The sequence below is a fragment of the Paraburkholderia sp. MPAMCS5 genome (assembly GCF_036016995.1).
In the GTDB taxonomy this organism is placed as follows: Bacteria; Pseudomonadota; Gammaproteobacteria; order Burkholderiales; family Burkholderiaceae; genus Paraburkholderia.
Window position 1 is genome coordinate 1 of the sequence record NZ_JAYXBK010000001.1, and the last position, 113,079, is coordinate 113,079.

The window sequence follows — 113,079 nt, forward strand, 5'->3', positions numbered from 1 at the left end:
CATACCGGTGCCTGCTGCTCGAAACGCTTCATCACCTCGTCGAACATCCCTTCCTACCCGTCGTTCCTTAACATCTCGCCAGGTTACCAGGTTTGCAGCGCAAAGACCTTGAAAGGGCTGGGTTTTAGACCCCGTCTTGCCGCCCGTATCGTAGTCCGTGCGATACAGAGCGTTCGTCAGTGCAAGCGCCGTGCTGAATTCGTAGCCGACGCCAATCCACAGATCTTGTCCGACACGGGCGGCGCCGAGCTGATGCTGCCGGTCGTTAATGTACCCGCCGCAGACGCGCAGTGGACCGCCCCGATAGTCGAAGCCCGTCAGGAACTGGTTGCGATTGAGTCCGGGGCCGCCGAAGTCGTTCCATTCGGTGTAAGCGCCACCGAACGTCAGGCCGTGGGTCGTATAGTTCGCGCCGGCGGCGAGCGCCGTGCCGGTCTTGACGCTGCCCGCCACGCCGCCCGGCTTGTATTCGGCGCGCGCGAGCAGATTGCCGAATCGGCCTGTGTACTGGATCGTGTTGTCGAAGCGATCTGACGACGTGCCGACAATATCTTTGGAAAGCGGCGTGATGCTGAGGTAGCGAAAGCTCATCGGGTCGTACGTTGAGACCGTGCGTGCGTTGACCGAGAACTGCCGCCCAACGTTGATGTCGCCCCACGGGCCGCTCAAACCGACCGTCGCTTCGCGGCTGAACAACACACCTGCCGTGCCGAGCGCGCCCGTGCCGCCATCGAATGCGGACTCGAGCCGGAAGTGGGCCTTCAGGCCGCCGCCGAGATCTTCGACGCCGAGTACGCCGAAGCGATTCGACTCGTATAGCCCCTTGCCTCCCGTCAATACCTCACTGTCTCCGGCTTTGTTTGCGTGTGTCAGATAACGCAGACTGCCGTCCATGGAACCGAAAAGCGTGACCGACGTCTGGGCGCAGGCAACGGCTGGCGCGAGCAGCAATGCCTGTAGCGCCACAACCTTGATTGAGAGGCGCAAACCTTTGTCTCCATTCTGATTTCTTATTTGTACAGTCCGAGGCTTGACCAGCACGGCTCGAACTTCGCATGAGGGTTCCGGAAATCCTGTAGTGGCCACGAGTCACTTCGTCCGCCACGCGTCAATTCCGGCCCGCATTGAGAAGCTAATTTAACCATCCGGGCGGGCGCTAACAATTGCCGATGGCTCTATGAGTTGATAGAGAGAAGGCTATGGGTTGCGTGGAGATGTGCAGGCGCCGTTGCGATCGAGCCAGCGGCACGATATCTTCTAAACTAGTATGGATTCCTACATTTAAACGGAAGGAAAAATTTCATGGCAGCCGAATCGCCGCGCCATGCGAAACGCCCGCGCCGGACCGGGCGCCAGGCGTGACGATTGACGGCCATGACGCCGTCACGACGTTAAAGGTCGAGCACCAGCAGCGGCGACTTCGAACGCGAGCAACAAGGCAGCAGTTGAGCGTTCGCGGCGCGCTCTTCGTCGGTGAGATACACGTCGCGATGGTCCGGCTCGCCCGCCAGCACGCGCGTCAGACACGTGCCGCAGACACCTTGCTCGCAGGAGGTCGCAATCGCCACGCCGGCCTGCTCCAGCGCCGCCGCGATACTCTGTGTTGCCGCCACCTCGACGATACGGCCGCTGCTGGCAAGCTGAACCTGAAACGGACCGTCGGCGTCATGTGCCGCTTTGACTGCGGGCGCGCCGAAATACTCGCGATGCACGCTCCCGCTGCGCCAGCCGAACCGGCGTGTTGCATCGAGCACGAAGTCAATGAAGCCCGCCGGACCGCACACGTACAGGTGCGTGTCGGCGGCGGGCATCGCCAGCACGCGTTCGAGATCGAGCCGCTCGTGGACCGGTGCGGTGTCGAAGTACAGCCGGCTGTGCGGCTCCAGATGCGGCGCATCGAACCGCTCGCGAAACGCCGCCCGCTGCGGCTCGCGCGAACAATAGTGCAGCTCGAACGATGCACCGGCATGCGCAAGCCGCTCGGCCATGCACAGAATCGGCGTCACGCCAATACCGCCCGCCAGCAGAATCGAATGAGCGGCGTCATGCGCGAGCGGGAAGTGATTCCTCGGCTCGCTGATATCAAGCAGCGCGCCCTCGCGCAACGCATGCATCGCCGTCGAACCGCCGCGCGACGACGGTTCACGCAGAACGCCCAGGACGTATCGGTGTGTTTCGCGCGGATCGTTGCACAGCGAATACTGCCGCACGAGGCCATCGGCGAGCATCACGTCGATGTGCGCGCCCGCCGAAAACGCGGGCAACGCCGCGCCGGTCGGATCGGCCAGTTCGAACGAGAGGATGTCCCGCGCCACTTCGGTCTTGCGAATAAGCTGAACCTTCATGAAGCAGTCACCTCCTGCGAGGCATCGCGCTCTTGCTTCAGCAAACGTTCGATGATCTTGCGTGACTGCACGCCGCCCGCGTCGATGTTCAGGCTGAGAATCTTTCGATGCGGATTGGCGAGCAGATTGCGCTGCTGTGCTTCGAGCACGGCCAGGTCTTCCGAGAAAATCTTGCGCTGCCCTTCCCGAATCGTCTCGGTGAGCGCTTCGTCTTGCGGCGCGAAATTGCGCGCCATACCCCAGAAATACCAGATAGACGTGTCGGTTTCCGGGGTGATGAAATCGACGACGATGCTGCCGGCGCGATGCTCGGCCGGCGCGTCATAACCGCCGTGTCCTGCGTGCGCGACGCCGACTTCAATGAGCACATGACTTGGCGGCGTAAAGCGGCAGATCTGCCATCGGTCGCACGGCACGTTATCCGCGAGACCGTTGCCGCGCAATGCCGCGGCCCAGAACGGCGGCGGCATGATGTTTTTCATATGACGGCCGGTGATCGCCGTGTTGCCTTCCACGCGCGTGGCGGGCGGCGCTTCCTCTATCTCGGGCTGGCCGATGCTGCTTGCGTGCACATAGGTTTCGTGCGTCAGGTCCATCAGGTTATCGATCATCAGCCGATAATCGCAGTTGATGTGAAACAGACCGCCGCCGTAGGCCCACTCCGGATTGTCGGCCCATTCCAGGTGATGAATCTTTGCCGGGTCGGCGAGCGTCTCGTCGCCCGGCCAAACCCAGATGAAGCCGTAGCGCTCGACGGCCGGATAGCGGCGAATCGCCGGAATACCCCCTACACGCTGCGCGGTCATCGCTTTGCATTTGCCATCCGCGCCCATCACGAGACCGTGATAGCCGCAGACGAGCTGGCCGTCGCGCAGAAACCCTAGCGACAGCGCCGCGCCGCGATGCGGGCAGAAATCTTCGAGTGCTGCGACCTTGCCCTCATCGTCACGGAACAGCACCATTTTTTCGTTACAGATGGTGCGACCCAGTGGCTTGCCCTCAATCTCATCCGGGGTGCAGGCGACGTACCACACGTTCTTCAAAAACATATTTATCTCCTTAGTTATACTGATTTTCGAATCGAGACGTCCGCTCCATCACGCTCTTTCCCTGCCCGTCTTAACGTCCGATCGGCAGGCGGATCAGTTTCCCGCCGGGAACCTGCGTCATCACATTCTGGTTTTGCAGCGCCGCGTGCAGATTGTGCCGAGCAATGCGGGCATGCTCCCGCATGAGCGCTTCGGCACGCGCGCCCTCGCGCCGTTCGATCGACTCGACGACAGCGACATGTTGCGACTGCGCGATTCGCAGCATGTCGCGCGCACTGGCATCGATCGATTGCGCGATGACAAACGCGCTCGGCGAGGCGAACGGCATCGTCATGACCCGTTCGATCTGACGTTCGATCACGCGGCTGTTGCAAGCGGCGGTCAGTTGCGCGTGCAGGCGGCGGTTCGCTTCGACGTACGCCGAGAACGTCTCGTCCGTCAGTTCGCCGGCGAGGATCGCGTCAATTTCATCGATGAGTGCATGCAGTTTTTTCAACTGGGCGGCGTCCACGCCGCGTTCGGCCGCGAGCCGCACGGCCAGGCCTTCCAGCGTGCCGCGCAATTCGATTGAATCGCCGACGTCGTCGACCGTGAACGAGCGAACCGCGAAACCACCTGACGCGATCGGTTCGAGCAGGCCTTCCTCTTCGAGCCGATTCAACGCGGCGCGCACTGGCGTGCGCGACACGCCAAGACGATCGACCACCCACAACTCCGAAATCCGTGCACCGGCGACCAGATGACCTTCGACGATCAGCTCACGCAGGCCGAGCAGCGTCCGCTCCGTTTGCGACGCATTGCCGGCGGTTCGGGGACGGTGTGCATTGCCCTCGTCCGCCTCGTCTTCGAATGCATGTCCTTCCGACGCGGCATCGCCGCTCATGGCGTCTGCGACGAGGTCGGGCGATGAGACGGGCGTTGAGCGGTACCTGGTCATGACGAGTAACTCCGCAATTGCACCCGATGATTGTATACAGCAAAACTCGAAAAACTAGCTAACCAGGGAGTTTTCGGGCCATTTTTACGGGTATTCACCTACCAAACGATCCGATTCGAAGTTCGGTGTATACACATGCGGTGCGAAAGCCCCCGTTTCGTCCTCAAAGGCGATGGGACAGCGCTCGGCTTGATGTTCGGACAGCGAGGGAACTTCGTGGACCACACGATGCCTCCCGAAGCACAAAAAGAGTCCGGCACAAAACTTCGGACTCACGTGCCGATCAATGAGTCATTTCATTCCAAGAAAGACTTACTGTCTTGCACCGTAAATCCCGCTCATCGCCAGTGAAAGCATCTTTCTCAGATGAGCCAAACCTGTTCGAACATCGGGATTCTCGGTGGCGGCAAGCCAGCGGCGCACCTCGGTCAGATAGATCGTCATGAGCAGCGAGGCGATAAGATTGGCGGGATGTTCTGTCGAAATTTCGCCCGCGCGTTGCCGGGCAGAAATGAGTTCGGACAGCATGCTCATGACGTGTGAACGCCGGGCATAGAAGCGCAGGGTTTCCGCACCGCGGCCAGGCGACACCGACAGGTAGTCAAACGTTTCCTGTACGGCCGCCCGGGAAATGCGCGGCTCGGTCGCCCAATATTGATAACGCTTCCGGTAGAACGCCATGACCTGATCGAGCAGCGGCGCGCTCACGTCAATATCGGCGAAAGTCCGGCTGTTGACTGCATCCAGATCGTCATTCACGATCATCAGCAGCAAATCGCGCTTGTCCTTGGCGTAGACAAAAACCGTGCCGATGGCTACTTCGGCACGAATGGCGATTTCTCGTGTCGTGGCTGCTTCGTAGCCCTTCTCAATGAACATCGCACGTGCAGCCGCCATGATCCGGTCGCGCTTCTCAAGTTTGTTCCGTTCACGTACTCCGAGAGTCATTTCACGAGCGTGCGCACTTTCTGTGGTGTTTTTGATCATGTACCGGATCACTGCTGACGATTAAAGATTAGACGACCATCAGGCACATCAGGCAGGAAATAGCCTTGCCAGGATCATATCCGATCGTCGCCTGCGATCAAAACAGATGGTGGATACCCACGCGGCCGATCGTCTGGCTGTTCGAAGTGGACACCTGATAGCCGAACTGCGCTGCATGCGCGCTCGGCCCGGACGCCCGTTCAAGTCCGACGCCCGCATACAGTTCCGTCCTCTTCGACAAATACCAGTCAAGAAACGCGTTGTACTGGTTGAACGTGAGGTCCTGGAAGATCGAACGATTGTACGAAAGCCCGAAAATGTACTCATGAGTACCGGTCAGGTCGATATTCACGCCGCCCTGATAGTTGCGCTCGCGCACGCTACCGCGCGAATTGGCGAGTTTGACGTCGGTGTAGGTGAGGTGCGGCAGGAACCGGCCAATCTGGTACGAACCCGCAATCGCCAGCGTGCTGTATTTGTCGGCGTTAAACAGTACGCCCGTACCCAACTTTTGACCGAGTACGGACGATTCGCCAAAAATGCCGAACAGGTCAGCGGTCCGGTTGTGCGACACCGAATATGCGATGCCCACTTTCGCAGGACCGTGCCAGTACTTCGCGCCGATGCTGTACTGTCGTCCTGAACTGAAGTCGCCTGCCTGATTGCCGAACGCATTCATCGCGCCAAATTGAAAGCCGTAATAAACCGGCGAATCGTATTTGATGGCGTTATTCATGGCGTGTGTGTTCGCGAGACCGTCCAGATTGCCTGTCGTGTAGAACGACGAAATGCCCGGCACGGCGTTATTGAGTGCGCCAATATATTCGTACACGTAGTCCGGAATATTGCCCATTGTCAGCGTACCGTAGCTGGCATTGGTCAGGCCCACGTACGCGTAACGGTTGAAGAAACTGGTCGGACTGATCGACGCGCCCGTACCCGTGAGAAATCCGGATTCGAGTCTTGCGATAGCTGCTGTCCCGCCGCCAATGTCTTCACGGATCAGGAAGCCAAAGCGGTCTGGCTGACGCTTACCCGCAACCTCCTGAATCAGATGCTGCCCTTTCGAATTCGTATTGAAGTCCACGCCCATATCCAGACTGCCGTACAGCGTAACAGAGGATTGCGCAAAGCACGATGTGCTTAGCATTGCTAAGCTAATACTGCAAGTAATCTTCTTCATGTTGTTTTGTCTCTTTGTTATTGACGGGCATACCGTTCTTGTGACGACTACTATTTTTACAGCACCCGCTTACCCACAAACAGGTGCGTGGACCGAATTTACAAGCCGATGTCCGCAGCGGTGCGTACCGCGTCGATGCCGCTGTTCAGCATGAGCTGCCGGATCGTGTTGACTTCCTCTGCACGAGGTTTCGGCATCGGTTCTCGCATGAAAGGCAGATCGACCAGACCGCGCATCCATGCCGCGATCTTGTAACGGATGTGCAACCGGCCAGGCTCGGAGTAGATGTATTCGTGCAGACGAACCATTCCGCCATTCCATAGACGCCGGGCTTCCTTCATGTCGTCACGCCGACATGCGTCAATATGGTCGAGCATCGGTTCAAGCGCGTAATTCCACGAACCGCTGATCGTGCCGTCCATGTTTCCTACCGCAAGATATTCGTGAAAGAAGTGCGCGCTGGAACACAGCAACGCGACTTGCGGCGCCTGATCGCGCATACCACGCGCGAGCAGACGATGGCCGGGATAAGCGTAGGTGGTTTTCCAGCCCATGATGTTCGGCACTTCACGGCAATACTGCAACGTCGGCGCGAGCGGCAAACCAATGCCCCAAGGCTGCGAAATCGGTGCAACGGCATGCACGAAAATCGGCATGTCGACTGCTGCATCCTGAGCCTTGATCTGATCCAGCCAGACTTCGGGATAGCGCACGGAATCCCACGCACCGGACACATCAAGCGAACCCGCGGGCGGAATGACGAAAATGCCGCTTGCGCGGGCCGCTTTCGCATCTTGAGCCGTAGCCACGGTTTCCGCCGTCGTCCATGCAAAGGTTCCTGCGAGCACCGGCATGGTGCCCGCTACCTCGTCGATGATGATGTCGAGCACCTGACGCTTCTCGTCACGCGTCATGTAGAAGATCTCGCCCGCTTCAGCGTTCGCGATCAGGCCACCGACCGGCGCGAACCGCTCGTTATCGGCGAAATAGCGCACCAGACGGCGCAGTCCCGCCTCGTCGATCGAGTAATCGCGCTTGAGCGGCAGCACGAGTGCCGCGTATAGACGATGCGAAAGTTTCTTTCGTTCCGTTTGATCCAGAGACATCTCAACTCCTTCAGATATTGCGACGCTATTGAGACACTTCCTCAAGCACACGTTCGCTTGTTTCGACACCAAAACGACCGATGACCAGCGCGCCGAACAGTGCAACAACGCCAAACATCAGAAATACGGATCGGTAGTCGCCATGGGTGATGATCATGCCGACGACAAACGGCCCGATCGAAGACGCGATGCGCAGCCACACAGTGGCGCTGCTCGCGCCAAGTGCGCGTAGACGCGTCGGATACAGTTCCGGCGTGTATAGATAAGCCGCCGAGCAGTTCGGGCCGATAAACATGTAGCTGAGCGCGGCAAGCACAATCACCGTCATGTGGGTCAGTGCAGGCATCAGGCCGATTGCGAGCAGCGGCAGCGCACCGACCGTGAAGCCGATAGCAAACCAGCGACGCCGACCGATCTTGTCGATGATGAACGCGAGCACGAAATTCATCGGGAAGCTGACGAACGAATTGATCGCGGACAGCATCAGCGCGGTGTGCAAATCCAGCTTGAACGTTGACGTGTAGATCGTGGGCAACCAGGTGATCGATCCATATGCCACGAAATAAGCACAGAACCACAGCACCCAAACCGTCAGCGTGCGACGCAAATAGGTCGGGCTGAGCAACTCACCAATGCGCCCTCTCGGTGCAGCAACAGTCGGAATGTGCTTCGCGGGCGGAAGTTCAAGACCGGCACGCAGCGTGTACGCCTCGATGTCGGACACGACCTTATCCGCCAGCGCATAACGGCCTTTCGTAGCCAGCCAGCGCGGCGATTCGGGCAGTGCGCGTCCCATGAATACGGCGACGCAAGCAGGAGCCGCACCGATCAGGAAGATCGCTTGCCATCCAAACGATGGCACTACCCAAGCGCCAATAAATCCCGCGCACAACACGCCGATGCTGAACACCATTTCGTAGAGCAGCACGAATTTGCCGCGCTTGTGCGCCCGCGTCATTTCATTGATATAGCTTGCCGCGATCGGTACTTCACCGCCAATACCGATCCCCTGGATGACACGAAACAACATCAACATCCCGTAACTCGTCGAGAGGGCGCAGGCCACTGCCATCAGCGAGAAAAGCAGGATGCTGTACTGGAGCGTGCGTACGCGGCCGATGCGGTCAGCGAGCCATCCGAAGAAAAACGCGCCAACGATCTGCCCTATGAATCCGGATGAAATCAGGAGGCCGATTTGCGGATGCGTCAGGTGCCACAGCCTCGCCAGTACCGGCACGGCCGTTGCAATGGCAAGCATGTCGAACGCGTCGAAAAACGTCGCAACGCCGACGATCAACCGCGCTTTCACATGCCACGATGAAACGGGAATGCGTTCCAGACGCCCGACGATGTTCACGCTTTCCGCGGTGCATACGCTTTCCGCCGCGATTTCTTGAGTGCTCATAGTCTCCTGCTACGCTGTTGTCTGCCGGAATTACGCATGCTCGCGCCATAGGCCCAAGGCTTTCTGTGCGGGCCGATCGGAGAAGCTGAACAGTACGGATTCCGAATTAGCATGGTGTGAAACCGGAATCCACGACGGCACCACAAATACATCGCGCGGCCGCCAGTCGAAACGCTCTTCGCCGATCATGCTGAAACCGCCGCCTTCAACGACGTTGAACACCGTCGCATCCGTGGAACGATAAATAGCGCCGTTAAAACCGGCCGGCAGCAATTGCAGGAATGCGCCGATGGTCGGCATCGGATAGCCGCCCGTCGCCGGATTGGCGTATTGCAGTTTCGTGCCGTGCACCGGATCAATCTGACCGCTGCGCGCGAGCCGTTCAAGTGCTGCGCGAGACGGTGCATAGCGATAGGCGAACAGCGGGCTGTTGCCGCCATGCACTTCGTAGTCGAGGGGCAGCATGTTCGAGCCGTAGCGCGATGCAGCGACATCTTCCGCGCATTCCACAGATTGGCTCTTTGTAGCAGACCTTTCCGCGAAACTCGTGTCGAACAGATTGACGATCGGTACGTCAAGGCCGTCGAGCCAGACTACCGGCTCGCTACCCAGGTTGCCGTGGTCATGCCACGTCCACGAAGGCGTGATGACGAAATCGCCCGGATGCATCATCACCCGCTCGCCATCCACAGCCGTGTAGGCGCCTTCGCCCTCGACGATAAAGCGCAGCGCCGCCGCCGCGTGACGATGAGCCGGTGCCACTTCACCCGGCAGGATCAGTTGCAGACCGGCATAAAGACTATTGGTAATTTGCGAACGTCCACGAATGCCCGGATTTTCGAGCACCAGCACGCGGCGTTCAGCTTCTTGCGCAGTGATCAACGCTCCTGCTTCGAGCAGCAGCGGACGCAGGCGCTCGTATTGCCAGCTTGCAGCCACACAGGCACTTTGCGGCTGCGGCGTCACCAGCGTCGCCATAGCCTCCCAAAGCGGCGCCAGATCGTGACTATCGAGTACGCCATAAAATGCCTGACGCTCGGGAGTTGTTTCGTGAATCATCAGGAGACCTTCACGGTCATCTGACCGATGCGCTCGATTGTCGCCACCATCGTGTCACCCGGCACCACGGGCGAGACGCCTTCAGGCGTGCCGGTAATGATCACGTCACCGGGATGCAACGTGTAGAAAGAAGACGCGAATTCGATGAGGCTCGCGACACCGATAATCAGATCGCTCGTGTTCGCCTTCTGACGGATTTCGCCATTGACCGCGATCGACAGGTCGAGCGCATTCGGATCGCCCAGTTCGTCACTGGTGACAAGCCAGGGGCCGAACACGGTGTAGCTGTCCGGCGATTTACGGAAACTGCGCTCTTCCGGCCCGCGAATCGTCATGTCGAGACCAATGCAGTACCCGGCAACATAGCCGAGCGCATCCGCCTGTTTGATATTGCGGCCCGTCTTGCCGATAACCACGGCAAGTTCGACTTCGTGATCGTTGCGGCGCTCTGTGTGGGACAACTGCACTCCGTCACCGGCGCCGACCAGCGAGCTGCCGGCCTTGAGAAACAGACCCGCTTTCTCGATGTGATTGATCAGGTTGCCGTGGTGCAGGTTCTGATCATCGAGCACTTCGCGCAGATGCTTCGTGTAGTTGACCGGCGCGGCGATGATCTTGCCCGGATTGGCAACAGGACTGAGCAAATGCACATCGGTCACTGCCACGGTCTCGGCGTGATCGACAAGCGCCTGCGCCCGTTCGCGGACAGCGTCCAGATTAGCGATCAGCGGATCGAATGACGGCAGCGGATACTGCCACGTAGGTAGAACATCAAGGGCTGCGGTCACATCGTGAATGACGTCCCCGACTACGACACCAAGGCGATTTGCGCCGAATCGACAGAATTTCATGAGACTTCTTTCTCCTGGAATGCGATGTATGCGCCTCGGTCGAGGCGCGAAGCTTCAATGAACACCTGATTCCCGATAGCCCGTAAAACGGATGCGATCGCCATGCGCCAATATCAGCGCGGCCACGCACGCAACCACCATCGGAACCGCGCCGCACATGAACAACACGGACAAGGGCAGGTTCAGGGTAATCAGGAGGGCGCCGATAATCGGACCCAGAATTGCGCCGAAACGCCCTACACCGAGCGCCCAGCCTGCGCCAGTCGCCCGCATGAAAGTCGGATACGCGATGCTCGCCACGGCATTCAGACCAAATTGACCGCCGACGACAAAAAGACCGGCCGCAAACACGACAAGATCCAGCGCCAGAGACGTATTGCCGACAATGCCGATCAACGCGATGGAAACGGCCGCGCAACCGAAGAAACCGGCGAGCGGCGCGAGCGTGCCGCGATCGAGCAAACGGCTCAGGATCAAGCCGCCCGCGACACCGCCCACCTGAAAATAGGACGTCACCATCACGGCACGCGTCAACGGAATGCCTGCGTTCGCGATAACCGTGGGCAACCAGTTCAGGACGAACGTCAGCGTCATCAGGTTCGCGATAAAACAGAGCCATAAGAGCAGCGTGAACACGGCGCGCTTCTCGGTGAACAGATGCTTCGCAGGCACGCCGCGTTCGACTTTCTCTGCAAGAATCAGCCGCGTCTGTTCATCTATCGCGACGCCCGGCAACAGCCGCTTGAGCAGGGTTCGAGCGCGTGCGCCATCGCCGGCGCGCAATACCTGGAAGCGGATTGACTCGGGCAACATGAGTGCGCAGGCAGGAATCAGCACCACTGCCGCCACGCCGCCGACATAGAAGAGCGAAGCCCAGCCGAAGCGCGGAATCAGCAGCGCCGCGGCCCATCCGCCTGCTGCGCCGCCAAGCGAATAACCCAGAAACATCACGGTGATCATCGTCGAGCGATGGCGCATCGGCGCGTATTCCGCCGTCAACGCAAGCGCATTGGGTACGGCGAAACCGACACCAATGCCCGCGAGAAAGCGCACGACCGACAACTCTGAAATGGACGTCGTCAATCCGCAGGCCGCGGTGAGCAGGCCGAAGATACCCATGCCGAGCAGCATGATGGAACGCCGCCCCCAACGATCGGCGGCACTCCCACCCAAGGTTGAGCCCACCATCATCCCCACCATGCTGGCGATAAATACCGGCACAAACGATGCGCGCGCAATGCCCCATGCGTGAATGATCGACGGCGCGACATAGCCGATCATCTGCTGGTCGAAACCGTCCATCAGCATCACGACGAATGACCAGAAGACCACGTTCACATGGAACCGGCTGACGGAACTGCTTCCGATTGCGCTGTCGATGTCGATAGTGGGGAGCGCGTTGTTCATCGAGTCATTCTCCTGTGCGAATGTGGACTCTTGCTTCAGCGAAATGGCGTCATGTCGTGGTACCGGGCGGCAATCGGTACAAAATTGATCGCGCTCAATACTAAGTGCGTTTTTATACGCACACCATAGTGAAAACCCCTAAGAAATCTCGTTGGTTTCCCGTGTTGACAAGGCGCAGCGCGCTTCATAAACTTGACTATGCTCATTTTTAACGGTGCGTACGACGCACACGCATCGCGAACGATGGACGCGATCTCTTCCTAACAGCCCTTTCCGTATTCAATGAAGAACAAATCAGTTGTCGTTTCCGGCGCAGGTCCGGTCGGGCTTGCCGCAGCGCTCGCGCTCGCGCGTCAGGGCATTGAGGTATGTGTTCTGGAAGCCGAGGCGGATATTCCGCACGATTTGCGCGCCGGGACATTTCACCCGCCGACGGTGGAAATGCTGTCGGCGCTGGGTGTCGGGGATGCATTGCTGGCGCAGGGCATTCCTGTCCGGCAGTGGCAGATACGCGACCGCAAGACCGGCGTCGTGGCCGAGTTCGATCTTGGCGTGTTGGCTGACCTCACGCCTTATCCGTTCCGTCTGCACTGTGAGCAGCACAAACTGTCGGAACTGCTGCGCGAGGCGCTGAACGGCATGCCGAATGTGCGCATCCTGTTCTCACACCGTTGCACGGATTACGTCGAGGACGCAAACGGCGTCACCGTCCAGTTCGAGAATTCCAATGGTGCGGGTGAAATGCGCGCGGGCTACATCATCGGCGCGGACGGATCACGCAGTGTCGTACGCAAAACAATGGGCGTCGAATTCGAAGGGTTTACATGGCCCGAACGCTTCCTTGTCTTTGCGACGAGCTACGACCTGAGAGAGCAGGGATTCACCGGCAATGCATACATTGCGGACCCCGATGAGTGGAGTGCGATCTTTACCCAGCCGCACGACGGCCCGCCTGGAATCTGGCGCGTCGCGTTCCCGATCCCGCCTGAAGTGGAAGATAGCGAAGTGCTCACGGATGATTTCGTGCAGGCCAAGATTCAAGGCATCCTGTCGCCTGAGCGCGAATATCCGATTCTCTACCGGAGCGTGTATCGGGTGCATCAGCGGGTTGCGAAGAATTTCCGCGTCGGGCGCGCGCTGCTCGCCGGGGACGCCGCGCACATCAACAATCCGCTTGGCGGCATGGGTCTGAACAGCGGCATTCATGACGCGGTGAATCTCGCGAGCAAGCTGGGCGATGTCCTGCTGAACGACGCATCGACAGACGTGCTCGATCTCTATGACCGGCAACGTCGCCTGACAAACGTCGAGTACGTGCAGGCCATCACGATCCGGAACAAACGCCTGCTGGAAGAGCGAGATCCGACCGTGCGCGAGCAGCGGCTCAACGAATTACGCGCGATCGCGGCCAATCCCGCCGAGGCGCGTGCGTATCTCATCAACTCATCGATGATCGCGAGCGTCCGGCGCGCTGACGAGATCCAGTAATCGGGACTTTCGAAAAAAGCCCCTGCCGGAAACGGTCAGGGGCTTTCTGTTTCCGAAGGTGCGTCGCCGGCCGTTTCGCCGCGCGCGGCGAACGGCCGGAGCGCCTGCCCCTTCACCGCCCTTCGCAGACGAGGCCGGCATCTATTACACCGGCATCGCGAGTTTTGATCGGTTATCGTGTCAGCCCGAGACTCGAAACCGTGAGGCGCGCACCGCCATGAGTTCAGCCCCCGTTTTCTGGATGATTCCCGGCGCCCCCACGCCGGTCGGTCCGTTCTCCCACGCCACGGAAGCCGACGGCTGGGTTTTCCTGACGGGCCAGATGCCCACCTCGCCCACCGACGACGACGCGCCGCTTCCCGAAGGCGTGGTCGCGCAGACCAAGCGTGTGATGGACAACCTCGTCATCGTCCTCAAAGGTCTCGACCTTGGTCTGCAACACGTGGTCGCCGCACGCATTTTCCTGACCGAGTTCAAGCGCGATTACGCGGCGATGAACGAGATCTACCGCGCGTACTTTCCGGCCGGCGCACTGCCGGCGCGGACCTGCATCGGCGTGACGGGATTGGCGCGCGACGCGCTCGTCGAAATCGACTTTATTGCGCGCCGGCCGGGTTGATCGTCGGGTTTTCGTCGATGCCATAGTGATCGCACAGGACTTCGTGCAGCGAAACGGCGCGCTCGTCCATTTCGATGGTCCAGCGCTCGCTGTCGTTGCATAGCCGTTGCAGTTGCCTGCATGCCTCGACCAACCGCGACTCCTGAACGATCACAAACGCGCCGCTCGCGCTATGCGCCCAGCCGGCCAACGCCTGCCGGTCTTCTTTATCGACGATGGCGAGCAGCCGCGGCAAGTCCTTCTTCAAATGCTCCTTGAGCATGGCGGTGTAGCGCGCTTTGTCGTCCGCGGCGAGTGTGGTTTGCGGCGCAGCGGCCGCGGACACAGGCGCGGCCGCCCGCGCTGTTCTGTCCGCCGCGGCAGGCGCTACCGCGAGCAGCGCCGTCTCCAGTTCTCCCAGCGACGCCGGCTTCGAGACATAGCCGCTAAAGCCGCGCTCGCGCCAGCTTTGCGCTTCCTGATTCTCCGCCACCGCGCTGAAGGCCAGCACCGGCGTGTGCGCATCCAGCTTGCGCAGCGCGGCGAGCAGCGCGAAGCCGTCCATGGCGGGCATGTGGATGTCGGTCATCACGACATCGAAAGGCGTCCGCTCGAACTCGCCGAGCGCGTGCTTGCCGTCCCCGGCGATAGTCGGCACGCAGCCGAGCGTGGCAAGCTGTTCCGCGATCAGGCTCTGGATCAGCGGGTTGTCTTCGGCGACGAGAATCGCGAGGCCTTGTAACGCCAGGTGCGCCGGATGCGCCGGATGCGCCGGCGACGAAGTTGCACCACTGCCCGGCGTGGCCACGGGCGACGCCTCGGCGGCGCAAATCGACGCGGCGGGAACGGCCGCGCCCTCGACAGCCAGTTCGATGGCCGCGCCCACTGCCCTCCGGCCGAATTCGCTCACTTCGAGCACGCCCGCTCCGCGCGCTTGCGGCCCGTTCGGACCCGCGCGCGTAACCCACACGGCGCACACGGGCTGCAACGCGCGCAACGTGGCGATGGCGTCGAGATCGAATGCGCCGGAAACGATCAGCGCCTTCGGGCGGTTCATGCGCAGCCAGGCTTGCGCGGCGGCCAGCGTCGAGACGGTATGCGCGTTCCAGCCGAAATGCTCCAGCCAGCTATCCAGCAAGCCGGCGGCTTGCGGTTCCCTGCACAGCGCGAGCAGCGTTCCCCGATCAGCGGAAACCGGCGCGCGCCCTTCGCCGGCCGGCACAGCGAGCGGAATCGACACATGGAACACGCTGCCCACGCCGACCACGCTTTCCGCCGAAATCGCGCCGCCCATCAACCGGGACAGGCGCGAGCAGATCACGAGTCCGAGGCCGGTGCCTTCCGCGCCTCGCGACGCGCCCGCCTCGCCTTGCACAAACGGCTTGAAGAGTCGCGCGACCAGTTCTTCGCTCATGCCGGGTCCGGAATCCGACACGCGGCAATGGAGAACGGGGCGGCCTTGCGCGTCGTCGTGGACGATGTCGGCGTGCAAGGTGATCTTGCCGCTCGACGTGAATTTGAACGCATTGCTCAACAGGTTGTTGACGACCTGCGCAATGCGCATCCGGTCGCCGATTAGCGTCCGGTCGAGCGTCGGCGAAAGCAGCGAATAGAAACGGATCGGGCGATCGCCCGGCATCGCCGCATAGGAAAGCGCGATGCCCTCGAACGTGTCGATCAGAGAAAACGGTTCGCGCACGAGGAGCATTTCGCCCGCGTCGATCCGGGAGAAATCGAGAATATCGTTGACGACGCGGCGCAGCGCGTCGGCCGCCACGTTCAAGGTGGCGAGCCGCTGCGCGTGCGCGTCGAGTCCGGGCGTGCGCGCGAACAGTTCGAGATTGCCGAGCAGTGCATTCAACGGCGTACGGATTTCGTGGCTCATCGCGGCGAAGAAATTCGTGCGCGCGTGCATCATCGCTTCGGAGGTTTGCTGCGCGTGCCGCAATTGCTGTTCGAGCGTGTGCTGCGCCGTGACGTCGAGAATCGCGCAAAACAACACGTTTTCGCCGGCATAACGCGCGGGCGCGTAGGTGAATTGCAGGAAGCGAGCGGGCGCGCCGCCGGTTTCATCCGATGCGTGCGCTGTTTGCGTGGGCGTTTGCGTGGGCGTTTGCGTTTGCGTGGGCGTTTGCGCGTTCGGCTGCGCCAGAGGCTGCGGCTGCGGCAGCGCCGGCGCGACGAACGCGGCCACTTGCGCGATCGCCGCCGCCGAAGGCTGGTCCGGCGCCTGCGCAAGAAACTCGGCGGCAATATGCGGCGGCAGCCGGCTCGCGCCCGTCTCCATGTGCAACAACCCGGCGGCAAGAGCGTTCGCGGTCAATATCGAGTAATCGCCTTGCCGGACGATACACAGGCCAATCGGCGTCGCGCTGACGAGTATGTGATTGATGGTCTCGCTTTCCAGCGCGCGCGACGTCTCCGCGAAGGCATTGCGCAAAAGCCGCAGCCCGAAGAAACGCGCGGTAACCGCGATGCCGAGCAGCACCAGCAGCGCGAGTCCGCCGATCGCCGCGAGTTGCCAGCCGAGCGCGAGGGCCAGCGCGCCCCAAGGCACATAGCCGACGAGCAAGCCGAAGCCCGGCATCAGCGGCTCGTGAAACACCGCGCCTTCGCGGCCATAGTGAAAGACGTGAGGCGGCGTCGCGGCTACCGCTTGTTGCAGCATCGCGCGGGTGCGTGCGTCGAGCGAAGCGGAAGACACGAGGAGCCGGCGATCGGGCGCCATCAGCAGCGTCGCGCCCGCGCTGTCAGGCGGCGCAATGCGCGCGGCGAGCACATCCAGCGGAATGCTCACGCTGATCAGCGTGAGCGGCGTGTCGCCCTGGTAATAGGCACTGACCGCCGACATCACCGGTGTATTTTGCAGCGGATCGCGATAGGGTCCGACCCAGACGCGCTCGCCCTTGCCCGGCAAGCGCCTGCCGGTTTGCGACTGGAGTTCGCGTTCGATTGTCTCGCGCAACAGGCTCACCACCGCGGCGTGCGGCGCGGACGTGGCGGAGGCGTCGGCGTCGCCGCGCGTGCCAGTCACCGAGCGCGCCAGCGAAGGCAGGATCACGGCGTAGTCTTCGTCGAGACCGATCAGCGCCGCGCGTTGCTCCAGTTCGAACGCCTGCTGCGTCACCAACGTGGATTGCGCCGCCTCGTAGATCCGGCCGAGCCTGGTGCCGGATTGGCCGTTGGATTGCGCGCCCCACGCGGCACGCGCCGTCTCGCCAGCCACGATGTCGAAATCCGCGTCGACTCTATCGACCTTGCCGCGCGCCGCGCCGGTCCGCGCGATCGACTGTTCGACCGCCTCGGGCGCGCGCCGCACCTCCGTCGCGCTGAAGTAATAGTCGAGGGTGAATTCGGCGCGCCGCAAGAACGACTCTTCCCGATGCAGCAGCAGCGACAGATCCGCTGCATTCTGCGACGCGAACGTGCGGCGATATTCAAATTGCTTGAGCGCCGCGACCGTCGCGAGCACCAGCGCAAACACCACCACGATCAGCATCAACGAGCCGATTGTCGCCAGATACACCCGCTGCTGGCGTTTCGCGTTCTTCGCGAGCGAGTCGAACGCTTGCGCGAGCGACGTTTGACTACGATCAAGAATTTTCTGCATCGGCTCACGTAATTTGCGGTGCGCACAGGCAGACCGCTGCGATTGCTGACGAACTTCGTCTGCATTCGTCTGCGGGCCTGTATCGGCGCAGTGTAGTCGTTTTGACGGCACGGCGCGACGCAACCGGCAGTTTTTACCTGACCGTTGCGCGGCATTCGTGCGGCATTTACGCGGCATTGGTCAGGCGCGGCCGAACCCTGCTTTAACGGCCCAACTGGCATAAACCTGAGTGGGTCACTGGGAAGCCCTCAAGACTCGAAGGGTTAATGCCGTTATTCCTTGCAACGATGTAAGCCCGCGCATCGCGCGGCATCGGTATCTGCAAGGAAAAGCCATGCGCAACAATCAGCCCGTCACCGGGCACGAATACGAATTTGCCTCGTCACACATGCTTGTCTCCGCGACCGATCTGACCGGCCGCATCGAGTATTGCAATCCGGCTTTTATCACCGTGTCGGGTTTTACGCGCGACGAGCTGATCGGCCAGCCGCACAATCTGATCCGCCATCCGGACATGCCGCGCGAGGCCTTCGCGGACCTGTGGGCCACCATCCGCGATGGACGGCCCTGGACCGCGCTCGTCAAGAATCGCCGTAAAAACGGCGACTATTACTGGGTTTTGGCGAACGTCACGCCGGTGGTGAAAAAAGGCGCGGTGGCCGGCTATCTCAGCGTGCGCGTGAAGCCGGGGCGCGACGCGGTGCGCGCCGCCGAAACCTTGTACGCCCGCATGCGCGCGGGCGAGGCGCGCGGCGTGAAGCTGCGTCACGGGGCCGTCGTGCGCACGGGTCTGCTCGGGCGCGTGCAAGCGCTCACACGCCTGCCGGTCGCTACACGCGCCGCAACCGGCTATGCGGCCACGCCGCTTGCGCTTCTCGCGACGGGCCTCGCGGCCTGGCAAGGCGCGCCGCCCGCGCCGTTCTGGCTGGCCTTCGGCGCGGCGAGCGTCGTCAGTCTGGTGTCGTGGCACTTGTTGAGGCAGCACGTCGCTGCGCCCGTGCGCGACATGCGCGGCTTCTCGACGCGGCTCGCTGCGGGCGATCTGACCGTCGATCTGGATATCGCGCGTCGCGACGATCTCGGCGACGTGCTGCAGGCATTGAACCAGTTGAAGGCGAATCTGGCCGCGATCGTCTATGACGTGCGCGAGCAGATCAGCGGCATGCTCGACAACGCGCGCGACATTTCGAGCGGCAACGAGGATCTCGCGCGTCGCACGGAATTGCAGGCGGCGTCGCTGGAAGAAACCGCCGCCACCATGGAAGAGTTGACCACCACCGTGCAGGCGAACGCGGACGCCAGCGTGCGCGCGCTCGATCTCGCCAAGGACGCGCAAGCCGCCGCCGCCGAGGGCGGCAAGATCGCCGGGCAGGTCGAGCAGACCATGGCGGGCATCACCGCTGCGTCGCGGCGCATTGCCGACATCACGGGTGTGATCGACGGCATCGCGTTTCAGACCAACATTCTTGCGCTGAACGCCGCGGTCGAAGCGGCGCGCGCCGGCGAAGCGGGACGCTCGTTCGCGGTCGTCGCGGGGGAAGTGCGGATGCTCGCGCAGCGCTGCGCGGCATCGTCGAAGGAAATCAAGTCGGTGGTCGAGGACAGCGCGGCCGAAGTCGCCGCGGGCACGGAACTCGTGGCGCGCACCACCTTGCAAATGCGCGCCATCGACGAAGCGGTGGAACGCGTGTCGTCGATCATTGTTGAAGTGGCGAACGCGAGCAGCGAGCAGGCGGAAGGGATTCGCCAGGTCAACCAGGCGGTGTCGCATCTCGACGGCGCGACGCAGCAGAACGCCGCGCTCGTGGAGCAGGCGGCGGCCACGGCGCAGCGCCTCGCCGCGCAGGCCGACGTGCTGAGCGAAGCCGTGCGTCTTTTCACGGTCGCCGATACCGCGCCCGCGTCGCGCCCTGTTGCTTCGACACGTCAGCGCGCGTCCGTGAATGCCGCGCCCGACGCGGCACAGGCGGCCCTCCGTCGGCGCGCGGCGCCCGATCTACGGGACGCCGGGCAGGACGAGGCGGCATTGTTCTGATAGATCGGCATTACTCCTACCTCGACATCGAGGTGCCGACGCATCACGATGCAAGGGTCAGTGCCCAATGGATGCAAGGGCAGACTGACCCGAGTAACAACGGCGTTTAAGCGGCTCGTCCCTGACAGACGGGCCGTTTTTTTTCGCGCGCTCCATGCTGTTCGGGTAAAGGCGATGGATGCGTCGATGCCGGTCGGTATGAAGGGCGGCAGACATGACGCGTTCCGATTCGCACGATCGCCTGGCGTCGCCTTTCACGGCGATGGCGCGCGACAGCGTGTGGCCTAACCAGGCCGCACGTCATCCGCATGACAGCGCCGAAGAACCAGCGCACCGCCACAGGGCATGAAAAATGCAGCCGTCCTCGCGACGAGTCGCGTTAAACTGATTATCCATGCGGGACGTGGCCGCATGCGCTTCGCTCGCGGCGGCGTTGCGGCACACGGGCAGATGCATCGGTCAATCCAGAGCGTGAACATCACGCGACAGACGGCGCGTCATGCTGCCCGTACAATGGTTCGATCAATAACGGAACAAGGACAACTTCGATGCGCATTACCGGGTCCTCCGGGTCAATGGCCCTGCTCGCCGAATACGACGACGCAACCGCGCGCGAACTGCGTTCGCTACGCCTCGAATCGACAGAAGACGGCAAAGCCATCCTTCTGATCGAGATCGACGAGCGCAAGCCAGGCATACACCGCGAAGTGCGCTACGAAATCACACCCGCCGAACTGATTGCCGCCATTCGCGCGCACGGCGCCGAATTGCCGGGCGAGCAGCACAATCATCGTCAATAACGCAAACAGGCGGCATTGCGCTTCGGTGTAAATGCCGCCGCGTGTGCAAGCGGTCCGCCCGGCGTCGCGCCAGCCGGGCGCCGTTGCTTTTTACCGTTGTATTTTTTTGCGCGCCGCTTCTTCAGGCCGTGAGCGCTTCAATCATTTTTCAAGTCCCGCGGTTCATGCACCGCCCGCGCATTCCTTGCGCTTGAAAACCCCGAATAACCGGCGTTTTTCCAGGGCTTTGCATGCCTTGAAAATGGTCCATAATCCCTCCATTCTCCTGTGTTTTCCTATTTGCGCCGTGCCTGAAAGGGCTGCGGATGTAAGTCGATGCTACATGATCTCGTCGAGCAATACGGACCGGCGCTCGTCTTCGCCAACGTGCTGGCCGCGTCGATCGGCCTGCCCGTTCCGGCTATGCCGTCGCTCGTCCTGTTCGGCGCGATGGCCGCGATGCACCCCGGCTCAGTCGGCACGCAACTGTTGCCGGTGCTCGTGCTGTCGATCTTCGCCACGCTGATCGGCGACAGCGCGTGGTATCTCGCCGGCCGCGTGTATGGCGGCAACACGCTGAAAACGATTTGCCGTCTGTCGCTCTCGCGTGACACGTGCGTGAAAAAGACCGAGCGGTTTTTCGGCCGCTGGGGCGTGCGCGTGCTGGCCGTCGCGAAGTTCGTCCCAGGCCTGTCGATCGTGTCCATTCCGATGGCGGGCGCAATGGGCACGCGCTATCGCACGTTTCTCACGTACGACAGCATCGGCGCGGCGCTGTGGTCGGGCACGGGGCTCATCGTCGGCGCCCTGTTCGCACAGCAGATCGACATGGTGTTCGCCGCCGCCGGACGCCTCGGGCGCACTGCCGGTCTCATCGCCGTCGCGCTGCTGCTGTTGTACGCGGCGTACCGCTGGATTCGCCGTCGCCAGTTGATCAACAAGCTCGCGTCGGCGCGCATCGAAGTGGACGAACTCGCCGCGCTCGTCGCAGCGGGCAAGACGCCCGTGCTGTTCGACATCCGTTCGCAGGAGAAGCGCAAGCTCGACCCGTTCGTGATTCCAGGCTCGCAATTCGCCGACGAGCGGCAACTGGATCAGATCGTCGCCACCTATCCGCGCAATCAGAAAGTGGTGATCTACTGTTCGTGTCCCAATGAAATTTCGGCGGCATGGATGTCCAAGCAACTGAACGAAGCAGGCTTTCAAGACGTGCTGCCGTTGCGCGGCGGCATGGAAGCCTGGCGCGACTCCGGCAAGCCTGTCGAGGCGTTGCCCGGCATGCCGCCGCCCGAAGCCGCGGTCGAGCACATCGCGCCGAAGGCGGTCTGACGCCGCGGCGCCTCAGCTTGCGCGCGCTCGCACGCGGGCGCTCGCGCCATCGCGCTGCCGGCGCTTCGTTCAGTCAATCAATGAACACCGAAGGAGCGGTTCAATGCTTTCGACTGTCGATCCTGAAGCACAAGCGGAAGCGGTCGTCGCCGACGCGCCGTTTTCCAATCTGTCCACGCGCATGCATCAGATGTTTCCCGCGCTCACCTGCGCGGAAATCGAACGCATACGCAAGTTCGGCGAAGTGGGGCGCTGGAAATCCGGCGAGCTGCTGTTCGAAACGGGCCACCCGGGTCCGGGCATGTTCGTGCTGCTCGAAGGACACGTGAAGATCTATCAGCGCGACGGCATCGGCCGCGAAGTCGTGATCGGCGAACAGGGGCCGGGGCATTTCCTTGCCGAAGTCGGTCAACTGTCGGGTCGTCACGCGCTCGTCAACGGCATGGCGCTGAGCCCCGTCGAGGCGCTGCTGATCCCGCCGGAAAAACTGCGCGCGCTGCTCGTGGCGGAAGCCGAACTCGGCGAGCGCATCATGCGCGCGCTGATTCTGCGGCGCGTGTCGCTGATCGAAAAAGGCGCGGGCGGACCGATCCTGATCGGCAGCAGCACGGACGCGCGGCTCGTCATGCTGCAAGGCTTCCTGTCGCGCAACGGCCATCCGCATTCCGTGATCGCCGAATGCGACGAAGACGCGCTGCGTCTCGTCGAACAATTCGGCGCGCAAGACGAAGACATGCCGCTCGTGATCTGTCCGGACGGCTCGGTGCTGCGTCATCCGAGCATGCCGGAACTGGCGACGTCGCTCGGCTTGCTGCCCGATCTCGACGACTCCCATGTCTACGACGTCGCGATCGTCGGCGCCGGACCGGCTGGGCTCGCCACCGCGGTGTATGCGGCGTCCGAAGGTCTCTCGGTGATCGTGCTCGACAGCCGCGCGCCCGGCGGCCAGGCCGGCGCGAGCGCGCGGATCGAAAACTATCTCGGCTTCCCGACCGGCATCTCCGGTCAGGCGCTGGCCGGGCGCGCCTTCGTGCAGGCGCAGAAATTCGGCGCGCACGTCGCCATCCCGGTCAACGTGAAGGCGCTGCATTGCGGCGAGGCACCGTACCGGCTCGAACTGAAATGCGGCGGCCACATCAGCGCGCGCGCCATCGTGATCGCGAGCGGCGCGGTGTATCGGCGTCCGGCGCTGGAGGGCCTCGACCGGTTCGAGGGACGCGGCGTCTACTATTGGGCGTCGCCCGTCGAAGCGAAACTCTGCAAGCGCCAGGAAGTCGTGCTCGTGGGCGGCGGCAATTCGGCCGGCCAGGCGATCGTCTATCTGGCGACGCATGCGGCGAAGGTCCACGTGCTGATCCGGCGCAGCGGCTTTGAAGCCACCATGTCGCGCTACCTGATCGACCGTATCCGCTCGTTGCCGAACGTCGTCGTGCATCCGAATTCGGAGATTGGCCGGCTCGATGCGGACGAAACCGGCCTCGCGTCGGTTGCCTTGAAAAAGCCCTTGCCCGACGGCACCGATCACTTCGACACCCGGCATCTGTTCCTCTTCACCGGCGCCGATCCGAACACGGATTGGCTGCGCACCTGCGGCGTCGAACTCGACGACAAAGGCTTCGTGCTCACGGGCACCGGCGCGGACGGCGTGTCAGCCTGCGATCTTGCCACCACCGTGAAAGGCGTCTACGCGATCGGCGACGCGCGCGCGGGGTCGACGAAACGTGTCGCGGCGGCGGTCGGCGAAGGCGCGGCGGTGGTCGCGCAGATTCATCAGTTGCTGGCTGTTTCCGCCGAGGAAGCGGTCGCCTCTGTGGCCTAATCCAAGCCTGCGCGGGCGGCTCTTCGCGCAGGCGTCACGATCATGGCCGTGGTCGCGGCTGGACAAACATCATGGCCGCGGCGAGTCACGCGCCGCGCGCGATCAATGCAACGCCGACCAGGCGAGCGACAGCGAAAACACGCCGAGCACGATCGACGCGCCGCGCTGAATCTGGGCCGGATCGAGCCAGCGCAGCTTGCCGCTGCCGAGCGCCGCGCCGAATGCGATCCACACGAGTCCGATCGGCAGGAGCAGGCCCGCGAATATCAGCATCGACACGAGATAGGCCGGCCAATGCGCGAAGGCGGCGGCCGGAAAGATCGTGCCCGCGAACAGCAAGCCTTTGGGATTGAGCAGCGTCGCGACGAACAATGTGCGCATGCCGGTTGCCCGCTGCGTCGAGTCGGGCAGCGCGACGGCCGCGCGCCACATGTCGACCGCGAGCCAGGCGATATACAAGCCCGCGGCCACACGCAGCAGCGACGGCAGCCACGGCAGCGCATGCGAGGCTTGAGCGAGAAAACGTCCCCAGACGGAAATGGACACCCAATAGCCAGCGAGTTCGGCGACGATGAGCGGCAGCGGGCGCTGCATGCCCTGGCGCAAACCCGCGGAAGCAAGCAGCGTATTCGTGGGCCCCGGCGTAAGCAGCACCACGACGATGCCGGCAGTCAACAGCGTAATAGCGGACGCAGATAACATGAAAAAGGCGCAATGTTGAAAACAGTGCGCCTTTTTAACACAAACCGCGATTTGGCCATCCCGATTGCGATCATGAACCGCAACAACCGCTCAGCCGCGCTGCGCGTTCAATGCTCCAGCTTTGCGCGCAGTTCGCGAGCGGCTTCGAGCAACCCTTCGTAGCCCGAGCGTGCATGTTCGGGCAAATCCGGATCGCCCACCAAAGCGCCTAACGTTTCGATCAGGCTGTACAGAATGCCCTTTGCCGCGCCCGACGCAATGCCGCCGGAGGACACCTGCTGATTAACGTGGCTGAGCGCTGCGTCGAGATTATCGAGGTCGGGCCGGTCGCCCGTGGGTGGCTCGGGCGTTACGTCTTGCGTCATGATGAAGCATCTCCCCCGTTGAAGCGTCGGTGAACAGGTCATCCTGTCACATTGTTATATACCGATCGCGCTTTGCCGTCTATTCGTGATCCGCACCAGGCGCGCTCTCGCTAGGCGTGGCTGCGCCGCCCGAAGATGCGCCGCGTCATGTTGAACGCAACCAGGTTGCCCGCCACCACCAGCAGCAATCCGACGACCGCCAGCGCGGACCACTGGTAGCCCTCGAACATCGTCGATACGGCCAGAGCCACGATCGGAAACAGCACGGTCGAGTAAGCCGCCCGCTCGGGTCCGATGCGCCCGACGAGCATCAGATACGCGGTGAATCCCACCACCGAGCCGAACACCGCGAGATACGCCAGCGCGCCGAGATAGCGCGCGGACGGCTCGATGCCGAACCGAAAACCCGCGAGCGCGCTGCCCACCGTCAGCACGGTGGCGCCGATCATCATGGCCCAGCTATTCGTGGCGAACGGGTGCAGACCCATCGATTGCATCCGGCTCGACAGCAGATTGCCCGCCGAAAAGCACAAGGTGCCGAGAAACGCGATGCCGAGCCCGAGCCACGCGGCGTGATCGCCGAGATGTCCGCTCATCTGCTGAACGAACAGACACACGATGCCGACAAGGCCGAGCATCGCGCCCGCAATCGCCGAAGCCTGCAATGGCCGGCCCATGAAAAGCCGTCCGTTGATGGAATTCAGCAGCGGCGCGGTGGAGAACACCACGGCAACGAGGCCGCTCGGCACCACCTGCTCGGCGTAGTAGAAACACAAAAAGTTGACGCAAAACAGCGCGAGTCCCTGCGCGACCAGGAAGCGCCACGCGGAACGCGGCGGCCACATGGGCCTGCGCATGATGCGCAACAGCGCGAACAGCACGAGCGCAGCGATCCAGAAGCGCCACGCGATCGACACCGGCGGCGGCACCGCGCCGAGTTGCCACTTGATCGCGATCCACGTGGTGCCCCAGATCAGAACGGTAACGGCATAAAGAAACAGATTCATGGTGAGGCCAGAATAGCGAATACGGGAGTTCTACTATGCGGCCGCGCGCGCGGCGGGACTTGTCCAGGATTGCGCATTTTTCCGCGCGAGACGCCGCCGCGCATGGCGAAGCGCGCGGCTGGCCGTATACTCGCACTTATCTTTTGCAATCATGCTGCCAGCCGCTTCCGTGAACACGAGCCCGCCCGTCCCTGTGACCGACACTACTGAATCGCCGTTCGGCATTCAGTCGGTATGTCACACGCTGGGCAGCTCGAACGCGAACCTCGATCGCTTTGCGTGGCTCGGCGACGGCCTCGCCATTGCCGTCTGGACGCGCGACACCGAAGTCGCCGAAACCGTCTACGAGCGGCCCGGCCACCACACGCTGTCGTGCTATCTGGACGGCGGCTATCGCACCGAGCGTCAGAAAATGCCTGGCCGTTACGGCGCGCCGTCGCGACTGTGCGCGTTGCCCGGCGATCACGAATCGCGCTGGTGGGTGCGCGGCCATATGCATTTCATGCACCTCTATTTTCTGCCCGAGCATTTCACGCAGCGCGCCGTGCAGGAACTGGACTGCGAGCCGCGCGAACTGACACTCGCCGATCGCACGTATTTCGAAGACGCCCGCATCGCCGGTCTTTGCCAGTCGCTCGCGAACGAACGTTGGGACGACGCCGACGGCTTGCTGCGCACCAACGAATCCGCGCATGAAGTGCTGAGTCTGCTGCTGCGCGCGCAAGGCGTGCGCCGCGCGGGCGTGTCGTTGAAGGGCGGCTTGTCCGTCGCGACGCGCCGGCGTCTGCGCGATTACATCGAGAGCCATCTGGCGCAGCCGCTCACGCTCGGCCAACTGGCGAGCGTGGCGGCGTTGTCGGAGTTTCATCTCGCGCGCATGTTCCGCACGTCGTTTGGGCTGCCCCCCGCCGCGTGGATCGCGCAGCAGCGGCTGGAGCGCGCCCGCGCGCTGTTGCGCAGCACCGCGCTGCCGCTCGCGCGCGTCGCCGAACTCTGCGGCTATGCGAACGCGAGCCACTTCAGTCATCGTTTTCGCGAAGGCGTGGGCGTGTCGCCTACCGCGTTTCGTCAGGCAGTCGGAGTTTGACCGACTTCGCTTCGACGCGCGTCACGTGTTCGCGTCAATGCAGCGCCATCGCCAGCACACGCGCCACATGAATCGCCTCGACGCCCGCGCCGTCGTGAATCTGGTGCCGGCAACTGGTGCCGTCGGCGACCATGATCGTGTCGCCGTCCATCTCGCGCACGGCCGGCAATAGCGACAACTCGGCCATCGCCCGCGACGTCGCGTAGTGCTCTGCTTCATAGCCGAAGCTTCCGGCCATGCCGCAGCACGACGACTCCACCGTCGAAACCTTCAGTTCAGGAATCCATTTCAATACGGTTTGAACGGGCGTGAAGGCGTCGAAAGCCTTCTGATGACAGTGGCCGTGCACGAGCGCCTGCGGCGTCGCCAACGGCCTCAGCACGAGTTGCAAACGCCCGGCCTGTTCCTCGCGCACCAGAAATTCCTCGAATAGAAATGCGTGTTTTGCGAGGCGCGCTGCTTCGTCGCCGAAACCGTAGTGCAGAAACTCGTCGCGCAACGACAGCAGACACGACGGCTCCAGACCGACAATCGGCACGCCGCGCTCCACGAATGGCCGGAACAGATCGAGCATGCGCCGCGCCTCGTGCTTCGCTTCATCGACGAGACCCGCCGCGAGGAACGTGCGGCCGCAACACACGGGCCGCTCGCCGTCGCGCATATTGAAGTGCACCGTGTAGCCCGCCGCCTCCAGCACCTGCTGCGCGGCGCGCGCATTGTCGGGCTCCATGCTGTTGTTGAACGTATCGACGAACAACAGCACTTCTTTCAGGGCGGCCCCTCGCGCTTTCGCCGCCGGCGTCGCTTTTGCATTCGACAGGAACGACTTTCTGAAACGCGGCAAGCTCCGTTCACTCGCGAAGCCCACCGAGCGCTTGAGCCACGCCGACAGCAGCGGCACATTGTCGGCGAGCGCCATCAGGGCCGGCATGCGGCTCGCGGCGGCGGCGTAGCGCGGCATGAAGGCGACGAGCTTGTCGCGCAGACTCAGGCCGTGACGTTTGACGCGCGCCGCGCGCGCCTCGATCTTGAACTTCGCCATATCGACGCCCGTCGGGCAGTCGCGCTTGCAGCCCTTGCACGATACGCAGAGATCGAGCGTGTCCTTCACGTCGTCGCTGGCGAGGCCCGCTTCGCCGAGCTGGCCGGAGATCGCGAGACGCAACGTGTTCGCACGTCCGCGCGTGACATGCTGTTCGTCTTTCGTCACGCGATAGCTCGGGCACATCGTGCCCGCGTCGAACTTGCGGCAGTGGCCGTTGTTGTTGCACATTTCGACGGCTTTCGCGAGACCGCCCGACAGATCGTTGCCGCTGCCCGCCGCGCTCTCGCGGCCCGTCAGCGGATCGCGTTCGACATTCCACGCCGACCAGTCCAGCGCCGTTTCAATGCGCTGTTCCCGGTAGCCGGGCGCGAACCGGAAGTTGCGCGCGTCGTCCATTTTCGGCGGACGCACCATCTTGTCCGGATTCAAGCGATTTTCCGGATCGAACAGCGCCTTGATCTCGCCGAACGCCTCGTTGAGCCGCGGGCCGTATTGCCACGCGACCCATTCGCCGCGGCACAGGCCGTCGCCGTGTTCGCCCGAATACGCGCCCTTGTACTCGCGCACGAGCGCGGCGGCTTCCTCGGCGATCGCGCGCATTTTGATCGCGCCGTCGCGCCGCATGTCGAGGATCGGACGAACGTGCAGCGTGCCGACGCTCGCGTGCGCGTACCACGTGCCCTCCGTGCCGTACCGGTGAAACACCTCGGTCAGCTTGTTCGTGTACTCGGCGAGATGATCGAGCGGCACTGCGCAATCTTCGATGAAAGACACCGGTTTGCCGTCGCCCTTCATGCTCATCATGATGTTGAGTCCGGCCTTGCGCACTTCCCACAAGGCCTTTTGCGCATTCATGTCCGGCATTTCGACAACCGACTCCGGCAAGCCGAGATCGGCCATTAGTTCGGTGAGTTGCCTGAGCGATTGCAATTGCGCGTCGCGCGACTCACCGGCGAATTCCACCAGCAACACCGCTTGCGGCTCGCCGACCAGCGCCTTTTCAACCACGGGCCGGAACGCGGGATTGCTCATCGCCAGATCGATCATCGTGCGATCGACCAGCTCCACCGCAACCGGCTTCAGCTTGACGATGTGCTGCGTCAGATCCATCGCCTGCCAGAAGGTCGGAAAGTTGACCACGCCGAGCGTTTTATGCGCGGGCAGCGGCGCGAGCTTCAGTGTCAATTGACGGCTGAACGCGAGCGTGCCCTCTGAGCCGACCAGCAGATGCGCGAGGTTCGCGACGCCGTCGTCGGTATAAGCGCGCGGATTCTGACACTCGAACAGGTCGATGTTGTAGCCCGCCACGCGCCGCAAGACTTTCGGCACGCGCGCCGCGATTTCGTCGCGCTCGCGCTGCGCGATCTGCTTCACGCCTTCGAGTATCTGCTGCAAACGCGCGCCTTGCGGTGCTTCGCGCAACGACGCAAAACGCGCTTCGGTGCCGTCCGCGAGAATGGCGTCGATGGCTTCGACGTTGTGCACCATGTTGCCGTACTCGATCGAGCGCGAGCCGCACGAGTTGTTGCCCGCCATGCCGCCAATCGTGCATTGCGCGGCCGTCGACACATCCACCGGAAACCACAGTCCGTGCGGCTTGAGCCACGCGTTCAGATGATCCAGCACGACGCCCGGCTCGACCGTGACGGTGCGCGCGTGCGCATCGAAATCGACAATGTTGTTGAGCCACTTGCTCGTATCGATCACCAGCGCTTCGCCGACTGTTTGCCCGCATTGGCTCGTGCCGGCGCCGCGCGCGAGCAGCGGCACTTTTTCGCTGCGCGCGATGTCGAGCGCCACGCGCAGGTCGTCCTGATCGCGCGGCACGACCACGCCAACCGGCATGATCTGATAGATCGACGCGTCGGTGGCATAGCGGCCGCGGCTCGCCGCATCGAACAGCACGTCGCCGCGCAGCGACTTGCGCAGATGCTGCGCGAGCGGCGTCATCGAACGCGCGGCGGACGGCACCAGATGAATCGGCTTGACCAGCAAGGCGGAAGTGGGATTCGTCATAACGTCGGTCTTGGAGCTAAACGCGGTGGACAGGAAGCGGTCAGTACAACGTGAGGCCCACAGGCGGCAGTCCTTCAATGTGCCCGTGCGCGGTGCCCGCGTCGGAGGGAAAAAACATGCCGGTGTAGGAGCCGGTCGTCACGACCATCTCCGGCGTCACCGCGATCCCACGCGATGTCGCGTGATTGACGAGCCACGTGAGCAGACGCCGCGGATCGCCGGCCGGATTCGCGGGCGTCAGTTCGACGACATCGTGTTCGTCGAAATCGAAACGCAGCGAAGGCGCGGCGAACGGAAAGCGCTCGTCGTACGGCACGAATTCGCCGACGATCAGCGCGCCGTAGTTCTGCAAGTCCGCGAGTTGCGACAGCCTGTCGATGTCGGGCCACGCGGCGAAGCGGCTCGCGATCACTTCGATCGTCGCGCCGAATGAGCCGATGCCCGCCCGCACGTCGGCGTCGCTATAAGGTGTGGCCGAGGGCTCGAAGCGGCGGCCGAAGCGAAACGCGATTTCCAGTTCGAGCCCGAGCGGCGTGAACGCGGCATGCCGCAGACGGGCGTCGTGCGCGTGCATATCGTCCTGCGGCAGCGGCGCGCCCTGAATCGGACCGCTCTCCGACTTCGCACCGACTTTCCAGCCGCCGATGCGCGCGTCGAGAGCCGTCAGAATCTCGTGCTGGATCGCATAGGCCGCGTGGGCGTCGGCGGGCGCCCGAGCCGGCGGCAACTCGCCGAGTGTCGCGTGATTGCGGCGCGCCTCGGCAAGCAGCCGGCTCAGCGCGGACGCGGTCGTATCCATGGCGCCGCGGGAGGACCTGAGCATCGCTTACAAGCCCATGCTGGTGGAGACCTGCGCCTTGTCCGCGAGATCGTCGGCGAACTTGCTTTCCGGTTGCATGCGGAATGCGAGCACGACACCGAGCGCCATCAACAGCATGCTGCCGACGAAGGGCAATTCCCAACTGCCGAAGTAGTCGATCAGAAGTCCGCCGACCACCGGAGAGATGATCGCCGCGAGCGCCGAGCCCGTGTTCATCATGCCGCTCGCCGTGCCCGAGGCTTCCGGCGCGATGTCCATCGGGATCGCCCACATCGGTCCGATCGTCATCTCGGCGAAGAAGAAGCCTGAGGCAAGACACGCCATCGACAGATACAGGTTGTGCGTGAACATCAGCGGAATCAGCGACAGCAGGCAAAACATCATGCACACCGACACCATCCAGCTTCGCGCGCGCTTCAGGCTGCCGGTGCGCGTGAAGATCCGGTCGGTCACCACGCCGCCGAGCGTATCGCCGATCACGCCTGCGAAGAACACGACCGAAGCGAAGATCGCCGACTTCTGCAATTGCAGGTGGTAGTTGTGCAGAAAGTATTGAGGAATCCAGCTCAAAAACAGCCACAACGTCCAGCCATAACAGAAGTAGACGATGGTGACGGGTGCCATGCGGCGAAACAGCTTGCCCCACGGCACGCCGGCCGACTTCACCTTCGGCGCGGGCAGAATCTCGAGTTCTTCCTTCGTGATGCGCGGATGATCGTTCGGATGCTCGGTGAACGTGAACGCCCACAGGACGACCCACACGAGGCTGAATGCGCCGCAGATATAGAACGACTGGCGCCATCCCCAGTTCGTCATGACGAGCACGACAATGCCGGGCGCGACCGCGTTGCCGATACGCGACGCGGCATGCGTGATGCCCTGCGCGAAGCCGCGTTTTTCTTTCGAGACCCAGCGCGCCATCGCGGATGTCGCGGCCGGAAACGTCGCGCCTTCGCCGAAACCGAGCAGCACGCGCGCCGCCAGCAACGACATGAGACCGCCCGCGAAACCCGTCAGCAAGGTGGCAATGCCCCAAACCGCGCCACACGCGAGCAGCGTGCGGCGCGCGCCGAACCGGTCGCTCACCCAGCCGCCGATGATCTGAAACAGCAGATACGGATACGCGAAAGCCGAGAACACGAGGCCGACTTCCGTATGCGAAAGATGGAATTCCTTGCCGAAGCCCGCCGCCGCCGTGCTGACGTTGACGCGGTCCAGGTAAGTGATGAAGTACATGATGCAGAGCATCAATAGAACGATACTGGTCGCACGGGTTACACGAAACCGCTTCATCGTCTCTCTCCATTTGCATGTATCGACGGCGCGCCTGAGATGGCGCGCTTCGTCGTTGTCCGGCGGCACACGCCGCGGGAACATCGCATTGTTCAGGGCCGCGTCTTGCGCGCGGCTTCATGATGGAACTGACTTCGTTGATGCCTGTTTTGTCGATGCCTGCTTTGAGCGTGGCGCGATGACTTGCGCCGTTGCCTTATGCCGGGTTCTGCATTCAGGCGGCGGCCTTCAGACCGGAGGCTTGGGCCGGCGCGCTCAACCAGTCCATGGCGGCGGGCAGGCCGCTTTCCCTGAGCGGGACGCCCGCGAGCCGCAGACCCATCTCGCAACCGGCCAGCGTCGCGAGCAGCGTCAGGTCGTTGCAGTCGCCCAGATGACCGATACGGAACATGCGGCCTTTCATCTTGCCGAGGCCCGTGCCGAGCGACATGTCGAAACGTTCGTAAATGAGCTTGCGCACCGCGTCGGCATCGACGCCTTCCGGCATCATCACGCCGGTCAGCACCGGGCTATAGACAGCGGGATCGGCGCATTGAATGTCGAGGCCCCACGCGCGCACCGCGCGACGCGTCGCTTCGGCAAGACGCTCGTGACGCGCGAAGACGTTGTCGAGCCCTTCGCCGAGAATCATTTCGAGCGCTTCGTGAAGGCCATACAGCAGGTTCGTGTTCGGCGTGTAGGGCCAGTAGCCCGTCTTGTTCATCTCGACGATCTCGCCCCAGTCCCAGAAGCTGCGCGGCAGTTTCGCGTGCTTGCTGGCGGCCATGGCCTTCGGCGAAATCGCATTGAAACTGATGCCCGGCGGCAGCATCAAGCCCTTTTGCGAACCTGAAACGGTGACGTCGACGCCCCATTCGTCGTGGCGATAATCGGCGCACGCAAGCCCCGAAATCGTATCGACGAGCAGCAGCGCTGGGTGACCCGCGGCGTCGATCGCGCGGCGCACGGCGGCGATATCGGACGTCACGCCCGTGGACGTTTCGTTGTGCACGACACACACCGCCTTGATGGCGTGCTGCGTGTCGGCGCGCAGACGCTCTTCGATCATGTTCGGCTGAACGCCGCGCCGCCAGCCTTCTATGCCCGGCAAGCCGAGAAACTCCGGCTTCAGGCCAAGGCTTTCCGCCATCTTTTTCCAGAGTGTCGCGAAGTGGCCGGTTTCGAACATCAGCACGTGGTCGCCGGGGCTCAATGTGTTCGACAGCGCCGCTTCCCATGCGCCGGTGCCGGAGGCCGGATAGATCACCACGGGCTGCTGGGTCTTGAAGATTTTCTTGATCCCGTCGATTACCTTCAGACCCAGTTCGCCGAACTCGGGGCCGCGATGGTCGATGGTCGGATAGCTCATCGCCCGGAGAATGCGGTCGGGCACGGGGCTCGGCCCCGGAATCTGCAGGAAGTGACGGCCGGCGGGATGAAAATCAAGCTTCAGCATGGGTGGTCCTCCGATTGAATTTTGCATGCAAAAAACTATATCAGACGAAGTTCGCGGACCGGAAGCTGAAAAGCGGGCCGTCGCACCGGTGTTTACCCGCGTGCTTACCGAAGCTTCGCGCTTCGGATAAAATCGTGTTCAATGAGTTTCAAAGGATTTTTGTATGCAAAATTCTGAATTTGACGCGAGCCTGCCTGCCTCGGCGGTGTTGCCGAAGGTGGAACGTCAGCGTCTGCACGACACGGTGGTCGAGCACATTCGCCGGTTTATCGTCGAAGGCGTGCTCGAGCCGGGCAAGAAACTGAACGAGCGCGAGTTGTGCGAGACGCTCGGCATTTCGCGCACGCCGTTGCGCGAGGCGCTGAAGGTGCTCGCCGCCGAGGGGCTGATCGAGATTTCGCCGAACCGGGGCGCGTCGGTGTCGAAGATGTCGGAGGCAGAGTTACGCGAGACCTTCGAATTGATGAGCGGTCTGGAAGCGTTCTCGGGCGAACTCGCGGCCGAGCGAATGACGGCGGCCGAACTCGCGGAGATCAAGGCATTGCATTACGCCATGCTCGCTTGCCGCACGCAAAACGATCTGGCCGGGTACTACAGCCGCAATCAGGCGATTCACGACAAGATCAATGAAGCCGCGCGCAATTCAGCGCTGCGGCAGACGTATATCGCGGTGAATCGCCGCTTGCAGGCGCTGCGTTTCAGGTCGAATTTTCAGATTCCGAAGTGGGACAGCGCGATTCATGACCACGACGAAATGCTGAAGGCGCTCGAGGCACGCGATGGAAAGAGACTCAGCGCGATTCTCCGGCAGCATCTGCTGGATAAGCGCGATGCGGTGTTGCAGGTGCAGTCGCGCGAAGAGGCGGCGGGATCGGGGTTGAAGGCTTGAGGGTCGCGGCGTTGCGCTTCCGTGCGAAGGCGCAGGAGTGCGGAAGTTGTCCACGCAAAATGTTGGCAAGGCTGTGGACAACATTCGCATACCTCGCGTAAATGGTTGACGCTATAGCGGTATTGGGCCGAGGTTGTTCTATGGGCAGGGACAGGGTGGGGTGGTGAGCGATCCTGTTTTTCAGGCGGGTTGAGCGCGACGCAGGTGTGCAAAGAACAGTTGTCCACACAATTTGTTCGCAAGGCTGTGGACAACGTGCGCATATCAACCCCAAGTGCTTGACCCGACGGACAAATTGCATGCCGATACGGTGGAAGGCAGCGCTGAGGCTGCGTCGATCGAAAAACTGTCGCCCTGCATCTCTATTTCGAGATCGTCAGTCAAACCACATTGTTATCTTGCGTTCAGCCAGGTAACCGCCATGACATGGAGGAAACGGCTTAGGCTGCGACTCGTTCATGTACATGCCATCTACCAATTCAAGCGGTTGCGTACATAAAGACTCGAACCTTTCCGAATCGCGCCGGATGTTGTGCAGGGTTTGATTCACTGGGCAATAGAACAGCTTCAGGGGCCGGTCGCCATTCCGGGCGCTTGCCATTGTCTGCCCCTCGATGAAGTGTCCAAGCACAGCACCGTTTTCGCAAACCAGATCAAACTGCTCACCCGCATTTGCGGTGCCGGTCAGGACGAAGAACGCGACGGCGAGCCAACGCTTACTTTCCCAGCGATTTTGCATTGAGGCATCGGTATCCCAGACGAATCTCATATTTTCCTTCGTTATCCAAACCTTAAAAGGCGATTTATCGATACTGCGATGCACGCCCCGAACCCGCTCGCGTTGTCGCGTCCCAGTGCAACTGGTGCATGTACGCCTCAGGTTCAAAGCGCATGCCGACGACTGGCCGGTTCGTGGACGAACGTCCCATCCAGCCCGACCAGCCGAGCCGCTGTTCGTCACCCAGCTTTGCCGGTGTCATTTCCTCCGGCCTGATCTGAAGTTCCAGCAGCCATTCGAACTCCAGCCCCACATAGGCGCGCACCAGCGCCACGAGTTGCAGCAGGTCTTTGCCGCGCGGTGTGAAGCGATGATAGGTTTCCAGATCGAGCGGGCCGAGGACGAGACAGAACTGCTGTGTTCTGCCGGGCACCTGCTCGCCCAGCATCGCTCCCGCGCCGAGCGTTCCCAGTCTGCGCTCTGTACCGAACCGGCATTGAAGGTCAGGTGGGAGTGCCGTCCAGTGAAACGCCCATTCCTTCATCTGGACAGGCACATCGAAGTGATGGTTAATCCACCCGCACAGTCCCTCCAGATTGCGCGTCTCCTGCACGAGCAGAGGCGTCGCCGCCAGGCGCGCATGCAGGGGCAGCGATACAGTGCGTGCTGGCACTGGCGAAACACCGGACAGGCAGCCGACATAGAACGAAAAACGGTCCTGTTCGGGCCGGTCAAGGCTTGCCGCCGACTGCGCGGACGCCCAGGCGCGGTACAGGATCGTAAGCGATCGATGATGGAAAACGTCGAGGAAGTTGCACAGTGTCGGGTCGCCGCGATGTTCTTCGCGCTCGCGGGCGATCTCCGTGACATGGATCGGCAGCGGCCCATTGGGACCTAGCACTCCCAAGCTGTGAAGACGGATGCGCAGTCTGCCATTTGTTATCGTCGCGTCTGCCACTTCGCTCGGCGCAAAAATGAGGCTCGGCTTCTGGCCGACGCGAAACGGTTCATCCCGCGGATGCAGCGCAGCACCAACAGGATCGCTGGCGGGATTCGCGTTGATGCGGCGCATGAGCGCGAAGAAGCTGTGGTGCCATGGTTTGGCCAACAGACCTTCGATCAGGTGTACAGACATTGCCGTATCGCGTACTACGCTTTCCAAATGCACCTCGTCTGAAAAAGGGCCGCGCGCGGCCCTGACAGGTTGTGGCATCAGCCAATGCTCGATATCAGCCTGCATCCGCATGTGGCGCGGTGACCGTGGCGTGCGACGGGTATGCCGTGGTCGGTGATCTTGCCGTCTCCTTCGAGTATCACGTTGGGCTTCACGTCTGGATGCTGCGGGCATTTCACTTCGTCGCCCTGGCGGGCGACACGAATGCCCTGGTAGCGCATGGTTTCGGAGGCGGTGATGACTTCGCCGGTTCGTGCGCAACGTGGTGCGGGTGAAGGAATGCTGCGAAACGTGGCGCGCGACGTAGCGCTCAAGCGCCAGCGCGAATGTGAAAGGCGACCAGCCGTCGAGCCGGGCTTCATCGAAGGTGAGGGTCACGGCGATGCCACGCGTCAGATGCAGATCGCGTCCCCAGCGGTGCAGGTCGTACACGGGCTTTGCGCCTGCACCGACCAGGCTGTCGAGGAAGCTCGCCATCGCCGGATCACCTGCGCCGAGGTAGGGGCGCAGCATTTCGCGCAAGCCTTCACCAGGGTTTTTCTCGTTGAAAGCGTCGTCAAACACGGCCAGTTCCAGATGAAGCTGACGGATGAGTTCCCACGCGGTGTCACCCTGCGCGCCGAGGGCAAGAGGAGGCCTGGGTGGAGTCGGTCCCCGCACAATCCAACGCTTTCGACCGACTTCGCGCCCCGCACGGTCAGTTCGGACTGGCCGTGCTGCGACAGCACACAGGGCAGATCGCCATACCGGCCTTTGCTCCGAGCCGCGCGGCGATCTTCGGGTGCCCTGCCGCGAATTCGCCAAAGGATGCTGTGACGTATCGCAATTCCTTCTGGTAATACGCGGGGAAAGCCGGGTCCATTGCTGGCCTCCTGGTTTTTTAGGGTTATCTCAATGGACGCCGCGATGCATGAGACAGCCGTTCATCCTTCTAAAAGGTTCAGGTGGATGGTGCCACTCCCGTGCAAACAGACATCCCAAAATTCAAAGGTCCGGCAGATGGCAAAACTGCCATATCAGTATCTGATTCAGCCAATTACTTTGCATGTCGAAGTAATTGGCGCCCGCTCGAACGATGTGAGGGCTGCACCGCCAGGACGAAAAAAAGCCCGCGCGAGGCGGGCAAGGGAATCAGAGCTACGGAGGAAGTCCACCGGGTAACGCCGAGTCTAAGAAGCAGAAGCGCCCTTTCGCTGATGCACTGCAAACGATTTTCCCCACAAACCGCCTGCGGCATCCTGACTCCACGGACAGCCAGAGGCGCTGCGTCAACAACGATGTCGTTGAATTCATCCGAAACAGACACATTCAGGAATTGCAACTCGCGACACAAATTTATCCACACAAAACGGGCACAAGCCTGTGGACAACCTGCGCGAATCTCAACCAAGTCCCTGACGCCGCAGCCCAATCTCCCGTCGGCTCCGGCGCAGGCAATCAACTGCTCTCACCGCGCCGCATCGTCCTTCCGTCTCAGCGACTCCGGCAACCCTCGCAACACAATCACCGCGCACACCACGCTCATCGCGCCGATCACATACAACGCGGGCGTCGTGCTGCCCGTCAGATCCCTCACCCGTCCAACCATGATCGGGCTCACGATTCCGCCCAACTGTCCCAACGTATTGATCAACGCGATGCCGCCCGCCGCCCCCGCGCCCGTCACCAGCTTCGGCGGCAATGCCCAGAACGCCGGGATCGACGCCACCACGCCCGCGCCCATCACCGCGAGAGCGACGATCAGGAGACCCGTCTGCTTGTCGAAGAAACCCGCCGCGAAGAAGCCGATGGCCGACATCAGCAGCAAGCCGAACACGAACTTGCGCCGCTCGCCGCTCGCGTCGGACAAGCGCCCCACCACCACCATGCAGATCGCGCCGCACACATAAGGCACCGCCGTGAGCAAACCGATCAGCGTCGGGTTGTGCGTGCCCGCCACGCGAATCAGATGCGGCGTCCAGAAGTTCAATCCGTACGATGCCACCTGAATCAGAAAGTAGACGAACCCCAGCGTCAGAAAACCCGGCGTCCTGATCGCCCCGAGCAACGAATGCCCCGTCTCCGGATGATGGCTCTGCCGCACGATCTGCTCGGCGAGAAGCGACTTCTCGGTGGCGGAGAGCCAGTGCGCATCCTCGATACGGTCCTTCAACAGCTTCAGCACGAGCGCACCGAGCAGCACGCACGGCAGCCCGCCAAGCAGGAACAGCCAATGCCATCCCGGCATGCCGAGCACGCCGCTCATATGTCCGATGACCAGCCCGGCAAGCGGCGCGCCCACGAGCCCCGAGAACGCCGACGCGAGAAACAGCATCGACGTGATGCGTCCGCGATAGCTCGGCGGAAACCACAGCGTGAGGTAATACAGCACGCCAGGCGCAAAGCCCGCTTCCATCGCGCCAATCAGAAAGCGCAGCCCGTAGAACTGCCATTCGTTGTTGACGAACACCATCGCCGCTGTCGCCAGTCCCCACGAAATCATGATCCGCGCAATCCAGCGCCGCGCGCCGACCTTATACAGAAACATATTACTTGGCACTTCGAACAATACATAGCCGATCACGAACAGACTCGCGCCGAGACCATACGCGGTATCGGACAGACCGAGATCGCCCTGTAGCTGGAACTTCGCGAAGCTGATATTGATGCGGTCGAAAAACGCAAACAAATAACAGATCATGATCAGCGGCATGACCCGCCAGGCCACTTTGCGGATGATGGCCGCGGCACTGTCCGCGCTTTCTTCACGGCCGCCGGTTGCGATTGCGCCCAGGTCGCTCATGTTTGTCTCCAATGCCGGATCGGCAGTGTCATAGGATTTCTGTTGGGAGACAGAATGGCGGCACGCCGCGGCGGCGTCCAACCGCAATTCGCCAACGACCGTTCGCGAACGGCGAACGCTCGGCGCGCGGCCTACGCCGCAGGGCTTTGCGCGGCTTCCGACGCTTCGATCGAGCGCAAATGATCGAACAGCAGACGGCTCACCGGCGACAACGCATCGACGTCGCGCACCACCAGCACGAGACTGCGCGCGGACCATTCGTCTTCGAGCGGCGTGCCGACGAGTCCGAGCGGACCGCCCATCAGTTGATAGACCTTTTGCGGCAATACGCCGACGCCCATGCCGGCTTGCACCATCCGGCACACCGCGTCGAAACCCGGCACGTGGATGCGCAAACGCAGCGGCTTGCCGGCTTGACGCGCGGCCAGATGCGTCCGCGCGTTGATCGAACTCGCGGCATGCAGGCCGACGTGATCGCCGTCGAGCGTTTCGGCGAAGGCGACGCTCGTGCGCGTCGCCAGCGGATGATCGTCGCGCATCACGAGCACCAGCGAATCATGCCGATAGTGCTCGACGTGCAACTCGCGCGTGTCGGCGTCGGCGGAACAGATGCCGAGGTCGGCGAGACTGTCGTCCACCGCTTCGACCACGCCGCCGCTCGGCCGCTCTTCAAGGTCGAGCTTCACGCGCTCATGCTGCAACTGGAACGCGCGCAAATCTTCGGGCAGAAATTCGACGATGGCGGACAGGTTGGCCATCATCCGCACGTAGCCGCGCACGCCGCTCGCGTGGCCGGCCAGTTCTATGCCGATGTTTTCGATGTCGCGCATCACACGCCGCGCGTGATGCAGCAGCGTTTCGCCGGCCGGCGTCAGCGTCATGCCGCGCGCGTTGCGCTGAAACAGCGTGGCGCCCACCGCCTGTTCGAGTTCGAGCAAACGCTTGCTTGCGGCGGACACTGCGATCGCTTCACGCTCCGCGGCGCGCGTGAGCGTGCCTTCTTCGTAGACGGCGAGGAAGAGTTGAAGCGTGGTGAGGTCGAGCTTACGAAGAAGGTTCTTGATCGCCATGGCGCGCCGCCGCGAGTTCGGTCAACGGTAATGATCCCACAGGCGGCCGCGCCGCTGCGCGCTGCAAACATGCATGAGAAGATAACGGCCTGCTCAAGCTCACGATCAAGGAACGACATGAACACCTCTTCCCCGATTCGCGCGATCGTCACCGGACACACGCGCGGCCTCGGCGCGGCGCTCGCCGAGCAACTGCTCGCACGCGATGTCGCCGTGCTCGGTCTGTCGCGCTCGCGTCATGCATCGCTCAAACAGCGCTTTAGCGCATCGCTCGAAGAAATCGAACTCGAACTCGCCGACCCGGAACGTGTCGCGCAATGGATAGCGACCGATGCGCTGCGCGCATTCGTCAAAGGCGCGCGCACCGTCCTGCTCATCAACAACGCGGGCACGGTGCAGCCGATTGGCCCGATCGAGGGACAAGACGCGGCGGCCATCGCGACCGCCGTGAGCCTGAACGTGGCCACGCCGCTGATGCTCGCGAGCGCGCTCGCGGCAGCGAGCCCCGACGCGAGCGAGCGCCGCATCGTGCACATTTCGAGCGGCGCGGCGCGCAATGCCTACGCCGGCTGGAGCATTTACTGCGCGACGAAGGCCGCGCTCGATCATCATGCGCGCGCCGTCGCGCTCGACGCGAACCGCGCGCTGCGTATTTGCAGCCTCGCGCCCGGCGTGATCGATACAAATATGCAGGCGGAAATTCGCGGCAGCGGCACGGATCAATTCCCCCTGCGCGAGAAGTTCGAAGACCTCAAGCGCAACGGTCAACTGTCCACGCCCGAACAGTCGGCGGCTCAACTGCTCGACTACGCATTAAGCGATGCGTTCGGCGAGACGCCCGTCGCCGACATCCGCGACATGGCGAAGCCGGCCTGATGCGTGTCGATTCGGGCTCCCGAAAAATCTCACCTTAAAGCAGGCTCGCCGATGACGCTTTGGCTTTTTCAAGGGCGTCATCGTGCGAATTGCGTGGCAAGTGCGGGCGATTTCTAGCCATTTATAGCGATTTGCCGCGTGGCAGGACACGAGTCGCAGGCCACGCGGACATCGACGTATCGCATCCCGAAAAATCTCACCTATCGCACGAAGCGGCAAAGGCTTGCCGCCAGGTCTGGTTCGGCGACTCCCGAAAACGCTCACCTTTCACGCTAAGGGACAGGCCGCAAAGCCATGCTGGGCGCGGCACCGTCGCACGTAGACAGACGATTCCCGAAAACTCTCACCTTTAGGCGTGCGCGAATGATCTGCATACCCAGGTAAGCGTCGCCGCGCGCCATGACCGCCGCTCGCGAACTCGAAAGAACGGTGAGGCGCGCCCAATTCCGCCGCTCACGGAGCGTCTCACGCCCCATCAGCTCCCGAATTCCCTCACCTTTGCGCCGGCAAAGCGGCCAAAGTACCCGCTTTGATCGCCGCGCGGGGTGGACTTCTCGCACAATCTGTACATTTTGGAGGCAGGAAACGGCGCAAATCCAGCGTGCGAAACGCTCACCTCAACGCTCCCGAAAATCCTCACCTTTCAGGCACCGCAGCGCCCCGCGCGCTCAACCCTGCGCACGCGCGAGCGCGGGCACTTGTCAGCTTGCGAGCTTGCGGAACGTCTCCAGCACGGCATCGCCCTTGAACGGCTTGACGATCCAGCCCTTGACGCCCGCCGCCTTGCCGCGTTCCTTCATCGCCGGGCTGCTTTCGGTGGTGAGCATGATCACGTTGACGGTCTTGTTCGCGAGTTCGCCGCGAATTTTTTCGACCATCGTGAGGCCGTCCATGTTCGGCATGTTGACGTCGCTGATGACGAGCTTGATGCCCGGGCTCGATTTCAGTTTCGCGAGGCCGTCCTTGCCGTCCACCGCCGTGTCCACGTCAAGGCCGTTCTTCCTCAGAAAGCCGGCCACTTCGTCGCGTACCGTGCTCGAGTCATCCACTACCAGAATTTTCGACATATTTTTTCCTTCACAACAATCCATCTGACGATCAAAACAACTCCAGCTCACCGCTGGTTTCTTCAATAGCGCTCGTGTCCGCCACAAAATCGACGGGCGCATACGCGCACACGCAAAGGGTCGCGGCAAGCCGCGCGGTGCCGTCGAGCGTCACGGAGTACGACGACAGCAGCCCCGGCTTCAACTCATGCAGATGCGGCAAACAACGCGCGCTCAACACATAAGGCGTCGACATGCCGAGGTCCGGAAAATAACGCAGCAGTTCCTGGTTCATCGCGCCGCAGCACAGGTTGCAGATTTCCAGAAACGCTTCCTGAAACGGCCGCTCGTCGGCGTCTTTCAGGTAGTAGCCGCGCGTGCTGTCGTTCTCGTCGAAGTGGAGAATCAGCAGCAGCCTGAACGCAATCGACGAAATGGTCAGTACAACGACTTGCGTGTCGCGTGTCGCGCCCGCGTCGGCTTGCGCGATCGGCACGATCTCGCAAGGGTCTTCGGGATTCACCGGCAAACGCGCTTGCGCGGCCTTGCGGAAAATGCGCTCGAAACTGTCTTTTGCATGCGCCGTAATCACACCGGCACCTCGTCCAGCTTCGAATGAAACTGATTGGCCATCGACTCCACGCTCGCCAGCGAAGCCGCAATCATCTTGCCGCCTGCCTGAATGTCCTGAAACGTCGAGGTCGTGGTCAGATCGTTGCGATGCAGGCTGTCGCGATAGCTCTTGGACAACTCCTCGGAACGCGCGGCGAGCGAGCGCACTTCGCTCGCGACCACCGCGAAGCCGCGGCCCGCCGGACCCGCGCGCGCCGCTTCGATGGACGCGTTCAGCGACACGATCACGACATGCCGCACGATCGAAGAAAGCTCCTGGTTCTTCGCGTGCATGTCGTGATTCTGCGTCATCAGCGAGATCATCTGCTCGTGCCAACGCTCGAACGTCGCGCCGAGACCCTTCAGGCGCGCGGCTTCGCTCGCGAGCTGCTGCGCTTGGTAAGCCCATTGCGCTTTATCGTCGGTGACGGCTCTGAGCGCCGCGCGCAATTCGTCGACGCTCGCCGATTGCTGCCTCAACTCGTCGCGCAACCGCGCGGTCTCGGCTTCCAGTTCATGCTCGGCCTGCTCGCGTTCGCGAGCCGCTTCGTCGAGACTGGCCTGTTCGGTTTGCAGCGAATCGAGGCGCGTTTGCGCGTCGGCCTGCAAGCGCGCCGTGAGCCTCGCAACGTGCAGCCGATGCGCGGCGAACCCGAGCAACGCGGTCGCGGCGCTGCCCGCCAGCGCCGCCAATACATACTGTTGAATCACAACCATTCCTTGAAGAGCGCCGCGACATGCGGCGCAAACAGTGCTCAATGCGTCATTGCGTCATGGCGTCGATGCGAAGCTCGCCGTCTTCGTCGCGTGCTTCGGTGCCGAGTGTGTCGACGGCCACGTGATCCGGCAGACACACGATGGTCTGGAACTGACGGTATGCCGCGCCCTTGTGATCGTCGGTGAAGCGCAGTTCGATGCTGCCGTTCTCGCGCTTCAGGAAATCGCGCACGGCATCCATGCCCACGCCGCGTCCCGATACCGCCGTGACCGCTTCCGCCGTCGAGAAGCCGGGCCGGAAAATGAATTCGGCAATGGCTTCGTCGCTCGGCGTGTCGTGGGCGCCGATCCAGCCGCGCTCCACGGCGATGCCGCGAATCCGTTCGAGCGCGAGGCCGCGCCCGTCGTCGCTGAGCGTGATCTGCAACGCGCCGCTGTCCACGCCGGCTTCGATCGAAATCGTGCCCGCCGCCACCTTGCCGTGCGCGCTGCGAGCCTCGGCGGATTCAATGCCGTGATCCATCGAATTGCGCAGCAAGTGCATGAATACGTTGTTCAGCGTGTCGCCCGACTGGCCACGCAGACGGTAGCCGTTATCGTCGATCTGCACGGCCGGCGCGGGCTTGCCCAACTCGCTCGCCAGCGAGGGCAACGAAGCGAGTACGCCGGACAACGCGTCGCGAATGCTTTCGCTGCCCAACGCGCGCAGGTTCCGGCGCAGCGTGTCGCGCATGCCTTGCAATTGATGCAGTTCGCTCCCGTCCGTTTGATCGAGCAGCGTCAGCGTGCGCTGAATCTGTTCTTTCTCGACCATCACAAAACGGCCCGCGTTGCCCGCGTCGCTGCCCTGCGCTTTGCCCTTGCGGCCCAGGCTCTGTTCGTTGATCTTCGCGTAGCTTTCGATCGCCTCGCGCACCCGCGTCAACTCCAGCATCAGATGCTCCTGATCCCACGAGCGGTCCGCATCCGGCTGGCGCAGTTCGTGATAGCTCTGCTCCGTTTCGTGAACGACGTCCGTCAGATGCTGCAGGTTATAGGTGCGCGCATTGCCTTTGATGGTGTGCATATTGCGGAACAGTTCGGCAATCGCCGCGTGGTCCGCTTCCGAATGCTTGCGAATGATGCGCTCGTTTTCGCTGACAAAACCCGCCGAGCTTTCGATGAAGTGATGAAACTTCTCTTCGCTGACCGCGAGAATTTCGCCAATCATGTCGAGACGCCGGCGCTGCTCGCTCGCTTCGGCAGCGAGCTTGCGCAATTCGGTCACGTCGCGCACGCACAGCATCAGACGCACGATGGTGTCGTTTTCGTCGGTGATCGCGGACCAGCTCAGGTCGAGAATCTTCACGCGGCCATCGGGCATGCGCTTCGAGATTTCGCCCACCAGCAAGTGCTGGTTGAAGGCGAAGTTGATGCAATCTTCGCCGAGGCACGCATGCGCGGCGGCATCGACTTGCGACAATGCGTCGGCGCCCAACTCGGTGTCCGCGAACACGAGATCCATCAGGCCGCGCCCCGCAATATCCTTCGTCTCGAAGATGTCTTCCAGATACGCCGAATACTCCGCGTGAATCACGGCGCCGTCGATCACGGTCAGAATGCCTTGCTGCATGTTCTGCAACATCGCCTGAATGTCGGCGGTTTTCTGTTTGAGTTGCGCCGAGCTTTCCTGAATCTTTTCGATCATCCCGTTGAAGGCGACAATCGAATGGCCGATCTCGTCGAGCCGGCCCACCGGCACGCGTCGCGTGAAATCCTGGCTCGACGCGATCTCGCTCATCATCGCCTGCATGCGGCTAAGCGGGCGCGTGATCTGGCGGTAAAGCAGCGCGCCGATTGCCGTCAGCAGAATGATCGCAATGCCGGTCACGGCCGCAATGGCCGTCGTGGTGGTCGCGAGCGTCGCATTGAGCGTGGTGATCGCTTCGTCCTTCTCGCGGTTTTTCTCGACGCGCAGCGTTTCCACAATACCTTCGAGTTCATCGCGATACTGCGCGACGTTCGCGAACAGATACGCTTGCGCGAGTTCGTTCTTGCCGTCGGCTTTCATTTTCGCCGTCTCGGCAATCGCGGAGAAGTAGTTGTCGAGACTGTCGCTGGCCTGCGAAACAAGGCCTTTCTGCGCGTGACTCGCGGCATCTCTCGCTTGCAACGCGAGCGCCTGTTGCAGCGCGATTCGTTTCGTTTTCAATTCGTCCTGCGCCTGCGCGACGACATTGCCGTCGGGCGCGTAGACGAGCGTCATGGTGGCGAGCTGAACGTCCTTGACTTGCGATACGAGGTCGGCCGATGCGAGCGCGCTGGGCACGACGCCTTCGGTGACCTTGCGCACCTCGACTGCGCTGCCGCGCGTTTGATAGACGGCGTAGCCGCCAATCGCCGACAAGGCGACGAACATCAATACAACCAATAACGTGATGCGATGACGGATAGTCATGTGAACCCCGGGTTCTGGCCTTCGCGTCCGCCCTCGTTTGGAGCGGCGCGTTTTTGTGCGAAATGAGACGGTACTTGCAGCGCTGCCGAGTATTGCCGACGTGTGTTACTAAGCGATGACTACAGATCTTTTTCACGCATTCAAAAACGAAAATAAATAGCTAAAGTTTTTTGCGGAAATGCCGTTAAATAAGGTCCATTAATTTTTTAGTTGTCACTATTCCAACAAACTGCGCGTCCAGACTGAAACTCCATCTGACACTAATGGAGCAACGCGATGAACGTCAGCGTGCGCAGCTATCTTTCTCCCACACTTGTATTACTCGCGTTCGATTGGCCCGAAGGCGGCACGCGCGACGATTTTCTCGGCTTCGCGATCAGGCGCACGCCGGGGTTTCTTTCCGCCGACGGCCAGCAGCGCGAGGCGAGCAGCTGGCTGCCCAACCGGCTGACGTTCAAAGGCGCTGTGCCCGACACGCAAAAAGATGCGCCGACCAACGAAGCGCCGATTCAGAAATTCATGTGGTGGGACGCGCGTATCGACGAAGCGGATCGCGAGAAGTCATTCACGTATTTCGTGTATCCGGTGGTCGGCACGCCTGACGCGCTGCATCTGCTCGACGCGCAAAAGGGCGAATGCAAGCTGACGTTGCCCTCGCATATCGAGGCGGGCATCGGCACGTGGTTCAACCGCGCGGTGGTCAGCTCACAAGCGTTCGCGCGCAAGGTCGCGGCGCTGCATCTCGCGCCGCATGCCGCGCCTTCCGCGCAACAGGCATTGCGCCTGCGCACGTGGCTCGCGAACGACTTGCAGGAAGTCTTCGATCTGACGCTGAAGGATGCGCATCGCGCGGCGTCGGCGGTGTATCACCTGACCGATCCGCTGTGGGCGATTCCCGCGTTCGAACAGTTCGGCAAGAAAGAGGGCAAGGCATCGCTCGCGATTGTCTACGACTCGCACGAAGTCTCGCAGAAGGGCAAGCCGCCTGCGCCGTCGCCGAATCAACCCGCTGTCCAGCAGCTCGCCGATGTCGCCACGTTCGCGCCGCGCGACAAGACGCACATCATGCACGACAAGTTCATCGTCACCGACGACGGCAATGCCGAAGCCAAGCCCGCGCGCGTGCTGACAGGTTCGGCGAACTTCACGACCGAGGGCATCACGGAACAGGCCAACGTGCTGCATCTGTTCGACTCGCCGGAACTCGCCACGCTTTACAGCAATCGCGCGAAGGCGCTCGCGGGCAACCCCGGCATTGCGGAGACGGCGAAGCTCGCGCCGGGCTGGTCGGAGGCGATTGACATCGACAGCGCGAAGATTCGCGTGTGCTTCTCGCCGGAGCAGAAAAATTCCCGCTTGCAGATCGACACGATTGTCGCGGCGATCAACAACGCGAAGCACTCGGTCGTGTTCTGTCTCTTCATGCCGACCGACGCGCCGCTGCGCGACGCGTGCTTCGCGGCCGCCGACAAAGGCCGGATGATGTTCGGCCTCGTCAATCACATCAGCGAGAAATCGGCGCAAGCCGCGCAGGACGCGCAGCAAAACGGTCAGATCGTCACGACCACCGCGCTCGCCAACATGGACCTGTATCACCGGGGCCGCGACAAGCATGACGTGATCGATGCGGAATATTTTTCACCCGCCACCGTGCCGGCAGGCTTCGAACCGGAGTTGCGCGTCTTTCCCGGCGAAACCGCGCCGGGCTATGCGCCGGTGATCATCCACCACAAATTTCTGGTGATCGACGCCGAAGGCCCGAATCCGGTCGTCTACACGGGCTCGGCGAATATGAGCAACAACTCCGAGCACTTCAACGACGAAAACCTGCTGGAGATTCGCGACCGCAAGATTGCCGGCACCTATCTCGCGGAGTTTCTGCGGCTCTATGAGCACTATCGCGCGCGGGCTCTGGCAATCCTCCAGCAGCACGGCGGCGCTCACGAGCCATTGATGCTCGCGCCAAACGGCACGTGGTCGAAGAAGTATTTCGTCGCGAACAGTCCCGAAGCGAAAGCGCGCGTGGCGCTCGCGCAGGGCGGCGACTGAGAAGCGAAAGAGGAGACGCGGGACCACCGTCCCGCGCTCCCGGATTCCCTCACCTCAAACGATGAAGTGCGCCGACAGGTACGCTGATTCTCACCTCACCGGCTCCCGAATGTTCTCACCCAGGAACGCGCGACGTCCATTCAACTTGCATACCTGATACGCATCGGTATCTCTCACACCGAAGATTTTCCCGTCGCGCTTTCTGAATTTTCCACACGGGCGGCAACTCGACGTTGTGCATCATTGATCTTCGCTTTTCGCGCAGCCCGGACCGACATGGCTGGAGCGCGTTCGGGTCAATAGATCGGGAGAGAGCCAATGTACAAACCGCGCCAGAAAATCCGCACGTTCGCGCTCAGCGGCCCGTGCCTGCCAACGTCAAGCGACGGCAGCCCATTGCTGGAACTGAGCGGCATCAGCGGCGAAGAACAGCTCTCGCAAATCTATCAGTATGTGTTGCAGGTGCGTACCGCATCGGCCGCGGAACTCACAACGGCCGCGCCGTCGCCCGAATAGGCGACAGCACGAGTTGTGGCGCCGTCATCATCACCGGCTCGACTTCCTCCTTCGGCGGCCAGGGCGTTGCCCGCGTGGGCGACATGACAAGTCACGGCGGTACCCTGATCGAGGGCGACGGCGGTTGGCAATTTGATTGAGTGCAGACACACGCGGCATCACCAATGAATAATCCGAATCGCCGGGCGCGCCGTTCGCATCACACCGTGCGCCCATTCCTATCAGCCCTGCGCATCCTGCCTCGGCACGACGACCGCGCCATGCGGACCATCGCCGTGGCCTCCGCCGCCGCCAGGACCACCGCCACCCGGACCGCCGCCGCCCCAGCCCGGAGGCGGTCCCCACCAGCATCCGCTCAGGGTTGCGCTCAAAGCGGCCAGCGCCGCGATTGCCAATAGCTTTTTCATACTTTCTCCTTCGATGGATCTACGCTCACGCATCGCTGCGTGTCAGTCCGCAAGTTATCAATCCACGAAAGATCATGTTTTACGAAGCCGTTACGACCTGCCCGCAAAATGCGCGGCGTTCGTGTCCTGAATCGCTGTGCATCCGGTGTGCATGGCATCTCCGACGCGGCGAGAACACAGCGCCGCGCGCTCACGCTTTGTTTGCATATGGAAGCAAATGTAAGGAGTTAGCGCTTCGCGCAGCCACGCAAGGCGCCTGACGCGATCTCCTGGAACAGCTCACCTTTGCGGCGACCTCCTGGAACTCCTCACCTTTGGGTCAGATTCGCGTTCCATGAACGACGGTGCGGCTCGAATCCTGGGATCACTCACCATTGCAGATAGCGCGTGCGTCTCCTGGAACGTCTCACCTTTGCATGAAAGAGCGGCTAAGGTGATGGCGTCTCCTGGAATTCCTCACCATCCTGGAATGGCTCACCTTTAGCGCTGCGGCGTGCGTTATCGCGTCAGCCTGGCGGTATTCGAGAGATCCGCGCCGCGCACTTCGCCGAGCCGACGCAGCAATACGAAACGCCTGCTATCCGTGCAGCTTCGTCATTCGGTGACGAAGAGATTTAGCTGAAGAATCGTTCGTTGCAGCGCTTCGCCTGGCGTTCGGATAGCGCGTGCTCCGCGGTTTGCGTGTGTGGTGCATTTAATCAAAAAGTGCCTCGCCAGAAGCTACGAATAACGCTTCACTTCGTCGCCAACCTTGCCTATTTTCATAGAGCCACCGGTTCTTTTGAGGAGACAACAATGAGCACGAATCTGTCAGTGGTCAAAGGTGCGTACGAGGCGTTTGCGCGGGGCGACATTCCCGCGGTACTCGCCGTCATCGCGGACGACGTGGAATGGCGCGTCGTCGGTCCGGCTTCGCTGCCGTTTCCGAGAGCGTGCCGCAACAAGGAAGAGGTCGGCGCGTTCTTTAAGGCGCTGGCGGAAAGCGACGACATCTCGCAATTCGAACCGCGCGAATATATCGACGCGGGCGACCACATCGTCACGCTCGGCTTCGTGAAGAGCACGATCCGCTCGACCGGCGAACCGATCGAAAGCGAGTGGATTCACGTCATCACGGTCAAGAACGGTTTGCTGACGCGGTTTATCGAATTCTTCGACACGGCAGCACGAGAAGGCCACTAAGCTCGCGTTGCGCGCGGCGCCGCTAGAACTTCATCTTCACCTGAAAGCCGACGGTGAACGGAAGGTGGTCGGACGGAATGGGCGGAATCACGATGAAGTTCGCGCCGACGCGTTTATATTCGACCATGACGAGCGGCGCGAGCACCGGTCCGATCGTATGGTCGCGGCCGAGTCCCCAGTTGCCGTAGTTGTAGCCCGAGATGATGCCGCCCATCGCCGCAATTCGCACGAAGCCCCAATGCAGGAAGTCGGGCGACCAGACACCGCCGCCGTAATACGAAGGGCGGCGCAGCGAATTGCGAAAGCCGCCTGCGGTCAGCGCCCATTGATTGTTGACCCAGCATTCCACGCCGAGGCCCGGATTGAACTGCTCGAAATGCGTATTGGGATCGGGGTGGATGTGATACGAGCCGAGCATCGCATCGGCCCAGACGCCGCCCTCGCACCAGTTGCCCGCGTGGGCGGCGGATGCGCCGGCGAGGCCCGCAACGAGCGCGAACACCGAGCGCCGAATGTACGTGCTGAGATGCGTGCTGAGCTGCGCACTGAGATGCCTGCTGACGTGCTTGCCGATCTGCCGAAGATGCATGTCCTCTCCATCGCCGGTCGAGCGCCGGCGTGACGTTGTTCTGGTATGGGTGGATGCCGCCCGTCGCGCACTGTACCGCAAGCCACTCGTGCCATGTTGAAGATGCACTCGGGCTTGCAGGCATAAGACGTGCCGGCAAGCGGCCACCGCCAACGGAGGACCGGCGGCAAAGCGGTGAAGGCGCGGCGCGCCTTTACGCTGCGTGGGAAACCTACAGACCGAGGTCGGAGAGACCGGGATGATCGTCGGGACGGCGGCCGAGCGGCCAATGGTACAAACGGTCCGCTTCGCGAATCGGCAGATCGTTGATGCTGGCGTGACGGCGCGCCATCAAGCCATGTTCGTCGAACTCCCAGTTCTCGTTGCCGTATGAGCGGAACCAGTTGTTCGAATCGTCGTGCCACTCGTAAGCAAAGCGCACGGCGATGCGATTGTCGCCGCACGCCCACAGTTCCTTGATCAAACGGTAGTCGAGTTCCTTCGCCCATTTCCGGCGCAACAAGCCGACGATTTCCGCGCGCCCGTGCGTGAACTCGGCGCGATTGCGCCATACGCTGTCCGGCGTGTAGGCAAGCGATACGCGTTCCGGGTCGCGCGTGTTCCAGCCGTCTTCAGCGGCGCGCACTTTTTTGATGGCGGTTTCGCGCGTGAACGGCGGCAGCGGCGGGCGGGTTTCAATCGAATCGGCCATGAGGTTCCTCGCTTGTGGATTGAGTTTCGTTGCGTTGCGGCGCGCCTTCACGACGCGGGTCTGGATTTGCCTCGCGATCCGGATGAGCCTTTGTTTCCGACAGACGCCGACGCGGACACAGACGTAGACGCGCGTTGCTTGCGCGCCGCTTGCGCATCGAGCAAGGTTTGCGCGGCGGCTTGTGCATCGAGTGCGGAGTCGGATGCGCCGCTCACCAAGGCCACGGCAATCGCACCGTCGAGCAGCACGAGCCACTGACGCGACAAGCGCGCCGCGTCTCTCGCGTCTCTCGCGCCTCTCGCGCCTCCATTCGATTCCGCGACGAACGCCTCACACTGCGCCCGCACGAAAGCGAGCAAGCGCGCCTTATGTTCACGCGCGACGACGCGAATCGGATCGTCGGCGCAAGCAATCTCGCCCGCCGCATTCAGGAACGCGCAACCGTGGAAGTCTTCCGACGCGAACCATTCGCGCAATACATCGAACATGCCGAGCAGCCGTTTGCGCGCGGTCGTGCCGCGCCGCTCCGTGCCCGCGATAAACCACTTCATCCAGCGTTCGTCGCGCCGCTTGAGCGCAGCGGCCACGAGCGCGTCTTTCGATTCGAAATGCGTGTAGAAGCTCTTGCGCGCGGTGCCCGACTGCTTGACGATCGCATCCACGCCGGTTGCGTGAATGCCGCCCGCGTAGATCAATGCTTCGGCGGCGTCGAGCAGACGCTCGCGCGTGCCCGGCGTTGATGTCGATGTCGATTCAATGGGAAGGGGAGTGCGGGTAGCCATCCGCGAAGAGTAGAACGATCATTCTCCCTCGTCAAGCGTTATCGTGTTTTGCGCGTGGGCCGTGTTAGCTGCTATCTTGACCGTCACGAGCCAACTGGAACGACTTCATGAGTACATCGACTGCCCGCGTCGCGATTGCGCGTACGTTGCTTGCCGCAACATTGCTGACGGCGATGGCCTGCACACCGCTGCAAGTGCTCACGCATTCAGTCAGCCGGAACGAGGCGAGCGTGCCCGTGGGACGCTACGATCTCGATCTGGAACATTGCAGCATCACTTTCGATGTCGAGCACCTGAAGTACTCGCGCTTTACGATGCGCTTCGACCGCAAGACGGGGCAACTGGACTGGAATGAAGGCGGCCTCGAACGGAGCAGCGCATCGGTGACGATCGACGCCGCGAGCATCGACACCAACGTGCCGCTGCTCGACAAGATGGTGAAAAGCTCGAGCATGCTCGATGTAGAACGTTATCCGCAGATTCTTTTCGTGAGCACGAAGTTCGAGCGCACCGGCGAATCGCGCGGCACGTTGACGGGCAATCTGACCATTCACGGCGTCACGCAACCGGTCTCGCTCGACGTCACCTTCAATGGCTTTGGAGCCGATCCGCTGTCGAAAAAGAACACGCTCGGCTTTTCGGCGGAAGGACATTTCAGCCTCGCGAAATTCGGTTTGGCGACGTGGTATCCCGCAGTCGGCGACGACATTCACGTGCGCATTCAGGCCGAATTTGGCAGAACGCCCGCAGGCGCGTGAGCGCACTGCGGGCGTCGGAACGCGGTCCGCGTCGTGAACGGCTACGCGGCGGTCCAGTCGAGAATCACCTTGCCGCTTTCGCCCGACAGCATGGTGGCGAATGCCTGCTGATAGTCGTCGACCTTGAAGTGGTGGGTGAGGATCGGCGACAAATCCAGGCCGCTTTGTAGCATCGCGACCATCTTGTACCAGGTCTCGAACATCTCGCGTCCGTAAATGCCCTTGATTTCGAGGCCTTTGAAAATCACCTGCGTCCAGTCGATTGCCGTTTGAGCGGGCGGAATGCCGAGCAGCGCGATTTTGCCGCCGTGGTTCATCGCTTCGAGCATGCTTGTGAAAGCGCTCGGCACGCCGGACATTTCGAGGCCGACGTCGAAACCTTCGGTCATGTGCAGGTCGGTCATCACGTCGCGCAGCGATTCGCGCGACACATTCACCGCCCGCGTCGCGCCCATCTTGCGCGCGAGATCGAGGCGATAGTCGTTGATGTCGGTGATCACCACGTTGCGCGCGCCAACGTGCTTCGCAATCGCAACCGCCATGATGCCGATCGGTCCGGCGCCTGTGATCAGCACGTCTTCGCCGACAAGATTGAACGACAGCGCGGTGTGCGTGGCATTGCCGAAAGGATCGAAGATCGCCGCGAGGTCGTCGGAGATTTCGGGCGGAATCTTGAACGCGTTGAATGCCGGGATCACCAGATACTCGGCGAACGCGCCCTCGCGATTCACGCCGACGCCCACCGTGTTGCGGCACAAGTGCCGGCGCCCCGCGCGACAGTTGCGGCAGAAGCCGCAGGTAATATGCCCTTCGCCCGACACGCGGTCGCCAATCGAAAAGCCGCGCACTTCCTCGCCCATCTGGACAATTTCGCCGACGTATTCGTGGCCGACGTGCATCGGCACGGGAATCGTTTTCTGCGCCCAGTCGTCCCATTTCCAGATGTGAATGTCCGTGCCGCAAATCGCCGTGCGCGTGATGCGGATCATCACATCGTTATGGCCGACTTCGGGCATGGCGACGTCGGTCAGCGTGAGACCGGGCGCGCGTTCGAGTTTTGCCAATGCTTTCATATGCGCCCCGTTTCAGATAACACCTAGTTCACGGCCGACGCGCGCGAATGCATCCACGGCGCGGTCGATCTGTTCAGTCGTATGCGCGGCGCTCATCTGCGTGCGAATGCGCGCGCGGCCCTTCGGCACGACCGGAAACGAAAAGCCAATCACGTAGACGCCTTCGTGCAACAACGCGTCGGCCATTTTCGACGCGAGTTGCGCGTCGCCGAGCATGACCGGAATGATCGGATGTTCGCCGGGCACGAGCGTGAAGCCGAGCGCGCTCATCCTGCTGCGGAAATGCGCACCGTTTTCACGCACGCGCGCGCGCAGTTGCGCGCCTTCGTCGCTCGCGAGCAATTCCAGCACTTTCAGCGATGCCGCCGCGATGCTCGGCGTGAGCGTGTTCGAGAACAGATACGGACGCGAACGCTGCCGCAGCAATTCCACGATTTCCTTGCGCGCCGCGACATAGCCGCCCGATGCGCCGCCGAGCGCCTTACCGAGCGTGCCTGTGATGATGTCGACCCGCGACAGCACGCCGCAATGTTCCGGCGTGCCGCGCCCGTGTTCGCCGACAAAACCCACGGCGTGCGAATCGTCGACCATCACGAGCGCGCCGTAGCGGTCGGCGAGATCGCAGATGCCGGCGAGGTCGGCGATGATGCCATCCATCGAAAACACGCCGTCCGTCGCGATCAGTTTGAAGCGCGCACCCGCGGCGTCCGCTTCTTTCAGTTTCGCTTCGAGGTCGGCGAGATCGTTATTCTTGTAGCGAAAGCGCTTCGCCTTTGAGAGCCGCACGCCGTCAATAATGCTCGCGTGATTCAATTCGTCGCTGATGATCGCGTCGTTCTCGTCGAGCAAGGTTTCGAAGAGACCGCCGTTGGCATCGAAACAGCTTGAATAGAGGATGCAATCGTCGGTTTGCAAAAATGCCGCGAGCGCCTGTTCGAGCTGCTTGTGCACAGTCTGCGTGCCGCAGATGAAACGCACCGACGCCATGCCGAAGCCGTCGTTGTCGAGCCCCTGTTTGGCGGCCTCGATGAGCCGCGCGTCGTCGGCCAGGCCGAGATAATTGTTCGCGCAGAAGTTGAGAACGTCGGTGCCGTTGGCCAGACGAATGCCGGCGGATTGCGGGCTGGCGATCACGCGCTCGTTTTTGTAAAAGCCGTCGGCGCGGATCTGCTCGAGTGTGCCGCGCAGATGGTCAAGGTAAAGGTCACGCATGAACCAGGCTCCTGAATGGGGATAAACCGTGCGACCGTGGCCGCCGCTTGCAGTTCTTCGGACCTGGGCGGGCAGAAGGCGGCCTGTTATAGTCGGCTGTCAGTTTATCGGATATTTTCGTTTTTCCGAACTAAAATCCGGTATGTCGAACAACTCTAAACGATGGGTCAGTAAATGGCAAGTTCGGGTATTCGCCGTGCGGCGGCTGGCGCGGCACCTACTGTAGGCGCGACGCCGGCTCCGGCAATGGCGGCGCCGCCGCGTGTGGGCGAGCAAATTCAGCGCCTGCGCGCCGAGCGGCGCATGACGCTCGACGATCTGTCGCGCGCGGCCGGTGTGTCGAAATCGATGCTCTCTGAAATTGAGCGCGACAAGGCCAATCCGACGATTGCGGTCGCCTGGCGGCTGACGAACGCCCTCGGCGTCAGTCTGGATTCGCTGTTCGCGCCGCAAAAGACGCCGGAGGCGATCGCCGTCGCCGGTCCGCACGATATTCCCACGTTGAGCGGCCACGAGGCGAAGTACCAGTTGCGCGTGTGGGGGCCGATTGAGCTGGCCGGCAAATTCGAATGGTACGAACTGACCCTGCAGCCGGGCGGAGCGCTGGTTTCGAACGCGCACGAACCGGGCACCCGCGAGCATTTGACGGTGCTGCAAGGATCGGTGGAAATCGAGGCCGCCGGCACGACGAAGCGGCTCAAGGCCGCAGACACCGCCCGCTATGTCGCGGACGAGCCGCACGCAATTCGCAATGCCGGCAAGGGCGAGGCGAAGGCGTTGCTGGTGGTGATTCACGGCTGAGTCGCGACCTCACCGTTGCGCGAGATGGTGGCAGGTTGCGTCGAACACTGTATATTTGTACAGTATGGAGTATCGACTGGAGCCGATAATGAACAACCTGACCACAGACTCAACCGACCGCGCTCTGGCCGCGATGCGCTATCGAACCGCGGTGCGCGATCTCGAACATATCGTCCGCAACATCGCCGGGCGCTACATCGTGCAGCGGGTGCCGCTCACCTGGCGTCTGCTGCACGCGATCGAAGCCGAAGCGCTCGCCGACCTCGGCTTTGCCAGCCGGCATGACGCGCTCATGCTGGGGCTGTTTCAACGCCCGTCGGACCTGCCTTATCCGGAAACCGACGATGCCGTGGACTTCGGCACATCGACCGCATTGCCGGCCGTGTTCGCGTTTGCGGTCTCGGCTTACGAAGAAGCCGCTCACGGCGCCGTTCAGCGGGCGTCTCAAAGTGCCGCGCACAAGCGCGTGCGAGCGTGGGGTGACTGACCATCGCGTCGTCATGGGATCTACAATATGCGCAACTAACGGAAGAAAAGCGCATGTCACCTCCTCACTTGTCCGACCTCGTGCCGCGCCCAGAACCGTCCACCGATCTCTTCGATCAGCAACGTGAAGACTGGCGTCGCGATCCGCAAATCGCGTTCGATGCATGGCTCGCCAAGCAACATTTCAGACGCTCGTCAGCGCAGGTGTATCAGGCGCAGTGGGGGCTTTTTCTGGAATGGCTGGCCGCGCGTCAAAAGAGTCTGGTCACGGTCGATACGCAAACCATCGCCGACTTTGTCGCCGGGCTTGAGATACGCAAACCGCAGCGTATCCGGTATTTGCGCCTCATCGAGCGCGTGCTTGATCATGTGCGCGAAGTCGAAGCGTCATCGCATAATCCCGCTCGCTTCATTGCTCAGGATGGCGAAGCGGCATGGCGCAATGCACGCGATAACGAGCCGACGGGCTTTCTCCATCACGCGGAACGGGCTGCGCTGATCGCGCATCTGTTTTCTCCGCTGCAGGGATTATCCAGAGCACAACGCTGGAGGGAGCGGCGCGACCGAGCGTTGATAGCGGTATTTCTCGGCGGCGGACTGAAGACGGGCGAGGCCGCCGCGCTTGCGGTTAGTTGCACGGGGGCCGGCTCGCCTTGGATCACGATCGATTCGGCCAACCCGATGCTGGTCCGGCGCACCCGGCTGGCGCCCTTCGCGTCGGCCATTCTCGACGCCTGGCTTGCCGAGCGGCGTCTTGCTGAACTGGCCGGCAATCTGGTCTTTCCGGCATCGCCTTCTGGCCGGCCGATGCACAAAGCTACGATGCTCCGTGCAGTCGATGCGCTCGTCGAGGCGGCGGGAATCGCCGCGTCGCGCACCTCGCGCGCCAGTCCGCAAACCTTGCGTAACACTTTTGCCGCGGATCTGTTTGAGAGCGGGGTAGAGGCAGAACTGGTCGGTCAATGGCTCGGATTTGCGCAGGCCATATCCGCGAATCGTCTGTATCGAGCCTGGCAAACGTGGATGGACCAGCAGGATTCCCGCTCAACCAATACCCCCGATCCCGCCGCGCCGCCTTTGCCGGAACCACGCACAGACGGGCGTTTCACGCGAAAGCCGGAAGCCGGCGAGTCCTGAAATTCCTCACGTTTCGTCTCCCGAATTTCCTCACCTTTAGCGATCGCGGCGCTATGGCGCAGCGCTCCGCTTCACGCCGGCGTCGACAAGGAGTCGTTGGACAAAAACCGGCTCACCGCTTCAAGCCGTGAAGCGCCGAGCCCCGACGAGTGCTCGCATTCCGGACATTGCACTTCGAACCGGTGATCGATCTGCGACAACTCGGGCTCACCTTCGTCGCACTTCGGGCAGTGCAGCGGCAAGCTCACGTGGCCATCCGCCGCAGTGCCGATCGCGCGCAATTCGTCGCCCGTCAGGCGGCCGGCTTCGACCAGCGAACAGAGCAAACCGCCGATAGCCGGGTCGATGCCTTGCTGGCCGCGCAACGTCGAGAGTTCTCTGGTGAGCGTATCGACCTCGTCCGATTGTTCGCGTAACTGGGCGTCGAGCCGGTCGCCACGCGCCTTGGCAGCGGCAATTTGCTGAATAAACTCGAATTCCTTGCGGCTCGCATCGCGCACACCCGACTGATAGGTCGCGGCCATGCTGCGCAGCGAATCGAGTTCGACCAGCATAGGCTTCACTCGCCGTTCGGCTTCCGCGACGGCGTCCTTGATCTGCTGCGCATAGTGCTCGGTGCTCTGCCGCAGCTCGACGTGCAAGGCATCGATGCGGTCGCGCAGCGTCGCATTCGTCGCCTGTTCGCTATCCAGGCGCTGACGAAGCGCTTCGTTTTCGTTTTCCAGCCGACGCGCGGTTGTCTGAAGGCCTTCGTGATGCACGGTTCCCTGTGTGTTGACGCTGGAAAGCTCTGTTTCCAGTGCGCGAACGCGCTCCCACGCGGTGTCCGCTCGTAGTTCGCTACGTTTGATGGCGTCTTCGGACGCGTCGCGGCGAATTTCTGCATCGCGCGCCCGTTGTTCCGCGGCGATGATTTGCGCGCGTGCTTCGTCGCGTTCGGCGTCCAGCGTGGTGCGGGCTTGCGCGACCGCTTCCTCGAAAAGGGCGCCCAGCAATTCTCCGGCGCACTCTTCTAATGCTTTCGGTATTGCGCCCGCGCCGACTTTGACGCGCGACACGTCGCGAATGCGTTCCCAGAAATGGTCGATGTCTTTCGGGATGTCGCTGGCGCTCCCGGTTTGCGTGAGATCGCGAACTGCAGCCATCGACGGACGGATGCCGAGGTCGAAAAAAAGCCGCTTGCAGGCATGCAGTGACAATTCCTGCCGGCGGGCGCCCGCCGTTCGCATTGCGTCGAGTTCATCACGGATGGCTCGCCGTTCGTCGTCCAGGTTCATATGGGGTCTCGAATTGGCTCGAATTGGACGAATAATAACAATTTACGTAGCAAACACTACGATTTTATTCGTCCTATCTTCGACGTGTGGCATTGAACCGTTTACAGCGTCTTTCATACACATAGAGCCGTATGCGTGGGCTTTTTCCGTGAAACAAAACTAAGAATGCTGGACAAGTCTTTGTAAACCAAGAGTATTTTGCGGTTCCGCATTCATCCGGCACTGTTTCACGATGCGCTGAGCCAGGAATGGTTTGGGTGAGGGGCTTTTCCGGAGGACTCGCGGGGGCAAAGCTAGAGAGTAATAAAAGTAAACACCTTTGAACCCATGTTAAAAACGTTAACGCCATGGCAAAGCCTTATCTGGCGGGGTTTTCAGGCTGGGAAGGTGAAGCTTTGCGGGAGACGTGGTGAGATCCTACGGGAACATTGAGTGATGAGGTTCGGGAAGCTCGGTGAGCAGGTCCGGGACAGATCGTGAGCGGGTTCAGGAAAGCCCGTCATAACAGGGTTTGCCCGAAGGTGAGGCTTTGCGGGACCTGATTGCCCGGAAGCGCCCAACTGCGCGAGAGAGCGGCATCCAGTGCAGCGGGAGTAACGGTGAGGGCTTTCGGGACCTTTGCGCGACCGCTATTTTGTCCGTATTTCGAGGCGGAAAAAACCCGAGGTGAGCGAAGACAGGAGAAAACGCGGATCGAAGGTGAGATTTTACGGGGCTGGGAGGGCCGTTTTGCCTGAATTTCGAGCCGCGGACGTTCCAAGGTGAGCTTTTGCGGGAGTCGTCGGCGGCCGAGGATGCGTTTTCGGCGGTCCGTGCATCTCTTCGCGATGTCCAGCGGGACCAAAGGTGAGGTAATTCGGGAGTTCCTAGAGATCGCGATTCCACGCCGGACAAAATTCCTGGCGTCGAGGGTAAAGGTGAGACTTTTCGGGAGGATTTCCGAGCGGACAAGCGGTTAAAGGTGAGTCAATGCGGGATCAAAATGCGCTCCATGGACTGCGAATGTCCTACGGACGGGCTTTGCTGTTGATTCGCTCGTGGGCGCTCGAATGCCAAAGGTGAAGGTTTTCGGGAGCTTTGGCGGGGGTTTCGAGTTAGGTGAGAGAGGTGGAACGCGGCAAAGGTGAGATTTTACGGGAGGCTTTGCGTTGGATGATTCCGGGATTGTGGCGATTCATAGGATTTTATAAGCTAATGAAATTAAAGGATAAATTGATATTTTGAGGTAAAGGTGAGGTTTTTCGGGAGCACCGTCGATGCGTGCGACGCACGGCCGGCTCGGCCTTAAGGTGAGAATTTCCGGGATCATTCTGGATGCCTTTTGAGACACAGCGCATCGGGAACCCGCGCCGTTCGGCGTGTCCGACGCCGGCTACGGTGAGTTTTTACGGGAGCGGCGCGGAAGGTGGACGCGCGCTGCTTTCAATTTGCCCCACCATGCCGCATGGCCACGAAAGGCCCTGCATTGCGGTCGCAGCACAAATCCGGTCCAGGTTCGGGCCTGTCGTCGAAACGCATTCGGCGCGACAGGAGACCTCTCCCAACAGGAATCGCCAAAAATTTTTTGAGGTGAGAAGATTCGGGAGACAACGCTCCCCTTTGCGCCGAGGCATGAACCGAAGCGATTTTGCCGAAGCCGCGACGTTAAAGGATCGTCGGAACCTGGCGCGAAATGGCATGGGTGAGGGTTTTCGGGAGCAGCGGGAGGTGAGGCGCGCCGTGTAAACTCGCTTCACCGGCAACGGTGAGATCCACGCTATAGACGTGTATCACCGCAGTCGGTATCCTCTCGCCAAATCCCTCCTTGACCAGACGTATGGCCACGAAGCGCGCCAAGAAAACCGATGTAGTCAGCCCGAGCTCGGCGGAGCTGCGCAAGGCCGTCGAGGCAATCGCCATTCAGCCCAAGAGTGGCAAGATCACGCTGCTGACCCGCAAGCTCTTCAATGTGTTGCTTGCCGTGGCCCAGCAAGCCGACGAGTCCGGCGACACCTATCGGGCCTTGCTGTCCGACATCGTGGCGAACTCCGCGTTCGACTCCAACGACACCGCTCTCGTCAAGGAACACCTGCGCCGCATGGTGTCGGTGCAGGTTGAATGGAGCACCGGCACGTCGAGCCAGAAGCCCGGCCGGAAATGGGGCATCTCCACCTTGATCGCCGACGCAGAAATTCTTGAAGATCCGACCACGCGCCGGGTCTGGGTGGAATTCTCCTTCGCGCCGAAGATCAAGAAAAAGCTGCTCGATCCGGTTCAATACGCGCGTCTGAGCCTGCAGTTTCAGAGCCAGCTGCGCAGTAGCGCGGGTCTCGCGCTATATGAAATCTGCGTGCGTTATCTGACCAATCCTAGCCATCTGACGATGCGCGAATCGTGGGAATGGTGGCGCCCTATCCTCTCGGGCACCCCGGACACGGAAGCCGGCGACGAAGCAAAACGCGAATACAAATATTTCAAACGCGATTATTTGCGTCCGGCGATTGCCGAGGTCAATGCCGTCACCAATATCTTCGTCGAACTGATCGAGCATCGGGAAGGCCGGCGCGTGGCCGAGATCCAGTTCCGCGTGACGGAGCGCAAGCAGCCGATGCTGGCTCTCGACGAGCATCCGAACGTGTTCGACAGCACGCTGGTCGACCGGATGGTCAAGATCGGCATTCCGCTGAAAGAGGCGCAAACGCTGTACGCGGACAGCGAGGAGAATCGCATTCGCGCGGCTTTGCAGATGACTGAACAGCGTATGCGCAGCACGTCGCTTCCGCCCGTGCGCAGCGCGCCGGCGCTGTTCAAGGACGCGCTCAAGAAGGGCTACGCACCGCCGGTTGAAGCGCTGCCGTCGGCTGGCGGCGGTAAGGCCGCGGCGGCGGCGCCTGCGGACGATCTGAAGGCCCGTCTGCTCGGCGAGTATTCGGCATATCGCCGAAAGGAAGCGCGCGAGCTCTACGATGAACAGGGCGAGTCGGAGCGCGAGATTGCGCGACAGTCGTTTGAGGAAGATGAATTGCCGGGACTCGGCACCCACATGCGCGACGACTGGCGCCGTCGTGGGCTGGATTCGAAGATCGTCGAAACGGCGTTCTTTGATTGGCTTGCCCGCAAGACGTGGGGCGAGCCGACCGATGGCGATCTGCTCGCCTTCACGCTAAGCCAATCGCGCGCGGCTTGACCGTTTCCAAGATTGCCCACAATAACCGCAGCGGCGGCGCATTGGCGCCGCTGAATGACGGTTGGCCGCTTACTTCAACATCTTTTCGATCTGACGAAGAATGTCGTCGCGCTTTTCACGCGTGAGGCCCTTGAGGCGCAGTTCGATTCGATCGTCTCCATACGACTTCAAGTCACCCACCGATACACCGTCCAACTTGATTTCCAGACGCTGTGCATAACGCTGCCGACCAGCGGGTTTGGCACTTTCCTGCGCGCTGGTTCGGCCTTTCACGATGTCGGCGACTTGCCGCGTGCTGAGATCGTCGGAAAGAATCTTGTTGATCAGGCGCAGCGTTGCGTCCGCCCCGCGAGCGGTGTGATAGCGGCCGACCTGATACGCCATGTTTGAGCCGAAACGGTCGGGCCGGGACACCATTTCATGCATGACCGGCTCCGGCAACTTGGCGATCGACAATGCTACCGCGACGGTCGATTCATCCAGCCCAAGATGCTCGGCTAGTTCCTTCTGGCTCTGGAAATGGCGGTCATCGAGAAAGCGCTTCCATACGACCGCGTTGTCAAAGACCGTTTGCGAATCGCGCTGGACGTTGAGGTCATAGCCGAGCTTGTAGCTCTGGATGCCGATCGGCAAATCGATAACGATCGCCTTCACCGACTCCTTGTTCGCTTCCTTCAGAGCACGTACACGTCGACCGCCGTCGCTGACGAAATAGGTCCCCGGATTGTCATAGTCGGGAATGACGTGAATGGCCTGCTGTTGTCCCTGCTTTGCCAGATTGACGGCAAGCTCGGCAATCGACGATTTCAGATAGAAGTGTCGCGGATTGAACGGACTTGGCTTGATGGTCTTCAGCACAAGTTCAATGACCTGGCCCGGTCGATAACCATGCTCGATTCTCCACGCGCGGTAAGCCGCGGACTCGTTCTCCATGTCCGTGGTGTCGATTTCGGAGGTGGACTGCGGCATCACGGCCGCTAGTGTCCCCCCTGCCCCATCGGGCGCTTTCGGGGCATTGTTCTTGACCAGACCGTCGATGGCGTTGAGACGGTCTAGGGCGGTTCGCTTTTCGCTGCTGGTCGTATCAGGACGTGCTTGAAAGCCTTTGGCAAATTGGGAGGGTTTCATTCAGGGTCCTTTATGCGCATAAATTCACGGGAGCAAGGCGGCGATCTCATTCGCGCACGCCCGTACCTCGATGGCGGCGAGCTTCGCGCCGCGATCGTTCATCTGAAGCACTGTCTGACCCAACGCCATTGCCTGCTTGTAGGCTTCGCGGGTTGGGATCTGGGTCTTGAGAAGAGGAAATCCGAGTTCCTCCAACGCACGTTTCAGCTCACGCGTCAGCATCCGTTTTTCTTCTGTCTTGTTCAGGAGAAAGACCGCACGTAGATCTTCGTTCATCACCTGCGCTTGCTGAACGAGCTTGACTAGCCCAATGCTCGACCAGTAATCGGCGGGCGACGACGACGTCGGTATGACAGCGACGCTGGCCGCGAGCAATACGACGCCCGACACCTTTTCGGTGATGGAAGGGGGGCAGTCAACCACGATGATGTCGTAGTCGGCCACGAACTTCTTGATCTCGCGATGAATCTGACTGCCAGCTTCGGAGAGGTTGACGACGTGAAACGGGATGCCGGTGTCACCGTCCGCTGATGCACTGGCCCAGTGGATCAGCGTGTTCTGACCGTCTGCGTCCACGACGAGAACTCTTTTGCCTTTCTCATGGAATGCAGCCCCGAGGTGCATCGCGATTGTGCTCTTCCCGACCCCACCTTTCTGCTGAGTTACCGCGATGATTTCCGCTGCCAATCTTCACCTCCTCTTTTTAGACGCAGATGGATTTTACCTGGATGTATTTGCATTTCAATCGTTTGACTGGAAAAGAGATAACAAATAGCCATTCGGCCAGGTTTATGCGCATAAAGATGGGCTGGCGGCGGCGTCCGCAGTGACCCATGAGTAGACATGGGCTCGCCGAAGGAGGCGGGATTACGTCAGGATTGGAATTGAAAGCGGTCCGCGAGTTTCGGTGCGCGCTGGGCATCGGATTTGAATCTCGTGAGCAGGAAAATGCTCCTGTACACGCTGTTGCGATTGCCTCGCCATTGTATGGCGAGGTCGTGCAGAAGATCGGTGGTTTGGATTGGCGCTTGGACGAGTGCTCTTTCATTCACAGCGGAGTCGCTCACGGTTTATGCGCATAAACCGCCTCCCACCAGCGGGAAGTTGGATGCTCTCAAGCAAGTCCCAAAGGACTGATTCGCAGCGCCTCTCTTCGTGCCCATGCTGTCCGAATGCGTAGTTCGCAGTGTGGCAAACAGCACTCGGTCCGGCGAGGTCGCGACCGTGCTTTATGCGCATAAACCGCGCACGCCGCGAGGCGCGAGCTACCCTTCATAGAAAGTTTCTCGCCTGAGGTGGTAGCGAGCGTCCTAGTGCTGGCTTCTGAGCAGCGATCATCCACGCTCAAGCCTCATTCGGACAAGTTCATTGCTGTGCACATCCACTATGCAGCGAAGGACACCGACGCATCATGATTGCTGCGCGCGACACCGGTCGGCACTGTAAAGACATCCCTGCCCGATGATTCAATCGATCACGCGATGAACATTGGCCAATCATCCATCCACCGCCAGCGAGCGACACCGCAACACCTACACTGACCGCTCGCACTACCGCTAAAATCTCCCCGCCAGCACAACAATCCGCGCATCCAAACCTGACCATGATCACCATCTACCACAACCCCCGCTGTTCCAAGTCGCGCGCGACCTGTGAGCTCGTCACAGCCGCGTATAACCAGGCCGGCGAGGCGACAGAAGTTGTCGAATACCTGAAGCAGCCGCTCACCGTCGCGCAACTACAGCAACTCAACAAGCAACTCGGCTGTACCGTGCGCGAGATGATCCGCGACTCGGAGCCGGAATACAAAGAACTGGGGTTGTCCGACGCTTCATTGTCGGACGGTCAGTTATACGAAGCATTGGCTGCACATCCGATCCTTTTGCAACGGCCTATCGTCGTGCGAAACGGGCGGGCCGTAATTGGCCGCCCGCCTGAAAACATCGCGGCTCTATTCGCCTAAGCCGACCACGTCGAGCACAGCGATCCGCAGCCTCTTCGCAATGAGTGCGGCCTCAAACCTTGGCCGGTGGCGCCGCGTCCTTTGTGGCGATCTTCGTCGGAATAATGCGTAGTTCGCTGAAGGTATCGGCGATGCGTTGTTGTTCCGCCAGGACGCTTGCATCGACTGGTTTGTAGATGTGCTCGTAGTGACGCAGCCCGGCCTCAATGACACTCGCGTCGAGGCCCTGAATCGGCGCCAGTTGCGCGGCCGCCTCGCCGTAGTGCCCCCGCACCCACGCGCCTTCCTTGTTCACTTCGTCCATCGTGATTGCCACGACGTCGCTGTGCTGTTGGACAAACGGCCGCGCCCCGAGGAAAAACTGATGATGGCTGACGATGCTCGCAGCATCGACGAGCAAGCGGGCGTTCGGCTGCCGCTTCGCTGCTTCGAGGAATGGGTCCCAGATGGCCCACGCATCGATTGCTCCGCGTTCGAACGCCGCACGCGCGTCGGCAGGCGGCAAGAAAACGGGTTGAATCTCGCTGTATTTGACGGCGCCTTTGCGCAATGCGGAGACGAGGAACCAGTGCACGTCCGAGCCTTTGTTGAAGGCGATTTTCTTCCCTTTAAGATCGGCCAGTGTTCTGATCGGCGAATCCTGATGTACAAGAATGCCCTCGGCATGCGGCGTCGGAATTTCATAAGCGACGTAGACGAAATTCGCGCCGGCCGCTTGCGCAAATACGGGCGGCGCCTCGCCCACATAGCCGAAGTCGATGGCGCCGACGTTCAATCCCTCCAGTAACTGTGGCCCAGCGGGAAACTCCATCCACTTGACGGCGAAGCCTGACGGCGCGAGCCGCTTTTCCAACGTCCCATGCGACTTCAATAAGACAAGCGTGCTGGCGGCTTTTTGATAGCCGATCCGAAATTCCTTCGCGCGCGTTTCGGCGGCGAAAACAGAACGCGAGATTCCGGGCAAAGTGGCGGCGGCCAGTGAAGCGCCCATGGCGGCGACGAAGGCGCGGCGCCTCAGCAACGGATGACGGGACATAAATGTGCTCGCGAAAGGACGGACGCAGGACGGACCGATTGATGCCGACGATAATTCGTCCGTAAGCCCGGACGAACCGATAAATTCGCATAAGCAAATCACGCCCGCGCCCGCCCGCGCGAGCCGAACGAAACGGCGCTCGGGATTTTCTAGAAACAGCACGCCGATCCAGCCATGCGGCAGCGATTAGCGCTGCTCCATCGGTTCACCCCATGCTCTCATGCAATGTGGCAGCTAAACTGCGCTGCACGAGCATGCAAATTCACCGCATCCTTTCCGAATCCAGCTAAAAACTCAAAGTGGAGTTTCGAATGCTTGAACTGCGACCGTCCTGCGAAGGATGCGGCAAATCCCTGCCGCCCAATGCGCCCGACGCGATGATCTGCACCTACGAATGTACGTTTTGCGAAGTGTGTGCACTCACTACTTTACGCAACGTGTGTCCCAACTGTGGCGGCAACTTCCAGCATCGACCGATACGCACCCGCGCACAGCTAGCCAAGCATCCGGCCAGTACCGGGCGGCACGCCGTCGCGATTGATGAGACCTCGCACGCGAGCTTCTTCGAGCGCTATCGAAACACGGCACCCGGCGAACGGTGACGGCCAAAGCGCAGCATGGCGTATGTCCAGGCGGGCAATAGGGCCGTTTCGCGTGCAACGGCCTCGCTGCGCGGGGCGGCCGTCGTTTTCCGAATGATTCTCGCGCATAGGGCTTTCGTTTTGCCCAGTCCGCTTCGGCGTGCTGACCGCCCTCTCAAAAGTACCGCAATGAATTATTGCGATAATTGAAACTGACCGGATTGCCATTAGAAATACGTCAATCGACACAAGCCGACGCTGCTCCTGCCGCCCGACGCACTGACCACCACTTGCCTCACAAATCGATTATTTCAAAAAAAGGAAAAATATCTTCCAACTTTGCCTATTTTTATGCGGACACTGAATTGCTACGCTTGAGCCATCGATCGAACAAGATCGCAGCCAACGTAAAGAGGAGTAGCACCATGAAACGCATTCTGTCCGCCCTGATCGCCTCCATCGCTCTGTTCGCAGCGGCTTCCGGCGTAGCCCATGCCGCCACGCCGGCGCAATGTGACGGCCCGGCATCGTACTGCAACGTGTTTTTCGGCAACTAAAAATCACGCGCCGGCAAGTGTAGGCGCGAAGGCACGCGCGGCGTCACAGCAACGCCGCAGCCAACGTCCAGCGAGCAGCGAGAAAAAGAGGGCGCCCAAAGGGGCGCCCTTTTCACATTTCACATTCAAGGCAAAAGCCGTTACGTCTTGCCACTCCCATCCATCCCCGCACCCGTGCGCCAGACTTCCTTTCCGCGCTCCGACAATTTCCCGCTGCTGTTCGCCGCGTCCGGCTGTGTGCCTTCCACAGCCATCTCGCCGCCGGGCTGCTCAAGCGACCGCGGCTTCTCCTTCTTGCGCGCGGCCACTGCTTCATCGTGCGATTTACCTGCGTGATCGAGACTCATTGCTGATCCTCCGTGATGACTGCTGCCTCCAGATGCCGTATGCCGAAGGCACGCTTGATTGACAAGGCAAAAGTATCAGTTATCCACAAGGTTATTCAGTAAATCTGTGGATAACTTTTTCCCTTGCCGCGTTATCCACCGCTCTCGCCTTTCGCCGCCAGACGTTTCCGCCACATCGACTGCGCCCGCCTGCTCTCATGCCGACGCGCGGCCTTTTTGCCTATCATGGACAGTTCGTACCCTGTGCGCCTCGGCGCCTCATCTCAAGGAAACGAATCATGGCCCTACACATCGCAGTCGTCGTCGGCAGCCTGCGCCGCGAGTCGTTCAACCGCCAGTTGGCGCAAGCCGTCATTTCGCTCGCGCCGTCCGACTTCACGTTCGAACACATCGACATTGGTTCCCTGCCGCTTTACAGCCAGGAATACGACGCCGATTACCCCGAAGCCGGCAAACACCTCAAGCAGCGCGTGGAAGCCGCCGATGGCCTGCTGTTCGTCACGCCCGAGTACAACCGCTCCATTCCCGGCGTGCTGAAGAACGCGCTCGACTGGGGTTCGCGTCCGTGGGGCACCAACTCCTGGGGCAACAAACCGGGCGCGGTGATTGGCACGTCGGTCGGCGCGACGGGTTCGGCGCTCGCGCAACAGCATCTGCGCAATGTGCTGGCCTACCTCGATGTCGCGACGATGGGCCAGCCGGAAGTGTTCATCAAGCACGATCCCGCGGTCATCGACGAGAAAGGCGAAATCCTCAACGACCGCACGCGGCAGTTCCTGCAATCCTTCATGGATCGCTATGTCACGTGGGTCAAGCGGCACCCCGCCGGGTAACACCGCTTAAACCACCGAAGCACGACACAGCATCCGCTGTTAGATGCGGCGGCGCGGCCATCGCTTCACGACGCGCCGCCGCTACCGCTTCCCCCGTTCTGCTTTTTATACGTGGTGATGCCCCGTCACCCGTTCCCAGCCGTGGCGCACGGCGAGCTTGAAGCGCTCCCACGTGCTGTCCGGCGAGGTGGTTTCCCAATGACGCCGCGCTTCGGGTTCGACCTCGTCCCACGCGCGGTCGCGATAACGCAGGTCTTTGCCGATTTCCGCGCCGTAGCGATACGCCGGCACGTAGTCCTCGTAACGCGCGTCGTCGGCGGCGTACTGCTCGTCGTAGTGCGTCCGGAAGTCTTCCTCGTACTCGACGTATTCGTTCGGAATCTGGCCGCCCAGACCCGCCGTCGGCTGTCCGGCTTCCGAGACGACCTCGGATGGCTGCATCACCGCGCCCGACCCGGGCGCGGAGCCGGCGGCAATCGCGCTGCGTCCGGCATCGCCGGTTAGCGGATCAACCACCGGTTCGCTCAGGCGGTCGGTCGTCGGACGCTCATCGAGTGGCGGCGGCGCCAATGGCTCAGCATCGGAGCCGAGCGGCGGCGCCGGATACAGCGGATCAGCCGTCGTCGCGCGCGGCACGGCTGCGCCCGAAGCTGGCGGCGGCACAGCCCCGGCTCCCATGGATGTCGCCGCGTCCCTGCTGCTCACGTTGCTGATTCCCGTTTCAGGCGCGCGCGGCGTGCCGGGCGTGATCGCGCCGATGCCCAGTTCGTCGAGCACCGAATGCTCACGGGCGGATTCGGTGGACGATTGCGCGCCCCAATCCGGCGAACGCTCGCCGATGTCGGTCGCCCCGAGCCGCGTCAGCGTGTTGCGCGCCAGTTCGGCATGCGATCCGCTGGCGGCATCGACGATCACCAGCACGGCGCCGCGCCGTACCGCTTCCGTGTATCGCGCCGTCTCGGGCGCGCGTGATCCGCTGGCGAACAGGCTCGACAAGAACCGTTCGATGTTCGCGAGCACGCCCGAACCGGCGACTTCTTCGGATGCCGAGCCGACGGACGGCTCCGCGTTGGCCTGCAATTCAATCGTCTCGCGCGCGAAGCCGGTCTGCACTAGCGTGTCGCGAGCGGCTTCGGCCTGAGCATAGGTGCTGAATAAACCAATCACGGTATGTCGCATGGCTGTCTCCGACGTTTGGGGGCGCACGGACGGCGCGCTGTGCGCCATCCCCCATTGCATCGAAGAAGCCGCAACGTTCATGCCGGGATTCGTGCCGACGTGCGCCGCACCCGCCGCTGCGGGCCTGCGCAAAGCGCCCGTGACGCCGGGCGCGGCGGTTGGCGGACCGCGCTTTTTACAAAACAGCGTAAATGGCGGGAAAGCGGTGGCGAAATAGCGGTGGCGAAATAGCGGTGGCGAAATAGCGGTGGCGAAATAGCCGGGCGGACGCGCCCGGCTATTCCACGTGATGCGCCGCCGGATCGACGCCAGTTTGCGCGAGGTTGCGCTGAATGCCCTGCAGAAGCTTTTCCAGTAGCGCGATATCGAACGGTTTGGCGAGCACGCGCACGTTGACGTGCCGCGCGCGGTCGAGTTCTTCCGCATAGCCGGTGACGAGAATGACCGGCAGGCCGGTATCGAAGGCCATGATGGCTTCGGCCAGATCGATGCCGTTAAGACTCCCCGGCATATGAATGTCCGACAACACGAGATCGAACGGCAGCGGCGCGCCGGTGCGCGCCTGCCGCGCATGGGCGATGTCGAAAAGACGCAGCGCCATGTCGGCATTGAACAGGCACGTGACCTGGTGGCCCATCATCTGCAAAAGCGCCTCGGTGCCGGCCGCCACTTCCTCGTTGTCCTCGACGAGCAGAATGCGCAGCCCGTGCGGCGCTGTGTTGTCTTCCGTGTCCGTTTCGACCGGCGTCTCGACGTCCGGCTCGGCTGTCGCGCGCGGCAGATAGAGCCGCACTGAGGTGCCCGCGCCGACGGCGCTGTCGATCGCGGCCAGCCCGCCGGAGCGCTCGCAGAATGCAAACACCTGCGGCAAACCGAGACCCGTGCCCATGCCCTTGCCCTTGGTCGTGAAAAGCGGCTCGAAGGCTCGCGCGAGCACTTCGGGCGCCATGCCGACGCCGGTGTCTTCGAGCGACACCTGCACGAAGTCGCCCGTCAGCGGGAAGCCGTCTTCGTGACGGAAGGTGATGTTGGTCGCGCGCACCGTGCAGCGCCCGCCGTTGGGCATGGCGTCGCGCGCATTGACGGCCAGATTGATCAGCGAAAGTTCGAGTTCGGCGACGTCCACGCGCATCGGCCAGATACCCACGCCAATGTCCATCATGAGCGATACCTTGGCGCCGAGCGACGCCCGCAGCAGATCGCGACACGCCGGCAGCCAGCGCTCCGGCGCGACGGTTTCGTTGCGCAGCGGCTGCTTGCGCGCAACGCCGAGCAACTGCCGCGTGAGCGACTGGCCGCTCTTGAGCGCCCGCTCCATCGACGAAAGTTCGCGCTCGAGTCCCGGCACGCCGCGCCGTCGCGCGATCTGCACGTTGGCCGAGAGGATCATCAGCAGATTGTTGAAGTCGTGCGCGACGCTGCCGACGAGCGTGCCGAGCGCCTCCATCTTGCGCGATTGCCGGTACGCCGATTCGATCGAACGACGCATCGACGCTTCCGCCTGCCAGCGCTCCCACGCTTCTTCTTCCGCGCCGAGGCGGCGCAGCGACAGCCAGATGACGCACCACAGCGCGACGGACGGCGTGAAGATCGACAGCATCAGGACGGCGAGGTGGCGATACCACGCGGCCCACATCCCCGACGCGCGAAAGCCGCACATCACGTAGACCGGATACGAGCCGACGTGCCGGAACGCGGCGATCATGTTGTCGCCGTCGAGCGCGGAGCGCATGCGCACCACGCCGGCCCGCCGTCCCTGCTGCATGGCCTCGACGAACGGCGAGCCGTCAGCGACGGCGGTCGGCTCGCCTGGCCGGCGCGGATAGTGGGCCAGCACCGCGCCGTCGGCGCGAACGAGGGTCATGGTCATCGGCGTGCCGTCGATGCCGCCGAGCAGCTCGCGGTAAAACGCGTCGAAATAGCTCGGGCGCAACGCGACCGACACCACGCCGGCGAAAGCGCCGTCCGGCGCGCGCCGCGCCACGCCGGTGTTGAACACCTGTTCGCCCGCGACGTGCCCGGCCATCATTTTCGACACATGTTCGAGATCCTTGCCGTCGCGAATGCCGACGAAATCGGCGCGATCGCCGATCGACACCTTCGGCGCCGGATAAATCCGGCTGCTCGCGAGCAACTCGCCGTCGCGCCCGAAAACCGACACGGCGGCCACCTGCGGATAACCGCCGCCCATCGTGCGCAATTTCTGGTGAATCGCGGCCTCACGCGCGCGAACGCCGTTGTCGTCGAGTCCTTCGATCAAGTCGACGATGCGCGTGTCGAGCGTCTCGTTCATGTCGAACACTTTCAATGCATGCTCTTCCGCGACGCGCACGGTGCGCAGCGCCATGTCGGTCGCGTCGGCTTCGCGGCTGCGCAGATCGCTGAAGGCCATTGCGGCGACATAGACACAGGGCAGCACGATCGCGATGACCAGCAGCGCGATCAGCGTCATTCGCCGAACGTGAAAATTCTGCTCCGGCACGGCGGGAAACACCGCCTCGTCCTGACGCCCTGCGGAGGGCATCGCTCGATGCGGATCGAACCGGTCGTGTGTCATTTTTAACGATGCTCAGATCTTTCGAGACGGTGGGGACGGCGTCATACGAGAAGCATAGATGGAGAACAGAGGTAGAAGTTACCGTAGTGAGCGCCGCCCAGTGGGCGCCTACGCGTTGTCCGTACTTTAAATCAGTGACGAATCGCAAAGCGCAAACGTACACAAAAGTGTAAACGATAACGAAAGCAGACTTATGCTTCACGGATGTTTTCAAAAAGCATGTCATGAAGGAAGATATTGTTACTCAAGCTGGATTATGGCGTGTTGCTTTTCGGATGTTTTACTTCGAGAATCGACGCCACGATAAAAGTGCGTCCGCCATGTTCGAACGCACATGCCGCGAGGGCCTGGATCACGCGTATCGCGCGTGAGTGCCGGCGTTCGCGGAACCACGAGCGCGGCAGGGGGCCAAACCAGCCGCGCCGACACATCTACGGGGTAGGCTTAGCATGCCGGTCACAGCCGTCGTCCATCGCCCGCACGCGCGTTTGCGCGCGTGCCAGGGCATCGCCACATGCGCCGCGTCGCGCCTTCTCCCCGCTTGGCCGCAAGCTGCATTCCAGCGGTCTCACGTGCATTCCGGCGTTCGCCGACAGACTTCACCCTAAAGAGATCAAATCAGCCGCCGTTAACGCGTAAGAGCTCACTTCGCCCTTTCGACCCGCCATGTCTCTGCCCATTGTGATCGCCGACGATTCATTGCTTGCCCGCAAGGTGCTCACCAAGGCATTGCCGCCGGATTGGGACGTCGACGTGTCTTACGCTTCAAACGGACAGGAAGCGCTCGCCTTGTATCGTCAAGGTCAGGCCTCGGTGATGTTTCTCGACCTGACCATGCCGGACATGAACGGCTATCAGGTGCTCGAAGCGTTGCAGCACGAGGACCTCAACACCTTTGTCATCGTCGTCTCAGCCGATATTCAGCCGATGGCCCAGGCGCGCGTGCGCGCGCTGGGTGCCGCGGCGTTCATCGCCAAGCCCGTGACGCCGGAAGCGGTACTGCCCATCCTCAAGGAGTACGGGTTGTATGTCTGAGCCAGTCATCAACGAAGATCAGCGCGACGCGCTGCAAGAGGTCGCCAATCTGGCAATGGGTCAAGCCGCGACGCGCCTCGCCCGGCTGCTCGATTCGTTTATCGAGCTGTCGGTGCCGCGCGTGAAGGTGGTGGCCGTCAGCGAGGCTGCGCGGGCGCTGAGAGACATGACCGGTATCGACGAGCCGGTCAGCGCGGTGCGCCAAGGGTTCCGCTCGGACATCAAAGGCGAGGCGCTGGTCATTTGCCGCAGCGACAGCGTCGACGATCTGTGCGCGCTCGTGAGCGATCCGTACTCGCGCTCGGCTTACGAAGCGGTGAGCCAGAAGGAATTGATGTTCGACGTGGCCAACGTGCTCACGGGCGCGTGCGTGTCATGCATTCTCGACCAGCTCGGCCGCACGCCGGTGTTCTCCGCGCCTGGCCTGCTCGGCGGCGCGTTGACGCTCGACGAAGTGTTCCAGCCCGGCGTGCTGCAATGGGAAGTCGCCTTGCTGGTCGAAGTCAATTTCACGCTCGAAGACCAGAGCTTCCGCGCGCATCTCGTGATGCTGATGGCGGAAGAGTCCATCCGTCACATGAACGACGCGCTCGACGCGCTGCTGTCCAGTCTATGAACGCACCCACGCAATCGTTGAGCGATCTTGTCGTCGAGCGCGTGGGCTTCGGCATCTTCGTGCTCGACCGCGATATGAACGTGCTGATGTGGAACCGCTTCATGCAGGATCACAGCGGCTTGTCCGCCGAACAGGTGGTCGGCAAGTCGCTGTTCGCGCATTTTCCGGAACTGCCGCGCGTGTGGCTGTCGCGCAAGGTCGAAAGCGTGTTTCAGCTCGGCAGTTTCGCGTTCAGTTCGTGGGAACAGCGCCCGTATCTCTTCAAGTTCGATCACGACCGGCCGATCACGGGCGGCGTCGATTACATGCAGCAGGATTGCACCTTCATGCCGCTCACGCGCGATCGTGAAGTGGTGGCCGTTTGCGTGACGATTTCCGATGTGACGCATGTGAGCATCGTGCAGCGCGAACGCGAGGAAGCGGTTGCAAAACTGCAGGAATACGCGGACCGCGACGGACTCACCGGCATTGCCAACCGCCGCTACTTCGAAGCGCGTCTGCTCGACGAATACACGCGCTGGCAGCGCTATGGCGGCGATATGTCGGTGCTGCTGTTCGATCTCGATCACTTCAAGAAGATCAACGACCAGTTCGGCCACGGCGTCGGCGATACCGTGTTGCGCGTGATGGCGCAGCGGGTCGCCGAGGTCGTGCGCGCGCAGGACACGTTCGGGCGTTTCGGCGGCGAGGAATTTGCGTTGCTGCTGCCGTGCACGCCGCTTGAGGACGCAATGCGCGTCGCGGAGAAAATCCGTTGCGCTATCGCCGATACGCCGGTCGAAGTGCAAGGCACGAGCGTGCCGGTCACCGCGAGCGTGGGCGGCGCGGCCGCGCGTCCGGGCTTGCCGACCTACGACGTGCTCATCAACGAGGCCGACGCCGCGCTCTACAGCGCGAAGCGGCAAGGACGCAACCGCTCGGTTGCACTCAGCTAGGCGGCTTGCGTCCCCTATTCCGCGGGCGAAACTGCGTCGTCTCACAAACGTTGATATACTTTTCGCCGTTTCCGGCATCCCTGCCGTGTGTTTCGCGCGTGTCCGCGCGCGCGGGCCGCTTGCCCTGCGGCGAGGCATAAAATTCCTGAACGCCTTTCAGCGGGCGCCCTCCAGCGGAGATCGTCTTGGCTGTTTCCAATCTTGTCGTGGACGATACTGAAATCGACGCCGCCGCCGCCACGTCCGGCAGCTCGTTTTATCTCGCAATGCGCATCCTGCCGGCCGCGCAGCGCGACGCGATGTATCAGGTCTACGCTTTCTGCCGCGCTGTCGACGATATCGCCGACAGCGACTTGCCGCGCGCCGAGCGCGCCGCCGCGCTCGAACGCTGGCGCGCCGACATCGACGCGTGCTACGCCGGCGCGCCGCGCGCTTCGTTGCGGGCGCTGACGCGGCACATTCACACGTTTCATCTGCAACGCGAGGATTTTCACGCGATGATCGACGGCATGGCCATGGACGCCGCCGCCGACATCTGCGCGCCCGACGAAGCCACGCTCGATCTTTATTGCGACCGCGTCGCCAGCGCGGCGGGCCGTCTGTCGGTGAGAATATTCGGGATGCAGGAGGAGCCGGGCCGTTTGCTCGCGCACCATCTCGGCCGCGCGCTTCAACTCACGAACATTCTTCGCGATATCGATGAAGATGCCGGCATCAACCGCTGCTATCTGCCGCGCGAACTGCTGGCGCGCGAAGGCATCGCGGTAAACATCCCCCTGCAGATCGCCGACGATCCTTCGCTGCCGCGCGTCTGCGCGACGCTTGCCGCGCGCGCGCACGAACACTTCGCCGCGTCGGACGCGATCATGGACCGCGAGCCGCGCAACCACGTGCGCGCGCCGCGCATCATGTCGGGCGTGTATCGCGTGTTGCTGGAGCGCACGCTCGACCGCGGCTTCGACATTCCGCGCACGAAGGTCAGCAAGCCGCGTCTGCGCATGCTGTGGATCGTCGCGCGTTACGCGCTCTTCTGAACTGATGTCGCGACTCGTACATGTGGTCGGCGCGGGCCTCGCCGGCCTGGCCGCCGCAGTGCAGTTGCAGCGGCGCGGCGCGCGAGTCGTGCTGCACGAGGCGACCGGGCAGGCCGGCGGCCGGTGCCGTTCGTATTACGACGCAAAGCTCGGCGCGACGATCGACAGCGGCAATCACCTGATGATGTCCGGCCACGCCGCCACGCTGAATTACGCGCGGGCAATCGGCGCCTCGGACGAACTCACGGGGCCCGCGCTGCCCGAATTCCCGTTCGTGGATCTCGCGACTCATGCGCGCTGGGTCGTGCGGATGTCATCGGGGCCGCTGCCGTGGTGGATCTTCGACCAAACGGCGCGCGTGCCGAACACCGGCCCGACCGACTATCTGAGCCTCGTGCCCCTGCTGTTCGCCAAGCCCGGCCGCAGCGTCGCGCAAACCATGCGCGGCCAGGGCGCGCTGTGGGACCGGCTGCTCGCGCCGCTGTTTCGCGCCATGCTCAATGTCGAGCCGCGTGACGGCTCGGCGGAACTCACCGCCGCGATGCTGCGCGACACCCTATTTGCCGGCGGCGCGGCGTGCCGGCCGCTCGTCGCGCGTAACGGTCTGAGCCGCGCTTTCGTCGATCCCGCGTTGCGGCTCCTGCAGCATGGCGGCGCGAGCATCGAACTCGGCTCGCGCCTCGAAAAATTGGTGTTTGCCGCGAACGCGAGTCGCGTGGAGGCGCTCGATTTCGCGGAAAAAAGCATGACGCTCGATGCGAGCCAGGCCGTCATTCTGGCCGTGCCGCCGGAAGTCGCCGGCACGCTGGTGCCGGGGTTGCGCGCGCCGACCCGCTTCGCCGCGACAGCCAGCGTCTTTTTCGCGACGGAGCCGCCGTTCGGCATGCCGCTCGTCACCGGTCTTCTGAACGGCACGGCGCAGTGGCTGTTCGCCTCGGATGGGCGTCTGTCCGCCACGGTCTACGCCGCCGAATCCCTGCTGGAGACGCCGCACGAAGAACTCGCGGCGCGCTTGTGGCGCGAAGTCGCGGAAGCGGCCAGGCTGGCCGCCGCGCCGATGCCGGCGTGGCAGGTCGTCGTCGAAAGGCGCGCGACGTTTGCCGCGTTGCCGGACCAGGAAACGCTGCGTCCGGGTACGCGCACGCGCTGGAACAACCTGATGCTCGCGGGCGACTGGACGGCCACCGGCCTGCCCGCGACCATTGAAGGCGCGATCCGCTCAGGCCGGCAGGCCGCGGATACGCTGCTGAATCAACCGATGGAACGCCGATGAACGATTTATCTCAAGCCCACACGCTGGACGCCGCGACGCCCGAATCCGCCGATGAAGCCCCTCGCGCGCCGGCCGTGGCGAGCCACGCAACGGACGCGGGCGCCGCTTCGCTGGACGCCGCGATCACGCGCGCCACGGAGGCTATTCTCGACGCGCAGAAGCCGGACGGCCACTGGGTCTACGAACTCGAAGCCGACGCGACGATTCCCGCCGAATATGTGCTGCTGGTTCATTACCTCGGCGAAACGCCGAACGTCGAGCTGGAGCAGAAGATCGCGCGTTATCTGCGCCGCATCCAGTTGCCGGACGGCGGCTGGCCGCTGTTCACCGACGGCGCGCTCGACATCAGCGCGAGCGTGAAGGCGTACTTCGCGCTGAAGATGATCGGCGAGCCCATCGACGCCGAGCACATGGTCCGCGCGCGCGAAGCGATTCTCGCGCACGGCGGCGCGGAAACCGTGAACGTGTTCACGCGCATCCTGCTCGCGCTGTTCGGCGTGGTGTCGTGGCGCGCGGTGCCGATGATGCCCGTCGAAATCATGCTGTTGCCGATGTGGTTTCCGTTTCATCTGTCGAAGGTGTCGTACTGGGCCCGGACCGTGATCGTGCCGCTGCTTGTGCTCAACGCGAAGCGGCCGCTCGCGCGCAATCCGCGCCGCGTGCGCATCGACGAACTGTTTCGCGGCGCGCCGGTGAACACGGGCATGCCGGATCGCGCGCCGCATCAGCATGGGGGCTGGTTCCGGTTTTTCCGCGTGGTGGACACGGCTCTGCGCGCCGTGGACGGCCTCCTTCCGAGCGCCACGCGCGAGCGCGCGGTGCGCGAAGCGGTGGCTTTCGTCGATCAGCGGCTGAATGGCGAAGACGGCCTCGGCGCGATTTTCCCGGCCATGGCCAACTCGGTCATGATGTACGACGTGCTCGGTTATCCCGCCGATCATCCGAGCCGGGCCATTGCGCGCCAGTCGATCGAAAAGCTGCTCGTCATCAAGAACGACGAAGCTTATTGCCAGCCGTGTTTGTCGCCGGTGTGGGATACGTCGCTCGCCGCGCATGCTTTGCTCGAAACCGGCGAAGCGCGCGCCGAGCAGGCGGCCGAACGCGGCCTTGCGTGGCTGCGCCCGTTGCAGATTCTCGACGTGCGCGGCGACTGGATTTCGCGCCGGCCGAACGTGCGTCCGGGCGGCTGGGCGTTCCAGTACAACAACGCGTATTACCCGGACGTCGACGACACAGCCGTGGTCGCGATGGCCATGCAGCGCTCGGGAGCGCTCACGCAGTCGGGCGTGGATCGCGACGCGATTGCGCGGGCGCGCGAATGGGTGGTCGGCATGCAAAGCAGCGACGGCGGCTGGGGCGCCTTCGAGCCCGAAAACACGCAGTACTACCTGAACAACATTCCGTTCTCGGATCACGGCGCGCTGCTCGATCCGCCGACTGCGGACGTGTCGGGCCGTTGCCTGTCGATGCTCGCGCAACTCGGCGAGTTTCCGCGGAACAGCGAGCCGGCGCAACGCGCGCTCGACTACATGCTGAAGGAACAGGAACCCGACGGCAGCTGGTACGGCCGCTGGGGACTGAACTACATCTACGGCACGTGGACCGCGCTTTGTTCGCTGAACGCGGCCGGCATGCCGCACGACGACCCGCGCATCCAGCGCGCCGCGCAATGGCTTCTGTCGATCCAGAACGACGATGGCGGCTGGGGCGAAGCCGGCGAGAGCTACAAGCTCGACTATCGCGGCTACGAACGCGCGCGGAGCACGGCTTCGCAAACGGCATGGGCGCTGATGGGCCTGATGGCGGCGGGCGAGGTCGATCATGAGGCGGTGGCGCGCGGCATCGCGTATTTGCAGCGCGAACAGCGCGAGCATGGCTTGTGGGACGAAACGCGCTTCACCGCCACCGGTTTCCCGCGCGTGTTCTATCTGCGCTACCACGGCTATCGCAAATTCTTCCCGCTGTGGGCGCTCGCGCGCTTCCGCCATCTGAAGCGCAACGGGCTCACGCGCGTCGCCGTCGGGATGTAACGAATGCCTGGTTCAACAGCGCCTTCCGCCGAGGCCGGCTTGCCGGTCATCGTCGTGACGGGCATGGCTTTCGAGGCGCGGATTGCGCGCGGCAAGGGCGTCGAGGTGGTCTACGCGGCGCGCGCCGATCTGCTTGAGCGCGCGCTGAGCGCGGCGGTGGCGCGGGGTTGCTCGGGGATCGTCAGCTTCGGCACGGCGGGCGGTCTTGCGCCCGAGTTGAAGCCGGGCGCGCTGATTGTCGCGGATGCAGTCGAAGGTCCGTTCGGCCATGTTCCGACCGATTCCGCCTGGTCGGACCGTCTCGCCGCCGCGCTGACCGTCGGGCCGCTGGGCGCACGCCTGCAACGAGGTCCGATGGCCGCGGTCACGGCGCCGCTCATGTCCGCCGCCGACAAACGCGCGCTGCATCGCTCGACGGGCGCGCTCGCTGTGGATATGGAGTCGCATCTTGCAGGCGCGATGGCCACCGCGCGCGGGTTGCCGTTCGCCGTGTGCCGCGCGATTGTCGATCCGGCGTGGCGGACGCTGCCCTTCGCCGCAACCGCTGGTCTGCGCGATGACGGCAGCACCGCGCTCGCGCCGATCTTGCGCGAGCTGATGCGGCAACCGTCGCAGATTGGCGCGCTGATTCAGGTGGCCATCGACGCGCGCGCCGCGCGTGTCTCGCTCGTACAGGCGCGGCATGCGTTGGGCGCGGCGGGCGCGCTCAGGTTGGGCGCTGCTTGACGATTACCGGGCGGCGCGCTTTGCCGTTCAGTTCAACCTCTCAATGCACGCTTTGGCGCGTGTCTTCGCACGGGTTATTGCGCAGCCGGTGCTGAAGCCGGTTGTTGTTTATCAGCCGGCGCAGGCACCGCGGGCGCTGCCGTTCCCGGCGTTGAAGCTGAAGCCGCAGCCGGTGCAGCCGCTGCCGGATTCGGCGCCGCGCCCGCCGCGCCGCTTGCCGGTGCTTCGCCAGGATCGCTGTAATTGGGCACGGCCGACGCCCCCGCCGGCGCGCCCGTCGCCGCCCCGGACGCCGGCTCCGGCGCTTGCGCGGCATCGCCGGGATCGGTGTAGTTCGGCAGCGCCGCCGGCGCGCCCGCTGCGGGGCCTTTGGCCGGCGCGGTGGCAGCGCCCGAGTCGCCCTGATCGTCGTATTGCGGCAGCGGCGCGGCATTGTCGCTCGTGCCGCGCAGACGCGCCCGCCGCTGCTGCGTATAGGCGTCGCGCACGAACGAGTATTTGTCCAACGCGGCCTGTTGCAGCAGGTCGGTCGCGCCGAGCAGGTCCGAGCGCACGCTCACGAACTGCAGCACATACAGCGGATTGCGCTCGGCCGGCTCGATGTAGTTCAGCGGATTGAACTTCACATCCACCACCAGCCCCATGCTGTCACGCACGGTGCTCGGACCGAACAGCGGCAAGACGAGATACGGTCCCGACGGAATGCCCCAATGGCCGAGCGTCAGCCCGAAATCCTCGTGATGTTTCGGCAGACCGGCCGGTGTCGCCCAGTCGAGCAGGCCGCCGAGACCAAAGGTGGAGTTGAACGCGAAACGGACGATGTCCTCCGTGGCGTCGGTGATCTTCAATTGCAGCAGCGCGTTGGCCGCGTTGGTGAGGTCGCCCAGGTTCGAGAAGAAGTTGCTGACGGCCGTGCGCAGCGGCTGCGGCGTGACCTTCTGATAGCCCTTGGCAACCGGCACCGCGATATAGCGGTCGACGCCGTCGTTGAAGCTGAACACCGCCCGGTTCACCGGCTCGAACGGGTCGCCGGGCTTGCGGTCAGGCCCGGTTGCACAGCCGCCGATGAGTCCGGTCGCGGCGAGCGCCAGCACAGTGGTTCGCAGTTTCATGCTTATATTCCTTTGTGCTTCGCGCGACGCGCGCGCGGCTTGCCCATCAACACGGGTTGGAAAACCACTGCACCGATCAGCGTGCAAAACAGCGACAGCGCCAGCAAACGTCCCATGCTCGACGTCCCCGGATGATGCGACAGCCAGAGACTGCCGAACGCCGTCGCCGTGGTCGCCGCGCTGAACAGCACGGCGTGCGTCAGGCTCGACTGCAGGAGGCCGGTCTGGCCGTTGCGCCATGCCATCACGAAGTAAATCTTGAAGGCGACGCCCACGCCGAGCATGAGCGGTAACGCGATGATATTGGCGAAGTTCAGCGGCATGCCGAACACCACGCACAATTCGAGCGTGACGAGCGCCGACACCAGCAGCGGCACCAGCGTGCGCAGCATGTCGGCAAGACGCCGCAGCGCGATCCACAACAGAATCGCGATGGACAGCAGCGCCCAGCACGCGGCCTGCAAGAACGCCTCGATGATCGTGTCCGCCGAGTGGAGGATCGAGATCGGTCCGCCGATCGCGCCCGGCTCGGCCTTCTTCACTGCATGCGCGAAGCGGGCGAGCACGGCGTCGTCGTTCGGGTCGGCGCCCGGTTTCACTTTCGGCGCGATGTCCACGAGCGCGCGGCCGTCTTTCGAGACCCAGCCTGCGGCGATTTCCTTCGGCAGATTGTCGCGCGTTATCTCAGTGGGCTGTAGAAGATTTTCCAACTGCTTGAGCGCGATGCGCAGCGTGTCGGATATGGCTATTTCGGCACGATCGCGCGTCGCGGCGTCGGCGGCGGCGAGCTTTTGCAGTGTCGCCGACAGATGTTTGGCTTCGGCGGCGCCCGGTCCCGGATGATCGTCGGCGGCGAGCGAGAGCTGGTTCGACGCGCGCCTGAGCGCGGCCACGCGCACGGCGTCCGTGGCCTGCGGCGCGGGTTGTTGCTGCAGCGCGGGCAAGAGCTGCTGCGCGGCGCTCGCGATCAGCATCATTTTCTGTTGCTGCTGCGTCGGCACGAAAGTGTCGAGCGTCGTCACGCGGCCCACTTCGGGCAACCCGCGCAGACGGTCGGCCATGCGATCGGCGTCGGCGAGCGACGGCGCGAGCGCATGCACGTTGTTCACCGCGGCCTCGGGCGAATCCTTCAACGAGAGCAGCGTGGCCATCGACTCCGTATGCGGGTCCTTCAGATGCAGCGGATTGAAGTCGAAGTGCAGACGCGTGAGCAACGGCGTTGCGCCGATCACGATGATCAGCGTGCCGATCAGCACCGGCTTGCGGTGGCGGTCGAGGAAATCGTCTACCGGCGCGAGTTGCTTGAAACCGGGCGACGCGGGCTCGCCCGGCGGGTTGAAGAGCTTCAGCAGCGCGGGCAGCAGCGTCATGTTGGTCAGATACGCGACGAACATGCCGACGCCGGCAATCTCACCCAGCTCGGACACGCCGCGATAGGCCGTGGGCAGGAACGAGAAGAAGCTCAACGCGACGGCGACCGCCGCGAGCGTCAGCGGCACGCCGATACTGTGCGCGGTGTGGGCGAGGGCGGCGGAAAGACGGTCGTCGCGATTGCGCTCCTCGCGGTACTTCACGCCGAACTGCACGCCGAAATCGACGCCCAGCCCGACGAACAACACCATGAACGCCACCGAAATCATGTTCAGCGCGCCGACCATCAGCAAGCCGAGCGCGGCAGTGATCGCGAGTCCGACGAACAGCGTGATGAACACCGCGGCGATCATGCGGCCCGAGCGCAGCGCGAGCCAGAGAATGATCAGCACGACGACGAAGGTGCCGATGCCGTTGAGCACGGCGCCGTCTTTGACCGACGCGAACTCTTCGTCGGCGAGCGGCTGTTCGCCCGTCAGACGGACTGTCGCGCCATAGCGCGTGTCGAGATGCAGCGAGGCGGCCGTGTCGCGGATCGCCTTCGACGCCGTCGCGCCGGGTTCGAGCGCGTCATAGTTCACAACCGGCTGCACGATGACGAACGCGCGCGCCGGGTTGGTCGCCGCGCTTTTGTCCACCAGCGCGCGCCACGAGAAAGCGGCCGGCTTGCCGGCCAGCACGAGATCCAGCGTGTTCGCGCTTTGCGACAACAGACGGCTCATGTCCGCGAGCTTCACCTGGCCGATCTGAAGCGGCAGCAACAGGCTCGTGGTGAGCGTGCCGGCGAGTCCGGTCAGGCTCGGATCGTGCGCCAGCGTGTTGACGAGCGGCCGCGACTGCACGAGTTGCGAAGTGGTCGACATGACTTCTTCAGTCGACGGAAACAGCAGGCCGTTGTGTTCGAAGAACGGACCGCCCGCAGGCTGCGAGACGGCGACAAATTCCTTTGGCTCCGCCTTGAGCGCCGTTGTCAGCGCGCTCGCGGCGGCGTCGGCGAATTCGGGCGCGCGCGCTTCCACGACCACCAGCACGGTTTTGCCGCGCTCCGGGAAGGCCTGGTCCATCCCGTGCTCGAGCGTGGACCATTGCTTGTCGGTCTCGATGAGACGGCTGATGTCCGTGTTGATCTTGAAGTGATGCGCAACATAAAAGCCGCTCAGAACGGCGAGCACGAGCGACAGTGCGATGATCCGTAACGGATGGCGCACCGAATAGGCGACGAGGCGAACAATAGATGACTTCAGCATGTAGGCGGAATTGGCCTTATCACGGGTGGCATTTTGACAAAGGTGCACAAGTATACAGAGCCCGGGCAAAGCGGATCGGATTCGGCTGTAATTCGCGGCCGTGCTGCCGGGGCGCCATTTCTTCCCGCCATTTCGCGCTGCCGTTTCGTGCAGTCATGCGGGTAGCAAAAGCGGCTCCCGAAGCGGCGCGCCGGATGGGAACACAATCCCGCTATACTGGTCTATCCAGCTTTCGCCGCGTGCTTTCACGGAATGTCGGCGCACACTCCTTTCAGGTCTTGTCGAGCCTATGAAACGTTATCTGTCTGCTTTTCTGGCTGCAGCCGTGGTGTCCACGGCCGCCTTTGCGCAAAGCGCGCCGGACGCGGTGGTAAAAAGTGCCGTCGAGGGCACGGTGTCGGCAATGAAGGCCGACCCGCAGGCGCGCGGCGGCGACATGGCGAAGATCACGCAACTGGTCGAGACGCGCTTCGTGCCCGCAACGGACTTCCAGCGCACCACGCGCATCGCGGTGGGCAAGGCATGGAGCACGGCCACGCCCGAGCAGCAAAAGCAGCTGTATGACCAGTTCACGCTGCTTCTGGTGCGCACTTATGCGTCGTCGCTTTCGCAGTTGCGCGACCAGGACGTGAAGTTCAAGTTTCTGCCGGCCAACGCGCAGGGCGGCGCGAAAGACGTTGTGGTGCAGTCGCACGTCATGAGCAATGGCGGCGACGACGCCATCGACTACCGGCTGACCAAAGGTCCGTCCGGCTGGAAGATCTACGACATCAACATGATGGGCGCGTGGCTGATCCAGGTCTATCAGACCCAGTTTGCCGATCAGCTCTCCAAGGGCGGCGTCGACGGCCTGATCAAGTTCTTGACCGCGCATAACGCACGCGGCGCGGGGTGATTGGCGGGGCAATGCGAAGCCGCAAAGAAAAAGCGCGGTGGCCTTCAAAGCCACCGCGCTTTTTTATCTTGCGGTGCGTGATGCGGGAGCGGCGCAAGGCCGCTTCGCTTCGACGCCCGGCGAACGCTTAGTGCGCGGCCGTCGCCGTTTGCACCTTGCTGCCCTTGCCCGCCACCTTGATCTCTTCCAGCTTGATCTCGACGTGACGCGAGAACACGTACTCAGCCGGGCGCTGCTTGTCCAAAGGAATGTCCTTGGTGAAAGCGCCTGACGTCTTCGGGCCGCGCATGCTGACCTTCAGCGCCTTCAGCGGATGCGCCACGGTGTCCATCACGGCCGTCGCTTCGAAGCCGCAATGCACCATGCAGTCGGCGCACTTTTCGTAGTTGCCCGTGCCGTATTTGTCCCAGTCCGTGGTTTCCATCAGTTCCTTGAAGGTCTTCACGTAACCTTCGCCGACCAGATAGCACGGCTTCTGCCAGCCGAACACCGTACGCGCCGGGTTGCCCCACGGCGTGCACTCGTACGTCTGATTGCCGGCGAGGAAGTCGAGGAACATGGCCGACTGGCTGAACGACCAGTTCTTGCCGTTGTTGCCGCGCTTGAAGATTTCGCGGAACAGATGCTTGGTCTTGTCGCGGTTCAGGAAGTGCTGCTGATCCGGCGCGCGCTCGTAGGCATAACCCGGCGAGACGGTGATACCGTCCACGCCCATCGGTCCGACCGTGTCGAAGAACGCGGCAACGCGCTCCGGCACGGCGTCGTTGAAGAGCGTGCAGTTGATGTTCACGCGGAAACCACGGCGTTTCGCTTCCTTGATGGCCGCGACCGCCTTGTCGTACACGCCGTCTTGCGACACCGAATGGTCGTGCATCTGCTGATCGCCATCCAGGTGAACTGACCAGACGAAGTACGGATTCGGCTCGTAGTCGTCCATCTTCTTTTCCATCAGCAACGCGTTCGTGCACAGGTACACGAACTTCTTGCGCGCGATGATGCCCTTCACGATCTGCGGCATTTCCTTGTGCAGGAGCGGCTCGCCGCCTGCGATGGAGACAACCGGCGCGCCGCATTCGTCGACTGCGCCAAGGCATTCTTCGAGCGACAGACGTTGATTCAGGATGGGGTCCGGATAATCGATCTTGCCGCAGCCATTGCAGGCGAGATTGCAGCGGAACAGCGGTTCCAGCATCAGCGCGAGCGGGTAGCGTTTGTTGCCGGACAGGTGCTGACGCATGATGTATGCGCCGACCCGGACTTTCTGTAGCAGCGGAATAGACAAGACGTCCTCCTTAAACTTCGCGCGCGGCGAGTGGTTGCATCAGCTTCGATGGCAACTTGAATTCGACTTTCTCTTCACGGCCCGCCATTGTCGTGACATCGACAGGCCCCAATGCGCGCAGCGCATCAATTACGTGTTTGACCATTTCTTCCGGCGCCGAAGCACCGGCCGTGATGCCGATGGTCTGCGCATTCGCAAACCACTCGGGCTTGATTTCCGAACCGTCGGCGACGAGGTAGCTCGCCACGCCGCTTTCGCTGCCGATCTCGCGCAGCCGGTTCGAATTGGAACTGTTGGTTGCGCCGACCACCAGCAGCACGTCCACCTGTTTGCTCAGCTCGCGCACCGCGGCCTGGCGGTTTTGCGTCGCATAGCAGATGTCGCGCGTGTCGGGCCCGACGATGTCGGTGAAGCGGCGCAGCAACGCGTCGATAATGCCACGCGTGTCGTCCACCGAAAGCGTGGTCTGCGTGACATAGGCGAGTGGCGTGTCGGCCGGCAAGTCCAGATGCGCGACTTCGGCTTCGCTTTGCACCAGCAGCACCTTGCCCGGAATCTGACCGATCGTGCCTTCCACTTCCGGATGCCCGGCGTGGCCGATCAGCACCAGCGTGCGCCCGGCGCTCACATATTGCCGGCCTTGTACGTGCACTTTCGTGACGAGCGGACAGGTTGCGTCCAGCACGTCGAGCCCGCGCGCTTCGGCGTCGCGTTCAACCGTCTGCGCCACGCCATGTGCGCTGAAAATGGCCACGGCGCCTTGCGGCACTTCGTCGAGTTCTTCGACGAAACGCGCGCCTTTCTGGCGCAGATTGTCGACCACGTGCCGATTGTGAACAATTTCGTGGCGAACGTAGACGGGCGCGCCGTGCTGCTGCAACGCCCGATCGACAATCTCGATGGCACGAACCACGCCCGCACAGAAGCCGCGGGGCTGGGCAAGGATGACTCGCATAAGTTGGCGGACTCCGACTGACGCGGGTGACGAGAAAGCCGGAAATTCTGACTTTATCGCCGCGACCATCTGATTTGTTGAGGCTTGAGCCCCGGCGACGCGCCGGTACGGCAAAACCAAACGCGCATTCTAACGCTATCAGGCCCGCTTTGCTTTTTCGAGCCCCGCTGCGGTGCGAGCTGGGGCGGCACACGCCCCATCACACACGCCGCAGGTGGAAAAAATTGCACGCTGCATCGCCCGGACGGAACCCTTAAACTACGTCGTTCCGCGGTGGTTCGCGCTCCGCGTCCATACTGATCGCACAGTTCGCTGGAAATCGAGGGTAACGCTTAATGGGCCTGGTGGCGGTGGTTCTGTTTTTTCTTTCCTGTGTGTCCCTGCTGATCTGGATCGTGCTGCTGTTCGCGCGCGGCGGCTTCTGGCGCGCCCGGCCGGCCGCGCCGCTCGCGCTCGCGCCGCGCGACGCGTGGCCCGCGGTTGCCGCCGTGGTGCCCGCGCGCAATGAAGTCGACGTCATCGCGCAGGCTGTCACGACGCTGCTTCAACAGGACTATCGCGGCGAATTTCACGTGATTGTCGTCGACGATCACAGCACCGACGGCACCGCCGCCGCCGCCCGCGCGGCCGCGTTGCAGCTGCAATGCCCGGATCGTTTGACCGTGCTGAGCGCGAAGCCGCTGCCGCCGGGCTGGTCCGGCAAGGTGTGGGCGCAATCGCAAGGCATCGAGGCGGTGCGCACGCTCGGCTTGCCCGCCGAGTTTCTGTTGCTGACCGACGCTGACATTGGGCATCCCGCAGAGGCTGTCACGCAACTCGTCGCCCGCGCCGAGGCGGAACAGCGCGATCTCGTCTCGCTGATGGTGCGGCTGCGCTGCGATTCGTTCTGGGAAAAGGCGCTGATTCCGGCCTTCGTTTTCTTCTTCGCGAAGTTGTACCCGTTCGCGTGGGTGAACAATCCGCGCAATCGCACGGCGGCTGCGGCGGGCGGCTGCATGCTCGTGCGGCGCGGCGCGCTGGAAGAAGCGGGCGGCATCGAATCGATCCGCGCGGAATTGATCGACGATTGCAGCCTCGCGGCGCGCATCAAGCATCGCGGCACCGGGCGTCATCCGATCCGGCTCGACGTGGCGGCGCGCAGCGTGTCGTTGCGTCCTTACGATAGCTGGCGCGAGATCTGGAACATGATTGCGCGAACCGCGTTCACGCAATTGCGTTACTCGCCGCTGCTGCTCGCGGGCACGCTTGCCGGCATGACGATCATTTATCTGATACCGCCGGTGGCCGCGCTGGTGCTCGGCCCGACAGGCTCGCCCGCGTGGCTCGCGTGGGCGGCCATGTGCTGCGCGTACGCGCCGATGCTGAGCTACTACCGCCGCTCGCCGTTGTGGGCGCCGTTTCTTCCGCTGGTCGCGCTGTTTTACGTCGGCGCGACGTTCGCGTCGGCGGTGCGCTACTGGCGCGGCAAGGGCGGTCAGTGGAAGGCGCGGGTTCAGGCGCCGGTGCAGGAACGTTGAGTTCGAGGCGCGGCGGTGGCGCGACGGCCGCCGCTCGCCAAAGAAAAAAGCGGCGCATGTGCGCCGCTTTTTTTTATCAGCCCTTGGTGAGCATCATGTAAAGCTGGATCACCATGTCGGGCGAAAAAGTGAACGGCACCCAGCCGTGACCGGTGTGGCGCATGACCAGCAAACGGTCGCCGTTCGACTGCTTCTGCACCGCCATGACCGGATTCTTGGTCGACACGAAGCGCCAGCCCGGCGGAATGCCCGGCGGCGGTTCCGGCGTCATGGAAGCGCGCGCGTTCGACAGTTCCTCGATCAGTTGGCCGATCTGTTCCGGACGCAGCGAGACGGTCTGACCGCCGATCGTCATGGTGATTTCGTTTTGCGCCGGACGGCTGATTTCGAGCGTGGGCAAATCCGGCGTTGCCGCGGATTCCGCCGCGCCTTCATTCACCGCGGCCTCGGCCTCGGCTTCGGCTTCGGCCGACGCCTCGACGTCAGGCACGGCGCGATCATCCGGCGCCGCTTGCGTGGCGTTTTCGTTGCGTGTCTCGGGGATGTTCTGGGCCTGCGGGGCCACGACAGCCTGAATGAGCTGATCGACGCCCACTTCCAGCGCGCCGAGCTGTTCGTGAAGATTCATGCGAGGTTTCTCTGGTAAGACCCACGATTTTAACTGCTGCGCGTAGGCTTTTACCTTTCGCAATCACAGCGACGTTGTAACAAAATGCTCGCGCTACGGCTTCAGATAGCCGGCTTGCCGAAACCAGTCGAGCGCATCGCTCAAGCCCTCGCGGTACGGACGCGCGCGATAACCGAGTTCGCGCTCCGCCTTCGCCGAGCTGAAGTACATCTTGTTCTTCGACATTTTCAGGCCGTCCACGGTCACGAACGGTTCGCGCTTCGTGAATCTGGCGACGGCTTCGGCGCCCATGGCAAGCGGATAAAGCGGCCAGCGCGGCAGGCTGAGCGTGGGCGCCTTGCGCCCGGTCAGCGCGGCGATGTCCGCGAGCATCTGCTGAAGCGGCAGATTTTCACCGCCGAGAATATAGCGCTCGCCGATCTTGCCGCGTTCGAGCGCGAGAAAATGGCCGGCGGCGACGTCGTCCACATGCACGAGATTCAGGCCCGTATCGACGAACGCGGGAATCTTGCCCAGCGCCGCCTCGACGATGATGCGCCCCGTGGGCGTCGGTTTGACATCGCGCGGGCCGATTGGCGTGGACGGATTGACGATCACGGCCGGCAGCCCGTCTTCGGCGATCATGCGCTCCACCGCGCGCTCGGCGAGCACCTTGCTGCGCTTGTAGACGCCGATCGCCTGGTCGGCTTTCAGCGGCGAGGTTTCGTCGGCGGACTGGCCGGAGTTCGTCACCTTGAGCGTGGCCACGCTGCTCGTGTACACGATGCGCTCGACGCCTTCGCGCAGCGCCGCGCGCATGGTCGCCTCGGTGCCTTGCAGATTCGAGCGCTCGATTTCGCTCGGGTCCGGCGCCCACAGCCGGTAATCGGCGGCGACGTGCAGCAGATAGCGCACGCCGCGCAGCGCGTCGCGCATCGACGCTTCGTCGCGCATATCGCCGACCACGATTTCCGCGTTCAGCGCCTCCACGTTTTTACGCGGACTGGTTGCGCGCACCAGCACACGCACCTTGAACCCCTTCTGCTGCGCGATGCGCGCCACCGACGAGCCGACGAAGCCGGACGCGCCGGTCACGAGCACGAGATCGCGATTCTGTTCGCTCATTCTGTTTCCGTTTCCTGCGTGACAGTCGGGGGATTGTACGTGGCGAGCCGAGCGATTGCTGCGCAATGCCGGGCAAGCTCGCCGCGACGCGACTAGAATGCCGCGTTGAAAGTGTATGAGGAGAGAAAAGCATGGCCCCGAACCTGGACGAACGAATCGAAACGTATTACGTGCGCGTGCGCGGTAGTGTGCAGGGCGTCGGTTTTCGCCACGCGACCGTGCGTCAGGCGCACGCGCTCGGCATCAAAGGATGGGTGGCGAATCTCGACGACGGCTCCGTTGAAGCCGTCTTGCAGGGCGCGGCCAATCAGGTGGACCGCATGTTGTCATGGCTGCGGCATGGGCCGCCGGCGGCGCGCGTGACCGACGTGAGCGGCGAAGAGCGCGTCACCGAAAAGCGCTACGAGCGTTTCGAGCAGCATTGAGCACGCGCCGAAACGCCCGTGAAGCCGTGAGCGGCTAGCGCGCGACCAGCAGGCTCTCGGCAAATCCCCACTCGTTTTCTATCCACTGATGGCTGCACGCGAAGCCGGCATCGTCGGCGATCGCGGGCATTTCCTCGGCGCGATATTTGTGGCTGCTCTCGGTCCAGATCGTCTCGCCCGCTTTGAGCGACACGGTCAACCCGGCCGCGCCGATATGCGCGGTGACGTCGCGCCTCGCACGCAAATGCATCTCGACACTGCGCGCGTCCGGATTGAAACGCGCGACGTGCTCGAACGCTTCAAGTGGAAAATCGCCGTCGAGTTCGCGATTGATGCGCGCGAGCAGATTCAGATTGAACGAGGCGGTGACGCCGACCGCGTCGTCGTAAGCGGCGATCAGCATCGGCGTCGGCTTGACGAGATCGGTGCCGAGCAGAAGCGCGTCGCCGGGCGCGAGCATGTTGCGGATGTCGCGCAGAAAACGCGTCGCCGCGAGCCGGCCAAAGTTTCCGATCGTGCTGCCGAGAAAAAGCACGAGCAGGCGCTCGCCGGCTGTGCGCTTCTTGCTGACTTCCGCGAGACCGGCCAGATAATCGCGCTCGTAACCCACAATCGAAATGCGTTCGATGTCGCCCAGTTCGCGCCGGCACAACTGCAACGCGGTGCGCGAAATTTCAATCGGGCAGTAAGAAGTGGGGCGCTTTTTACACAGCGCTTCGAGAATGCGGCGCGTTTTGCGGCCGCTGCCGCTGCCGAGTTCGGCGACGGTCACATCGTGTGGAAGATGCTCGACGATGTCCGTCGCGTGTCTCGCGAGCAGGCGCTCCTCGGCGCGCGTCACGCCGTATTCCTGCAATACGGTAATCACTTCGAACAGCGCGGAGCCCACTTCGTCGTACAGATACTTCGAGGGCAATTCTTTTTGCGGCGTGTGCGTGAGGCCGGCGCGGACGTCGGCGGCGAAAGCGGAGTGAAAGTCGGGTGAGGCGTCGTGCGAGAGGGCTGGCTGGGTCATGCTGGCTCCAGTAGTCACATTCGATGAGCGGGATTGCAGGCCGGACGCCAGCACGCGTGATCGAGGCGGATCGGTGCGTGCTGCGAAAGGACGCGGGCCCGGCAATGGCCGGCCCGACGTGTTGATGTTGCAAACGATGCAGCCAGTCTTCGAAGCAAGATTCGCGCTTGGCCCAGCTGGCTGCGTTGCCGAGGAACGCGCGAGCGTGTGTCGCGCGCGCGTGAAGTTATGTTCTAGTTCATCGACGCCCGATGCGCACGGACTAATTTCACCCGCGCCTCTGAAATCGACTGAAAGCACACGACGCGCGCGCCGATGCCGCGCCGGCAAAGCCGTCTAGAATGCTGCCTTGCGTCGCTCGACGAACACCAGAAAATGCAGCGCCCGATGCGCTGCGGCTCGTGGACTTTCACTTCCAATGACAACAACAACCGCGCTGCGCTGCCGTGTTGCGCACATCGTGCGACGGGTCGCGCAATGAACCAGTATGCGCCGAAGCGCGGGATCGCCTTATCCGTCAGCGCGTGCGCGATGTTCGCGCTGCTGTCCGCTTACGCGACACTGCTCGCGCCGCTCAGCGGGCTCGACATTTTTGCGTGGCGCATTGTGTGGACCGTGCCGGGCGCGCTGTTGCTCGTCGCCGCGCGCAAGCGCATGCCGATTCTGCGGCAGCTTCTTTACCGCATGGTGACGCAACCCACGCTCGGCGTCGCGATGGTCGTGGCCGCTGCATTGCTCGGCGCGCAATTGTGGGTGTTTCTGTGGGCGCCGCTGCATGGCCGCATGCTGGAAGTGTCGCTCGGTTATTTCCTGCTGCCGCTCGTGATGGTGCTGGTCGGCCGCTTCTACTACCACGAGCGACTCGATGGCTTGCAATGGGCCGCCGTGTTCTGCGCGGCGCTAGGCGTGGGCCACGAACTGTGGATCACGGGCGCTTTCTCGTGGCCGACGTTGCTCGTCGCTCTTGGCTATCCGCCGTATTTCGTGTTGCGCCGCAAGATCCCATACGATTCGCTCGCGATGTTCACCGTCGAAATGATTCTGCTGACGCCCGCTGCTATTGCATTCATCGCGAGCGGCGGCTCGCTCGCGATGATCGCCGGTCGGCTCGACATGTGGTTTCTGCTGCTGCCGGGACTGGGCGCGCTCAGCACGCTCGCGCTCGGTTCGTATCTGACGGCGAGCCGCCTGTTGCCGGTCGCGTTGTTCGGCATCCTCGGCTATGTCGAGCCCGTGTTGCTCGTGCTGGTCTCGATCACCTTGCTCGGCGAAACGCTGAGCAGCGCGCAGTTGGCCACTTACATTCCCATCTGGATCGCTGTCGCGCTCACGGCGCTGCATGGCATGCGGTTCGTGCGCTTCGGGTAACGCTGAAGCGGCATCGCTGACAATCGGACCGCGCGCGTTCTAGCGCTGCGCCGCCGCGCGGTCTGCGTTGATGCGCGCCGGCCCGACTTCGCATTCGATCACTTCGCGCAGCGCCGGCCGCCAGCCGACAGCAAACAATGCTTCCGTGAGAACGAAAAGCGGGCCGATCAAAAGGCCGATCACGTCGTCGACGAAAGCTGGCTTGCGATGCTCGTAGGCGACGTGCCCGATGAACTGAAACACCCACCCGATCACGAAGAGCCCGACGCCCGTTGCAAGCCAGATCAACGTGGATTGCGCGGCGATCCATTGGCCGAACGCGATGCATAGCGCGGACACCAGCGCCATCATTAAGGCGAGCGGCACGTCGAGCACGAGGTAATAGAGCGTGGCGGCGACAAACAGCAGCCAGGCCGGCGATAACGTCAACGGCGGCGCGCTCAGTGCAAAGTATGGACGGCTCAGCAAGACCGCGAGAGCGAGCACGATCATCGGAATGCCGATGAAATGCGTGGCGATATTGCGCCGGTCGCGATGGTAAGCCGCGTATTGCGTAAGCTGCTGTGTCAGCGTTCTCATGGATGCCGTTCCTCGATCAAAGCCAGCATAATCGCGGCGATTGAAATCTCAAACCATCGGGTAGCCGACAATCGGCACAGGCGCGCTTCAATGACCGCAAGGATTCCATCCACTGAGCTTGCCGCGTTGCTTTCGCGCAGCGCCGGCCGCCTTGCAGGCGCAGTTAATCGACGCTGGGCGAGTCGAGCGGCTCGTTGCAGGCGAGCGTCTTTTCACGCGCGGCGATTCCGACGACGGCCTCTATTGTGTGCTTGGCGGCCTCGTGCGCATCGGCGCGGCGAGTTCGAGCGGCAAGGAAGCGTTGCTCGCCGTGATCGAACCGGTGAACTGGTTCGGCGAGATCGCGCTGTTCGACAATCGTCCGCGAACACATGACGCGTATGCCGAGCGCGATTCCGACCTGTTTCATGTGCCGCGCGCGCCGCTGGTCGCGCTGCTCGAACGCACGCCTGGGCATTGGCACACGTTCGGTTTGCTGTTGACGCAAAAACTGCGTCTCGCTTTCGATGCCATTGAAGAAGCCGCGTTGCTGCCGGCCGCGCAACGCGTCGCGCGTCGATTGTTGCTGATGGCGCGCGGTTATGGCGAGCCGGGCGCGTTGCGGCGCGTGATCAACGTGCCGCAGGAAGATCTCGCGATGATGCTGGCGCTCTCGCGGCAAACCATCAACCAGGTGCTCAAGCAGTTTGAAACGCAGGGCGCGTTGAGGCTCGGCTACGCGGAAATCGAAATCGTCGATGAGAGCAAGCTGAGTGACCTCGCTCGCTAAACGCGCATAAAAAAAGGCGAGTCATACGACTCGCCCTCCCTGAACGGCATTGCCCGGCGTCGATTATCTGCTTCTACTTCGCAACGTATGCGGCCGGTGCATGCCGAAACCGTACACGTGTTATTGCGTTTTGGTCGTGTCGGTCTTTGCGCCGTCGGTTTTTGCGGGCGCGTTGTTGGCTTGTTGCGCGTTGTCCGTTTTCGCTTTCGCCGCGCTCGAATCAGCGGGCGTCTTCTTCACGGTTTTGTGCTTCTTGACCGTGTGCTTGGCGGACGTCTTCACGTGCGACTTCGCAGTTGTCTTCGAGGGCGCTTTCGCCGTGGCGGCGTTGTCGTCCGTTGCGCCGGCTTGCACGGCCGTGCTGGCTTTCAGATTCGCCTGGCCGGCGGGCTGCGTTTGCGCGGGCTGCACGGTTGCGGACGGTGCCGATGCCGGTGCGGCCGTTTGAGCAAATGCGGTCGACACGACGAGAGCGGAAGCGAGAGCGGCGAAAAGCGTCTTCATGTTTTGACTCCTGTTAAACCGGTGAATTCCTGTTTTGCGGCTGAAAGTGTTCAGCGCTGCCGGTTTAACGCGAGCGGGAAGACAGCAGTTGACGATGCTCTGGTGACAAAACGTAACAGCGCCGCTTGCGCAGAAACATATCGGAATGCTGAACAGGCCACTCGCCACTCGCGCTTGGGCTTGAGCTTGAACGACGCTCTAACAATCTTTGAAGCTTATTGAAACGGATTCCGCGCGACGCCCGGTTTCGCGTCGGGTTCGTCGTTTATTTTGGCGGGCAAACCAGGATGCGCTTGCAACGCGGCGACGATCGCGTCCACCGCTTCTTTCAGTGCGAGCGCCGCTTTGAGTCCGCGCTGATCTTGCGTCAACTCGAGCGTTCCGTTCAATACCACGCGCGTCGTTCCGTTGCTCACGGTCAGCGCGTCGCCTTGAATGTTGAGTACGTTGTCGTCGTTTGAATAGGGTTTAAACACCTTTGAGTCCTCCCGGTCGCTGATCTTTGAGGTTCTCCGGAATGCCCGGAAAGCGAATGCCCGATGCTGCTTCGAGTTCGTGAATTGTCCTGATGTCGTATCGATTCGTGGACACATTGTCGACCACCACCGCAAACGCGAGTTTCCGCGAAGGCACATAGACGGCCTTGAATAATTGCGTCGGGACGAACACGCGCGTGGCTCCGATAGTCTGCAATTGCTGGCCGTTGAACATCGGACCGGTCACGACATACGTATCGTCGTACGACACCGCGATTTTGCGCACCGCCGTTTCGATGCGCGCCCACAGCCGCTGATTGTTCTCGCGGTTTTGCGGCACGATGTTCGCCAGTGAAAACGATTGTGCCATCGCGTCTTCATTCCAGCGATTGCCTGCGGGACTCATGTGCCCGCGGTCGAAGCCGCTGCGTTTGTAGTCGGCGAGCGTCGCGCCTTCGCCTTCGGGCAGACGCGCGTCTTCGAAGAACTTGTTGGTGCGCACCATCTCTTTGGCGGCTTCAATATGATCGCGCGTCAGATGTTCCGCCGACCACAACGGCCCATGCGTGATGCCCGAATGCATGACCGCGAAATCGCTATAGCACAGCATGCGCGTTTTCGGCGCCATCTTCTGATTGATCAGATCGGGCCATTGCGCATTCGGTGTGAACTGGGTGCAGGAGGGTGCCGCGTTTGCGTGAGCCGCAATCGCAACGAACAGACAGGCGAACCACTTCTTCATGTGTCGTTAGCTTCTGGAAAGGGGCGCAAAGTATAGCGGCGTGCGCAGGCATCGAGCGAGAGAAACACGACCGCGGACGCGATCTGTTCCACGTCGTGTCCTGCGGGAAAGCCGGTGTTCAGCAATGCCGAACACCTACGGCTTGCAATTCGTTCACGGGTCCTGCAACATCATTTGAGCGAAAAAGGCTTGTTCTGTGCAGAGCGTGGAGAAAAAATATGCTTAGAAAAATTTTGGCGTGGTGGTTCACCGCGTTGATTGCGATGCCTGCGTTCAGTCAGTCGCCCACGTCCGGCAATGCGGCTGATCGTATGATCGAAGCTCGTGCGTTCGAGACGGTGATATGGGCCATGTCCGCCGTCAATTACGATCTCATGCGCCAGGCGTTGCTGAACAAAACGAGTGGGAAGGAGAACCAGATAGCTTACTGGGGACGCCCGGTCGACTGGCGCAATCAGACGCTTACGCCGAATCCCGACACCATTTACTTCATGGTGTTCTTCAACACGAAAGACGGTCCAATCGTTCTTGATATCCCCGCCGCGAGGGGGCAGAACTCCTTGAACGGCAACATCGTCGATATATGGCAGATGCCGCTGGAAGATGCGGGGCCGTTGGGCGCAGACAAGGGCGCGGGCGGAAAGTATCTTCTATTGCCGCCGGACTACAAGGGCACCGTTCCGAGCGGATACATCGTTTTGCAATCCAACACGTTCGGTGGATATGCGTTGATCCGTTCGAATCTCGCCAGTCATGGTGATGCCGACGTCGCCAATGCCATCGCCTACGGCAAGACGATCCAGGTGTACCCGCTGTCGCAAGCGGCAAAGCCGCCGGCTACCGTTTTCACCGATGCGAAAGACGTCATGTTCGACTCCACGATTCGCTACGACGCCAGCTTCTTTAACAATGTCGACCGGATAGTGCAGACCGAACCCTGGTTGCCGCGCGACCGCATCATGATCGATCAGCTCAGATCGCTCGGGATTGAAAAGGGCAAGCCGTTCAGTCCGAACGACACGATGAAAAAGCAACTCGATAGCGCGGCGCATGAAGCGGGTGAGTGGCTGAAAGCGAAATACGAGGCCAGCATGTCGCCATTTTTCTCGCCGGCGAGCCACTGGACGTCGGCGTTGTCGGTCGAGTTCATCAAGGCGCAGCAAGATGGTTTCGCTGATCCGAACTCATATCCCGTCGACGCAAGAGGGCTCATCTACACGTTCGGCTACATTGGTATCAAACGCCTCGGCGTAGGGCAGATGTATCTCATCTCCATCAACGATAAAAACGGCCAGGCTTTTGACGGCAGCAAGACCTATCGCCTCTCGGTGCCGCCGAATGTACCGGTTCAACAGTACTGGTCGGTCACCGCATACGACCGGCAAACTCACGCGTTGATTCGGAACATGCCGCGCGCCAGCCGCTCGTCACGGGCACCCGAACTGCAAAAGAACGCGGACGGCTCCGCCGATATTTACTTCGGCCCGACTGCGCCAGCGGGCAAGGAGAGCAACTGGATTCCAACCGACCCAAGCCGGCAATTCGAATTGATGGTCCGGTTCTATGCGCCGACAAAAGCACTCTTCGAGAAGAAGTGGACGCTTCCGGACGTGGAGAAAGCGGCCGTCCAATGAGCAGCGCGCAGCGAAATGGCGGGCAAAAAAAATGGGCCGCTTTGCAGCGACCCGAATGCGTGGAGTTCCAACTCTACGCATACAGACTTAAGAACGACTTAAGTTCCTGCGTCTTCCGAACGGGCGTGTGTACGCTCGCGCACACAGTGCCGGTGCGCGGTCAGAACTGATCCGGCGCGCGTCGCATCGACACGCGCGCCGGCAGATTTGACCTTTGGAAAAAGACGCGGAATTAATTGCCGAACACGCTGTTTTCCGCGTGTACGTTTTGACGATCGACTGCTTGCAAACGCCAGAAGCCGCTCGTCGGCGTGCGGTTGCGCAGTGCGGTCCAGGCAGCGTCGCCTTGCGCGGCGCTGACTCTTTGCTTACGGTCGACGTGCAGTCCGCGCAGCGTGCACAGCGGCGCGTCGGTGCTGGGTGCACAGAGTGTTGTCACGCCGTTCTGGTCGTGTAATTCGCCCCACGGGGGCAGATCGATCCCTTGATGCGCTTCTCTCGACCACCGGTGTTCTTCGGTGTCGAGCCATAACACAGCGTAGTCGTGACTGACGGTGGGATCGGAACCGTTAATAAGGATAGTCAGGCGCATATCAGTTCCGTCGAAATTTGCGCAGAATTGCTTTAACAGTCTATGTCGCGGCGCGTGTTATGCAAGTCAAAGGTATGACTTTTTTGCGGGCCAAATGAAGGCGCGAAACGCACGTGTGTGCCATTGACGACGTCGGTGATCGACCCTGTTATCGTGTGCGTGAAATGGCCTTTTCGTTGTGCGCGCAGCGTTCTCGGGAGACGTGCCATGCAGCCTCGATTTGTGCGTTTTGTCGTGCTTGCAGCATGCATTGGCGCGGCACCCGCGCCGGGTGTTGCTGCGGATACCGCGCCGTTCGCCGCGCCGGCGCCGGTCGTTTATGTATCGGACTTCGAGCTGGACGCAGCCGACATCACGCCGGACAGCGGCCCCGGTCAGCGCGCGCGTCGTCTGCGAGGGCTGTTGCCGGGCGGTCATGGACCGTTGGGGCGCGATGCGAATCCGCAAGACCACGCGAGGCAGATCGTCGACGAAATGGCGCAGGCGCTCACCGCCGACTTGCGCCAGGGCGGTGTCGACGCGCGCCGTGCCGCGTCCGGTCAATCGTTGCCGGCGTCGGGTTGGCAAGTGCGCGGCGTGTTCCTCGACGTCGATGAAGGCAATCGCCTGCGCCGCGCGATGGTCGGTCTCGGCGCGGGTCGAAGCGACATTCAGGTCGCGGTTTCCTGCGACAGTCTTGCGTCCGCGAATCTGCCGCCGCTCTACGATGCCGTCGAGGAAGCGGGCGGCAAGCGTACGCCGGGCGCGGCCATCAAACTGAATCCGTACGTGATCGCCGCGAAGTTCGTGATGGCGCGCGGCGACGAGAAAAAGACGATCCAGAAAACGGCCCAGCAGATTGCCGACGCCGTCATCGCGAGGCTTCACGCCGCTGCGCAGTGACCTCGCTGCGAGGACCGGTGATCGTCAGGCCAGGTCCAGTGGCGCGGTCAGATCGCCGAGCGGCGCGAGTCCATTGCTCGCGAATGCGCGGTCGCGCGCCACGACGCCGTCGAGCGGCGCGAGTCCATGCACGCGGCTGATCAGGCGCAGGATCGAATTCGTGTCGTACACCGTGTGATCGACGAAGCCCTTTTTCGCGAGCGGTGAAATGACGAGGGCCGGAATCCGCGATCCCGGACCCCAGCGGTCGCCCATTGGCGGCGCGACCGGGTCCCACCAGCCGCCGTTCTCGTCGACGGTCACGATCACGACCGTGTTCGCCCACTGCGGGCCGCGCTGAATATGCCCGATCACATTCGAGATGTGGCGGTCGCCGGATTCGACGTCCGCGTAACCGGCGTGCATGTTCAGATCGCCCTCGGGCTTGTAGAACGTCACCGCGGGCAAGCGCCCGGCGTCGATGTCCGCGATCAGCCGGTTGGTCGAGGCGTCGTTGCCGAGGCCCGCATCGCGCAGATATTTGCGCCGCGCCGCGGTGCCCGGCGCGTAGTTGGCGAAATAGTTGAAGGGCTGATGGTGATACTGGAAGTCGGGCACCGCGCCCGTGTCCTGATGCTCCAACGCGTATTGCCACGCGCCGCTGTACCACGCCCAGTCCACGCCTTTTTCCGCTAGACGGTCGCCGATCGTCGCGTATTTTTGCGGCGGCAGCACGCGCGGATTCGACGGATCGGCCCATGCCGGGTCGCCGCCTTCGGCCGGCCGCACATTGCTCGGCTGATACGGGGGCGCCATCGTGTTGACGGCATAGCCGTCGGCGGTGAATGCGCCGTCGTTGACGAATTTCGGCGGGCCTCCGAGCGCGGATGCCGGCGAGTCCGCCGCGAGCTTCAGCCGCGCGCCGGTCGGATCGTCGCCTTCCACCACCGACACCATTTTCTTCACCGGGCTGTTGTGTATGTCGGGATAGAACGGCGCCTGTGCCGATATCAGAAAGATGTGGTTCAGCCACGAGCCGCCGAACGCGGCCATGAAAAAGTTATCGCATAGCGTGTACTGCTGCGCGAGGCTCCAGAGCTTCAGCGTGTCGGCGGAATTGCGGTAATGCCCCATCACGAGGCCGCCGGAATCGCCCCACGCGGCGAACTGGTTGTTGCGCCCGGCGTTGATCTGCATCTGGTTCTGATAAAAGCGATGCACGAGATCGCGCGTGATCACGCCCGTGGGCAGCGGCGCGCCGTGCGCATCGGTGAGGTGAAAAGGGCCGTTGCGCAGATTGCCGAGGTCCTTCTGGCCGATCATGTAGCGCTTGCCGTCCACTTCCTGCGCTTGCGGCACGAGGCCGCCCCAGATCGCCGGCAAGCGCGGCAGCGGCGTTTTGCCGTCACGGTCAAGTTGCAGATAGCGCTCGGCGCTGACGGCATCGAGCGGATGCTGGACGCCCGGAAAATTGCCGTACAGGTTCGCGAAGCTGCGGTTCTCCGCGTAGATCACCACGATGTGCTTGACCTGATCGTGCAGCGCGGCATCGAGCCGCAAGTCGGCGGCGCTGCGCGGTGCGCCCGTGCTTGCCGCCTGGTCGGTCTTGCAGCCGGACAGCGCGAGACTGATGCCGACCGCCGCGATGCCGGTGAGTACACGGCGGCGGTCGGGATTCTGAGGATCGTCCGCGGCGGTGGCGGCGTGGTCCGCGCTATCGGCGTTCGGCGGCAGGGAGGAGTCGTCGTCGGTCATGGGTCAGTTCCGAAGTGTGCGTGGGCTCGGGGCGGCGCGCTCGCGCCGGCGAAAACTTCGATTCGGCTGAATGTACAACTGAACTACGGCGTGAACTACAACTGACCGCGATGCGGCGCTTGCCGCTATGGCAGCCGGCGCTTCACGCGCCAACTGTTGTGCGTGGCATCGACGGCCAGCAGCAGCCAATGCCTCGCGTTGACCGGGTGGCGCTTTTGCGTCGCATAACCGTCGACGTTCAATTCGAGTTCGTCATGCGCCCGCAAATGGCACATGGCGTGAGCACCGGAGCCGTCCGCGAATTCGACGATCGCGGCGGCCGCCCGCGCCGGCTCCGGTAAGTGCGCTATGTGCACCGCGCACCCCGGATAAAGGTGCGAGTCGGCAACCTGAATCTGCACGGAATGGGACATGAGCGAGGCCTCCGGAGGCTTGGGCGGAACGCAGGCCACGCAACGAGGCCTCGCGCGGCGGACCGCATCAAAGCATAGCACCGCAAAGACGCTATCATGCGGGTCTGACCTCGATGAATAGCAGAAAACGGCAGCCAAGATGGCAAAAGAAGAGCAGACAGGAGCGGGACGCAAGCAGACGAAACCACGCGCTGCGTCGGCTTTGCATGACGACGCGGTGTCGTCGGCGCAACCCGGCGGCGCCGCTTCGACCCACTCCAATCCGGCCGCGATGACCGCCGACGAAGACAGCGCCGGCGGCTCGACCTATCTCGTGCCGGGTCTCGAACGCGGGCTGCGCATTCTGGCGGAATTCAGTGCGCGCGAGCCGATGCTCGGCGCGCCCGAATTGTCGAAACGCATCGGCATTCCGCGCACCACGACCTTCCGTTTATTGCAAACGCTCGAAGCGCTTGGCTTTCTCGAACGCGTCAACGGCGACCGCTATTTCCGCTTGAGCGTCGCGGTGTTGCGGCTCGGTTTCGAATACCTGAATTCGCTGGAATTGACTGACGTCGGTACGCCGATTCTCGAACGCCTGCGCGACGTCACCGGCCTGAGTTCGCATCTGCTGATTCGCGATCAGCGCGACGTGGTGTTCGTCGCCAAAGCGCAAACCCATGAGCCGATGTTCAGTTCGGTGAAGGTGCACGTTGGCACGCGTTTGCCCGCGCATGCCACGGTGCATGGCCAGGTGCTGATGGGCGATCTGACTTTCGACGAGTTGCGTCAGTTGTATCCCGAGCCGCAACTCGAGCGTTTCACCGAGCGCACGCCTGCCACCGTCGAAGAGCTGTATGGAAGAGTGCGCGAAAGCGCGGCGCTCGGCTATGCATTGAGCGAGGCGTCGTTCGAGCGCGGGATTTCCGTGGTGAGCGCGCCCGTGCGCGACCAAAGCGGCAAAATCGCAGCCGCGTTGACGGTCACGATTCCGCGTTCGGATCTCGGCGAAACCGGGGAGCGCGAGCCGCTCGTCACCGCCGTTTGCCAGGCGGCGCTGGAATTGTCCGAGCGCCTCGGCCATCGGCCGCGCGCGGACGAACCCACAGCACTACAAGCTCGCCGCAAGCCGGTCGCGGCGAGCTGAAGCCACTTCAACTGCAATCAACTGCAACTCAGAACGAGTGGTGAATGCCGGTCAGGAGAATCGTCTGGTTCCGGCCACTCGACACGCCTGCCGTGAAAAACGCGGCGTCGGTGTTCGAACCCGCGCGCTCGTACAGCGCGTTGACATACAACTGGGTCGACTTCGACAACGCGTAAATGTCGCCGATTTCGAACTGCGTCCAGCGATGCCCGGCCAGTGTCGTGGTCGCGGCGCCGCCCGACACGCTGTTGAATGGCGTGAATTGATAATTCGCGCCTACGTCGTAGCTCTGGTACGTGTCCGAATGTCCCGCCGACTCCAGCTTCACGCGTGTGTACAGACCATGCACGAGCAGCTTGCCGAACTGGTATGACGCGCCCGCGCCCATGTTCTGCACCTTGTCCGCCGCGTAGTTGGCCGACGCCACGCCCTGGAACGTCGTGATGCCCGTCGTCACGATCGACGGCGTGCGGTTGTGCTCGTTCGCGTACGTCGCGCCTGCCTTGAACGGACCGTTCGCATAGCTCAGCGCAAAGCTCAGCGTCTTGCCGGTCGAGAAGTTGGTCGTGTTGCCGAGGCCCATCATCGCGCCGACCGAGAAGCCGTTGAAGCTCGCGGAACGGAACTTCACCGAGTTGTCGAACGGCACGACGCCGGTGTCGGCGAGTTCGTCGATATTGCCGGGATGGAACGCGTACCAGCTCGCGGCGAGATAGGCGGTGCTGAACGGCCCCAGCACGTCGAAGCTGAACGGCGTCTGATGGCCCAACGTCAGCGTGCCGATCTTGTCCGAGCTTAGACCGACGAATGCCTGGCGGTTGAACAGCACGCCCGGCTTTGCAAACGCGCCCGTGTTCGTGTAGAAGCCGCTTTCGAGCTGGAAGATCGTCTTCAGCCCGCCGCCGAGATCTTCCACACCTTTCAGACCCCAGCGATCCGGCTGCATGTTGCCCTGTTCCTCGATCCACTTCGCGTGGCCGCCCGCGTTGCTGATGTACGCGATGCCGGCGTCCAGGCTGCCGTACAGCGTGACGCTGCTCTGCGCCCATGCGCCTGTCGTCAAGCAGGCTGCCGTCAAGCCGGCTGCAATGATGTGCTTCACCGTTGGTTCTCCTGATCACACGACGGATGGCCTTCGCCGATTTCGTCGTCCCTGATCCTTTGCTTTGGGGTTGATGCGGCTTTGGGTTCCCGCGCCAAAACCACACCGCTTTATGTTCCACCTATGGGCGTTTGTATCGCCTATGGAAAAGTATAGTGACTCCCGACGCGGTCAAAATAAATTTTCGGTGTCCGTACAAACCCGCATACGCTCTCGGCGCCGCAGCGCGTCTTCGCGCTGAAAACCCCGCCGCACAAAGGCTTGCGGCCCGCAGAAGCGCCTTCTCCTATACGCCGGATGCCGTGTCGCGAGCACCACAGTCGGTGTTTTCCCCTAACGCCTCACATTTTTGTTTTCTCGGGTCAAGGGCACTCCTATAATTATCCATACACGAACTGATGTTCCTTATATGGAACATAAAGCTTCAGGAGAACGCGAGAAATGACTGAACAATGGCGCTGCGCCGGCCATGCTGGCGATCTGTCCGAAGACGCGCCGATCGAGTTCAAGCTCGACGGTACGGAAATCGGCATCTACAAGGTGGGCGATGCGTTGTATGCGCTGGAAAACGTCTGCCCCCACGCGTACGCGTTGCTGACGCAAGGCTTTGTCGACGGCGACACCGTCGAGTGCCCGCTGCACGAAGCCGTGTTCCATATCCCGACGGGCAAATGCCTCAAAGAGCCCGGCGGCCGCGACCTGAAGGTGTATTCAGTGCGTCTCGCCGGCGAAGAAATCCAGATCAAGGTGGAATGACATGCGAGAGGTCGCCGTGAACTTCAATCCCTTCCTGAAGCCGTGGCTCGCGCCGCAGCCGAACAACGTCGCCGGCAAGGGCGTGATCGAAAAGCCGGGCGAAACGGAGAACTTCATCTGGCAAACGCGCAAGGCGGAGCCGACGCAATACGAGAACGACTTCGGCGATGCGCTGGAACAGGTTTTCGAAGCGGGCGCGGCGGAGTTGCAGGAAGTCGTCGACGGTTTGAATCGCCTTGGCTTTCGCACGCCGGAAGGCAATGCATGGAACGCCGATCGCCTCGCCGCCGAATTTCGCCTGCTCGCCGAATAAGCGCGCTTTTCCGAACACGTTCATCGCATCCGCATCCGGAGTCTTCTCATGACGTCCCCCACTACAAGTCAACGCGCGGCCGATCCGGTCCAGTCGTATCTGGATCGCGGCCTGCGCAACTACTGGTATCCCGTCGCGCCGAGCTGGCAAGTCGGCGACGCGCCGGTCGGCATTACGCGCCTCGGCGATCAGATCGTGCTGTGGCGCGACAAGGAAGGCCACGTCCACGCGCTCGAAGACCGCTGCCCGCATCGCGGCGCGCGTCTGTCGCTCGGCTGGAACCTCGGCGGCAGCCTTGCGTGCTGGTATCACGGCATTGAAGTCAACGGCGGCGGCACGGTCACGAAAGTGCCGGCTGTGTCGAACTGTCCGCTCGAAGGGACCAAGTGCGTGAAGTCGTATCCGGTCGAAGAACATGCGGGCGCGGTGTTCCTGTGGTTCGGCGACGAAGCGCACCGCGAACCCACGCCGCTCAAGCTGCCGGAAGAGCTGGTCGGCGAGGATTACGCGAGCTTCCTGTGTCTGTCGAACTGGAAGTGCAATTACCAGTACGCGATCGACAACGTGATGGACCCGATGCACGGCGCGTATCTGCACGCCACTTCGCACTCGATGGCCGAAGGCGACAAGCAGGCCGACATGCGTGTGCGCAAAACCGAAAGCGGCCTGATGTTCGAAAAGGTCGGCCAGCGCGACGTGAACTTCGACTGGGTCGAACTCGGCGAAACCGGCTGCCTGTGGATGCGTCTCGCAATTCCGTACAAGAAGAAGTTCGGTCCGGGCGGCAACTTCGGGATCATCGGCTTCGCGGTTCCCGTCGACGAAGACAACTGCCAGGTGTACTTCTGGCGCACGCGCAAGGTGCAAGGCTGGCAACGCGACGCATGGCGCTTCATGTATCGCAATCGCCTGGAAGGTCTGCATTGGGCCGTGCTGGAGCAAGACCGCTACGTGCTCGAAAGCATGGCGCCGAACGCGCGCGAACACGAATTCCTCTATCAGCACGACGTCGGCATGACGCGTGTGCGCCGCATGCTGCGTCAGCGCGCGCAACAGGATTTCGCCTCGCTGGACGCGCATCGCGCGCAAGCCGGTGAAGCAGGCGCCGCGCAAACCGAAGCGGCAGGCCACAGCCATGCATAACGACGCAGCGCTCAATGGCCGGCGCGTCCTCGTGACGGGCGGTGCGCGCGGCCTCGGCGCGGCGTTCGTCCGCGTGTTAGTGCAAGCCGGCGCGCGCGTCGTGTTCGGCGACGTGCTGCATGACGAAGGCCGCGCGCTCGCGGCATCGCTGAGCAAAGAAGGTCATGCGGCGAGCTATCTGCCGCTGGATCTCGCCAGCCCGGACAGCATCAGGCAGTTTGCCGAGCAGGGTGCGGCGCAACTCGGCGGCCTCGACGCGCTCATCAATAACGCGGCGATCACGAACTCCGGCGGCAAGTTTGCCGACGAGCTTTCCGTCGATACCTGGGACGCCGTCATGAATGTCAACGTGCGCGGCACGTGGCTCATGAGCACGGCCGCGCTGCCTTATCTGCGCGAGTCGGAGCGCGGCAGCATCGTGAACATCGCGTCGGATACCGCGATGTGGGGCGCGCCGAAGCTGCTCGCGTATGTCGCGAGCAAGGGCGCGGTGATCGCCATGACGCGCTCGCTCGCGCGCGAATTCGGTGCGCATCAGGTCACGGTCAATGCCATCGCGCCGGGTCTCACCGAAGTCGAGGCCACCGCTTACGTGCCCGCCGAGCGTCATCAGTATTACCTGCAAGGCCGCGCGCTCACGCGCGCCCAGGTGCCCGAGGACGTCACCGGACCCGTGCTGTTCCTGTTGTCCGACGCCGCACGCTTCGTGACTGGCCAATTGCTGCCGGTGAACGGCGGCTTCGTGATGAATTGATCTTGTCGAATCGAAAGGAGAAAGAAATGGCCGACGCCGAAATCGAACGCAAATCGTGGGACCAACCCGACGACGCGAGCTTCGCCCAGTGGCTGGACAGCCGCGTCGCGCGCCTGGAAACGCGCCGCTACGACTGGGACGCGCTGAAGTTCCAGGCCGACTACGACCCGCAATACCGCCGCGCGCAAATGCGTTACGTCGGCACGGGCGGCACGGGCGTCGCGAAGGACATGAACACGGTGCCGGCAGGCGGCTTCACGTTCTCGACGATGGTGATTCCGGCCGGCAACATCGGCCCGAGCCATATTCATATGGACGTCGAAGAAATTTTCTTCGTGCTGCGCGGAAAGATGAAAGTGATCTGCGAGAAAGACGGCGAGACGTGGGAAGCCACGCTCGGCGAGCGCGATCTGATCTCGGTGCCGCCGGGCGTGTATCGCACGGAAATCAACGTCGGCGAAGAAGACGCGCTGATGTGCGTGATGCTCGGTTCGCCGAAGCCTGTCACGCCGACGTATCCGCCGGATTCGCCGCTGGCGAAGCTCAAGCGCTAAGCCAGTTTGTTCGCATCCCGAAACATATCAGCGAAGGAAATCATGTCCGCAGTCCCGTCCGCTACCGCCGATCAAACCGCCTCGCTCGAAGCTCGCCTCGCGCGATTTCCTGCGCAGCAGGTCGAGCTGGCATCGCAGCGCGTGCTGAGCTATCGCGAAGTCGCGAGTGTGGCTCACGCCGCGAGCAACGCACTGCCGCTCGTGTTGCTGCACGGCATCGGTTCGGGCGCGGCTTCGTGGGTGCAGCAGTTTGAAGCATTGGGCACGAGCCGCCGCGTGCTCGCGTGGGATGCGCCCGGCTATGGCGCATCCACTCCGGTTGCCGCCGCTTCTCCCGCCGCGCGCGATTACGCCGGCGTTCTGAACGAATGGCTCGACGCGCTCGGCATCGAACGTTGCGTGTTGGTGGGCCATTCGCTCGGCGCGATTATCGCCGGCGCGTTTGCCGTGATGCATCCGGAGCGCGTAGCGGGACTGTTGCTGTTGTCGCCGGCCGGCGGCTACGGCGCGGCCCGCGCCGACGTGCGCGACACGAAGCGCGATCAACGCCTCGCGATGCTGAACGAACTCGGCCCGCAAGGTCTCGCGGAAAAACGCAGCGCCAATATGGTGTCCGCGAATGCGAGCGACGAAGCGCGCGCCTGGGTGCGCTGGAACATGTCGCGCGTGATTCCGCACGGCTACGCGCAGGCGACGCATCTGCTCGCCCATGCCGATCTCGCGGCGGACCTCGCGCGCTACACGGGCCGCATCCAGATTGCGGTCGGCGCGGACGACGCCATTACGACCCCCGCGGCCTGCGAGCGACTCGCGCTCGCCGCGAACACTCAATTGCAAGTCGTGCCACGCGCGGGACACGCCGGCTATATCGAAGCAGGCGCCGCGTACACCGCGATCCTCGACACGTTCTATCGCGCAAGCGCTGGACAACGGAGCCAATGAATGACGCCCGATACCCTCAATGAGCGCGACGCGGACGACGACCGCAACGAGAGCGGCAGCGAATCGGGTTATCGCGTGCCGGGGCTCGAACGCGGCCTGAAGATTCTCACGGAATTCTCGCCGCGCGAGCCGGTCCTCGGCGCGCCGGAATTGTCCCGGCGTCTGAAGATTCCGCGCACAACCGTATTCCGTCTGCTGCAAACGCTCGAATCGCTCGGCTTCCTGGAGCGCGCCGACAAAGACCGCAACTATCGCCTCGGCGTCGCCGTGCTGCGGCTCGGTTTCGAATATCTCAGCTCGCTGGAGTTGACCGACCTCGGCTTGCCGATCATCGAGGCACTGCGCGATGAGACGGGCCTGACCACGCACATCGTGATTCGCGATGGACGCGATGTCGTGTTCGTCGCGAAGGCGCAAAGCCATGCGCCGATTTTCAGTTCGGTGAAGGTCAACGTCGGCACACGCTTGCCCGCGTATGCCACCACGCACGGCCAGGTGCTGATGGGCGACATGACGCTCGACGAGTTGAAGAAGCTCTATCCCGAGCCGGAACTGGAGCGCTTCACCAAGCAGACGCCCGCCACGGTGGACGACCTGTATGAACGGATTCGCGACGACGCGCGGCGCGGCTTCGCGATCAGCGAGTCGTCGTTCGAGCGCGGCATTTCGGTGGTCAGCGCGCCGGTTCGCAACGACACCGCGCGCATCGTCGCCGTGATCACGACCACGATTCCGCGCCACGAGATCGACGCGTCGCTGCTCGACAGCGGCCTCGTCGGCAAAGTGCGCCGCGCAGCCGACGAACTGTCGCAGCGGCTCAATTACCGGCCCGGCAACGGTTCGAATGCGGGCAGCAAATACATGAAGGCATTGGGACTCAAATGATCCGAATCGATCTGAACGGACAGGTGGCGGTGGTGACGGGCGGTTCGTCCGGCATCGGCCTCGCGACTGCCGGACTGTTTCTGCGAGCCGGCGCGTCGGTGGCGATTTGCGGCCGCGATATGGAGCGTCTCGCGCACGCCGAGGCCGAGCTGAACGCGCAGTTCCCGGACGCGCAACTGCTCGCGCGCCGCTGCAACGTGCTCGATGCCGGCGACGTCGACGCTTTCGCGCAAGCGGTGAAAGCGCGCTTCGGCCGCACCGACATGCTGATCAACAACGCGGGCCAGGGACGCGTGTCGACCTTCGCCGATACGTCGGACGAAGCGTGGCGCGAAGAACTCGATTTGAAGTATTTCAGCGTGATCCGCCCGACCCGCGCGTTTCTGCCGATGCTGCGCGAGGCCGCGGGCGCGGCCGGCCATGCAGCGGTGGTCTGCGTGAACTCGCTGCTCGCGCTGCAACCGGAGCCGCACATGGTGGCGACGTCGTCGGCGCGCGCGGGCGTGCAGAACCTCATCAAGTCGCTCGCGGTGGAACTCGCGCCGCAGCGCGTTCGTGTCAATTCGATTCTGATCGGCATTGTCGAATCGGGGCAATGGCGCCGCCGCTACGCGAAGGAAGCGCAGCCGGGCCAGAGCTGGGAAGACTGGACCGCCGAACTGGCGCGCAGGAAAAACATTCCGCTGGGCCGCTTCGGCAAACCCGAAGAGGCCGCTCAAGCGCTCTTTTATCTGGCTACGACGCTGTCGTCCTATACGACGGGCAGTCATATCGATGTTTCTGGAGGCGTTGCACGACATGTCTAACACAACCACCGTTGGCGAGCTGATCGCCGCCTTTCTCGAGCAATGCGGCGTGAAAACCGCATTCGGCGTGATCTCGATCCACAACATGCCGATCCTCGACGCGATTCATAACCGCGGCAACATCCGCTATGTCGGCGCGCGCGGCGAAGCCGGCGCGGTCAACATGGCCGACGGTCTCGCGCGAGTTTCGGGCGGCCTCGGCGTGGCGTTCACCAGCACGGGCACCGCCGCTGGCAACGCGGCGGGCGCGATGGTCGAAGCATTGACGGCGGGCACCGCGCTGCTGCACGTGACGGGTCAGATCGAAACCGAGTATCTCGATCAGGACCTCGCGTATATCCACGAAGCGCCGGATCAACTGTCGATGCTCTCATCGATCTCGAAGGCCGCGTATCGCGTGCGTTCCGTCGAAACCGCATTGCCGACTATCCGCGAAGCCGTGCGCGTCGCGCAAACCGCGCCGAGCGGTCCGGTGAGCGTCGAAATTCCGATCGACATTCAGGCCGCCGAAATCGAATGGCCGGGCGATCTCGCCGCGCCGCACGTCACGACGCTCACGCATTGCAGCCGGCGCGTCGCGCAGCTCGCCGAGCAACTGGCGAACGCGAAGCGCCCGCTCCTGTGGCTTGGCGGGGGCACGCGTCACGCGAGCAGCGCCGTCGAGCGCCTCGTCGCGCTGGGCTTCGGCGTGGTGACGAGCGTGCAGGGACGCGGCGTGCTGCCGGAAGATCATCCGGCGACGCTCGGCGCGTTCAACGTGCATCCGGCGGTGGAAAGTTTCTACAAGACTTGCGATGCATTGGTGGTCGTGGGCTCGCGTCTGCGTGGCAATGAGACGCTGAAGTACAAGCTCGCGTTGCCGCAGCCGCTGTATCGCATCGACGCCGATGCGCTCGCGGACAACCGCGGCTATCGCAACGACATGTTCATTCACGGCGATGCATCGGCGGTGCTCGACGAACTCGCGACGCTGCTCGAAGGGCGCATGAAGATCGATCCGGCCTTCGAGCAGGATCTGGCCGCCGCGCGCGAAAGCGCGGTCGCCGAGGTGGGCAAGGGCCTCGGCCCGTACAAGCGTCTCGTCGATGCGCTGCAAGCCGCGGTGGGCCGCGACTACAACTGGGTGCGCGACGTCACGATCTCGAACAGCACGTGGGGCAACCGCATGCTGAAGATTTTCTCGCCGCGCGCGGGCGTGCATGCACTCGGCGGCGGCATCGGCCAGGGCATGCAGATGGGCATCGGCGCGGCGCTCGCGGGCAATGCGGCGAAGACCGTGTGTCTCGTCGGCGACGGCGGCTTGATGGTCAACGTCGGCGAACTCGCGACAGCCGTGCAGGAAAACGCCAACGTGATGATCGTGCTGATGAACGACCAGTGCTACGGCGTGATCCGCAACATTCAGGACGCGCAGTACGGCGGCCGCCGCTGCTACGTCGATCTGCATCAGCCGGATTTCGCGCAGTTCTGCGAAAGCCTGAAGCTCACGCATTACCGCATCAAGTCGCTCGATCAGGCCGACGCGATTATCCGCGAGGGCATGACGAAGTCGGGTCCGGTACTGGTCGAAGTGGACATGCTGGCGGTCGGCTCGTTCGCCACCGCGTTCGCGGGGCCGCCGGTCAAGGAACAGGAGCCGGAACATGCATGAAGCGGGCTACGCGGGCCATCACGCACCCGTCGATGTCGCGATGATCGGCTTCGGCGCGATCGGCCAGGCGGTGTATCGCTCGGTCGCCGCCGATCCTGCGGTGCGCGTGTCGCACGTGATCGTGCCGGAGCGCCACATGGCTTCGGTGCGCGAGGTGGTCGGCGGCTCGGTGGATGTGGTGACTTCCGTGTCCGCATTGAGCAGCCAGCCGCATTTCGCGCTCGAATGCGCGGGACACAGCGCGCTCGTCGATCACGTGGTGCCGTTGCTGAAGGCCGGCACGGATTGCGCGGTGGCGTCGATCGGTGCGTTGTCCGACGTGATGTTGCTCGACGCCTTGTCCGCCGCCGCCGATGAAGGCGACGCGACCTTGACCTTGCTCTCGGGCGCGATCGGCGGCGTGGATGCATTGGCTGCGGCCAAGCTCGGCGGTCTCGACGAAGTGCTGTACACGGGCCGCAAACCGCCCACGGGTTGGCTCGGCACGCCCGCCGAACAGGTATGCGATCTGAACACGCTGAAGGAAGAGAAGGTGATCTTCGAAGGCAGCGCGCGCGAGGCGGCGCGTCTCTATCCGAAGAACGCCAACGTGGCCGCGACCATCGCTCTGGCCGGTCTCGGTCTCGATCACACGACGGTTCGGCTGATCGCCGATCCGAATGTCACGCGCAACGTGCACCGCATTCTCGCGCGCGGCGCGTTCGGCGAGATGTCGCTGGAAATGTGCGGCAAGCCGTTGCCCGACAACCCGAAGACGTCTGCCCTGACCGCGTACAGCGCGATTCGCGCGCTACGCAATCGCGCGGCGCGCTGCGTGATTTAAGGCCGATTCAAGCCATTAGCTGAAGCAAACCGGAATGACCGACATGACTCACTTCGATACCAGCCTTGTGCCGAGCGGCGATATTTTTATCGGCGGCGAATGGCGGCAAGGACGCGGCAACCCGTACAAAAGCCTGTATCCGGCGGACCAGTCGGTCAACATGGAAATCTCGACCGCCAATGCCGACGACGCCCGCGAAGCGATTGAAGCCGCCGACATTGCGTGGCGCCGCGCGGACTGGTCGGGTTTGAAGCCGCATCAGCGCGCGCTGATTCTGTACCGCATCGCCGATCTGATCATGGCGCGTCACGAAGCGCTCGCGCAATTGCAGCGCCGCGACAACGGCAAGCCGATCGGCGAGACGCGCGTGCTGGTGGCGAGCGCCGCGAACACGTTCCGCTATTTCGCGGCCTGCCTGGAAACGCTCGACGAAGAAGTCACGCCCTCGCGCGGCGACTATCTGACGATGAGCGTCCACGAACCAATCGGCGTGATCGCTGCGATTACGCCGTGGAATTCGCCGATTGCGTCTGACGCGCAAAAGCTCGCGCCCGCGCTCGCGGGCGGCAACGCGGTCGTGTTGAAACCCGCGGAAGTGACGCCGCTGGTGTCGCTCGCGCTGGCGCGCATCTGCGAGGAAGCCGGTGTGCCGAAGGGCGTGCTCAGCGTGTTGCCGGGCAAGGGCTCGGTGATCGGCGACGTGCTCGTGCGTCATCCGCTCGTAAAGAAAGTGTCGTTCACCGGCGGCACCGAAGTGGGCCGCGGCATCGCGCGCATCGCGGCTGACAAGCTGATGCCGGTGTCGCTGGAACTCGGCGGCAAGTCGCCTACCATTGTCTTTGACGACGCCGATCTCGATCACGCGGTGAACGGCGTGCTGTACGGCATCTTCAGTTCGTCGGGCGAGGCGTGCATTGCGGGCTCGCGGCTCTTCGTGCAGCGCGCC

The 113,079-nt window shown here is 62.6% G+C and carries 103 protein-coding genes and 2 pseudogenes (1 of these 105 only partly in view); 47 read left to right on the top strand and 58 right to left on the bottom strand.

All coding sequences use genetic code 11. From position 1 onward, the window contains the following. From VOM14_RS00005 to VOM14_RS00055, 11 genes are all read right to left on the bottom strand, one after another. Positions 1–987, bottom strand: a 987-nt coding sequence (locus VOM14_RS00005) for a porin (protein ID WP_327626615.1), incomplete at its 3' end; no start/stop codon positions are given. 404 nt (positions 988–1,391) lie between these two features. After that, the gene (locus tag VOM14_RS00010; RefSeq protein WP_327626616.1) at positions 1,392–2,345 is read right to left on the bottom strand and encodes a PDR/VanB family oxidoreductase; all 954 of its coding nucleotides are present in this window, start codon (positions 2,343–2,345) and stop codon (positions 1,392–1,394) included. Then, positions 2,342–3,394 carry an aromatic ring-hydroxylating dioxygenase subunit alpha gene (locus VOM14_RS00015; RefSeq protein WP_327626617.1) on the bottom strand — a complete coding sequence of 351 codons (1,053 nt, stop codon included), beginning with the start codon at positions 3,392–3,394 and terminating at the stop codon, positions 2,342–2,344. The genes VOM14_RS00010 and VOM14_RS00015 overlap by 4 nt, the downstream gene beginning before the upstream one ends. Positions 3,395–3,464: 70 nt before the next feature. Next, positions 3,465–4,331, bottom strand: a complete 867-nt coding sequence (locus VOM14_RS00020) for a GntR family transcriptional regulator (RefSeq protein ID WP_327626618.1) — start codon at positions 4,329–4,331, stop codon at positions 3,465–3,467. 312 nt (positions 4,332–4,643) lie between these two features. Beyond that, positions 4,644–5,318, bottom strand: a complete 675-nt coding sequence (locus VOM14_RS00025; protein WP_327626619.1) for a TetR/AcrR family transcriptional regulator — start codon at positions 5,316–5,318, stop codon at positions 4,644–4,646. 97 nt (positions 5,319–5,415) lie between these two features. Then, complete coding sequence (locus VOM14_RS00030; protein ID WP_327626621.1) at positions 5,416–6,468, bottom strand: porin; 1,053 nt, start codon at positions 6,466–6,468, stop codon at positions 5,416–5,418. A 131-nt stretch (positions 6,469–6,599) separates the two neighbouring features. After that, entirely contained in the window at positions 6,600–7,607 is a 1,008-nt protein-coding gene (locus tag VOM14_RS00035) for a dihydrodipicolinate synthase family protein (RefSeq protein ID WP_327626622.1), read from the bottom strand. Positions 7,608–7,632: 25 nt separating this feature from the next. Beyond that, positions 7,633–8,964 carry an MFS transporter gene (locus VOM14_RS00040; RefSeq protein WP_327626623.1) on the bottom strand — a complete coding sequence of 444 codons (1,332 nt, stop codon included), beginning with the start codon at positions 8,962–8,964 and terminating at the stop codon, positions 7,633–7,635. A 78-nt stretch (positions 8,965–9,042) separates the two neighbouring features. Further along, positions 9,043–10,071: a gentisate 1,2-dioxygenase gene (gene gtdA, locus VOM14_RS00045; protein ID WP_327626624.1), complete on the bottom strand. Its 1,029-nt coding sequence runs from the start codon at positions 10,069–10,071 to the stop codon at positions 9,043–9,045. Further along, positions 10,071–10,922 (bottom strand): fumarylacetoacetate hydrolase family protein, encoded by an 852-nt coding sequence (locus VOM14_RS00050; protein WP_327626625.1) that lies wholly within the window; start codon positions 10,920–10,922, stop codon positions 10,071–10,073. The genes gtdA and VOM14_RS00050 overlap by 1 nt, the downstream gene beginning before the upstream one ends. Before the next feature lie 54 nt (positions 10,923–10,976). Continuing rightward, on the bottom strand, positions 10,977–12,329 hold the full coding sequence (locus VOM14_RS00055) for an MFS transporter (RefSeq protein ID WP_327626626.1): 1,353 nt from the start codon (positions 12,327–12,329) through the stop codon (positions 10,977–10,979). A 282-nt stretch (positions 12,330–12,611) separates the two neighbouring features. Here VOM14_RS00055 and VOM14_RS00060 point away from each other — a divergent pair, with 282 nt between their 5' ends. Both VOM14_RS00060 and VOM14_RS00065 read left to right on the top strand, forming a co-directional pair. Next, positions 12,612–13,817, top strand: coding sequence for an FAD-dependent oxidoreductase (locus VOM14_RS00060; protein ID WP_327626627.1), 1,206 nt, complete (start codon positions 12,612–12,614; stop codon positions 13,815–13,817). 217 nt (positions 13,818–14,034) lie between these two features. After that, positions 14,035–14,436, top strand: coding sequence for a RidA family protein (locus VOM14_RS00065; RefSeq protein WP_327626628.1), 402 nt, complete (start codon positions 14,035–14,037; stop codon positions 14,434–14,436). On the opposite strand, the gene VOM14_RS00070 is transcribed toward VOM14_RS00065, so the two are convergent. Further along, complete coding sequence (locus VOM14_RS00070; protein WP_327626629.1) at positions 14,414–18,025, bottom strand: ATP-binding protein; 3,612 nt, start codon at positions 18,023–18,025, stop codon at positions 14,414–14,416. The two genes, VOM14_RS00065 and VOM14_RS00070, sit on opposite strands and share 23 nt — an antisense overlap. A 334-nt stretch (positions 18,026–18,359) precedes the next feature. On the opposite strand from VOM14_RS00070, the gene VOM14_RS00075 reads away from it, so the two are divergent. The 4 genes from VOM14_RS00075 to VOM14_RS00090 all read left to right on the top strand — a co-directional run bounded on the left by VOM14_RS00075 (position 18,360) and on the right by VOM14_RS00090 (position 23,987). Next, positions 18,360–20,060 (top strand): methyl-accepting chemotaxis protein, encoded by a 1,701-nt coding sequence (locus VOM14_RS00075; protein WP_327626630.1) that lies wholly within the window; start codon positions 18,360–18,362, stop codon positions 20,058–20,060. 548 nt (positions 20,061–20,608) lie between these two features. Beyond that, positions 20,609–20,860: a hypothetical protein gene (locus VOM14_RS00080; protein WP_327626631.1), complete on the top strand. Its 252-nt coding sequence runs from the start codon at positions 20,609–20,611 to the stop codon at positions 20,858–20,860. Positions 20,861–21,175: 315 nt separating this feature from the next. Beyond that, positions 21,176–22,168, top strand: coding sequence for a DedA family protein/thiosulfate sulfurtransferase GlpE (locus VOM14_RS00085; protein ID WP_327626632.1), 993 nt, complete (start codon positions 21,176–21,178; stop codon positions 22,166–22,168). Between the two features lie 103 nt (positions 22,169–22,271). After that, the gene (locus tag VOM14_RS00090; protein WP_327626633.1) at positions 22,272–23,987 is read left to right on the top strand and encodes an FAD-dependent oxidoreductase; all 1,716 of its coding nucleotides are present in this window, start codon (positions 22,272–22,274) and stop codon (positions 23,985–23,987) included. A gap of 102 nt (positions 23,988–24,089) precedes the next feature. On the opposite strand, the gene VOM14_RS00095 is transcribed toward VOM14_RS00090, so the two are convergent. From VOM14_RS00095 to VOM14_RS00105, 3 genes are all read right to left on the bottom strand, one after another. After that, positions 24,090–24,689 (bottom strand): LysE family translocator, encoded by a 600-nt coding sequence (locus tag VOM14_RS00095; protein WP_327626634.1) that lies wholly within the window; start codon positions 24,687–24,689, stop codon positions 24,090–24,092. Between the two features lie 107 nt (positions 24,690–24,796). Continuing rightward, complete coding sequence (locus VOM14_RS00100) at positions 24,797–25,054, bottom strand: hypothetical protein (RefSeq protein ID WP_327626635.1); 258 nt, start codon at positions 25,052–25,054, stop codon at positions 24,797–24,799. A 110-nt stretch (positions 25,055–25,164) separates the two neighbouring features. Further along, positions 25,165–26,061 (bottom strand): DMT family transporter, encoded by an 897-nt coding sequence (locus VOM14_RS00105; RefSeq protein ID WP_327626636.1) that lies wholly within the window; start codon positions 26,059–26,061, stop codon positions 25,165–25,167. A gap of 169 nt (positions 26,062–26,230) precedes the next feature. Between VOM14_RS00105 and VOM14_RS00110 the strand changes: the two genes are divergently transcribed. Next, on the top strand, positions 26,231–27,148 hold the full coding sequence (locus VOM14_RS00110; protein ID WP_442955494.1) for a helix-turn-helix domain-containing protein: 918 nt from the start codon (positions 26,231–26,233) through the stop codon (positions 27,146–27,148). A gap of 34 nt (positions 27,149–27,182) precedes the next feature. Here VOM14_RS00110 and VOM14_RS00115 read toward each other — a convergent pair whose 3' ends face one another. The 4 genes from VOM14_RS00115 to VOM14_RS00130 form a co-directional block, all read right to left on the bottom strand. Next, positions 27,183–30,209 (bottom strand): FAD-binding and (Fe-S)-binding domain-containing protein, encoded by a 3,027-nt coding sequence (locus tag VOM14_RS00115; protein ID WP_327626638.1) that lies wholly within the window; start codon positions 30,207–30,209, stop codon positions 27,183–27,185. Between the two features lie 40 nt (positions 30,210–30,249). Further along, positions 30,250–31,032, bottom strand: coding sequence for a 2-keto-4-pentenoate hydratase (locus tag VOM14_RS00120; protein ID WP_327626639.1), 783 nt, complete (start codon positions 31,030–31,032; stop codon positions 30,250–30,252). A 3-nt stretch (positions 31,033–31,035) separates the two neighbouring features. Then, a complete protein-coding gene (locus VOM14_RS00125; protein WP_327626640.1) occupies positions 31,036–32,322 on the bottom strand; it encodes an MFS transporter in 1,287 nt (428 codons plus the stop codon). Positions 32,323–32,536: 214 nt separating this feature from the next. After that, positions 32,537–33,757 (bottom strand): pyridoxal-phosphate-dependent aminotransferase family protein, encoded by a 1,221-nt coding sequence (locus tag VOM14_RS00130; RefSeq protein ID WP_327626641.1) that lies wholly within the window; start codon positions 33,755–33,757, stop codon positions 32,537–32,539. Positions 33,758–33,920: 163 nt separating this feature from the next. Here VOM14_RS00130 and VOM14_RS00135 point away from each other — a divergent pair, with 163 nt between their 5' ends. Next, on the top strand, positions 33,921–34,646 hold the full coding sequence (locus tag VOM14_RS00135; RefSeq protein ID WP_327626642.1) for a GntR family transcriptional regulator: 726 nt from the start codon (positions 33,921–33,923) through the stop codon (positions 34,644–34,646). Positions 34,647–35,022: 376 nt separating this feature from the next. Here VOM14_RS00135 and VOM14_RS00140 read toward each other — a convergent pair whose 3' ends face one another. From VOM14_RS00140 to VOM14_RS00170, 7 genes and pseudogenes are all read right to left on the bottom strand, one after another. Continuing rightward, a complete protein-coding gene (locus VOM14_RS00140; protein WP_327626643.1) occupies positions 35,023–35,415 on the bottom strand; it encodes a hypothetical protein in 393 nt (130 codons plus the stop codon). Positions 35,416–35,449: 34 nt separating this feature from the next. Continuing rightward, positions 35,450–36,577 (bottom strand): type VI secretion system baseplate subunit TssG, encoded by a 1,128-nt coding sequence (tssG, locus tag VOM14_RS00145; RefSeq protein WP_327627373.1) that lies wholly within the window; start codon positions 36,575–36,577, stop codon positions 35,450–35,452. Further along, positions 36,577–36,759, bottom strand: coding sequence for a PAAR domain-containing protein (locus VOM14_RS00150; protein WP_327627375.1), 183 nt, complete (start codon positions 36,757–36,759; stop codon positions 36,577–36,579). Before VOM14_RS00150 ends, tssG begins: the two co-directional genes overlap by 1 nt. 64 nt (positions 36,760–36,823) lie before the next feature. Further along, positions 36,824–37,198 (bottom strand): annotated as a pseudogene (locus VOM14_RS00155) (type VI secretion system baseplate subunit TssF); the annotation flags it as partial. A gap of 37 nt (positions 37,199–37,235) precedes the next feature. Further along, positions 37,236–37,400, bottom strand: coding sequence for a type VI secretion system baseplate subunit TssF (locus tag VOM14_RS00160; RefSeq protein ID WP_327626644.1), 165 nt, complete (start codon positions 37,398–37,400; stop codon positions 37,236–37,238). A gap of 585 nt (positions 37,401–37,985) precedes the next feature. Then, positions 37,986–39,320 carry an MFS transporter gene (locus VOM14_RS00165; protein WP_327626645.1) on the bottom strand — a complete coding sequence of 445 codons (1,335 nt, stop codon included), beginning with the start codon at positions 39,318–39,320 and terminating at the stop codon, positions 37,986–37,988. Positions 39,321–39,451: 131 nt separating this feature from the next. Next, a complete protein-coding gene (locus tag VOM14_RS00170) occupies positions 39,452–40,390 on the bottom strand; it encodes a LysR family transcriptional regulator (protein WP_327626646.1) in 939 nt (312 codons plus the stop codon). A gap of 117 nt (positions 40,391–40,507) precedes the next feature. On the opposite strand from VOM14_RS00170, the gene VOM14_RS00175 reads away from it, so the two are divergent. Further along, the gene (locus VOM14_RS00175) at positions 40,508–41,266 is read left to right on the top strand and encodes an SDR family oxidoreductase (protein WP_327626647.1); all 759 of its coding nucleotides are present in this window, start codon (positions 40,508–40,510) and stop codon (positions 41,264–41,266) included. Positions 41,267–41,967: 701 nt separating this feature from the next. Here the strand turns inward: VOM14_RS00175 and VOM14_RS00180 are convergent. Genes VOM14_RS00180 through VOM14_RS00195 form a run of 4 tightly spaced genes read right to left on the bottom strand, consistent with a single transcriptional unit; the run spans position 41,968 to position 46,078 of the window. Next, a complete protein-coding gene (locus tag VOM14_RS00180) occupies positions 41,968–42,333 on the bottom strand; it encodes a response regulator (protein WP_327626648.1) in 366 nt (121 codons plus the stop codon). A 31-nt stretch (positions 42,334–42,364) separates the two neighbouring features. Then, positions 42,365–42,904 carry a hypothetical protein gene (locus tag VOM14_RS00185; protein WP_327626649.1) on the bottom strand — a complete coding sequence of 180 codons (540 nt, stop codon included), beginning with the start codon at positions 42,902–42,904 and terminating at the stop codon, positions 42,365–42,367. After that, positions 42,901–43,635 carry a methyl-accepting chemotaxis protein gene (locus VOM14_RS00190; protein ID WP_327626650.1) on the bottom strand — a complete coding sequence of 245 codons (735 nt, stop codon included), beginning with the start codon at positions 43,633–43,635 and terminating at the stop codon, positions 42,901–42,903. Before VOM14_RS00190 ends, VOM14_RS00185 begins: the two co-directional genes overlap by 4 nt. A gap of 52 nt (positions 43,636–43,687) precedes the next feature. Then, a complete protein-coding gene (locus tag VOM14_RS00195) occupies positions 43,688–46,078 on the bottom strand; it encodes a HAMP domain-containing protein (protein WP_327626651.1) in 2,391 nt (796 codons plus the stop codon). Between the two features lie 276 nt (positions 46,079–46,354). Here VOM14_RS00195 and VOM14_RS00200 point away from each other — a divergent pair, with 276 nt between their 5' ends. After that, positions 46,355–48,127 (top strand): phospholipase D-like domain-containing protein, encoded by a 1,773-nt coding sequence (locus VOM14_RS00200; RefSeq protein WP_327626652.1) that lies wholly within the window; start codon positions 46,355–46,357, stop codon positions 48,125–48,127. Positions 48,128–48,445: 318 nt separating this feature from the next. Further along, entirely contained in the window at positions 48,446–48,643 is a 198-nt protein-coding gene (locus VOM14_RS00205) for a hypothetical protein (protein ID WP_327627447.1), read from the top strand. 221 nt (positions 48,644–48,864) lie between these two features. Here VOM14_RS00205 and VOM14_RS00215 read toward each other — a convergent pair whose 3' ends face one another. After that, a complete protein-coding gene (locus VOM14_RS00215; RefSeq protein WP_327626653.1) occupies positions 48,865–49,050 on the bottom strand; it encodes a hypothetical protein in 186 nt (61 codons plus the stop codon). A gap of 795 nt (positions 49,051–49,845) precedes the next feature. On the opposite strand from VOM14_RS00215, the gene VOM14_RS00220 reads away from it, so the two are divergent. Further along, the gene (locus VOM14_RS00220; RefSeq protein WP_327626654.1) at positions 49,846–50,232 is read left to right on the top strand and encodes a nuclear transport factor 2 family protein; all 387 of its coding nucleotides are present in this window, start codon (positions 49,846–49,848) and stop codon (positions 50,230–50,232) included. Between the two features lie 22 nt (positions 50,233–50,254). Here the strand turns inward: VOM14_RS00220 and VOM14_RS00225 are convergent, their stop codons facing one another. The 3 genes from VOM14_RS00225 to VOM14_RS00235 all read right to left on the bottom strand — a co-directional run bounded on the left by VOM14_RS00225 (position 50,255) and on the right by VOM14_RS00235 (position 52,294). Then, the gene (locus VOM14_RS00225; protein WP_327626655.1) at positions 50,255–50,821 is read right to left on the bottom strand and encodes a hypothetical protein; all 567 of its coding nucleotides are present in this window, start codon (positions 50,819–50,821) and stop codon (positions 50,255–50,257) included. Between the two features lie 211 nt (positions 50,822–51,032). Then, positions 51,033–51,512, bottom strand: coding sequence for a nuclear transport factor 2 family protein (locus VOM14_RS00230; protein WP_327626656.1), 480 nt, complete (start codon positions 51,510–51,512; stop codon positions 51,033–51,035). A gap of 47 nt (positions 51,513–51,559) precedes the next feature. Beyond that, complete coding sequence (locus tag VOM14_RS00235) at positions 51,560–52,294, bottom strand: TetR/AcrR family transcriptional regulator (RefSeq protein WP_327626657.1); 735 nt, start codon at positions 52,292–52,294, stop codon at positions 51,560–51,562. 107 nt (positions 52,295–52,401) lie between these two features. Between VOM14_RS00235 and VOM14_RS00240 the strand changes: the two genes are divergently transcribed. Continuing rightward, the gene (locus VOM14_RS00240) at positions 52,402–53,052 is read left to right on the top strand and encodes a YceI family protein (protein WP_327626658.1); all 651 of its coding nucleotides are present in this window, start codon (positions 52,402–52,404) and stop codon (positions 53,050–53,052) included. A 41-nt stretch (positions 53,053–53,093) separates the two neighbouring features. Here VOM14_RS00240 and tdh read toward each other — a convergent pair whose 3' ends face one another. Then, on the bottom strand, positions 53,094–54,125 hold the full coding sequence (tdh, locus tag VOM14_RS00245) for an L-threonine 3-dehydrogenase (RefSeq protein WP_327626659.1): 1,032 nt from the start codon (positions 54,123–54,125) through the stop codon (positions 53,094–53,096). 12 nt (positions 54,126–54,137) lie between these two features. After that, a complete protein-coding gene (locus VOM14_RS00250; RefSeq protein WP_327626660.1) occupies positions 54,138–55,337 on the bottom strand; it encodes a glycine C-acetyltransferase in 1,200 nt (399 codons plus the stop codon). Between the two features lie 174 nt (positions 55,338–55,511). Here VOM14_RS00250 and VOM14_RS00255 point away from each other — a divergent pair, with 174 nt between their 5' ends. The 3 genes from VOM14_RS00255 to VOM14_RS00265 all read left to right on the top strand — a co-directional run bounded on the left by VOM14_RS00255 (position 55,512) and on the right by VOM14_RS00265 (position 57,761). Next, on the top strand, positions 55,512–56,138 hold the full coding sequence (locus VOM14_RS00255; RefSeq protein ID WP_327626661.1) for a helix-turn-helix domain-containing protein: 627 nt from the start codon (positions 55,512–55,514) through the stop codon (positions 56,136–56,138). 88 nt (positions 56,139–56,226) lie between these two features. Continuing rightward, positions 56,227–56,625: a DUF2471 family protein gene (locus VOM14_RS00260; protein ID WP_327626662.1), complete on the top strand. Its 399-nt coding sequence runs from the start codon at positions 56,227–56,229 to the stop codon at positions 56,623–56,625. 53 nt (positions 56,626–56,678) lie between these two features. Further along, positions 56,679–57,761 (top strand): tyrosine-type recombinase/integrase, encoded by a 1,083-nt coding sequence (locus VOM14_RS00265; RefSeq protein WP_327626663.1) that lies wholly within the window; start codon positions 56,679–56,681, stop codon positions 57,759–57,761. Between the two features lie 71 nt (positions 57,762–57,832). On the opposite strand, the gene VOM14_RS00270 is transcribed toward VOM14_RS00265, so the two are convergent. Then, a complete protein-coding gene (locus VOM14_RS00270) occupies positions 57,833–59,038 on the bottom strand; it encodes a DNA-binding protein (RefSeq protein WP_327626664.1) in 1,206 nt (401 codons plus the stop codon). A gap of 1,816 nt (positions 59,039–60,854) precedes the next feature. On the opposite strand from VOM14_RS00270, the gene VOM14_RS00275 reads away from it, so the two are divergent. Next, complete coding sequence (locus tag VOM14_RS00275) at positions 60,855–62,204, top strand: replication initiation protein (RefSeq protein WP_327626665.1); 1,350 nt, start codon at positions 60,855–60,857, stop codon at positions 62,202–62,204. A 69-nt stretch (positions 62,205–62,273) separates the two neighbouring features. Here VOM14_RS00275 and VOM14_RS00280 read toward each other — a convergent pair whose 3' ends face one another. Next, complete coding sequence (locus VOM14_RS00280) at positions 62,274–63,332, bottom strand: ParB/RepB/Spo0J family partition protein (protein ID WP_327626666.1); 1,059 nt, start codon at positions 63,330–63,332, stop codon at positions 62,274–62,276. Between the two features lie 24 nt (positions 63,333–63,356). Next, positions 63,357–64,019, bottom strand: coding sequence for a ParA family partition ATPase (gene parA, locus VOM14_RS00285; RefSeq protein WP_327626667.1), 663 nt, complete (start codon positions 64,017–64,019; stop codon positions 63,357–63,359). A gap of 916 nt (positions 64,020–64,935) precedes the next feature. Between parA and arsC the strand changes: the two genes are divergently transcribed. Continuing rightward, entirely contained in the window at positions 64,936–65,295 is a 360-nt protein-coding gene (gene arsC, locus VOM14_RS00290; protein ID WP_327626668.1) for an arsenate reductase (glutaredoxin), read from the top strand. Between the two features lie 52 nt (positions 65,296–65,347). On the opposite strand, the gene VOM14_RS00295 is transcribed toward arsC, so the two are convergent. Then, a complete protein-coding gene (locus tag VOM14_RS00295) occupies positions 65,348–66,331 on the bottom strand; it encodes a sulfonate ABC transporter substrate-binding protein (protein WP_327626669.1) in 984 nt (327 codons plus the stop codon). A 311-nt stretch (positions 66,332–66,642) separates the two neighbouring features. Here VOM14_RS00295 and VOM14_RS00300 point away from each other — a divergent pair, with 311 nt between their 5' ends. Continuing rightward, positions 66,643–66,933 (top strand): DUF1272 domain-containing protein, encoded by a 291-nt coding sequence (locus VOM14_RS00300; RefSeq protein WP_327626670.1) that lies wholly within the window; start codon positions 66,643–66,645, stop codon positions 66,931–66,933. Between the two features lie 404 nt (positions 66,934–67,337). Then, a complete protein-coding gene (locus VOM14_RS00305) occupies positions 67,338–67,469 on the top strand; it encodes a hypothetical protein (protein ID WP_327626671.1) in 132 nt (43 codons plus the stop codon). Positions 67,470–67,609: 140 nt separating this feature from the next. Here the strand turns inward: VOM14_RS00305 and VOM14_RS00310 are convergent, their stop codons facing one another. Continuing rightward, positions 67,610–67,816 carry a hypothetical protein gene (locus VOM14_RS00310; protein ID WP_327626672.1) on the bottom strand — a complete coding sequence of 69 codons (207 nt, stop codon included), beginning with the start codon at positions 67,814–67,816 and terminating at the stop codon, positions 67,610–67,612. A 278-nt stretch (positions 67,817–68,094) separates the two neighbouring features. Here VOM14_RS00310 and VOM14_RS00315 point away from each other — a divergent pair, with 278 nt between their 5' ends. Then, the gene (locus VOM14_RS00315) at positions 68,095–68,649 is read left to right on the top strand and encodes an NADPH-dependent FMN reductase (RefSeq protein WP_327626673.1); all 555 of its coding nucleotides are present in this window, start codon (positions 68,095–68,097) and stop codon (positions 68,647–68,649) included. 105 nt (positions 68,650–68,754) lie between these two features. Here VOM14_RS00315 and VOM14_RS00320 read toward each other — a convergent pair whose 3' ends face one another. Further along, complete coding sequence (locus VOM14_RS00320) at positions 68,755–69,828, bottom strand: hypothetical protein (protein ID WP_327626674.1); 1,074 nt, start codon at positions 69,826–69,828, stop codon at positions 68,755–68,757. A gap of 277 nt (positions 69,829–70,105) precedes the next feature. After that, positions 70,106–72,385 (bottom strand): hybrid sensor histidine kinase/response regulator, encoded by a 2,280-nt coding sequence (locus tag VOM14_RS00325; RefSeq protein ID WP_327626675.1) that lies wholly within the window; start codon positions 72,383–72,385, stop codon positions 70,106–70,108. 666 nt (positions 72,386–73,051) lie between these two features. On the opposite strand from VOM14_RS00325, the gene VOM14_RS00330 reads away from it, so the two are divergent. The 7 genes from VOM14_RS00330 (at position 73,052) to VOM14_RS00360 (ending at position 80,034) form a co-directional block, all read left to right on the top strand. Next, complete coding sequence (locus tag VOM14_RS00330) at positions 73,052–73,420, top strand: response regulator (RefSeq protein ID WP_327626676.1); 369 nt, start codon at positions 73,052–73,054, stop codon at positions 73,418–73,420. Next, positions 73,413–74,036 carry a chemotaxis protein CheC gene (locus VOM14_RS00335; RefSeq protein ID WP_327626677.1) on the top strand — a complete coding sequence of 208 codons (624 nt, stop codon included), beginning with the start codon at positions 73,413–73,415 and terminating at the stop codon, positions 74,034–74,036. The genes VOM14_RS00330 and VOM14_RS00335 overlap by 8 nt, the downstream gene beginning before the upstream one ends. Further along, positions 74,033–74,971: a sensor domain-containing diguanylate cyclase gene (locus tag VOM14_RS00340; protein WP_327626678.1), complete on the top strand. Its 939-nt coding sequence runs from the start codon at positions 74,033–74,035 to the stop codon at positions 74,969–74,971. Before VOM14_RS00335 ends, VOM14_RS00340 begins: the two co-directional genes overlap by 4 nt. A 185-nt stretch (positions 74,972–75,156) precedes the next feature. Then, the gene (gene hpnD, locus VOM14_RS00345; protein WP_327626679.1) at positions 75,157–76,005 is read left to right on the top strand and encodes a presqualene diphosphate synthase HpnD; all 849 of its coding nucleotides are present in this window, start codon (positions 75,157–75,159) and stop codon (positions 76,003–76,005) included. A gap of 4 nt (positions 76,006–76,009) precedes the next feature. After that, a complete protein-coding gene (gene hpnE, locus VOM14_RS00350) occupies positions 76,010–77,278 on the top strand; it encodes a hydroxysqualene dehydroxylase HpnE (protein ID WP_327626680.1) in 1,269 nt (422 codons plus the stop codon). Continuing rightward, on the top strand, positions 77,275–79,308 hold the full coding sequence (gene shc, locus VOM14_RS00355; RefSeq protein ID WP_327626681.1) for a squalene--hopene cyclase: 2,034 nt from the start codon (positions 77,275–77,277) through the stop codon (positions 79,306–79,308). Before hpnE ends, shc begins: the two co-directional genes overlap by 4 nt. Before the next feature lie 3 nt (positions 79,309–79,311). Then, positions 79,312–80,034: a phosphorylase gene (locus VOM14_RS00360; protein WP_327626682.1), complete on the top strand. Its 723-nt coding sequence runs from the start codon at positions 79,312–79,314 to the stop codon at positions 80,032–80,034. A gap of 74 nt (positions 80,035–80,108) precedes the next feature. On the opposite strand, the gene VOM14_RS00365 is transcribed toward VOM14_RS00360, so the two are convergent. Together VOM14_RS00365 and VOM14_RS00370 are read right to left on the bottom strand one after the other, a co-directional pair. Beyond that, positions 80,109–81,146 carry an MlaA family lipoprotein gene (locus VOM14_RS00365; protein WP_327626683.1) on the bottom strand — a complete coding sequence of 346 codons (1,038 nt, stop codon included), beginning with the start codon at positions 81,144–81,146 and terminating at the stop codon, positions 80,109–80,111. A 2-nt stretch (positions 81,147–81,148) separates the two neighbouring features. After that, positions 81,149–83,764 carry an MMPL family transporter gene (locus tag VOM14_RS00370; RefSeq protein WP_327626684.1) on the bottom strand — a complete coding sequence of 872 codons (2,616 nt, stop codon included), beginning with the start codon at positions 83,762–83,764 and terminating at the stop codon, positions 81,149–81,151. Positions 83,765–84,053: 289 nt separating this feature from the next. Between VOM14_RS00370 and VOM14_RS00375 the strand changes: the two genes are divergently transcribed. After that, positions 84,054–84,659 (top strand): MlaC/ttg2D family ABC transporter substrate-binding protein, encoded by a 606-nt coding sequence (locus VOM14_RS00375; RefSeq protein WP_327626685.1) that lies wholly within the window; start codon positions 84,054–84,056, stop codon positions 84,657–84,659. A gap of 127 nt (positions 84,660–84,786) precedes the next feature. Here VOM14_RS00375 and hpnH read toward each other — a convergent pair whose 3' ends face one another. Continuing rightward, positions 84,787–85,941: an adenosyl-hopene transferase HpnH gene (hpnH, locus tag VOM14_RS00380; RefSeq protein WP_027801090.1), complete on the bottom strand. Its 1,155-nt coding sequence runs from the start codon at positions 85,939–85,941 to the stop codon at positions 84,787–84,789. 10 nt (positions 85,942–85,951) lie between these two features. Beyond that, a complete protein-coding gene (gene ispH / locus VOM14_RS00385) occupies positions 85,952–86,896 on the bottom strand; it encodes a 4-hydroxy-3-methylbut-2-enyl diphosphate reductase (protein WP_327626686.1) in 945 nt (314 codons plus the stop codon). A 335-nt stretch (positions 86,897–87,231) separates the two neighbouring features. On the opposite strand from ispH, the gene VOM14_RS00390 reads away from it, so the two are divergent. Then, positions 87,232–88,413 (top strand): glycosyltransferase, encoded by a 1,182-nt coding sequence (locus VOM14_RS00390; protein ID WP_442955495.1) that lies wholly within the window; start codon positions 87,232–87,234, stop codon positions 88,411–88,413. Between the two features lie 76 nt (positions 88,414–88,489). Here VOM14_RS00390 and VOM14_RS00395 read toward each other — a convergent pair whose 3' ends face one another. After that, positions 88,490–89,041 carry a hypothetical protein gene (locus VOM14_RS00395; RefSeq protein WP_327626687.1) on the bottom strand — a complete coding sequence of 184 codons (552 nt, stop codon included), beginning with the start codon at positions 89,039–89,041 and terminating at the stop codon, positions 88,490–88,492. Between the two features lie 93 nt (positions 89,042–89,134). Further along, positions 89,135–90,145 carry a hopanoid-associated sugar epimerase gene (gene hpnA / locus VOM14_RS00400; protein ID WP_327626688.1) on the bottom strand — a complete coding sequence of 337 codons (1,011 nt, stop codon included), beginning with the start codon at positions 90,143–90,145 and terminating at the stop codon, positions 89,135–89,137. Positions 90,146–90,276: 131 nt separating this feature from the next. Here hpnA and VOM14_RS00405 point away from each other — a divergent pair, with 131 nt between their 5' ends. Beyond that, positions 90,277–90,570, top strand: a complete 294-nt coding sequence (locus VOM14_RS00405) for an acylphosphatase (RefSeq protein WP_327626689.1) — start codon at positions 90,277–90,279, stop codon at positions 90,568–90,570. Positions 90,571–90,604: 34 nt separating this feature from the next. On the opposite strand, the gene egtD is transcribed toward VOM14_RS00405, so the two are convergent. Next, on the bottom strand, positions 90,605–91,585 hold the full coding sequence (gene egtD / locus VOM14_RS00410; protein WP_327626690.1) for an L-histidine N(alpha)-methyltransferase: 981 nt from the start codon (positions 91,583–91,585) through the stop codon (positions 90,605–90,607). A gap of 477 nt (positions 91,586–92,062) precedes the next feature. Here egtD and rarD point away from each other — a divergent pair, with 477 nt between their 5' ends. Continuing rightward, positions 92,063–92,953, top strand: a complete 891-nt coding sequence (gene rarD / locus VOM14_RS00415; RefSeq protein ID WP_327626691.1) for an EamA family transporter RarD — start codon at positions 92,063–92,065, stop codon at positions 92,951–92,953. A gap of 39 nt (positions 92,954–92,992) precedes the next feature. Here the strand turns inward: rarD and VOM14_RS00420 are convergent, their stop codons facing one another. Then, positions 92,993–93,532 carry an Mpo1 family 2-hydroxy fatty acid dioxygenase gene (locus VOM14_RS00420; RefSeq protein WP_327626692.1) on the bottom strand — a complete coding sequence of 180 codons (540 nt, stop codon included), beginning with the start codon at positions 93,530–93,532 and terminating at the stop codon, positions 92,993–92,995. A gap of 90 nt (positions 93,533–93,622) precedes the next feature. Between VOM14_RS00420 and VOM14_RS00425 the strand changes: the two are divergent. After that, positions 93,623–94,301 (top strand): annotated as a pseudogene (locus VOM14_RS00425) (Crp/Fnr family transcriptional regulator). 120 nt (positions 94,302–94,421) lie between these two features. Here VOM14_RS00425 and VOM14_RS00430 read toward each other — a convergent pair. The 3 genes from VOM14_RS00430 to VOM14_RS00440 form a co-directional block, all read right to left on the bottom strand. Next, complete coding sequence (locus VOM14_RS00430; RefSeq protein ID WP_327626693.1) at positions 94,422–94,805, bottom strand: hypothetical protein; 384 nt, start codon at positions 94,803–94,805, stop codon at positions 94,422–94,424. 215 nt (positions 94,806–95,020) lie between these two features. Beyond that, the gene (locus VOM14_RS00435; RefSeq protein WP_327626694.1) at positions 95,021–95,281 is read right to left on the bottom strand and encodes a hypothetical protein; all 261 of its coding nucleotides are present in this window, start codon (positions 95,279–95,281) and stop codon (positions 95,021–95,023) included. Then, positions 95,274–96,023 carry a DNA/RNA non-specific endonuclease gene (locus VOM14_RS00440; RefSeq protein ID WP_327626695.1) on the bottom strand — a complete coding sequence of 250 codons (750 nt, stop codon included), beginning with the start codon at positions 96,021–96,023 and terminating at the stop codon, positions 95,274–95,276. The genes VOM14_RS00435 and VOM14_RS00440 overlap by 8 nt, the downstream gene beginning before the upstream one ends. Before the next feature lie 95 nt (positions 96,024–96,118). Between VOM14_RS00440 and VOM14_RS00445 the strand changes: the two genes are divergently transcribed. Continuing rightward, positions 96,119–97,657, top strand: coding sequence for a DUF1254 domain-containing protein (locus tag VOM14_RS00445; RefSeq protein ID WP_327626696.1), 1,539 nt, complete (start codon positions 96,119–96,121; stop codon positions 97,655–97,657). A 232-nt stretch (positions 97,658–97,889) separates the two neighbouring features. Here VOM14_RS00445 and VOM14_RS00450 read toward each other — a convergent pair whose 3' ends face one another. Then, positions 97,890–98,249, bottom strand: a complete 360-nt coding sequence (locus tag VOM14_RS00450) for a DUF3564 domain-containing protein (RefSeq protein WP_327626697.1) — start codon at positions 98,247–98,249, stop codon at positions 97,890–97,892. 207 nt (positions 98,250–98,456) lie between these two features. Between VOM14_RS00450 and VOM14_RS00455 the strand changes: the two genes are divergently transcribed. Beyond that, positions 98,457–99,131 carry a DUF4410 domain-containing protein gene (locus tag VOM14_RS00455; protein ID WP_327626698.1) on the top strand — a complete coding sequence of 225 codons (675 nt, stop codon included), beginning with the start codon at positions 98,457–98,459 and terminating at the stop codon, positions 99,129–99,131. A 24-nt stretch (positions 99,132–99,155) separates the two neighbouring features. Here VOM14_RS00455 and VOM14_RS00460 read toward each other — a convergent pair whose 3' ends face one another. Together VOM14_RS00460 and VOM14_RS00465 are read right to left on the bottom strand one after the other, a co-directional pair. Next, positions 99,156–100,865, bottom strand: coding sequence for an acid phosphatase (locus VOM14_RS00460; RefSeq protein ID WP_327626699.1), 1,710 nt, complete (start codon positions 100,863–100,865; stop codon positions 99,156–99,158). A 125-nt stretch (positions 100,866–100,990) separates the two neighbouring features. Beyond that, complete coding sequence (locus VOM14_RS00465; protein ID WP_327626700.1) at positions 100,991–101,278, bottom strand: hypothetical protein; 288 nt, start codon at positions 101,276–101,278, stop codon at positions 100,991–100,993. 139 nt (positions 101,279–101,417) lie between these two features. Between VOM14_RS00465 and VOM14_RS00470 the strand changes: the two genes are divergently transcribed. Then, a complete protein-coding gene (locus VOM14_RS00470) occupies positions 101,418–102,404 on the top strand; it encodes an IclR family transcriptional regulator (protein WP_327626701.1) in 987 nt (328 codons plus the stop codon). A 28-nt stretch (positions 102,405–102,432) separates the two neighbouring features. Here the strand turns inward: VOM14_RS00470 and VOM14_RS00475 are convergent, their stop codons facing one another. Beyond that, on the bottom strand, positions 102,433–103,506 hold the full coding sequence (locus tag VOM14_RS00475) for a porin (protein ID WP_327626702.1): 1,074 nt from the start codon (positions 103,504–103,506) through the stop codon (positions 102,433–102,435). Positions 103,507–103,947: 441 nt separating this feature from the next. On the opposite strand from VOM14_RS00475, the gene VOM14_RS00480 reads away from it, so the two are divergent. The 11 genes in view from VOM14_RS00480 to VOM14_RS00530 are tightly spaced (at most 48 nt apart) and all read left to right on the top strand, a layout consistent with a single transcriptional unit that may run on beyond the window. Then, positions 103,948–104,262, top strand: a complete 315-nt coding sequence (locus VOM14_RS00480) for a non-heme iron oxygenase ferredoxin subunit (RefSeq protein WP_327626703.1) — start codon at positions 103,948–103,950, stop codon at positions 104,260–104,262. Position 104,263: 1 nt separating this feature from the next. Further along, positions 104,264–104,575, top strand: coding sequence for a recombinase-like helix-turn-helix domain-containing protein (locus VOM14_RS00485; RefSeq protein ID WP_327626704.1), 312 nt, complete (start codon positions 104,264–104,266; stop codon positions 104,573–104,575). A 48-nt stretch (positions 104,576–104,623) separates the two neighbouring features. After that, positions 104,624–105,718, top strand: a complete 1,095-nt coding sequence (locus tag VOM14_RS00490; protein ID WP_327626705.1) for an aromatic ring-hydroxylating dioxygenase subunit alpha — start codon at positions 104,624–104,626, stop codon at positions 105,716–105,718. After that, positions 105,711–106,472, top strand: a complete 762-nt coding sequence (locus VOM14_RS00495; protein WP_327626706.1) for an SDR family oxidoreductase — start codon at positions 105,711–105,713, stop codon at positions 106,470–106,472. The genes VOM14_RS00490 and VOM14_RS00495 overlap by 8 nt, the downstream gene beginning before the upstream one ends. 26 nt (positions 106,473–106,498) lie before the next feature. Beyond that, complete coding sequence (locus VOM14_RS00500) at positions 106,499–107,026, top strand: cupin domain-containing protein (protein WP_327626707.1); 528 nt, start codon at positions 106,499–106,501, stop codon at positions 107,024–107,026. A gap of 42 nt (positions 107,027–107,068) precedes the next feature. Beyond that, positions 107,069–107,968, top strand: a complete 900-nt coding sequence (locus VOM14_RS00505; protein ID WP_327626708.1) for an alpha/beta fold hydrolase — start codon at positions 107,069–107,071, stop codon at positions 107,966–107,968. Further along, positions 107,969–108,853, top strand: coding sequence for an IclR family transcriptional regulator (locus VOM14_RS00510; RefSeq protein WP_327626709.1), 885 nt, complete (start codon positions 107,969–107,971; stop codon positions 108,851–108,853). Beyond that, the gene (locus tag VOM14_RS00515) at positions 108,850–109,659 is read left to right on the top strand and encodes an SDR family oxidoreductase (protein WP_327626710.1); all 810 of its coding nucleotides are present in this window, start codon (positions 108,850–108,852) and stop codon (positions 109,657–109,659) included. The genes VOM14_RS00510 and VOM14_RS00515 overlap by 4 nt, the downstream gene beginning before the upstream one ends. Further along, positions 109,652–111,310: a thiamine pyrophosphate-binding protein gene (locus tag VOM14_RS00520; protein WP_327626711.1), complete on the top strand. Its 1,659-nt coding sequence runs from the start codon at positions 109,652–109,654 to the stop codon at positions 111,308–111,310. Before VOM14_RS00515 ends, VOM14_RS00520 begins: the two co-directional genes overlap by 8 nt. Then, positions 111,303–112,133: an aspartate dehydrogenase gene (locus VOM14_RS00525; protein ID WP_327626712.1), complete on the top strand. Its 831-nt coding sequence runs from the start codon at positions 111,303–111,305 to the stop codon at positions 112,131–112,133. The genes VOM14_RS00520 and VOM14_RS00525 overlap by 8 nt, the downstream gene beginning before the upstream one ends. Positions 112,134–112,176: 43 nt before the next feature. After that, a protein-coding gene (locus VOM14_RS00530; protein WP_327627381.1) for an aldehyde dehydrogenase crosses the window boundary here: on the top strand, positions 112,177–113,079 show its 5' portion. 603 nt of this gene lie beyond the right edge of the window; 903 of the gene's 1,506 nt are visible here — the first part of the coding sequence; its start codon is at positions 112,177–112,179; its stop codon lies beyond the right edge, outside the window.

What these genes read in the sequence shown, in the direction of transcription:
- VOM14_RS00280 (WP_327626666.1), bottom strand. Translation starts at nt 63,332, where the DNA reads ATGAAACCCTCCCAATTTGCCAAAGGCTTTCAAGCACGTCCTGATACG.
- VOM14_RS00480 (WP_327626703.1), top strand. Translation starts at nt 103,948, where the DNA reads ATGACTGAACAATGGCGCTGCGCCGGCCATGCTGGCGATCTGTCCGAA.
- rarD (WP_327626691.1), top strand. Translation starts at nt 92,063, where the DNA reads ATGAACCAGTATGCGCCGAAGCGCGGGATCGCCTTATCCGTCAGCGCG.
- VOM14_RS00050 (WP_327626625.1), bottom strand. Translation starts at nt 10,922, where the DNA reads ATGAAATTCTGTCGATTCGGCGCAAATCGCCTTGGTGTCGTAGTCGGG.
- VOM14_RS00340 (WP_327626678.1), top strand. Translation starts at nt 74,033, where the DNA reads ATGAACGCACCCACGCAATCGTTGAGCGATCTTGTCGTCGAGCGCGTG.
- VOM14_RS00130 (WP_327626641.1), bottom strand. Translation starts at nt 33,757, where the DNA reads ATGCTGAAGCTTGATTTTCATCCCGCCGGCCGTCACTTCCTGCAGATT.
- VOM14_RS00220 (WP_327626654.1), top strand. Translation starts at nt 49,846, where the DNA reads ATGAGCACGAATCTGTCAGTGGTCAAAGGTGCGTACGAGGCGTTTGCG.
- VOM14_RS00030 (WP_327626621.1), bottom strand. Translation starts at nt 6,468, where the DNA reads ATGCTAAGCACATCGTGCTTTGCGCAATCCTCTGTTACGCTGTACGGC.
- VOM14_RS00405 (WP_327626689.1), top strand. Translation starts at nt 90,277, where the DNA reads ATGGCCCCGAACCTGGACGAACGAATCGAAACGTATTACGTGCGCGTG.
- VOM14_RS00450 (WP_327626697.1), bottom strand. Translation starts at nt 98,249, where the DNA reads ATGCGCCTGACTATCCTTATTAACGGTTCCGATCCCACCGTCAGTCAC.
- VOM14_RS00375 (WP_327626685.1), top strand. Translation starts at nt 84,054, where the DNA reads ATGAAACGTTATCTGTCTGCTTTTCTGGCTGCAGCCGTGGTGTCCACG.
- VOM14_RS00200 (WP_327626652.1), top strand. Translation starts at nt 46,355, where the DNA reads ATGAACGTCAGCGTGCGCAGCTATCTTTCTCCCACACTTGTATTACTC.
- VOM14_RS00070 (WP_327626629.1), bottom strand. Translation starts at nt 18,025, where the DNA reads ATGCAGAAAATTCTTGATCGTAGTCAAACGTCGCTCGCGCAAGCGTTC.
- VOM14_RS00095 (WP_327626634.1), bottom strand. Translation starts at nt 24,689, where the DNA reads ATGTTATCTGCGTCCGCTATTACGCTGTTGACTGCCGGCATCGTCGTG.
- VOM14_RS00165 (WP_327626645.1), bottom strand. Translation starts at nt 39,320, where the DNA reads ATGAGCGACCTGGGCGCAATCGCAACCGGCGGCCGTGAAGAAAGCGCG.
- tdh (WP_327626659.1), bottom strand. Translation starts at nt 54,125, where the DNA reads ATGAAAGCATTGGCAAAACTCGAACGCGCGCCCGGTCTCACGCTGACC.
- VOM14_RS00460 (WP_327626699.1), bottom strand. Translation starts at nt 100,865, where the DNA reads ATGACCGACGACGACTCCTCCCTGCCGCCGAACGCCGATAGCGCGGAC.
- VOM14_RS00370 (WP_327626684.1), bottom strand. Translation starts at nt 83,764, where the DNA reads ATGCTGAAGTCATCTATTGTTCGCCTCGTCGCCTATTCGGTGCGCCAT.
- VOM14_RS00035 (WP_327626622.1), bottom strand. Translation starts at nt 7,607, where the DNA reads ATGTCTCTGGATCAAACGGAACGAAAGAAACTTTCGCATCGTCTATAC.
- VOM14_RS00495 (WP_327626706.1), top strand. Translation starts at nt 105,711, where the DNA reads ATGCATAACGACGCAGCGCTCAATGGCCGGCGCGTCCTCGTGACGGGC.
- VOM14_RS00230 (WP_327626656.1), bottom strand. Translation starts at nt 51,512, where the DNA reads ATGGCCGATTCGATTGAAACCCGCCCGCCGCTGCCGCCGTTCACGCGC.
- VOM14_RS00225 (WP_327626655.1), bottom strand. Translation starts at nt 50,821, where the DNA reads ATGCATCTTCGGCAGATCGGCAAGCACGTCAGCAGGCATCTCAGTGCG.
- VOM14_RS00020 (WP_327626618.1), bottom strand. Translation starts at nt 4,331, where the DNA reads ATGACCAGGTACCGCTCAACGCCCGTCTCATCGCCCGACCTCGTCGCA.
- VOM14_RS00390 (WP_442955495.1), top strand. Translation starts at nt 87,232, where the DNA reads ATGGGCCTGGTGGCGGTGGTTCTGTTTTTTCTTTCCTGTGTGTCCCTG.
- VOM14_RS00310 (WP_327626672.1), bottom strand. Translation starts at nt 67,816, where the DNA reads ATGAGTCTCGATCACGCAGGTAAATCGCACGATGAAGCAGTGGCCGCG.
- VOM14_RS00465 (WP_327626700.1), bottom strand. Translation starts at nt 101,278, where the DNA reads ATGTCCCATTCCGTGCAGATTCAGGTTGCCGACTCGCACCTTTATCCG.
- VOM14_RS00085 (WP_327626632.1), top strand. Translation starts at nt 21,176, where the DNA reads ATGCTACATGATCTCGTCGAGCAATACGGACCGGCGCTCGTCTTCGCC.
- VOM14_RS00315 (WP_327626673.1), top strand. Translation starts at nt 68,095, where the DNA reads ATGGCCCTACACATCGCAGTCGTCGTCGGCAGCCTGCGCCGCGAGTCG.
- VOM14_RS00440 (WP_327626695.1), bottom strand. Translation starts at nt 96,023, where the DNA reads ATGAAGAAGTGGTTCGCCTGTCTGTTCGTTGCGATTGCGGCTCACGCA.
- VOM14_RS00360 (WP_327626682.1), top strand. Translation starts at nt 79,312, where the DNA reads ATGCCTGGTTCAACAGCGCCTTCCGCCGAGGCCGGCTTGCCGGTCATC.
- VOM14_RS00420 (WP_327626692.1), bottom strand. Translation starts at nt 93,532, where the DNA reads ATGAGAACGCTGACACAGCAGCTTACGCAATACGCGGCTTACCATCGC.
- VOM14_RS00170 (WP_327626646.1), bottom strand. Translation starts at nt 40,390, where the DNA reads ATGGCGATCAAGAACCTTCTTCGTAAGCTCGACCTCACCACGCTTCAA.
- VOM14_RS00365 (WP_327626683.1), bottom strand. Translation starts at nt 81,146, where the DNA reads ATGAAACTGCGAACCACTGTGCTGGCGCTCGCCGCGACCGGACTCATC.
- VOM14_RS00090 (WP_327626633.1), top strand. Translation starts at nt 22,272, where the DNA reads ATGCTTTCGACTGTCGATCCTGAAGCACAAGCGGAAGCGGTCGTCGCC.
- VOM14_RS00175 (WP_327626647.1), top strand. Translation starts at nt 40,508, where the DNA reads ATGAACACCTCTTCCCCGATTCGCGCGATCGTCACCGGACACACGCGC.
- VOM14_RS00120 (WP_327626639.1), bottom strand. Translation starts at nt 31,032, where the DNA reads ATGCTCAGGTCCTCCCGCGGCGCCATGGATACGACCGCGTCCGCGCTG.
- VOM14_RS00275 (WP_327626665.1), top strand. Translation starts at nt 60,855, where the DNA reads ATGGCCACGAAGCGCGCCAAGAAAACCGATGTAGTCAGCCCGAGCTCG.
- VOM14_RS00265 (WP_327626663.1), top strand. Translation starts at nt 56,679, where the DNA reads ATGTCACCTCCTCACTTGTCCGACCTCGTGCCGCGCCCAGAACCGTCC.
- hpnE (WP_327626680.1), top strand. Translation starts at nt 76,010, where the DNA reads ATGTCGCGACTCGTACATGTGGTCGGCGCGGGCCTCGCCGGCCTGGCC.
- VOM14_RS00255 (WP_327626661.1), top strand. Translation starts at nt 55,512, where the DNA reads ATGGCAAGTTCGGGTATTCGCCGTGCGGCGGCTGGCGCGGCACCTACT.
- hpnA (WP_327626688.1), bottom strand. Translation starts at nt 90,145, where the DNA reads ATGAGCGAACAGAATCGCGATCTCGTGCTCGTGACCGGCGCGTCCGGC.
- VOM14_RS00180 (WP_327626648.1), bottom strand. Translation starts at nt 42,333, where the DNA reads ATGTCGAAAATTCTGGTAGTGGATGACTCGAGCACGGTACGCGACGAA.
- ispH (WP_327626686.1), bottom strand. Translation starts at nt 86,896, where the DNA reads ATGCGAGTCATCCTTGCCCAGCCCCGCGGCTTCTGTGCGGGCGTGGTT.
- VOM14_RS00250 (WP_327626660.1), bottom strand. Translation starts at nt 55,337, where the DNA reads ATGCGTGACCTTTACCTTGACCATCTGCGCGGCACACTCGAGCAGATC.
- VOM14_RS00215 (WP_327626653.1), bottom strand. Translation starts at nt 49,050, where the DNA reads ATGAAAAAGCTATTGGCAATCGCGGCGCTGGCCGCTTTGAGCGCAACC.
- VOM14_RS00160 (WP_327626644.1), bottom strand. Translation starts at nt 37,400, where the DNA reads ATGGACCCGGCTTTCCCCGCGTATTACCAGAAGGAATTGCGATACGTC.
- VOM14_RS00305 (WP_327626671.1), top strand. Translation starts at nt 67,338, where the DNA reads ATGAAACGCATTCTGTCCGCCCTGATCGCCTCCATCGCTCTGTTCGCA.
- VOM14_RS00505 (WP_327626708.1), top strand. Translation starts at nt 107,069, where the DNA reads ATGTCCGCAGTCCCGTCCGCTACCGCCGATCAAACCGCCTCGCTCGAA.
- VOM14_RS00195 (WP_327626651.1), bottom strand. Translation starts at nt 46,078, where the DNA reads ATGACTATCCGTCATCGCATCACGTTATTGGTTGTATTGATGTTCGTC.
- VOM14_RS00300 (WP_327626670.1), top strand. Translation starts at nt 66,643, where the DNA reads ATGCTTGAACTGCGACCGTCCTGCGAAGGATGCGGCAAATCCCTGCCG.
- VOM14_RS00060 (WP_327626627.1), top strand. Translation starts at nt 12,612, where the DNA reads ATGAAGAACAAATCAGTTGTCGTTTCCGGCGCAGGTCCGGTCGGGCTT.
- VOM14_RS00470 (WP_327626701.1), top strand. Translation starts at nt 101,418, where the DNA reads ATGGCAAAAGAAGAGCAGACAGGAGCGGGACGCAAGCAGACGAAACCA.
- VOM14_RS00100 (WP_327626635.1), bottom strand. Translation starts at nt 25,054, where the DNA reads ATGACGCAAGACGTAACGCCCGAGCCACCCACGGGCGACCGGCCCGAC.
- VOM14_RS00240 (WP_327626658.1), top strand. Translation starts at nt 52,402, where the DNA reads ATGAGTACATCGACTGCCCGCGTCGCGATTGCGCGTACGTTGCTTGCC.
- VOM14_RS00395 (WP_327626687.1), bottom strand. Translation starts at nt 89,041, where the DNA reads ATGAATCTTCACGAACAGCTCGGCGCGCTGGAAGTGGGCGTCGATCAG.
- gtdA (WP_327626624.1), bottom strand. Translation starts at nt 10,071, where the DNA reads ATGATTCACGAAACAACTCCCGAGCGTCAGGCATTTTATGGCGTACTC.
- VOM14_RS00325 (WP_327626675.1), bottom strand. Translation starts at nt 72,385, where the DNA reads ATGACACACGACCGGTTCGATCCGCATCGAGCGATGCCCTCCGCAGGG.
- VOM14_RS00500 (WP_327626707.1), top strand. Translation starts at nt 106,499, where the DNA reads ATGGCCGACGCCGAAATCGAACGCAAATCGTGGGACCAACCCGACGAC.
- VOM14_RS00525 (WP_327626712.1), top strand. Translation starts at nt 111,303, where the DNA reads ATGCATGAAGCGGGCTACGCGGGCCATCACGCACCCGTCGATGTCGCG.
- VOM14_RS00125 (WP_327626640.1), bottom strand. Translation starts at nt 32,322, where the DNA reads ATGAAGCGGTTTCGTGTAACCCGTGCGACCAGTATCGTTCTATTGATG.
- VOM14_RS00065 (WP_327626628.1), top strand. Translation starts at nt 14,035, where the DNA reads ATGAGTTCAGCCCCCGTTTTCTGGATGATTCCCGGCGCCCCCACGCCG.
- shc (WP_327626681.1), top strand. Translation starts at nt 77,275, where the DNA reads ATGAACGATTTATCTCAAGCCCACACGCTGGACGCCGCGACGCCCGAA.
- VOM14_RS00205 (WP_327627447.1), top strand. Translation starts at nt 48,446, where the DNA reads ATGTACAAACCGCGCCAGAAAATCCGCACGTTCGCGCTCAGCGGCCCG.
- egtD (WP_327626690.1), bottom strand. Translation starts at nt 91,585, where the DNA reads ATGACCCAGCCAGCCCTCTCGCACGACGCCTCACCCGACTTTCACTCC.
- VOM14_RS00295 (WP_327626669.1), bottom strand. Translation starts at nt 66,331, where the DNA reads ATGTCCCGTCATCCGTTGCTGAGGCGCCGCGCCTTCGTCGCCGCCATG.
- arsC (WP_327626668.1), top strand. Translation starts at nt 64,936, where the DNA reads ATGATCACCATCTACCACAACCCCCGCTGTTCCAAGTCGCGCGCGACC.
- VOM14_RS00115 (WP_327626638.1), bottom strand. Translation starts at nt 30,209, where the DNA reads ATGACGAATCCCACTTCCGCCTTGCTGGTCAAGCCGATTCATCTGGTG.
- VOM14_RS00235 (WP_327626657.1), bottom strand. Translation starts at nt 52,294, where the DNA reads ATGGCTACCCGCACTCCCCTTCCCATTGAATCGACATCGACATCAACG.
- VOM14_RS00105 (WP_327626636.1), bottom strand. Translation starts at nt 26,061, where the DNA reads ATGAATCTGTTTCTTTATGCCGTTACCGTTCTGATCTGGGGCACCACG.
- VOM14_RS00150 (WP_327627375.1), bottom strand. Translation starts at nt 36,759, where the DNA reads ATGCGCTACCAGGGCATTCGTGTCGCCCGCCAGGGCGACGAAGTGAAA.
- VOM14_RS00485 (WP_327626704.1), top strand. Translation starts at nt 104,264, where the DNA reads ATGCGAGAGGTCGCCGTGAACTTCAATCCCTTCCTGAAGCCGTGGCTC.
- VOM14_RS00335 (WP_327626677.1), top strand. Translation starts at nt 73,413, where the DNA reads ATGTCTGAGCCAGTCATCAACGAAGATCAGCGCGACGCGCTGCAAGAG.
- VOM14_RS00140 (WP_327626643.1), bottom strand. Translation starts at nt 35,415, where the DNA reads ATGAGATTCGTCTGGGATACCGATGCCTCAATGCAAAATCGCTGGGAA.
- tssG (WP_327627373.1), bottom strand. Translation starts at nt 36,577, where the DNA reads ATGCCACAACCTGTCAGGGCCGCGCGCGGCCCTTTTTCAGACGAGGTG.
- VOM14_RS00510 (WP_327626709.1), top strand. Translation starts at nt 107,969, where the DNA reads ATGACGCCCGATACCCTCAATGAGCGCGACGCGGACGACGACCGCAAC.
- VOM14_RS00490 (WP_327626705.1), top strand. Translation starts at nt 104,624, where the DNA reads ATGACGTCCCCCACTACAAGTCAACGCGCGGCCGATCCGGTCCAGTCG.
- VOM14_RS00455 (WP_327626698.1), top strand. Translation starts at nt 98,457, where the DNA reads ATGCAGCCTCGATTTGTGCGTTTTGTCGTGCTTGCAGCATGCATTGGC.
- VOM14_RS00135 (WP_327626642.1), top strand. Translation starts at nt 33,921, where the DNA reads ATGCAAAATTCTGAATTTGACGCGAGCCTGCCTGCCTCGGCGGTGTTG.
- VOM14_RS00055 (WP_327626626.1), bottom strand. Translation starts at nt 12,329, where the DNA reads ATGAACAACGCGCTCCCCACTATCGACATCGACAGCGCAATCGGAAGC.
- VOM14_RS00520 (WP_327626711.1), top strand. Translation starts at nt 109,652, where the DNA reads ATGTCTAACACAACCACCGTTGGCGAGCTGATCGCCGCCTTTCTCGAG.
- VOM14_RS00080 (WP_327626631.1), top strand. Translation starts at nt 20,609, where the DNA reads ATGCGCATTACCGGGTCCTCCGGGTCAATGGCCCTGCTCGCCGAATAC.
- VOM14_RS00015 (WP_327626617.1), bottom strand. Translation starts at nt 3,394, where the DNA reads ATGTTTTTGAAGAACGTGTGGTACGTCGCCTGCACCCCGGATGAGATT.
- VOM14_RS00075 (WP_327626630.1), top strand. Translation starts at nt 18,360, where the DNA reads ATGCGCAACAATCAGCCCGTCACCGGGCACGAATACGAATTTGCCTCG.
- VOM14_RS00260 (WP_327626662.1), top strand. Translation starts at nt 56,227, where the DNA reads ATGAACAACCTGACCACAGACTCAACCGACCGCGCTCTGGCCGCGATG.
- VOM14_RS00320 (WP_327626674.1), bottom strand. Translation starts at nt 69,828, where the DNA reads ATGCGACATACCGTGATTGGTTTATTCAGCACCTATGCTCAGGCCGAA.
- VOM14_RS00270 (WP_327626664.1), bottom strand. Translation starts at nt 59,038, where the DNA reads ATGAACCTGGACGACGAACGGCGAGCCATCCGTGATGAACTCGACGCA.
- VOM14_RS00430 (WP_327626693.1), bottom strand. Translation starts at nt 94,805, where the DNA reads ATGAAGACGCTTTTCGCCGCTCTCGCTTCCGCTCTCGTCGTGTCGACC.
- VOM14_RS00515 (WP_327626710.1), top strand. Translation starts at nt 108,850, where the DNA reads ATGATCCGAATCGATCTGAACGGACAGGTGGCGGTGGTGACGGGCGGT.
- VOM14_RS00025 (WP_327626619.1), bottom strand. Translation starts at nt 5,318, where the DNA reads ATGATCAAAAACACCACAGAAAGTGCGCACGCTCGTGAAATGACTCTC.
- VOM14_RS00010 (WP_327626616.1), bottom strand. Translation starts at nt 2,345, where the DNA reads ATGAAGGTTCAGCTTATTCGCAAGACCGAAGTGGCGCGGGACATCCTC.
- VOM14_RS00330 (WP_327626676.1), top strand. Translation starts at nt 73,052, where the DNA reads ATGTCTCTGCCCATTGTGATCGCCGACGATTCATTGCTTGCCCGCAAG.